This is a genomic window from Microbacterium sp. Z12_35, assembly GCF_058310475.1.
Genome location: NZ_JBZEGJ010000001.1, coordinates 222,274 through 333,082, shown reverse-complemented (window position 1 = coordinate 333,082; position 110,809 = coordinate 222,274). Strand labels below are relative to the sequence as shown.

Below are 110,809 nucleotides of genomic sequence, written 5' to 3'. Positions count from 1 at the left end.
TCGTGGTCGCCGCCATCGTCTTCAGCAGCGGCAACGGCCAGCCCGAGCGCATCTTCGAGTTCGCTCCCGACGTTCACCCACTGGCGGGCGCGTTCGCCGCATCCATCGTCGCGTTCTTCTCCTTCCTCGGCTTCGAGGCCGCAGCGAACATGGCCGAAGAGGTGAAGAACCCCTCGAAGGCGTACCCGCGCGCGCTCTTCGGCGCGATCATCACCGCCGCCGTCGTCTACCTGTGCATCGCCGTGGGCGCGGTCATCGTCCTGCCGCCGGCCGACCTCGCGGAGTCCACCGGGCCGCTCCTGGACGTCGTCAACGCCAGCGGCCTCGGTATCCCGCCGTGGCTGTTCGGGCTGATCGCCCTGGTCGCCATCGCCAACGGCGCCCTGCTCTTCATGGTCATGGCCAGCCGTGTCGGCTACGGGCTCGCCGAGGCGAACCTGCTCCCGCACGCGTTCGCACGTGTGCTGCCCAAGCGCCGCACCCCGTGGGTGTCGATCCTCGTGGTGGCCGGAGCGACCATCGGTCTGAGCGCGATCGGGGATGTCGCGACCCTCGCCGAGACGACGGTGCTCTTGCTGCTGCTGGTCTTCCTCTCCGCCAACGTGAGCGTGCTGGTACTGAAGAAGGACAAGGTCGAGCACTCCCACTTCAGCGTGCCGAAAATCGTGCCGATCCTGGCCATCGTCGCCAGCATCGTGCTGCTGACCCAGCAGACGGGCGTGGTGTGGCTCGCCACCGCCGGATACGTGGCGGTAGGGTCGGTGCTCTTCCTGGTGGCCCGCTACGGGCGCAAGCGGGGCGAGAAGCGCGCCGAGACGAGCGAGCAGTCGTCCGAGTAGGAAAGTCCTCCGTGACCTCGCGCGAGGATCAGTAGACCCGCGCGGGTTCCGAGAGGGGTCCGGTCCCTATCAGGTGGCGGTCGTCTTCTCCGGGCCCGGGAGGGATTCCCCGTTGGCGGTGGCCTCGATCCAATCGGTGGCCTCATCCGACAGGAAGAAGCCATCGGGCCCCTCTTCGCCGATCCACCAGGCATCTGAAGAGAGGACACCCCCGGCTGACACGATCTTCTGGAGGACGTCCGCGGGCACGGCTTCACCGTTGTGCCCCACCAGCCACCGCTTCGCGTCCGGCTCGAGCCGGTCCCATCACTCGATCGTCTCCATGGGATCACGGTGCAACCGATCCCGACGGAGCGTAAGTCCGTGTCCGGATGCGGTACCCCGGCCGCGGCGGACTCAGGGCACTCCTCACTGATGGCCGATCGGTCGGCGACGTCCGGTCGCGTGGACGCGTCCGGTTACGCTCGATGCGTACGACATCAGGCAGCCCCCGTTGCCCGCGTCACACCAGGGTCCCGGACCGATCCCCCGGGCGGCTGCTCGCCCCGCGGCACTCTGCATCAAGACAACGAAAGGCCCCCGTGAAACTCGCCCAGCTCAAACGGTTCGTCGCCGTGGCCGACGAGCTGCACTTTCCGCGCGCGGCGGAGGCCCTCGGCATCCCGCTCGCTGCTCTCTACTCGTCCATCGAGAAACTCGAAGCCGAGATCGGGCATCCCCTCTTCACCCGCGACAACGCCGGCACGCGCCTGACGAAAGCCGGAACCCTCTTGCTCGATGAAGCGAAGGAACGGATCGCGGCGGCGCCCCCGCCGGCCGAGAAGCCGGTCGTTCCTGCGGGCGGAAAGGCCAAGGCCTCGAAAGGCAAAGGTCGCGCCCCCGTCGTGAAGGGTGAGCCCAAGCCGTACAAGAAACGTCAGGGCCGCTGACCCGCGCTCTTCGAGGCACCCTCCGCCACGCCGCCTGCGGCGTCAAGGGGGGACCGCCGCGAACGCCCCATGGGCGAGCATCGAGTCATGACATCCGATGTGAATTCCCCCGAGCCGGCAGAGGTGGACGAAACCGAGGTGGTCGAGCAGATCGCCGAGGAGGTACGAGACGACATCCGACATGGGCACGTGGAGGACGACGTGACCCACGTGCTGGAGGACCGGCTCGACCAGGCCGGCGTCAGCCTCCGCCCGGAGGCGATCGACGACCTCGCGGAAGACATCGAAACCGACGCGTCCATCTGACGGTCGGTTTCGACCACGGGGCGACAAAAGGACGGCTCAGCGCCCCCGCCCGTGGCTCCGATCTGGCTCAGCACTGCGCCAATAGGACCGCCGCCCCGCCGTGGGCCGGCGCGGGATGTACGTCCGCCACGCGGTCACGTACCCGATTCCCGAGTACCACACCAGTGCGCCGACCAGGGCCAGCCCGGTGACGATGCCCGCGGTGATCGCGGCGGCCGCCGATCCTCCGCCGACCGTGACCGCGGCTCCCGCGAACAGTCCGAAAACAAAGCCGTCGACGACGAAAAGGAGCATCGACGAACTGCCGATCAGCACGCTGACGCTCCGAGGTCGCAGGAAGGAGTAGGTCTGCTTCATCCCTTCCTGATCGTCGGCAGTCGCACCGAGGAAGTAGTCCGCCACCTTCGGGTCCAGCTCCACGTACGCGCCGCGGAGACGGTTCATGGCGACGACGTACATCATGTCCTCTTCCGCGACGTTCATCACCCGCACGACGGTCATGAACCCGATCAGGCAGAGGAATCCGAGGATGGCGAGCATCGCGATGGCGAACGCATCGGCGAACGCGGGCGCCTGCGCGAGCAGGCCGATGACCACGAGCCCGGCAGAGACAAGGGTCAGGAAGATCGTGATGCGGGTGAGCACCTCACTCTGAGCCGTGCTGCGCGCCGCCAGAAGTCCCCAGTGCTCCGTCGCGATGATCTGCGCGCGGCGGTTGAGCACGGCATCCGGTTCGGTCGACGTGCGCTCGGGCGGCGGAGCCTGGCTCATGCCCCACATTGTGCACCCGGACCCGACTCGGTGACAGGGCCGCCACGGCGGCGCGGGTCGCCCGTCGCCGAGGCTTCCGAGGGCGGAACCCGCGTGGCATAACCTGGGCGGGCGGGATGCTCCGACGGATGCATCCGCCCACCCGAAGGAGCCCCATGCTCGTGCCCGCAGCCGCCACCTCGACGTCCGAGTGAGCACCGATGACACGGCGACCCGCCGCATCGAGCTGACGTTGACCAAGCCCTGGTTCGCGCTTTACGCCGGCGTGAAGCCGACGGTGGTGATCAGTGGGCGCGGCCAGCCTGTGCAGTGGGGCCTGGGCACGTGGCAGGTCCCGACGGACAAGACCGTCGAGCTCACCGTGTTCCTGTTCAACCGCCTGTGGCGCTTCGGTCAGGCGAGGATCGAACTCGAACCGCACGACGCGCCGTCCCTGCGCTACCGGGCGCCGGTGCTCCCGTTCCTGCGGGGCCGGCTCGTCGCTTCCCCGCCGTCGGATAGACCCGTCTGAGCGCGGCCGGCGGGCCGCCGCATCCCGTGCCCTACAGCTCGGTGACCTGACCGTCCCCGACCCGCCAGTGCCGGTCGGTCCGCACGTTCGCGAGCATCCGCCGGTCGTGCGTGACCAGGAGAAGGGTGCCTTCGAACGCTTCGAGCGCTTGCTCGAGCTGCTCGATGGCCGCGAGATCGAGGTGGTTCGTCGGCTCGTCCAGGACCAGGAGGTTGACGCCGCGCGCCTGCAGGAGTGCCAGCCCGGCACGCGTGCGCTCTCCGGGCGACAGCTCATCGACGGCCCGATTGACATGGTCTGCCTTGAGGCCGAACTTGGCGAGCAACGTGCGAACCTCCCCGGAATTCAGGTCGGGGACGAGGTCTTCGAACGCCACGGCGAGCGCCTGGGGTCCGGCCAGCTGGGAGCGCGCCTGGTCGATCTCGCCGATGCGCACGCTGGCACCCAGGCTCGCGGTTCCTTCGTCCGGGGTCTGTCTGCCGAGCAGTGTGCGAAGGAGCGTCGACTTGCCGGCGCCGTTGGGTCCGGTGATGCCGATGCGTTCACCGGCGTTGACCTGCGTCGATACTGGACCGAGCGTGAAGTTGCCCTGCCGGATGACCGCGCCACTGAGCGTCGAGACCACCGAGCTGGAGCGCGGGGCAGCGCCGATGGTGAACTCGAGCTGCCACTCCTTGCGCGGCTCATCCACTTCGTCGAGCCGGGCGATCCGGCTCTCCATCTGGCGCACCTTCTGAGCCTGCTTCTCGCTCGACTCCATCGACGCCTTACGCCTGTTCTTGTCGTTGTCCGGCGCTTTCTTCATCGCGTTGCGCACGCCCTGGCTCGACCACTCCCGCTGGGTGCGCGCCCGGGCGACGAGATCGGCCTTCTTGTCGGCGAACTCGTCGTATTTCTCCCGCGCGTGACGCCGCACGGTCGCCCGCTCCTCCAGGTAGGCGTCGTAGCCGCCGCCGAAGACCCGGTTGGCGCCCTGCGCCAGGTCCAGTTCCAGCACGCGGGTCACGCACCGGGCGAGGAACTCGCGGTCATGGCTGACGAGGACCACGCCGCCGCGGAGGCCCCGCACGAAGGCTTCCAGCCGCTCGAGCCCGTCGAGGTCGAGGTCGTTGGTGGGCTCATCCAGCAGCGCGATGTCGAATCGGGAGAGCAGGAGCGCGGCCAGCCCCACCCGGGCGGCCTGCCCGCCCGAGAGGGACGTCATCAGGGCCTGCTCCGGTCTGCCGCCCAGGTCGAGACCCAGCTCGGCGAGCACCACCGGCAGGCGCTCATCGAGGTCCGCCGCGCCGCTGGCCAGCCACCGGTCGAGAGCTGCCGAGTACGCGTCGGCGGGGTCCGCGCCCGCAGGTGACAGCGACGGATCGGCGAGGGCCGCGGCGGCAGCATCCATGTCGGTCGTCGCCTCCGCGCATCCCGTACGCCGTGCGATGTAGTCCGCGACGGTCTCGCCCACGATGCGCTCGTGCTCCTGCGGAAGCCAACCCACGAAGGCGTCCGACGGAGCAAGCGTCACCGTGCCGGCCTGCGGTTCGTCGACGCCTGCCAGCAGTCGGAGGAGCGTGGACTTTCCCGCACCGTTCGCCCCGACGACGCCGATGACGTCACCCGGGGCGACCGTCAGGTCGAGCGAGTCGAACAGCGTGCGGTGGCCGTATCCGCCGGCCAGCCCCGAGGCGACGAGTGTTGCGGTCATCCCTCGATCCTGTCATCCGACGGGCGGCGGCAGGACGCGGGAGGGGGCCGCCGGGCGAGCGCGGTGTGCGGTCAAACCGGCGCGGAACGCCCCCCTCCGCTCAGGGGCGGTGCCGGATCCCGAAGACGAAGTAGGCGGCCGGGCCGAACCAGTTGACGAGGATCGCGGGAATCCACGCCGGCTTGGGCCCACGCACATCGTCGGCGTCTCGGAACGCGAGGTCCCAGAAGGCCAGGAACGCGAACGCCACCTGCACGACGCCGAGCAGAGCCAGCCCCGCCTTCGCGCGAGTGGAGAGGTGGGTCTTCGTGGGGGTCATGGTCATGTCGTGTTCCTTCGGGTCGTCTCTCCATCCTTACTCCGATGGCGGCATTCCCGAAACCCCGTTCGACATCGGGTGCGCGTGTGCCGACTCTCACGTCGGTTGCGCGGATCCCACGCGGAATGTACTGTGTCGTTCGGTAGAGTTACTAGTTCGTCTACCACGCGGGAAGGTCCCGCTCTGTCTCAGAAAGGACGCACCATGCGCACCCTCACCCCCCACCTCACCTCGATGACCGATACCGACACGACCGGCAGCCCGTCCGCCAACCCCACCGTCGTCCTGGTGCACGGCGCCTGGGCGGACTCCACGAGCTGGTCCGGCGTCATCGAGCGCCTGACCGCCGCCGGGTTCCCCGTCCGCGCCATCGCGAACCCGCTCCAGGGCGTGGACAGCGACACGGCCTACCTGACGAGCTACCTGAAGTCGGTCGAGGGGCCCATCGTCCTCGTGGGGCACTCCTACGGCGGCGCCGTGATCACCAACGTCGACGCGGCGGCGTTCGACATCAAAGCACTGGTGTACATCGCAGCGTTCATCCCGAGCGCCGGTGAGACGGTCGGTCAGCTCGCCGCCCAGTCCACTCCCCCGCTGCCGTTGGTGACCACGGAGGTACCCGCCGGTTACGAGGTGCTCATCGATGCGTCGGGCTTCCGCGCGGCGTTCGCCGGCGACGTCGACGAGGCCACCGCCGCGGTGATGGCCGTGGCGCAGCGCCCCGCGAACGTCAAGGCCGTCTCCGAGCCCACCGTCCGCGAGGCTTTCGCCGCCGTGCCGACGTGGGCGCTCATCACCCTCCAGGACCAGTCGATCAACCCCGACCTGCAGCGGATGATGGTGGGGCGCACCACCGCAGAGGTCAGCGAAGTCGATGCCTCCCACGCGGTGATGGTCAGCCGCCCGGACGTCGTCACCGATCTGATCGTGCAGGCGTCCCGCTGACCCGCGGGGGTGCCGGGCGCATACGCGTCCGGCACCCCCGCGAATCCGGCACCCCACGCTCGGGGTCAGGGCCGGCGTCGAACCCGAGCCGATCGGGTCAGTCCCAGGCCAGGTAGTCCTCGATCTGCATGCCGATGTCGCCCGGGTGCGTGACGACGAACAGGTAACCGCCACCCTCGATGCGCGCGGCGCTCGCCCGGTCCGCCGCGGATGCCTGCAGCTGGTCGCCGTTCCCCGGCACATTCACGCGGTCCTCCGTGCCCTGGAGAATCAGGACGGGAAGACTCGGGGCGAGCGCCGTCCACTCCTCTGCCGGAGTGGCCGCGAGCGCGGCGCTCTGCACCGGCTCGGCCAAAAGGTCGCGGGCGCGCGAGAAGATGTTCCACGCCCACTGCGGGTCCACCGTGGCTCCGGCCAGCACTCGCATGGCGTCGAGCGCGTCCGAGTCGGCTGCATCCGAGAACGCGGCCTGCAGCGCCTGCGCGACCTCGTCGGCTACCGGCTCGACGCCCTCGACGCCGAGCAGCAGGATGCCCTCCGTACGGTCGGGGTGATCCAGCGCCACCGTGCGCGCGACGGCGCCCCCGAAGGCGTGTCCGCCGATCCATGCGGAGGCGAGGCCCAGGTGGTCCAGCACGTCGATGACGTCCTGCCCCAGGTCGTGCAGCGTGAGGGAGGCGTCGGCATCCGTCGGTCGACGGACGCCGATCCGGATCATCCGGAAGCCCTCCTCGACCAGGACATGCGCGAGGGTGCCGAGGTAGGAGATGTTCAGTCCACGCCCGGGGAGGAGCACCACCGCCGGGCCCTCGCCCTCATCGACGAAGGGGATGGCGCGGCCGTCGGGCTCGAACGTCTGGGAGGGCGTTGGGGCTGTCATGCATCCATTCTCCCGGATGGTGGGCGAGCCGCCGCCACCACTAGCCTGCCCTCATGACCTGGCCGGACTTCTGGAGCACGACCTTTCCCGCCTACCTCGGCGCCCTGGGCTCGATCGCCGCCAGCGCGGTCGCCGTGGCCGCGTTCGTCCGAGATATCCGGACGCGCGGGGGTCTGCGGGAGGTGGCCGGCGCGGCCTCCTCGACGATCGAACTGCCGCGGGCCGGTGCGCCGCTCGCGTCCGACGGGAGACCCACCGTGTCGCCAGGCCCCGCGCGCAGTCCCGCCGATGACGCTCACGACCATGACCCGCGCCTGGAGCTGACGGTCGCGGGCGGGCGAGGCGTCCTCCGCAATCTCGGAGGGGAGACGATCCAGGTCGACCGCCTCTCCGTGCCCTCCGGCGGGAAGACGCTGACCGTCTCCGCCGAATTGCCCGCGAGGGTCGAGCCGGGCGCAGAGTTCGGCTTCACCGTCCGCGACCTGGTGGCCGGTCCGGCCGTCGCCGCGCTCCTGGTGGAGTGGACGGACGCGGGCGGCACGACGCGCGCGAGCCGCTTCTTCGTCTGAAGCCCGCCATGGACCGGACCGAGCGCCTCAGGCGTGCTCGACCGGCAGCCACAGATCGCACGTGGCGGTGCGGAAATCGGGCGCCCGATCGAGCACGGCGACGATGGAGGGCCCCGGTCGCAACCGCCACGGGTTCGACGGGAACCACTCGGTGGCCGTTGCGGCCCACGCCGCCTGCAGCGCCGCGGGATGCTCTCCGGAGGTCCGGAAGACGGCCCACTCCCCCGCATCCACGTCGATGACGTCGAGGTCATCGGGGACGGGGGTCCCCGTCTCGACGGCGACGCCGTGCAGATAGGTCAGCTCGCTGCCGTCCTCGTAGCCCGGGTCGACCTCTGCGCTCACCTGCAGCAGACCGGCGGGTTCGGTCGCGCTCAACAGCTTGAGCCGCTCGTGCTCCGCGGCCGGCAGGGCCGCGATGTGCTCTTGGATGGCCGCGTTGACGCCCTGGTGTTGGAGCGTCACGCGCGCGGCGTGGCCGACGAGCCGGAAAGCGGGGCGTTCGAGGATGTGGGTGTCCATGGGGGTATTCCCTTCGACGGTCAGGCGGAACCTGAGTTGCGGTTGGCTGCAGAGGGGGCCGCCGTCACGGCGGACGTCACCGTGGCTCACGCCGTGCACCGCGCGGAACGCGCGACCGAACGCCTCCGTCGACCCGTATCCGTAGCGCACGGCGATCGTCAGGAGATCCTCCGCGCCGATCACATCGGCCGCGGCGACGGTCATCCGTCGCCGGCGCACGTACTCCGACACCGGCATCCCGGCGAGAGAGGCGAACATCCGCCGCGCGTGATAGACGGTCGTTCCCAGCTCCCGCGCCAACGCGTCGAGGTCGAGCTCATCGTTCAGATGCGCCTCCACCTCGTCGACCAGACGGTTGAGGATCTCGATCACGGTGGCTCCCTTCCCGATCAAGATTCGTCGCCGCCCGGCGGATGCACCCGACAGTTCGGGTCCGATTGCATCGGGCCGGGCGCGGTGCTCAGGCGGCGCTCATCCACACTGCACGCCCCTGAGACACGTCGTCTATGCGGGCGACGAGGTCCTCGGCGCGGTCCACCGGAACCTCGAGCGTGATCTCGACGTCCGCCCTGTGACGCACATCCTCCAGCACCGCGCCGCACGCGTCGAGTTCGCGGCGGAGCATCCCCTCGAACGCATAGGGCACGCGCACGCGCAGGGTCTGTGTGCGGATCAGCGGCACCCGCTCGGCTCCGAGGAGGGCCTGCGCCACCGCATCCGTGTACGCGCGGACCAGCCCGCCCGCGCCGAGTTTCGCCCCACCGAAGTAGCGGACGACCGTCGCGAGCACGCCCTCGAGCTCCTGATGCCGGAGTACGTCGAGCATCGGGCGGCCGGCGGTGCCGCTCGGCTCGCCGTCGTCGTTCGCTGCCGAGTGACCACCGGCCATCAGCGCCCAGCAGACGTGGCGGGCATCCGGATGCTGCGCCCTCAGCGCCGCGACCCGCGCGACGGCCTCCTCACGGCCGGCGACAGGCTCGACGCATCCGAGGAACCTGCTCTTCTTGATGAGCAGTTCGCTGTGGGCGGGAGCGGCGAGGGTGAACGGCATCGGCTGTCCACGATAGGCGCGACGGAACGGCGATCATCCCGTGGACGCGCGGAACGGGTAGCGCGTCAGACGCCTGCGCGGATCGTCAGCTCCGGGATCTGCGCGTCGCGGGGCAGGTCGAGCACCGTGAGCATGCTGGTGACCACCGACTCCGGATCGATGAAGGCGGCGGGATCGTACGAGGCGCCCTCCTGCTCGTGAACCCGCTCTTGCATCGCCGTCGCCGTGCGGCCGGGGAAGACGGACGACACCCGCACACCGTGCGCGGCTTCCTCGGCGCGCAGCGAATCGGCGAGCGCCTTGAGCCCGTGCTTGGATGCCGCGTATGCGGCCCAGTCCGCAGCTGCACGCAGGCCCGCTCCGGAGTTGACGAACAGGATCTGCCCCTTCGCGGCCCGCACCGCCGGGAGGAGCAGTCGGGTCAGCTCCGCGGGTCCGACGAGGTTCACGTTCAGCTGTGACGTCCACAGCGCGACCGGCATCTCGGCGACGGGACCGAGGTCGACCACGCCGGCGACATGGATGACGGAGTCCAGCCGGGCGGGGAGCTCCTGGGAGCCGAGCGCCGCCGCCAGGTCCGACGGCGCCGCGAGGTCGGCGACGACGGTCTTCGCCCCGGGGAACCGTTGCTCGAGTTCAGCGGCGCGTTCCGTGCTGCGCGCGAGGAGGATGAGGTCGTCGCCGCGGGCCTGCAGACGCGTCGCGAGCGCGGCGCCGATACCCGACCCGGCACCGGTGAGGAAATGCACGGTCATGGCACCATCCTGGCATGTCGGTATCGGCCGGAGCGGGGCTCTCAGCCCCGGTCAGCTCGGCGCAGCTGCGCGCCGACGGTCAGGAAGAAGGCGCCGAGGCCCGCGACGAGGGCACTCACCCCGTAGGCCAGTACCGACGTCATCAGCGAGGTGCGCAGCGACGCCGCCGTCGACAGCGCACCGCTCTGCTTCCGCAATTCGCGTTCCTCGTCGCTCCCCGCTTCCACGTCCCGCAGCGCGTTGCTGATGTCGGAGAAGGTGCGCCCGCCCGCGCCCCGCTCCGCGTTGGCCTTGATGACGAGCGCCTCCGCGTAGGCCGTCGCCGGACCCTGCACGCGTCTGCCCGCCAGCACGGGGGCGTTCCCGGGCACGGTGATCTTCTCGTCGCGCAACTGCTTGGTCACGGCGAACCATGCCCCGGCGCCGCCGGCGAGGAGCACTGAGCCGGCGGCCACGGAGAGGCCTCCGACACGGCGGATGCGGGAGATAAGGGTCAGAGAGGTCATCGATCGTCCTTCCGGGCTGGGCAGGGATAGACGAATCCTCGCAGGTTGTGCGCCGGGTTCGCCGCCGACTCCGATGTCCTCACCACCGAGCGCCACAAGGCGATCGCCCTCGGTGTGGATGGCGAGCACGCCCCTTCAGCCGCCGGACCTCCACCCCGCCACGTGCAACCGCTCGAAACCGTCGAGCAGGATGTCGAGCGCAAAGGCGAACTCGGCGTCCTCGTCGCAGGCCTCCCCCGCATGCGGAGCGGTGGTCGCCATCCGGACGATGGCCGGGTAGGAGGAGGCGAACTCCGACATCGCTCGCGCGCGCTCGGCGGGGTCGTCCGGAACGGAAGGCGTGGGCAGCACGTCGCGCGTGATTCCCCACATCCGAGTACTGAGCGCGTGCATCGCATGGTGCACGAGGTCGGGCGGCAGCCCTCCCTCGAACATGATCGCCATCAGGGAGTCCATGTAAGCCAGAACCGTCGGGCTCGCGTGCGTCCGCGTCTCGATCGCCGCCTGCGCCCACGGGTGCGCCGTCATCACGGCCCGGGCCGACAGGATGCGAGCGCGCAGCGCGTCCTTCCACCCCAGCCCGCGCGCAGGTACCTCGATGCTCAGCACAAGGCGATCCAGCATCCCGTCGATCAGCTGTTCCCTATTCGCGACGTGCTTGTACAGGGCCATGGCGGTGACCCCGAGCGCGTCGGCCAGCCGGCGCATGCTCGTGCCCTCGAGACCGAGGTCGTCTGCCACAGCGACGGCGGCATCGAGCACGCGCGCGCGGTCCAGCTGTCCTCGCGCACCGGGAGTTGACACGTATACAGCGTATACCTAAGGTGATGTCACGCCGGTATACGGCGTATACCTCCGACGATCGGCACGCCATGACGAGAAGCCCTCGCACCTACGCCCGCACCGCGGGCGCCCTCTACCTGCTCACTCACGTCACCTCGGTCACCGCGGTCGCCGCCTACGCGGCCGGTGGCTTCGCGCTGGGGGTGGCCCTCGAACTGGTGCTCGCCGCGGGATGCCTCGGTACCGGCATCCTGCTGTGGGTGCTGCTGTGCGACGTCGGCCGAGTTCGGTCCGCCGCCTTCGCCGGCCTGCGCGCTCTGGAAGCCGCCGTCATCGCCGCCGGCACGTTGCCGATGCTCGTGCTGCTGTGGACCGCGCCGCGCGCGCCACTGGACGAGACTCTCCTCGCACTGCACACCGCCGCATTCCTCGTCGGTCAGGGCCTGGTCATCAGCGTGAACACGATCATCCTGGGCTGGCTGCTCCTCGACGCGCGTGTCGTCCCCCGCGCCCTTGCCGTGCTCGGCATGCTCGGCGGCGCCGTGGTGCTCGCCAGCAACGCGGCGCAGCTGTTCGGGGTGATCCCGCAGGGCGGCACGGTCGCCGGCTTGTGCGCGGTGCCGGTGTTCGTCTTCGAGATCTGGTTTGCCATACACCTCATCGCCGTGGGTCTGCGCGGGCGCGTCGTGCCCCCTCCCGCGCCCGCTCGGGCGGCGTCGCCGGCGTGAGGACGGACGACCGGCGCGCCGGCCCTCATGCCCCCGCGCGTTCCTAGGCTGGAGAGGTGATCGATACGCCGCCCGATCCCCGGGCCTGCCCCACGTGCGGCGATCCGCTCCGTTTCGAGATCCTCGACGAGGAGCGGTTCCTCGTGGCGTGGTCCTGTCTTCACTGCGGTCTGGTGCGCGCGACCGAACCGTCGTGATGGCCGAGCGACACCCGCCGTTGATGAGCTGCCCGGGCGTCGCAGGATGAAGGCGCACTCGCGCACGTTGTTGGACAGATGTCGGGACATCGATGATGCCGGCCCACGGGACGAAGACCGGCGTTACCGTGGACGCACTCGCCACCTGACCGAGGAGCGAGACGACCCGAGAATCGTCCCAAGCACAGCTTGGTCCGACATGAACGCGGAGGCGGATCATGGGATTTGTAACCACGGAAGACGGCGCAGAGATCTTCTACAAGGACTGGGGCAGCCCGGATGCGCAGCCCATCATGTTCCATCACGGCTGGCCACTTTCGGCTGACGACTGGGACGGGCAGATGCTGTTCTTCCTCGCGAACGGCTACCGGGTCATCGCGAGCGATCGGCGGGGGCACGGCCGGTCCTCCCAGATCGGCACCGGCCATGACATGGACCACTACGCCAGTGACGCCAATGCAGTGGTCGAGCACCTCGACCTCCGGAACGCCATCCACATCGGGCACTCCACCGGCGGCGGCCAGGTCGCGCGCTATGTCGCCCAGTACGGAGAACCGCAGGGACGCGTCGCGAAAGCCATCCTGGTGTCCGCCGTTCCTCCGCTGATGGTGCAGACCGACGACAACCCGGAGGGCACCCCCATCTCGGTGTTCGACGGATTCCGTAGCGGGCTCGCGGCCAACCGGGCCGAGTTCTACCAGGCCGTCGCCTCCGGACCCTTCTACGGCTTCAACCGCCCCGGCGCCCAGGTCTCCGACCCCGTCATCGCCAACTGGTGGCGCCAGGGCATGATGGGCAGCGCCCAGGCGCACTACCTCGGCATCGCCGCTTTCTCCGAGACCGACCAGACCGAGGACCTGAAAGCGATCTCCGTTCCGACACTGGTCACTCAGGGTGACGACGATCAGGTCGTTCCCTACAAGGACGCGTCCCTCAAGCAGCACGAGCTGCTCAGCAACTCGACCTTGAAGATCTACCAGGGCTACCCGCACGGCATGCTGACCGTCCACGGCGACGTCATCAACCCCGACCTTCTCGCGTTCATCCAGCAGTAGGTGCCGTCTACACTCCTGGGGCGCGAGCCGGGGTATCCCGGGTCGCGCCCCCCTTATGTGACCGCCGGTGCGAACAGCGGGCACGAAGTCTCACGCACCCACCCAGAGGAGCGAGCGCATCACCGACTCGACGATGCCCGCCGACGATGACCTCACCGGTACGGCGGATGAACGCAGACGACAACTGGCTGAGCGTGAAGAAGCGGGGCCGTTGTCGGCACAGTGGCTGAGGCGTCAGCTCGATGCGGCCCTGGCGGCGTGGGCGGGTGACGAGACGTCACTCGAGATCGACCAGGAATCCCACACCGACTTCTAGCCCCGCGTACTCCGCCGTTCGTGCCTCGGGCCGGGCCCGGTTCGCTGCCGGTGCTGCGGCGGCTGGCGAGTGCGTTGAGGTCAGCCGTGCAGCTGATGCCAGGCGCAGATTCGGAACCCGTACGGCGGAACTTCGCTGCCGGACGTGGGCGTGGAAGCGGAAGCGGAACGCGCAAATGGCGGAATGACAGGTTCCCCGAGATCCGCGGAAAGACGCCACCACCTACACGTTGAAGCGGAATTCCACGACGTCGCCGTCCTGCCGCGAGGCGCACCGTCCACCGAACCACCCACGCTGTAAGGCGGCGCCATCCTGGGCTCGCCGCTCAAGCGCTAGCCTGACGTGATTCCCCAGGTACCGGAACTCCTGCACACGGTCCCGATCGCGCCGGGGGCACTGAGCATTGACGGGGGGCGAAGCCGTGGAGCCTAAGGCGGCGACTACGCGTCTTGCATTGGTCCTTGTTGCCGGATGTCTCGCAGGTTGCAGCGAATCGGATGACGGCTCCTCTAACGGTGGGTTCGGATTGCCAACGGTGGACTCGGCTACCCAGCACCAAGCGCTGACGGCGGCCGGGGGGACCCCCAAGCTGATTTCGGGCAGGCTGGTTGTCGAGTCCAACGGGTGCATGATGCTCGACAGCGGCGATTTGTCACCGGGGCGATCTTGTGGATTGTCTGGCCGGACAAAAGCGAACAGGACAGCGATGCCGTGGTCCTCGAAGGGGGTCAAAGGGTCAGTGACGGCGCACACCTCGAGGGGTACGGCGCACAAGTCACGCTCGCGGACCTCCCGGACGGCGACCAAGAGTCGTCCTACTTCGGATCATTCGGGCGCTTTTGTGACTCTGCTACCGGTGGCGTGATCGTGCTGGTCGACCTACGCCGCTGATCTCAAGGGATCGATCCGTCTGGGAGGGAACGCCTTGGCGGTAACCGAAGCGATGCATCTGGCCACTCCAGGGCGATGATCTTCGACTCGCCGTCGGAGGCCGCCTGATGCACTCCGTTACGGAACTCCACCAAAGCTGGCATACGTCAACTGGCGTGAGACTGCCACCACTCGACCAGCGAACGCGCGAACTGGACCTCCGCCTTCTCGTCGCTCACAGTGAGGCCATAGTCGGTGCGGAGGAATCGGACGAGCCGCGCGCTCAACTCGTCCGCATCAACGCCCTCCCCCAGCCAGGTCATCATCGGCAAGATCAGGTCGTCGTACTCCGCATCGTCTGCAGGCCGGTCGGCATCCGCGTAAACGCCGAGGACATCCCACGCGAGGAGCCGAGCGCGCAACTCGGTGACACGCGGAAGCACTTCGCGCCTCTGATGATCACGACCGGCACTGGAGGTCATGGCCTACGTGGATCCGTCAGTTGTTGAAGCGGAACTCCACGACGTCGCCATCCTGCATGACGTAGTCCTTGCCCTCGAGGCGCGCCTTGCCGCGCGAGCGGGCCTCGACCACAGAGCCGGCGTCGATGAGGTCGTCGAACGAGATCACCTCGGCCTTGATGAAGCCCTTTTCGAAGTCGGTGTGGATGACGCCGGCCGCCTGCGGGGCTTTCCAGCCCTTGCCGATCGTCCACGCGCGCGCCTCCTTCGGCCCCGCGGTCAGGTAGGTCTGCAGGTTGAGCGTGTCGAATCCGATACGCGCGAGCTGGACGAGGCCCGACTCCTCCTGCCCGGTCGAGGCCAGCAACTCGGCGGCGTCCTCGGGGTCGAGCTCGATGAGCTCCGACTCGATCTTCGCGTCGAGGAACACCGCCTTCGCCGGGGCGACGAGGGCGGCGAGCTCAGCCTTGCGCGCATCATCCGTCAGGACCGCCTCATCCACGTTGAACACGAAGATGAACGGCTTGGCGGTCAGGAGCCCGAGCTCCTTGATGGGGGCGAGGTCGATGTCGGAGGCGGAGAGCAGCTGGCCCTTCTGGAGCGCGAGCTCGGCGGCACGCGCGGTCTCGAGCACGGAGGGGTCGAGCTTGCGACCCTTGACCTCTTTCTCGTACCGGGTGATCGCCTTCTCCAGCGTCTGGAGGTCGGCGAGCTGCAGCTCGGCGTTGATAGTCTCCATGTCACCGGCCGGGTTCACGGCGCCCTCGACGTGCACGACGTCGTCGTCGGCGAATCCGCGCACCACCTGGGCGATCGCATCCGCCTCGCGGATGTTCGCGAGGAATTGGTTGCCCAGCCCCTCCCCCTCGCTCGCGCCGCGCACGATGCCCGCGATGTCGACGAACGACACGACGGCCGGCACGATGCGCTCCGAGTGGAAGACCTCGGCGAGCTTCTCGAGCCGCGGATCGGGGAGGTTCACCACGCCGATGTTCGGCTCGATCGTCGCGAACGGATAGTTCGCCGCGAGCACCTGATTCTTGGTCAGGGCGTTGAACAGGGTCGACTTGCCGACGTTCGGGAGACCGACGATTGCGATGGTGAGAGCCACGGGAGTCCAGTCTACGTGGGGGGATGCTGCGCCCCCGCGGCGCGGGGACCCCAGCCCCACCCCGCGCGCGCGAAACGACGATCCGGACGAGACACCACGCGACGCGTTATGTCTCGTCCGGGCTGTGGTTTCTCGGCGGGTGGCGGGGGGCGCGGGAGGCGCGGCACAGGCGGATGCTGCCCGGGTGCGGCGGCGCGCGAGAAACGACGATCCGGGCGAGACACGACGCGACGCGTTATGTCTCGGCCGGGTTGTGGTTTCTCGGCGCGGGACGCGACGCGACGGGCGCGGATGGGGCGGGCGCGGCGGCTCGGACGGAAGGAGCGGGCGGGCTGGCGGGCTGGCGGGCTGGCGGGCTGGCTGGCGGGCGAGGGTGGGGCTACGGGCGGATGGTGCGGAACGCGCGCGTCACGTAGGGCAGGTCGACCACGGCGTCGGCGACGGCGCCGATCTCGTCGCACAGGTCGGCGAGCGCCTGCTCGATGCGCGCGCGCTCTGCCGGCTCGGCGGTGAGGAGGTAGCTGCGCGAGCGGGCCATGGCGAAGATGTCGTCGCGCGTCATGGGGCGCGTCCAGTGCCACGAGCGTCCCTCCACCCCCTCGAACGGCGCATCTACGCTCGGACCCCCCTCGGCGAGCATCTCCTCGGCCTGGCTGCTGTGCATGGCCGCGGTGAGACGCCGCACCCACGGCGTGCGTTCATCGCGGATGTTCCACACGAGGCCCAGCACCCCTCCGCTGCGCAGCACGCGGGCCACCTCGACGGAGGCGGCAGGTACATCGACCCAATGCCACGCCTGACCGAGCAGAACTGCATCCAACGCCGCGTCCGGCAGCGGCAGCGCCTCGGCCCGCCCGACGAACGTCGGAACACCCACGACGTGGGTTCTCAGACTCTCCAGCATCCCCGGGTCGGGGTCGATCGCGATGACCTCCGCGCCGCTCTCCACGATTCCGCGCGTGAGCTTGCCCGTCCCGGCGCCGACGTCTGCCACCCGCAGCGCGCGGTCGGGATCGCGGACGGGTTCCAGCATCCACGCCACGGCCGCGGCGGGATAGGACGGCCGCCCCGCCTCATAGGTGTCTGCGGCGGCTCCGAATGACGTCGACATCTCTTCGCGGCTGGCCATTCTTCGACCCTACGCGGACCCCCGGCAGCGGGATGTCCCCCTTGTGCAGCTTTCGGCAACCCAGAAGCTGCACAAGTGAGACAACACAGCCGGAGGAATCGCCATCCCCGCGGCGCGCCTGACGGGCGGATGCGGCGGGGAAAGCAAACCTGAGGAGGTGACCCTGGACTTCACCGCGATCGACTTCGAGACGGCGAATTCCAGCAATGCATCGGCCTGCGCAGTGGGCATGGCGCGGGTGCGCAACGGGCAGGTCGTGGCGACCGCGGGATGGCTCATCCGCCCGCCGGCCGGACACGACACGTTCTACGACTTCAACATCGGCATCCACGGCATCCGGCCCGAAGACGTCGCGTCCGCTCTCGGGTGGAGCGCGCAGCTGAAGCAGCTGACCGCGTTCGCCGGCGCGGATGTGCTCGTCGCGCACAACGCCGGCTTCGACATGGCCGTCCTGCGGCGCGCGTGCGAGGCCACCGGCGACGTATGCCCGCCCTACCGCTACCTGTGCAGCCTGCAGGTGGCCCGTCGCACGTACGAGCTCGACTCCTACCGGCTCCCGCTGGCCGCCGCGGCCGCCGGGTTCGGTGACTTCGCGCACCACGACGCGCTCGCCGACGCGCTCGCGTGCGCGCACATCGTCATCGACGCCGCCCGCCGAGTGCAGGCGCCCGACGTGGACGCCCTCGCGCTCGCGACCGGGGTCCGCGTCTCGGCCATCGCCGCCCCGCGTACGAACGCGCCCGCCCCGCACAGGGACGCGCCCGCGGCGCGCGTGGACGCGATGCTCGCCGTCGCCTGAGGCGATGTCGGGGGTCGGGCGCACACTGACGGCATGGACGCACTAGCCCTTCCCCTCGTGGCGATCGCCTGCGTGCTCGTGGGTGCCCTCGCCGGCTTCGCCGTGGGCACCTCGCGCGCCGCGGCACGCGGAGCGCGCGAGCGCGCCGACCTCACCGCGCGCCTGGCCGGCAGCGAAGCGGGTCGCGCGGGCGTACAGGCTCAGCTCGATCACCAGCAGCTTCTGTACCGCGAGCTCGCGGGTCAGACCCGCGCCGAGCAGGCGGCTCGGGAGGAACGCGAGCGCCGGGAGCAGACCGTGTTGCGCGCCCTGGAACCGGTGCGCGAGACGCTCGGCACGATGCAGCGGAAGGTGGAGGAACTCGAACGCGACCGCGGAGCCCAGTTCGCGACCCTCAGCGAACAGCTGCGGCGGGCGTCGCAGTCCGACGAGTCGCTGCGCGCCACGACAGAATCCCTCGCCTCGGCACTGCGATCGGGCAGCACCCGCGGAGTCTGGGGTGAGACGCAGTTGCGTCGCGTCGTCGAAGCCGCCGGACTTCTCCGCTATGTCGACTTCGAGACGCAGTCGACGCTCGCCACCGGCTCCGGCGGTACCGCACGCCCCGACCTGATCGTTCGCCTGCCCGGCGACAAGGCGCTCGCCGTCGACGCGAAGGTGCCGCTGGACGCGTTCCTCGAAGCCAGCGCCATCCCGCTCACGGCGGACGGCGCGGAGGGCGCCCGGCGCAAGAGCCTCCTCGACAAGCACGTGCGTGCTGTCCGCGCGCACGTGGATGCTCTGGCGAAGAAGGCGTACTGGGCGTCGCTGCCCACCAGCCCCGAGTTCGTGGTGTGCTTCATCCCGAGCGAATCGCTCCTGGCCGCCGCGCTGGAGGAAGACCCGGGGCTCCTGGACTACGCGTTCACCAAGCGCGTCGCGCTGGCATCCCCCGTCAACCTCTGGGCGGTGCTGAAGACCGTCGCGTACACCTGGACCCAGCAGGACGTGTCGCAGGAGGCGCGGCAATTGTTCGCGCTGGGAACGGAGCTGTACGAGCGGATCGGCACGGTCGCCGGTCACGCCGACGACCTGAGGCGGGCGCTGGAGCGCACCGTGGACAGCTACAACCGGTTCGCCGGTTCGCTCGAGTCCCGCGTGCTCGCCAGCGCACGCAAGTTCCCCGGGATCGACGACACGAAGCTGGATGCGGTGTCCCCGCCGAGAGCGGTGGAGACACCGTTGCGGCGGTGGAGCGCGCCGGAACTGGTGTCACCCGAGTCACCGAACGCGATCATCGGCGCCGACGTCGGTGAACTCCGCGCGCGGATCGACGTCGAATCGGCGGAGTGAGCCGGGAACCGCTCAGGCGCCGCCGGGGACGAAGCTGAGCAGCGTGATCACCGCGCCGGACACGAGAACAAAGGCACCGACCATCCACCAGGCGCTGATCTGCTGGCCCTCTTCGCGGCGCACGCGGAACAGCACATCCGGTCGGCGGGCAGGGTCGACGGCATCGGCGATGACGGCCTGGGCGCCGGTCCTCGGCGCACTGGTCTGAACGGACATCTGGCGTACCCCTCGATGATCGGTCTGGGAAGCATCCCCATCGACACCAGAAACAATTTTGCCAGACTTCCCCGCACCGGGGCGTCACGACTCGATCACAGTGCCGATGTCCTTCGAGGCTCCCCGGGAAAGCCCGGCCGCTCGATGCCCTTGCGCGGCAGGCCGTGATGATCTAGCGATCAGGGCCTGAGCCGGGACAGCGAGAAGGGACAATGTCGGTGGTCGGTGGGACGCTTATCGCATGACAGCGGAAGCCGGCTCCGGAGCTTCGGAGGGTCGCGAGCACCTCGCCCGTGTCGTTGACGACCTTTGCGCGAATCAGGAGGCGATCGCCGCGCTGGAAGCCGAGGCGATACTGCATTTCGCGTCCGGTATGCGCATCGCCCTCGACCGGATGGCCCACCGGCCGCGGCGACAGCAGACGCGCGAGATGGAACTGCGCGCGGTCGCCGCTGAGATCGGTCTGGCCCTTCGGCTGAACGATCGCACCGTGCAGCGACGCATGGGCGACGCCCTGGAGCTGACGGAGAAGTTCCCGGCCACCGTCGACGCCCTCTCGGCCGGACGAATCACGCTGCGCCACGCGACCGCCATCTGCGACGCCGGGGCCGTTCTGGCGAACCCGCGCGAGCGGGCTGCGTTCGAGCGGGTCGTGCTCGACCGGGCGGAGCGGGAGACGGCCGCCCGCACAAAAGCGTTCGCCGTTGCTCTCGCTGAACGGATGCAGCCGGAATCCATCACTCAACGGTTCCAGCGCGCCGCGCTGACGCGCATGGTCACGGTCACGGAGATCGACGACGGGATGGCCGAGGTGCGGGCCATCCTGCCCGTCACGGAGGCGTTCGCGGTCCACGACCGGCTGAGCAGACAGGCGCGAGAGATCCGTGCGATCACCACGGAGCCGGACGAAAGCATGTCAGCGGAGTCGGCCGAGGAGAAGCCAAGCGTCTGCGACACGCGCACCCTGGATCAGATCCGCGCCGACATCTTCTGCGACATCCTGCTGACCGGGCAGCCGGCGATCGATCCGACGAAAGACAAGCTCCCCGGCGGGCTGGGCGCGATCCGCGCCGAGGTCCAGGTGACCGTCCCCGCTCTGACCGCGGCCGGCAAAGATGACCGAGGCGCCCGTATCGATGGCAAGGCCCCCATCGACGCCGACACGGCACGGTGCCTGATGGCCGGATCCTCGGGGTGGGATCGGATCCTCACCCACCCCGTGACCGGCATGGTGCTCGCCGTCGATCGATACCGCGCCGGCAGCACGATGGAACGGTTTCTCGCGGCGCGCGACATCCACTGCCGGTTTCCTGGATGCCGGATGCCCGCACGGCTCTGTGACCACGATCACAATCTCGACTGGGCACAGGGCGGAAAGACCGATGTCTGCAACATGGCGTGTCTGTGCAAACGACATCACACGCTGAAGACCGAGACCGAATGGGTGGCTGAGCAGTTGCCGGACGGGTCCATCCGGTGGACCTCACCTCTGCGGCGGCACTACCTCGATGTGCCGGCGCCGCAGGTGATGTTCCTGCCCGACGGCGACCCGCCGCCCTTTTGATCTCAGCGGGTCAGAGCCACTTCGACGTCAGGTGCTCCGACACGACGCGCCGGAGCGTGCCCGACGCGCTGCGCAGCACCACGCTCTCGGTGGAGAGCCAGTCGCCCTCACGGCGCACGCCGGCGACGAGTTGGCCATCGGTGACACCGGTCGCCACGAAGATCGTGTTCTTGCCCTTGACCAGCTCGTCGGCCTCGTAGACGTAGTCGAACCTCAGGCCGGCGTCGGCGCCCTTCTGCCGCTCATCGTCGGTCTGCGGGTACAGACGGCCCTGGATGTGGCCGCCCAGCGCCTTGATCGCGCACGCGGTGACGATGCCTTCCGGGCTGCCGCCGATTCCGACGCACATGTCGGTCCGCGCGTTGTGGCGCGCCGCGTTGATGCCACCGGCGACGTCGCCGTCGCTCATGAGACGCGTGCCGGCTCCGGCGTCGCGGATCTCCTGCATGAGCTGCTCGTGCCGCGGCCGGTTCAGCACCGACACGACGAGCTCGTCGACCGGCTTCCCCAGCGCCTTGGCCAAGCGCCGGATGTTCTCCCCGATAGGGAGCCGGATGTCGACGACGCCGACGCCGGCGGGGCCGGTGACGAGCTTGTCCATGTAGAACACGGTGGACGCATCCAGCATCGTCCCCGCGTCGGAAACCGCGATCACGGACAGCGCGTTCTGCCGTCCGGCCGCCGTGAGCGACGTGCCGTCGATCGGATCCACCGCGACGTCGCACTGCGGGCCGCGGCCGTTGCCGACCTTCTCGCCATTGAACAGCATGGGCGCGTCATCCTTCTCGCCCTCGCCGATGACGATCGTGCCGTCGAAGTTCACGGTCGTGAAGAAGGCCCGCATCGCATCGACGGCCGCACCGTCGGCCGCCTCCTTGTCGCCGCGACCGATGAAGGGCACCGCGCGGATGGCGGCGGCTTCGGTCGCGCGCACAAGCTCGAGTGCGAGGTTGCGGTCGGGGTGGAGGGGGCTCATGTCGGCGGTAAGACTCACCATGCGGCCAGCCTATCCACGCCGCCGAACGAATCGACCGATTCGCCTCCCCGGCCACGCGAAGGAATCGCCATTCTTGCCGCTGGGGAAGATGCCGTCGTCCGCCCCTGCGGCACCCCACCTCCCGGGTGGTCGAGCGCCTTCGGTAGAGTGACCGACAACCCCCACTCCACAATCGAGGAGACTTCATGCCCGTCGCCACCCCCGAGCAGTACGCCGAGATGCTTGACCGCGCCAAGGCGGGCGGATTCGCGTACCCCGCCATCAACGTGTCCAGCTCGCAGACCATCAACGCGGTGCTGCAGGGCCTCACCGAGGCGGGTTCCGACGGAATCCTCCAGGTGACGACCGGCGGAGCGGACTACTTCGCCGGGCACACGGTCAAGGGCCGCGCCACCGGCGCGATCGCGTTCGCGAAGTTCGTCACCGAGGTCGCCAAGAACTACCCGATCACCGTCGCCCTCCACACCGACCACTGCCCGAAGGACGCCCTCCCCGGTTTCGTGCTGCCGCTGATCGAAGCGTCCGAAGCAGAGGTGAAGGCCGGGCGCAACCCGATCTTCCAGTCGCACATGTGGGACGGCTCGGCGGTGCCGCTGGAGGAGAACATCGACATCGCCGCGGAGCTCCTTCCCCGCCTCAACGCCATCCACGCGATCCTCGAGATCGAAGTCGGCGTCGTGGGCGGCGAAGAGGACGGCGTGCAGCACGAGGGCTCGAACGAAGCGCTCTACACCACCGTCGGCGACGTCACCAAGGCCGTCGAGCGCCTGGGGCTGGGCGAGAACGGCCGCTACATCTCGGCGCTCACCTTCGGCAACGTGCACGGTGTCTACAAGCCGGGCAACGTCAAGCTGCGCCCCGAGCTCCTCGGCGAGATCCAGGCCGGCATCGCTCAGCGCTTCGGCACCGGCCCCAAGCCCCTCGACCTCGTCTTCCACGGCGGCAGCGGCTCGTCCGATGAAGAGATCGCGCTCGCGGTGAGCAACGGCGTGGTGAAGATGAACATCGACACCGACACGCAGTACGCGTTCACGCGTTCGATCGCCGGATACATGTTCAGCAATTACGAGGGCGTCCTGAAGGTGGACGGCGAGGTCGGCAACAAGAAGCAGTACGACCCGCGCGCCTGGGGCAAGGTCGCCGAGTCGGCGATGGCCGCCCGCGTGGTCGGGGCCACCCAGCAGCTCGGCTCCCACGGCAAGTCGCAGGGCGCCTGACCCGCACGACTTCAGAGATGCCCCGGCCTCGCGGTCGGGGCATCCGTCGTCTCAGGCCGGCGCGCGGAAGTTCTCCAGCAGGCCCGGGGCGCCCTCCGGCACGGTCAGCACCTCGATCTCATCGCCGGCGCGGATGCTGCCGACCTGGCGAACACGCAGGTAGGGACCGAGGCGACGCTCCGCCGCGAACCGGCGCACCCATCCGCGTTGCTCCGCACCGCCGACCCATCGGGCGAAGGTGGCGCACGGGGTGCGCGGCATCGTCACTTCGACCTCGACGGTGTCGCCGATGCGCCACACCTCGCCGATGCGCGACGCGTTGACGTCGAGGCCTTCCACCCGGAGGTTCTCGCCGAACCAGCCCGGCGGCAGCTCCCGGCCGAGTTCAGCCTCCCAGAAGGCGGCGTCCTCCTGCGCGTAGGCGTACACAGCCTTCTCGAGCCCGCCGTGGTGCTTGCGACTGGCCTGCACGTCACCACGCAGCCCGTACTGACCGACGTGCACCGCGGTAGGCACGGGGCGCTTGTCGATCGCGGTCACCCCGAGAAAGCCGGTGTCGGGGCGGAGCTGGTGCACGACGCAGACGGCGAGGACACGGGGCATCCCGGAATGCTACGTCACGGCCGCGGCCGCGGGTCGCCTACTCCCCCGCGTCGTAACGCATCAGCACGTCTTCTCCGTCGATCGTGCGGATCTCCACCGCACCGATCTCGCTGACCGGCAGGTCGGTACCCGCACTGAGATTCGTCGTCGAGCCGGGAGACGCACGCCACGTCGAGAGTGTCGTGGTCGCTCCCTCGGCGTCGGTGACAGTCAGCGCATACGGCCACCCCTCCTCGGGGGCGTCCAGCACCTCGCCGCTGTAGCGGCAGACCAGATCGATGCGCGTCCCCCACGCCGCGTCGGTCAGGCGCACCGATGCCTCCAGTGGTGCTCCCGCGAGGTCGGTCAGGGCGTACACCACCCCCTGCGGGGCCGTCACGGCGATCGTCACCGGCACGGCCACGCCGCCCAGCACCAGCGCACCCGCGGCCGCGAGCGTCCACACGATGCGACGCCGTCGCCGGTGCTGTGCACGCTGCAGGAGCGCGTCCCGCAGCTCCGGGCGCGGGTCGGCCGGGGTGTCATCCATCGCCCGCGCCCGCTCGGCGGGCACACGCGACAGCAGCCCCGCCGTGGGCGCGAGTTCGGCGACCGCGCGACGGCATTCGTCGCATTCGGCCAGGTGGTCTTCGTACGCGCGGCGGTCGGCAGGCGACAGCGCCCCCAGGACGTATGCCGCGTCCCATTCCGCAACGCGATCATGTTCGGGATTCATCGCGTCACCCCCCTCTCCTGCAGTGCGAGCCGCAGCGCCCGCAGACCGTAGTGCAGCCGTGATTTCACGGTGCCCTCCGGGATGCCGAGTTCCTCGGCCGCCTGGGCGGTGGTGTGTCCGCCGTAATACGCCGCCACGATCACCGCGCGGTGGTCGGCGCTCAGTCCCGCCAGCGCGTCTTCGATCAGCAGCGCATCGAACAGTGCGTCGGAACCGTCCGGCCGCGCGCGCTCGGGCACGTCGGCGACGGGTGCTTCATGACGCCGCCGCGCACTCCGGGCCTCGTCGATGACGAGGTTCCGGGCGACGGTCATCATCCAGGCTCGCGCCGACGCGGGGTCCTCAAGGATCCGCGGGCTCCGCCACGCCCGCAGGAGCGTCTCCTGCACGACGTCGTCCGCGCCGGCACGATCACCGGTGAGGCTGACCACGTAGCGCCATACCGGCGCCGCATGGGCGTCGTACAGCGCACCGAGCTGAACGTCGTCCTTGCCGCGCATGGCACCTCCCCAGATCACACGAGATGGGGCGCCGCGCGGTTCATCGTCCGGCCGAGAACCGATCGATGAATTCGGCGAACGCGGGATCGCCCGACAGCGGCACGGTGAGGCACGCGGCCACGACGAGGATGGTCAGGAGGGCACCGACGAGCGGAATCCAGAACGCGACGCGCCCGCGGCGGAGCTGCCACCAGGTGAGGAGCGCGCTCGCGAGCCAGCCCACCACGTAGACGATGCCGGCGATGGGGCCCCATACGCGGGCCGCATCGAAGTTGGAGAACGACTCGTCCACGCCGAGGAACGCCAGGTACTCGTTGGCGAAGCCGGCGAAATCGAAGAACCGAGGCGTCGTGAAGAGGACGTTGAACAGCCCGTAGACGAGCAGTCCGATGCTCACGATGCGGTCGGCGAGACGCCAGCCGGTCGCCGGCGCCGCGGTCCGCGAAGCGGGAGCGCCAGGCGCCTCCGATGCGACCGGAGCCGCCGACCCCGACTCCGGTGCGGGATGAACGCCTGCCGCGAGCGCGTCCGTCGTGTCAGGCCGCGCGATGCGCGCCCGCTGCTCCTCGGGGGTGGCGTATTCGCCGTATTGCGGACGCGGTCGCGGGTCGCCGTCGCTCACGCGCGACCCCGCCCGCCGAGCGCACGCGCGTCACGGCGGCCGGAGACATCCGAGCGCAGCTCCTTGGGGAGGGAGAACATCAGATCCTCCTCGGCGGTGCGCACTTCTTCGACATCGCGGTAACCGGCGCCGGCGAGTTCTGCCAGCACCTCCTCGACGAGCACTTCGGGAACGGATGCGCCGCTGGTGACGCCGACCGTTTCCACGCCGTCGAGCCACTCCTGCCGCACCTCGTCGACGTAGTCCACGCGGTAGGCGGCCTTCGCGCCGTGCTCGAGCGCAACCTCGACCAGGCGCACGCTGTTGGAGGAGTTCGCCGAGCCGACCACGATGACGAGGTCCGCCCCCTTCGCGACCTTCTTGATCGCGACCTGGCGGTTCTGGGTGGCGTAGCAGATGTCGTCGGATGGCGGATCCTGCAACTGCGGGAACCGCGTCCGCAGGCGCCGGACCGTCTCCATCGTCTCGTCGACCGACAGGGTGGTCTGGGACAGCCACACGACCTTGGACGGATCCCGCACCACGACGGTGTCGGCCTCATCGGGCGAGTTCACGATCGTGACGTGATCGGGCGCCTCGCCCGCGGTGCCCTCGACTTCTTCGTGACCGAGGTGGCCGATGAGGAGGATCTCGCGGTCGTCACGGGCGAAACGCACCGCTTCCCGATGCACCTTCGTCACGAGCGGGCAGGTGGCATCGATCGCCTGCAGACCCCGGTCGGCAGCGGCCGAGACGACGGCCGGTGACACGCCGTGGGCGCTGAAGACGACGTGCGCCCCGGGCGGGACCTCATCGACCTCGTCGACGAACACCGCGCCTTTCGCTTCGAGTTCGCTGACGACGTGGACGTTGTGCACGATCTGCTTGCGCACGTAGACCGGCGAGCCGAACCGCTCCAGCGCCTTCTCCACCGCGATCACTGCGCGGTCCACACCCGCGCAGTATCCACGGGGTGCGGCCAGGAGCACCTTCTTGTGTCCGTCGACCGGGATATCCTGGAGCCGCCCGCGACGACCCGGGATCCGGGGCACGGGCAGCGAAACGACAGGGGTGCTCACCCTTTGATTCTACGAGGACGCCCCTGGACGACGGCCGAGTCCGGCCGATCCTCGATCGATCTCGAGAGAAGTGATGACCACTTTCCAGCCCGAAGCGGTGCCGGGGCAGCCCCCGCCGCCCGATTCCGTGCCCCCGCGCGACTCCACGATGCACGCGCCCACGTCGGTCGCGCGGCTGAATGACACCATCCGCGGCTTCGTCGACCGCTGGGGGTCGGTGTGGGTCGAGGGAGAGATCACCTCCTGGAATGTGCGTGGCGGCAACGTGTTCGGGCGGATGAAAGACCTCGCCACCGATGCGACCATCTCGTTCCGGGTGTGGTCGAGCACGGCCCAGCGCCTGTCGAAGGACTTCTCGACCGGCGACCATGTCATCGCGTGCGTCAAGGCCGACTACTTCCCCCGCTCAGGGGACTTCAGCTTCGCGGTCTCCGCCATGCGGCACGTCGGACTCGGCGATCAGCTGGAAAAGCTCGAGCAGCTGCGCGCGAAGCTGCGGGGCGAGGGGCTGTTCGACGCCTCCCGGAAGAAGCGCATCCCCTTCCTCCCCCGCCTCGTCGGCCTCATCACCGGGGAGAACTCCGATGCCGAGAAAGACGTGCACCGCAACGCCGAGCTGCGCTGGCCGCACGTGCGGATCCGCACGAAGCACGCCGCCGTGCAGGGCGACCGGTGCGTCCCGGAGATGATCGCCGCGCTCAAGGCGCTGGATGCCGATCCCGACGTGGATGTCATCGTGATCGCGCGAGGGGGCGGCGACCCGCAGACCCTCCTCGGTTTCAGCGACGAACGTCTCCTGCGAGCCGTGGCCGCCGCATCCACGCCGATCGTGAGCGCCATCGGGCATGAGAACGATCACCCCCTGCTCGACGACGTCGCAGACCTCCGCGCTTCGACGCCCACCGACGCCGCCAAGCGGGTGGTGCCGGATGTCAGCGAGCAGCGTGCGCTTGTCGCGCAGTTGCGGGCGCGCCTGAGCGGTCGGCTCGCGCAGCGCGTGACCCATGACATCGCCCAGCTGGAGCAACTGCGCTCACGCCCGGTGCTGCGCACCCCCGACGCGATTCTCACCGGCCGCGCTCAGGAGATCTGGATGCTGGGAAACCGCGGCCGCGACATCGTCGAGCGTCTCGTGGCCACGCACGACCGCCGAACGACCGAGCTCCGTGCGTCGCTGCGAGCGCTCTCGCCGCTGGCCACCCTGTCGCGCGGGTACGCCATCGCCCACATCGCCGACGGGGTCATCGTGCGCGACGCCGCGCAGGCGCCCGCCGGCACGGAAGTACTCGTCACGGTCGCTCGCGGCTCGATCGCCACCCGCTCCGAGGGCGAGGTCCCCGAATCCGCCGCGACGGCCGCGGGGAAGGAGCCGAACTAGGATGGTGGATATGACCGCGTCGCAATCGGGCACCACCGAAGTCGCGACTTTGTCGTTCGAGCAGGCCCGCGATGAGCTGGTCCGCGTGGTCGCGGAGCTCGAGCAGGGCGCCCCCACGCTGGAGGAGTCGCTCGCCCTCTGGGAGCGTGGTGAAGCCCTTGCGGCGCGCTGCGAAGAGTGGCTGCTCGGCGCCAAGCGGCGGCTGGACGCCGCGCGGTCGGCACCTGCGGAGTCGTGATGGCCCGCATCGTCGCCGAGCTCGGACGCCCCGAAACCCCCGATGAGACGGCCGCCCGGAAGGCGGCATCGTCCCAGGCTTACCGGTCCAGCAAGACGTTCCGCAACCTGCTGACGGCTCTCGGAGTCATCCTCATCGTGGTGGCCGTCGTGGTGCTCGGTGTCCCCCGCGGTGAACCGGCCGAACGGCCGCCGATCGACGTGGCGGCCGAAGCCGCCGCCCTCAGCGACACTCTGCAGCGCCCCGTCCTCACCCCCGACGTCCCCGACGACTGGCGTGTCAACTCGGCCACGCTCCAGGCCGACACGATCGACGCATGGACGATCGTGTACGCCCCCGACGACAGCGCGGGGTTCGTCCGCGTCGCTCAGGGGTTCGATGCCGATGAGGCGTGGACGGCGGAGGTCGTGGCCGGAAACCGGCCGAACGGCACCATCACCATCGAAGGCATCGTGTGGGAGGAGTACCGCGTGTCCGATCCGGCTCGTGCGGGCAACGTGTCGTACGCATTGGCGACCGACGCGGGAACCGACGTCGTGATGGTCTACGGCTCGGCCTCCCCCGCTGTGGCCGCCACGGTCGCGGGCGCTCTGGCGCCGGAGATCGCCGACCTGCGAGCCGCATCATGACGCCGGCGCACCCCACCCCGCGGGTGGTGTGGGACGAGATGGCAGAGGGCAATCACCGGTTCGTCTCCGGCGCCCCGCGGCACCCGCGTCAGGACGTCGAGCGCCGCCACGAACTGGCCGGAGGCCAGCGGCCCCGTGCGGCCCTGTTCGGATGCTCCGACTCCCGCCTCGCCGCGGAGATCATCTTCGACGAGGGCCTCGGCGATCTCTTCGTCGTGCGCAACGCCGGCCAGGTGATCTCCGACTCCGTCATCGGCAGCCTGGAGTACGCCGTCGCGGTGCTCGAGGTGCCCCTCATCGTGGTGCTCGCCCACGACGCGTGCGGCGCCGTCGGCGCCGCGATCGAGAGCGTGCAGCCCGACGCCCCCAACCTGCCGCCGCTCATCTGGCGGCAGATCGCCCCCATCGTTCCCGCTGTTCGCCGCGTCCTTCGAGCCGACCACGCCACGACGGCGGCGACCATCGACCCCGAGCAGGTGGGGCGCGAACACCTGCGCGACACCGTGACACAGCTGCTGCACGGGTCCGAACTCGTCTCCGAAGCGGTCGCCGAGGGGCGCTTGGCGATCGTGGGCGCGAACTACCGGCTCGCGGAGGGGACCGCCGTCCCCGTCGTGATCGTGGGCGATGCGGGCGACCCGCTGCCCTGACACCCTGACAACCACCCGGCATCTGGAGGACGACGAAGTGACCGACACCGAGTACCGCATCGAGCACGACACCATGGGCGAGGTGCGCGTGCCGAAGAACGCCCTGTACGCCGCACAGACGCAGCGTGCGGTGGAGAACTTCCCCATCTCCGGCGACCCGCTCGATCCCGCACAGATCGTCGCCCTCGCCCGGATCAAGAAGGCCGCGGCCCTCGCCAACAAGGACCTCGGAACCCTCGACGGCGGCATCGCCGACGCCATCGCGCGCGCCGCCGACCGCATCATCGCCGGCGAGTACGCCGACCAGTTCCCCATCGACGTGTACCAGACGGGCAGCGGCACGTCGTCGAACATGAACATGAACGAGGTGCTCGCCACTCTCGCCAGCGGCGACCTCGGCTCCCCCGTACACCCCAACGATCACGTCAACGCGTCGCAGTCGTCCAACGACGTCTTCCCCACCTCGGTCCACATCGCCGCCACCCAGGCGCTCATCGACGACCTGATCCCGGCGCTCGACCACCTCGCCGTCGCGTTCGAGACGAAGGCCGAGGCGTGGAAGGACGTCGTCAAGTCGGGCCGTACCCACCTCATGGACGCCACGCCCGTCACGCTCGGACAGGAGTTCGGCGGCTACGCCCGGCAGATGCGGCTGGGCATCGACCGCGTGCAGTCCGTGATCCCCCGCATCGCCGAGGTGCCGCTGGGTGGCACCGCGGTCGGTACCGGCATCAACACGCCGCCCGGGTTCCCGCAGAAGGTCATCGAGCTGATCGTCGGCGAGACCGACCTGCCCATCACCGAGGCGAAGGACCACTTCGAGGCCCAGGCGAACCGCGACGGCCTCGTCGAGGCATCCGGAGCCCTCCGCACCATCGCGGTGTCGCTGACGAAGATCAACAACGACCTCCGCTGGATGGGCTCGGGGCCGAACACGGGCCTCGGGGAACTCCACATCCCCGACCTGCAGCCGGGCTCGTCGATCATGCCGGGGAAGGTGAACCCGGTCGTCCCCGAGGCGACCCTCATGGTGTGCGCACGGGTCATCGGCAATGACGCCACGATCGCCTGGTCCGGTGCATCGGGGTCGTTCGAGCTGAACGTCGCGATTCCCGTCATGGGGACGGCGCTGCTGGAATCCATCCGACTGCTCGCCAACACGATGCGCGTGCTGGCCGACAAGACGATTGCGGGACTCGAGGCCAACGTCGAACGTGCCGCGGCGTACGCGGGCATGTCACCGTCGATCGTGACCCCCCTGAACAAGCTGATCGGTTACGAGGCGGCTGCGAAGATCGCCAAGCACTCTGTCGCGAAGGGCATCACCGTGCGGGAGGCCGTGATCGATCTGGGTTACGTCGACCGCGGCGAACTGACCGAGGCCCAGCTCGACGAGAAGCTCGACCTGCTCTCGATGACGTATCCGGGGTGATCCGGTACGGTTCAGCGCTTGGATCGGCGCCCGCTCGCGCGATAATCGAAAGGTGAGCCGCCCGCCGAGAATGGGCTCGGCCCGCGCGCGGATCCTGGGGGCTGTCCTCGCCGTTGCGTGCGTCGGGCTCGTCGTGGCGGGCGGAATCACCTCCTGGGTGCAGCGACAGGAGGTGCTGGACACCGCGGATGAGCAGCTGCGGGCCTTCTCCGAATCTCTGACCGCCGAGACGGAGCGCGACCGGGAGTCGGTCGTGGAAGCCGTGCGCAGCGTCGTGCCTGCCCGCACGGACGGAACCGTCGCCGTGGCGGACGGCGTCGTGGTCGCTTCGGCGCCGACCTCCGGCGGCCTCGATCTGGCCGACGATGAGGTCTTCGTCCGCACGGTGAGCGCCTGGGCACCCGGTGACGCGCAGTACTCCACCGTCCGGAGCGACGTGGGTCTCCTGCGATACGTGGTCATCCCGAAGGGCGACGTCCTGGTGGCACACGCAGTGCTCCTCGACGCGCGCATGAAGCTGGTGGTCACGGGCGTCCTCACCTACACCGTCGCCGGGGTCGCGATCCTCGCGGCCATGGGCATCGTCGGATGGTTCGTCATCGGACGCTTCCTCTCTCCGCTGCGCGATCTTCGCGCGACCGCTGATGCGGTCACGATCGACGACTTCGGCACTCGGCTGCCTGCGGAGGGCAACGACGAGATCTCGGACCTGACCCGGACGGTCAACTCGATGCTCGACCGCATCGAGGGCTCCGTCGATGTGCAGCGTCAGCTGCTGGATGACGTGCGTCACGAGCTGAAGACTCCGATCACGATCGTCCGCGGCCACCTGGAGATGATGAACATCCGCGACCCCGCCGACGTGGCCGCGACACGGGAGATCGGCATCTCCGAGCTTGACCGCATGACCCGTCTCGTCGACGACATCGATCTGCTTGCTGCCGTGGAGGACGGGGCGCTGTCGATGAGCGTCGTCGACGTCGACGCGCTGACGGCCCGCGTCGGAGAACTGGTCGCCGTCATCCCCGGGCATCGCTGGAGCGTCGAAGCTCGCGGTTACGGGCGCGTCGACGGCGACTACGACCGCCTCCTGCAGGCCTGGTTGCAGCTCGCCGACAACGCCGCCAAGTACACCCCGGAGGGCACGCCCGTCGAAATCGGGAGCGCCCTGGATGACCGCGGCGCCCGCCTCTGGGTGCGCGACCACGGTCCGGGTATCCCTCCGGCGTCCCGGCACCGCATCTTCCGCCGCTTCGACCGGGCCGAAGGACGCCGCACGGTCGGCGGCTCGGGGTTGGGCCTGGCGATCGTCGACGCGATCGTGAAGGCCCACGACGGCCACTGCTCCGTCGCCGAAACACCCGGAGGCGGCGCCACGCTCACGATCCACATCCCGCCCGGGCGCGGACGGGCCGCCGACCTCCCGGCGCCGGTCCGCGCCGGCGACGTGGTGCAACAGCGGGAGGCCTCCGGATGACGCTCATCCTCATCGCCGAGGACGAGACCCGTATCTCGGCGTTCATCAGCCGCGGGCTCGAGTCCGCCGGGTACCGCACGCAGGTCGTCGAGGACGGCGCCGAGGCGCTCGAGACGGCACTGTCGGGCGGGATCGACCTCCTTCTCCTCGATATCGGCCTGCCGTCGCTGGACGGCTTCGAGGTGCTGCGTCACCTTCGCGGACAGGGTTCCACCCTGCCGGTCATCATGCTCACGGCGCGCTCGAGCACCCGCGACACCGTCGACGGCCTGGATGCCGGTGCCAACGATTACGTCGCCAAGCCGTTCAAGTTCGACGAACTGCTCGCCCGCGTTCGCTCGCGCCTCCGAGAGAACGTGCAGAGCAGCACGATCGCGATCGTGCACGGTGAGGTCGCTCTGGACGTGCTGACGCGGCGAGCCACCGTCGCGGGACGGGAAGTGGACCTCAGCGCGCGCGAGTTCGCCCTCGCTGAGCAGTTCCTTCGCCATCCGGGCCAGGTCCTCAGCCGCGAGCAGCTTCTCAGCCGGGTGTGGGGCCTCGACTTCGACCCCGGCTCCAACGTGGTCGACGTCTACGTGCGGTACCTGCGCGGCAAGCTGGGACACGAACACATCACCACGGTGCGCGGCGCGGGCTACCGCTGGGAGTGATTCCTCCGCACCCGCGGACACGAGAGAGCCCCCGGCGCTGGGGGACGCCGGGGGCTGATGGGGAGGACCGGAGCTGGGGGAACTCCGGGCGCATCGATCTCGTTACCCGAAAGCGATGACTCCTTCTTCGTGGGTGGACCCTTTCGGGTCCGTACCTCTCGAGGGGGGTACCCGCCACAGGGGCGGCGCGAGACTTCACTCGCGATGCTGTAATTTTCCGCCAGATTCGTGAGAGCAGGCGGAGCGGCGCGTGAGAGTGCTCTCATGTCGCGGTTCCGCCCGTCCCGACCCCCTCACGACAGCTCGCCGGCCTCCAGGAGGTCCGTGACCAGTGCCGCGATCGCCGAGCGCTCCGACCGGGTGAGCGTCACGTGCCCGAAGAGACCGTGGCCCTTGAGCGTCTCGATGACGGAGGCGATGCCGTCGTGCCGGCCGACGCGGAGGTTGTCGCGCTGGCCGACATCGTGGGTGAGGATGACGCGCGAATTCTGGCCGATGCGGCTGAGCACCGTCAAGAGCACGTTCCGCTCGAGCGACTGCGCCTCATCCACGATCACGAACGCGTCGTGCAGCGACCGACCCCGGATATGGGTGAGCGGCAGTACCTCGAGAAGTCCCCGTGCGAGGACTTCCTCGAGGACGTTCGCCGACACGACCGACCCGAGCGTGTCGAACACTGCCTGACCCCACGGGTTCATCTTCTCCGCGGCATCGCCCGGGAGGTATCCGAGCTCCTGCCCTCCCACCGCGAACAGCGGGCGGAAGACGATGATCTTCCGCTGTTGCTGACGCTCGAGAACCGCCTCGAGGCCGGCGCACAGCGCGATCGCCGACTTGCCGGTGCCCGCACGCCCGCCGAGGGAGACGATGCCCACGTCGGGGTCGAGAAGCAGGTCGATGGCGATCCGCTGCTCCGCCGAGCGGCCGTGCAGGCCGAAGACCTCCCGGTCACCACGGACGAGACGGTAGGCGCCCTCCCCCGTCACGCGCCCGAGGGCCGACCCGCGCTCGGAGTGGATGATGAGGCCGGTGTTCACCGGCAGTCCGATGACATCGGGGCTGGAGGCGACCTCCGACTCGTACAGATCGCTCATCTCATCACCACCGACGTTGAGGTCGGCGATGCCGGTCCATCCCGAATCCACTGCCTGCTCGGCGAGGTACTCCTCGGCGTGAAGGCCGAGCGAGGCGGCTTTGACGCGCATCGGGAGGTCCTTGGAGACGACCGTCACCTCCGTCCCGTCCTGCGCCAGGTGCATGGCGACGGCGAGGATGCGCGTGTCGTTGTCGCCGAGCCGGATCCCCGTGGGCAGGACCCCCGGGTCGGTGTTGCTCAGCTCGACCCGCAGCGTGCCGCCGGAGCCCACCGGCACCGGGAAGTCGAGGCGGCCGTGCTCGACACGGAGACCGTCGAGGTGACGGAGCGCCTGCCGCGCGAAGTAACCGAGCTCCGGGTCGTGGCGCTTGCCCTCGAGCTCGGTGATCACCACGACCGGGATGACGACGGAATGCTCGGCGAAGCGGAAGAAGGCGCGTGGGTCGCTCAGGAGGACCGAGGTGTCGAGAACGTAGGTGCGGAGATCCTGCTCCGTCGGCAGCTCCTCCACGGTGACGGTGTCTTCGCTGATGGTGCTGCCGTACTGGTTCGGTGCTGCGTGTGCGGTCACAACCCACTCCCGACCCGGGTTCTGCACCCGGCAGTCTCGAGTCGACCGTTGGTTGCGAGTCGCGATCCTAGAGGCCGACCCGACCGGGCGCCTTGCCCGATGCGATCACCGTACGACCGGCCTCGGACGCGCCTCTCCTCCGACACGCCACGGGATTGTGTCGGGGACGTGAATTCGGCGTGTCGGGGCGTTCAGCCCGCCGCGAAGTCGGCCAGCGCGTCACCCAGCATCCGCAGTGTCCCGGCGTCCGTGCCCGCGTGCGGGGACACCCGCACGAGGCCCGACCGGGTGCGCGTGGAGAGCCCGTGGTTCGCGAGTGCGGCGACGAGAGCCGCCGCATGCTCGGGCGCGGGCGCGAGGGCGACGATCCCCGCACGGCGCGCCGAGTCCCGCGGCGTGGCGACCGGAACGCCGTACCGATCCGCCAGACGGATGACGTCCCCGGCGCGCGCGGCAACCGCCTCGGCGACCGCGCTCACCCCGACCGCATGCAGTTCTTCCACGCTGGCGGCGAGCCGGCTGGCCGCCAGCGGGTCGGCGGCGGTCACGGTGAACCGGACGGCACCGGCCGCTGCGGGGGGCACCTCATCCAGCGGCAGCGAGCTGCCCGTTCCCGCGAAGCCTGACAGGCGAGGGATGAGGCGCTCCAGGGCTCGATCGGAGAAAGCGGCGAACCCCGTGCCGCGTCCGGCCCGGAGCCACTTGTAGCCGTTTCCCGCCACGACATCGGCGGCAGCGTAGTCGGCCTCCACCACGCCGAATCCCTGCATGGCGTCGACGATGAGCAGCCGGTCGCCCACGGCGTCGCGGAGCGCCGTCAGGTCGGCGGCGTACCCGGTGCGGAAATCGACGAGGCTGACCGCCAGCGCCGAGACGTCGTCGGTGAGCGCGGCGCGGATAGCGTCCGGGGTGACGAAGCCGGAGGGCGGCTCGAGCCAGCGGACGCCGGCGCCGCCCACCGCCTCCGCGCGAGCGGCGGTGACGGTGAGGCTCGGGAACTCCGCACGGGACACCAGAAGAGTGCCACTCAACCCGTACAGCGCCTGCTGCAGCCCGTAGGTGGTGGAGGGCTGAAGGACGACATGGTCCTGATCGGTGGCGAGCAGGTCGGCCAGGAAGGCGCGGGCGCGCGTCTCCCGTGCGGCTACGAACTGCATCCCCGACGGCCGCCCGGAGGCGAGCTGACCCAGGTCCGCCGCCGCCTCATCCCGCACAACGGGCGACAGCGGGCCGAAACTGGCCCAGTCGAGATATCCCGGCTCGATGTCGAAAGACGTCAGATAGCCGTCGAGAGCTGTCATGACAGGCATTCTGACATCGGCCGGATCCGGCCGGGGATCGCGTCCGGCGCCGTCAGCTGCCGAAGCGGCGGTCGCGGTCGGCGTAGTCGCGGATGGCGCGCAGGAAGTCCACCTCGCGGAGGTCGGGGCCGAGGGCCTCGACGAAGTAGAACTCGCTGTGCGCGCTCTGCCACAGGAGGAAGTCGCTGAGTCGCTGCTCACCGGAGGTCCGGATGACGAGGTCCGGGTCCGCTTGGCCACCGGTGTAGAGATGCTCGCCGATCTGCTCGGGAGTGAGGCTGGCGGCGAGCTCCTCCAGCGAACCGCCCTCCTTGTCGTGCTGCGCGATGATGCTGCGTACCGCGTCGACGATCTCGCTCCGGCCGCCGTAGCCCACGGCGAGGTTCACGTGCAAGCCCGTGTGGGCACGCGTCCGGTCCTCCGCGTCGCCGAGAACGCGGGCGAGTTCTGCCGGCAGGAGGTCGGCACGTCCGACGTGCTGAACCCGCCAGTCCGGCTCGTGGGAGATCCCTTCGGCGAGGTCGGCGATGATCTCGATGAGATCGGTCAGCTCCCGCGAATCACGCTTGCGGAGGTTGTCGGTGGACAGCAGGTAGAGCGAGACGACGCGGATGCCGAGGTCATCGCACCAGCGCAGGAACTCGCGCATCTTCGCAGCACCGGCCCGGTGCCCGTGCGCTGCCGTCTCGTAGCCGAGCTGACGTGCCCATCGCCGATTCCCGTCGATCATCATCGCGACGTGGTGGGGCACGGTCTCGGGCCTCAGGCGCCGGCGGAGGCGTTTGCTGTAGAGCCGATAGAGCAATCCCCTGCCCTGATTGCTGCGGCCGCCGGTCACGGCCTCTACGCTACCGTGCGGCTACGCACGTGCCGCGTCCGGAATGTGCCTGCGCGTAGGCTCGTAGCGTGACCCGCCGCACACCTCGCACCGACATTCCCACGGACGGGGCCGGTGTTCCCGAGCTGCCGCTCATCGACGCCGGCGCGGTCGGCGCGCAGAGCGAAGTCAAGCCCACGTGGCGCGGCTGGATCCATGCCGCAACCCTCCCCGTCGCGATCATCGGCGGCGTCATCCTCATCTCGGTGGCGCAGGGTGCCCCGGCGAAGTGGGCCTCGGTGGTGTTCCTGGTCACCTCGATCCTGCTGTTCGGCAACTCGGCGCTCTACCACCGGCTGGACTGGAAGCCGAGAACGAGAGCGATCCTCAAGCGCATCGACCACGCGAACATCCTGCTGTTGATCGCCGGCACGTATACGCCGATGGCCGTGCTCGCGCTCCCCACCGACAAGGCGATCATCCTGCTCTCGGTGGTGTGGGGCGGAGCGATCGCCGGGATCTTCTTCCGCATCTTCTGGCTGAACGCTCCGCGCTGGCTGTACGTCGCGCTCTACCTCGCCCTGGGATGGGCCGCGCTGATGTACCTGTTCGACCTCTTCGACGCCAACGCCGCGATGATGACGCTGGTCCTCATCGGCGGCCTGCTCTACACCGCCGGGGCGATCGTGTACGCCATGAAGCGCCCCAACCCGTGGCCCGGGCACTTCGGCTTCCACGAGATCTTCCACGTGTGCACGGCACTGGCGTACCTCTGCCACTGGACGGCGATCCTGCTCATCGTGCTGCATCCGGCGTACCACGGCGGCTGACTCTCGGAGCCCTGCCGCCGGCCGGTTTCATCGCCGCGCGGGGTCATCCTCGGGGTCGATGTCCTGGTCGTCCGCGCTGGTCGCCTGCGTCGCGGCGCGCGCCTGTTCTTCCGCGTCGAGTTCGGCGGCGATGTCTTCCCGGTAGCGACCGCGCCGGATCCGCCGCAGCATGTCGAAGACCAGCAGAGCAACCGCGAGAGCCAGGAGGGCGATCACGGCGAAGCCCCACGGCCCGGGGGTCACCAGCTCCGCCGGAGGCGCGGTCGGCTCTGGCGTGCGGGTGACCGCGGCGGCGATGAGCGCGTCGTACATGGGTCCTCGTTCCGCGCCGGAGCGCATAGCCTGGAGTGACAAGCCTAGAACGCCCCGAGGAATGATGACCACGCAGCACATGCTCGACGAGCGATATGGGCGAACCCGCTCCCGCCGGCGTCGGATCACCGGATGGGTGATCGTCGGCGTGATCGCCTCCGCCCTGGTGCTCGCTCTCGGGTGGTCAACCGTGTCACAGACCATGAACGCCGTGGATGTCGTGGGAACCGGGTACGACGTCGCCGACGAGCGCACCGTGACGGTGACCTTCCAGGTCACCGCCCCGCCCGGCGCGGGCCTCGCTTGCGTGCTGGAGGCGCAAGACGAGGAGCATGGCATCGTCGGATGGCGGGTCGTGGAATATCCGCCGGCCGACGGGCACGGCCGCGTGTTCGCGGAAACCATTCCGACGGTCGCGCTGGCCACGACAGGTTTGGTGAACAGCTGCTGGGTCACCTAAGCTGTTCGGATCATGACGCCCTGGCCTGAGCCGGGGCGTTTCCGTATCCCGGGCCGGCCCACGCCGGCTCACCGAGGCGAAGGAGAGCGACGTGTCCAGTGACGCACCCGAGACGTTCCTCACGCAGGACGCCTACGATCGGCTCGCTACCGAACTCGAACACCTTTCTACGACCGGACGCGAAGAGATCGCCAAGCGCATCGAGTCGGCGCGCGAGGAGGGCGACCTCAAGGAGAACGGCGGCTATCACGCAGCCAAGGACGAGCAGGGCAAGCAGGAAGCGCGCATCCGCACACTGCAGCACCTGATGAAGAACGCGAAGGTCGGCGTTGCGCCCCAGAGCACCGGCGTCGTGGAGCCCGGCACTGTCGTCACGGCGATCGTCGCCGGCGGCGAAGAGGTCTTCCTCCTGGGCAACCGGGAGATCGCCGTGGACTCCGAGCTCGACGTTTACAGCGAGGCATCCCCCCTGGGCGCCGCGATCATCGGCATGCGGGAAGGCGATAAAGGCTCCTACACGGCGCCGAACGGGCGTGAGATCCCGGTCGAGGTCGTGAAGGTCGAGACCTACTCCGGGCAGTGACGATTCAGTCGGCGGCGATCGTCGGCACGAATCCCGCGGCCTCGAGCGTCGCCATCACCAGCGCCTGGTGCTCGGCGCCGCGCGTTTCCACACTCAGCTGCAGGATCACCTCACTGATCTGAATACCCTGGCCATGGCGCGTGTGCAGCACCTCGATCACGTTCGCGCCGACGTCGGCGAGCAGCGCCGACACCCGGGCGAGCTGACCGGGACGGTCGGGCAGCGGAATGCGCATCGTCATGTAGCGCCCGGATGCGGCGAGCCCGTGCGCGACCACGCGCTGCAGCAGCAGCGGGTCGATGTTGCCGCCGGACAGGATCGTGACGGTCGGACCGATGGCGGGGACCTTCCCCGCGAGGATGGCCGCGACCCCCACAGCGCCGGCGGGTTCGACGACCTGCTTCGCACGCTCGAGCAGCACCAGGAGGGCGCGGGCGATGTCGTCCTCGGTGACGGTGACGACCTCGTCCACGTACTCGCGGATCATCGCGAAGGGCAGATCCCCCGGTCGGGCCACCGCGATGCCGTCGGCGATCGTCGGACGCGTGGACACCTCCAGCGGTTCCCCGGCCGCGAGGGACGAGGGATAGGCGGCGGAGTTCTCCGCCTGCACGCCGATCACGCGGACGGTACGGCCGACCGCGGCAGCGCGCATCTTCACCGCGGCGGCGACGCCGGCGGCAAGCCCTCCCCCGCCGATTCCCACGACGACCGTCGCGAGGTCGGGCAGCTCGTCGATCAGTTCGAGACCGAGGGTTCCCTGCCCGAGCACGATGTCGGTGTGGTCGAACGGGTGGATGAGCACGGCGCCGGTGCGCTGGGCGTGCTCCGCCGCCAACCGCAACGGAGTCTCGACGGTCGCGCCCTCGAGGATGACCTCCGCGCCGTATCCCCGCGTGGCGAGGAGCTTCGGCACGGGCACACCCAGCGGCATGAAGATCGTGGCCGGAATGCCCAGCTGCTGCGCGGCGAGTGCGACGCCCTGGGCGTGGTTCCCCGCGGAAGCGGCCACCACGCCGCGGGCGCGCTCGTCGGCGGTGAGTCGTGAGAGCCGGTAGGTGGCGCCGCGGATCTTGAACGATCCCGTGCGCTGCAGATTCTCCAGCTTCAGATGAACCGGTACGCCCAGAACCTCGCTGAGGTGCTGGGACTCGTCCTGGGGGGTGCGGAAGATGATTCCGCGGAGCATCTGCGCGGCGTCCTGGAAGCCCGCCAGCGTCGGAACCGCCACAGAGGCGGACGTGGAAGCGGAAACGCTCATGCGACTCTCCTCCCGCGCCGCGGCACGGTTCTCCAGATCAGATCAGCCGTCGGCGGTGGTGCGCTGCTGTCCCCCGCCCGCCGGCTCAAGTACACCGCGACGACGTTCACGAACGCGGCCAGCGGTACGGCGAAGAGGGCACCGGGGATGCCACCGACCATGGCTCCCCCCGCCACCACGAGGACCACCGCGAGGGGGTGCACCTTCACGGCCGACCCCATGAGCAGCGGCTGCAGGACGTGACTCTCGAGCTGCTGGACGCCCAGCACCACCACCAGCATCCAGAAGGCGATCCACGGGCCGTTGTAGACCAGGGCGACGAAGACCGCGACGGCGCCGGTGACCACCGCCCCGACGAACGGCACGAACGCGCCGAGGAAGACGAGCACGCCGATGGGGATGGCGAGAGGAACACCGAGGAAGAAGGCCCCGAGCCCGATCCCGACCGCGTCGATCGTCGCGACGAGGAGCTGGGTCCGCGCGTAGGTGACGACCGTCGCCCATCCCGCGCGACCCGCGCCGTCCACGGCGGGACGTGCGGCGCGGGGGAACAGACGCGTCGTCCACCGCCAGATGCCCCCACCGTCGGCGAGGATGCACAGCAGGATGAAGAGGGTGAGCAGGATGCCCGTGGCCACGTGGCCGACGGTGCTGCCGATCGCCAGGGCACCCGACAACAGCAGCTCGGCCTGCTCCTGGAGGAAGCCGAGCCCTTGCGACAGTGCGTCGTCGATCTGTTGCGCCGTCAGGTGCATCGGCCCGTCGATGAGGTACTGCCGCAGCTGGCCGACGGCGTCGACGGTGCGATCGCGGACTTCGCCCCACTCCCGGGTGATCTGCCACACGGCCAGCCACAGAAGTCCCGAGACGATCGCGAGGGTGCCGAGCACCGAGATCACGATCGCGAGCCACTTGGGCCACCGGTGCCGCAGCATCCACGAGAGCGCGGGCCAGAGCAGGGCCGACACGAGGATGGCGATGAGCAGCGGGATGACGAGGAGCTTCAGCTGGATCACGAGCCAGATCGCCACACCCGTGGCCGCGGCCAGCACCAGCAGTCGCCACGCATACGCTGTGGCAACCTGCAGTCCCCGCGGGACGAGGGGAGCGGCGGGGTCCGCGGTCACGGCGGCGGCGGCAGGGCGTCGCGACGCATCGAAGAACGAGCCGCGCTGTTCGGGACCGGAGCCGCTCATCACGCCAGTCTAAGCGTCGCGCCCGCCGCGCGGTGTCGGCGCCCGGAGCTAGGCTCGGGGGGTGAGAGCCACGCTGAGCGCCGCCGAGGCACGCCGGGTGGCCCTCGCCGCACAAGGGTTCTCGCGACAGCGTGACGAAGAACCGGGAACACGTCGCCTGTCCGCAGCGATCCGTCGCATGGCGACGCTGCAGATCGATTCCGTGAACGTGTTCGCGCGCTCGCACTACATGCCGCTGTTCTCCCGCCTGGGACCGTATGACACGGCGGCGCTGGACCGGCTGCTCTTCGCCCGCCGGGCGCCGTACGTGGAGTACTGGGCACACGTCGCCTCCTTCATCCCCGCTGAGGACTGGTCGCTCTTCGCCTTCCGGATGCAGGCCTTCCGCGAGAAGTACTCCTCCCCCGGCTCATGGCTCACCACGCACGCCGATACGGTGGCCTGGGTGCGCCGGGAACTGGCCGGCCGGGGGCCCCTGCGACCCGCGCAGATCGAGAGCGACCTGTCGCGCGGGGCACGCGGACCGTGGTGGGACTGGGGGCAGGTCAAGCAGACGCTGGAGCACCTCTGGCTGTCCGGCGAGGTGGCGATCGCGGGTCGCCGCGGATTCGAACGGCGCTACGCCCTCGCCGAGGACGTGATTCCCGGTGCGGTGCTGGCGAATCCCGTGCCGCGTGCCGATGCCGTCCGCGAACTCGTGCGGCGCGCGGCGCGCGCGTACGGTGTCGCCACCGCATCCGACCTCGCCGACTACTGGCGCATCCGCGACCGCCCTGCCGTGCTGCAGGCGGTCGGCGACCTCGTCGACATGGGCGAGCTGTCCCCGGTCACCGTCGCCGGGTGGGCGGTGGGCGGACGCCCCGCACGGGCGTGGCTGCATCGCGACGCCGTCGTGCCGCGCGAGACCGACGTCACCGCGCTGCTCACGCCGTTCGACCCGTTGGTGTGGTTCCGCGACCGAGCCGAGCGCCTCTTCGATTTCTCGTACCGCATCGAGATCTACACGCCCGCCGCGCAGCGCCGGTACGGCTACTACTCGCTGCCGGTCGTCGTCGGCGATGACGTGGTGGGCCGGGTGGATCTCAAGGCCGATCGTGCGGCCAGCACCCTCCGGGTGCAGTCGGCGTGGTGGGAGGCATCGCGCCCTCCCGATGCCGCCGAGCGCCTGGCCGCCGAACTACTGCGTGCGGCTCGGTGGCAGGGCCTGGAGCACGTGTCGGTGTCGCGCTGGGGCGATGCCGTCGACGACCTGGCGAGGGCTCTCCCCACGGCCGGCCGGCATGAGCGGGCCGATGCCGAGGCGGTGGCGCTCACGCCCGAGGAGCCGGTGTGAAGCGGCGCACCGCGGTGGCGCTCGCCGCCGCCGCGGTGGCGCTGGTCGCCGCGGCGCTCGTCCTGTGGTCCACGACGCGGCCGACCGGTCCGGAAGACGCTGCCCGGGCGTATCTGGCCGCGCTGGAAGACGGAGACCCCCGGGCGGTCGCCGGCTCCCTCGCCGACGTTCGCGGGACCGACCACGAGCGACTTCTCGCCGCCTTCGCCGCCGCGATCTCGTATCCCGAGGCTCCGCGCGTCGAGGAGCTCGACGGAGACGCCCGCACCGCCGCGGTGCAGGCGACGGCGACCCTCGACGGAGCCGAGCGGCGGATCTCGTTCCGGATGGAGCAGATCGACGGGCGATGGCAGGTCACCGACGGCTTCCTTGCCCACGTAGAGATCAGCACGACGATCGGCGCAGCCGTCCGCGTCGGAGACGTGCTCCTCGCCACGGGCACCACGTCGCTGCTCCCCGCGGTGTACGAGTTCGCGGCCGCGCCCGACGGGCTCGTGACCGGGGGCGCGACGACCGCCGTCTCGAACGACCAGGCGACCGAGGTGCACGTCGACGCCTCGTTGACCGCGGATGCGACGGCCCGGGCGCAGGCTCAGATCGACGCCTATGCGACCGCGTGCGCGAGCGGCGGCACGGAGGTTCCCGAGGCCTGCGGACTCCGCATTCCCTGGGCCGCCGATCTGGCCGCAGCCACACGCTTCGCGTTCCGCGTCGAGCAGCTCCCCGCCGTGGCGATCGCCCCGGATGCACGCTCGTTCGAGGCGACCGGGGGTGTGATCGTCGCGACCGTCAGCGGCACGGATCGCGGTGGCGCGCCGGCCGTGTTCACCTACCGCAACGACGCCTGGTCGCTGCGCGGCGAGGTCCGTGTCGACGGTAGCGAGATCCTCCTCGGCGTGCACTGATCACGCGCGCTCGCTTCCGATCACCTCGAGACCGAGCCACCGGGCCAGGTCGTCGATCTCGGCGAGGACCTCCGCGGTCTCCTCCTCGGAGAACGGCCGGTCTTCGTGCAGCGCCGTGACGCGGAGCACGCCCGACTTGGCATCGGCCTTCGCGTCGAGTTTGCCGATCAACTCGTCCCTGACCAGCACCGGGAGCGCGAAGTATCCCCACCGTCGCTGGGCGGCCGGCTTGTACATCTCCAGGAGGTACTCGAAGCCGAACAGCTCCTGAGCGCGGGTGCGGTCGGACACCAACCGGTCGAACGGCGACACGAGAGCGGCGCGTCCCGCCCACTCGTCCAGGAGGGCCAGAGCCGCCGCATCCACCCGCCAGCGCCCGGGGACGCCGTGCACCTCCGCCTCCTCCCCGACGTCGCCCCCATCGATGGGGTCCCCCCGTTGGGCCAGCGAGCCGGCCCGCGCCAGACCGAGGGAGCGGAGCCGGTTCTCGGCTCGGCCGCGAGCGGCGGTCTCGTCGTCGACATCGGGCAGGTCGTCGGGATAGACGCGCTCGGCGAGATCCCAGAGGCGCTGCCGCCCATCCCGCCCAGAGATCGCGACCTCGCCGCGCAGCGCGAGGAACTCCAGCATCTGTGTCACGTTGCGGGCATTGGTCCATCCGGTCGACGGCCACGCCACGGCACTGGTGTCAGGGATCTCTCCGGTGCGCAGCGGCCCGCCGTCGCGGAGCAGGTCGAGCACATCACGCTGGAAGGTCGCGTTGGCCTCCAGCCATTCACGGTGCTTTCGGTATGTCGGCCACGCGCGCATCTGCGGGCGGTACAGCGGCAGATCCTCCATCGGGCGGTAGAAGCCGCCCCACTGAAAGACGGTGCGGTCGATCTCCACGGCACGGGCGAGGTCAGCGGGCTGGTACGGCCAGCCGATCCGGCTCCACAGGATGTGGTCGGCGCTGGGCGCGATCGCCGGGGTCGGATCGATGCTGATCAGCCGGAGCGCGTCGAGCGTTTCAAGGATGTCGGCCGGGCGCTCCGCATCCAGTCGCTGAGCGCGCACCGCAAGACGCCGCGCGTCCCGCGGGGCGAGGCGGTGCACCGATCAGAACTGAACGCGCGGGGGCTCGGAGATGGCAGCCCCGTCGACGACCTCGAAGAACTCCCGCTCGGAGAAGCCGAGGTTCCGCGCGAAGAGGTTGTTCGGGAACACCTTGATCTTGGTGTTGAGCTCCCGCACGCCGCCGTTGTAGAAGCGGCGAGACGCCTGGATCTTGTCCTCGGTGTCGACGATCGACTGCTGCAGCTGCAGGAAGTTCTGGCTCGCCTGGAGCTGGGGATAGGCCTCCGCGACCGCGAAGATCGACTTCAGCGCCTGCTGCATGTGCCCTTCGGCGAGACCGGCCTCGGCGGGCCCGCCCGCCGACAGCGTCTCGGCACGCGCGCGGGTCACATTCTCGAACACGGCCTTCTCGTGCGCCGCGTACCCCTTGACCGTCTCTATGAGGTTCGGGAGGAGATCAGCGCGGCGTTTGAGCTGCACGGTGATGTCGCTCCACGCTTCGTCGACGCGGACATTCAACTGCACGAGCGAGTTATACGTCGCCCAGAGGTAAATGCCGGCGATCACAATGATCGCGACCACGATCAGGACAGGGATGAGCCATTCCCACATGTCCAAGTCTCCGTTCGATGAGTGCCCCTCATCCTAATGGGGGCGCGCCACCCGTTCCTGGCCGAGTTCCCATCTCCCAGTCGTTACCCACCCAGGACACGGTCCAGGTAGGCGTTGGAGAAGACGCGCGCCGGGTCGAGCCGATCACGGGCGGCGATGAACTCGGGGAATCGCGGGTAGCGGGCGCGGAGCTCGTCGGCGTCCAGCCCGTGCTCCTTGCCCCAGTGCGGCCGGCCCCCGTGTGCCACCATCAGGTCTTCCACCGCGGCGAAGTACTCGCTGGGGTCTTCTCGCCAGTAGCGGTGCACCGCCAGATACGCGCTGTCCCGGCCGTACGCCGTCGACAACCACCGATCATCCGCCGGCGCGACGCGCACCTCGACGGGAAAGGAGATCCGCCAGCGACGCTCGGCGATGAGGTTCTGGATGTCGCGGAACGCCGGCACGAGCCGTTCGAGGGGCACCGCGTACTCCGACTCGCGAAAGCGCACCGTGCGGCGCTGGGTGAAAACCCGTGCCGAGTGGTCGACGTAGGTGCGGTTGCCGAACGTCTGCCCGGCGATCCGAGCGACGGGCGGCACGACGGCGGGAACCATGGCCCCGGCCGCACACGTCATGCGGTAGACGCCGTTGGCGAGGAACGTCTCATCCACCCACCGGCGTGCGGCCGGCATCGGTCGGCGCACCCCGTGCTCGGGCAGGCGCGTGTTGGTCTTGGTGACCGCCACGTCGGTGCCGGGGAACCAGTAGAACTCGAAGTGGTCGGCCTCCACCCGCTCCCCGATGCCCCGCAGGGTCTCCTCGAGGGGCTCCGGCCGTTCCACGGCCTCCAGGAGAAACGCCGGAACGCACTGCAGCGTCACCTCGACGAGCACACCGAGTGCCCCGAGCCCCACGGCGACGGCCGGAAGCAGCGCAGGCTCGGAGGTCTCATCGACCGTCAGCAGCGAGCCGTCCCCGGGAACGAGGGTGACCCCGACCACCTGCGTCGAGATACCGCCGAAACGCAGCCCGGTGCCGTGGGTTCCCGTGGAGATGGCGCCGGCGATGGTCTGCCGGTCGATGTCGCCGAGGTTCGGCATCGCCAGGCCGTAGGGGGCGAGGAGGCCCGGGATCTCCCAGAGGCGCGTTCCCGCGCGCAGCGTCACCCGGGCGCGCTCGCGGTCGACCGCCACGACCCCCCGGAGGTCGGACAGGTCGACGAGAACGTCCGGGGCGACGGCGATCCCGGAGAAGCTGTGGCCGGCGCCCACGGCCTTCAACCGCAGGGACCGTGCGGCGGCGGCCGTGACCGCACGGCGCACGGCCTCCACGCTGGACGGGTATTCCACGCGGGCGGGGCGCGCCGAGTGATTACGCGCCCAGTTGCGCCAGATCCCGCCGGGCCGGGTCACAGGAACGCCCGGCCCTCGCCGCGGTAGGTGGGGAGGTCGCCGCGCACCGCACCGCTCTCCACCAGGTGATACCGGTCGACGCGCTCGGCGAGCTCTCCGCTCTTGGCATGACGGAACCACACCCGGTCTCCGATGGCGAGCTGTCGAGCCGCGGCACCCTGCAACGGCGTCTGCACCTCTCCCGCCGCTTCACGCCCGAGCGGGCGCAAGCCGGCCGGCCACGCCGGCAGCGGCTGGCGTGAGGCCAGCGGGGGCCCGGAGGCGATCCACCCTCCGCCGAGCACCGTGGCGATGTCGGGCAGGGGCTTGCGCACCACGTCGAGCCCGAAGGCGGCTGCGGGGGCGGGAGAGAACGCCTGATACCCGTCGAACAGGTGCCCGGCGAGGAGCCCCGAACCGGCGGTCACCTCGGTGACGGCCGGCTCCGCGACGGTGCGCTCCAGCGATCCGGTGCCGCCGCCGTTGACGAACTCGAGGTCGGCGATCTCGCGGACATCGCTGACCACGATCGCGCGCCGCTCCGCGAGCTCAGCGACGGATCGCCGCTGCATCCACCGGATCACCCGGTCGCCGGCGCCCACGGCGTCGGGCTGCCCGGCCACCTGCGCCTCGTACATCATGAGACCGACGAGGCGGAAGCCGGGCCGGGCCGCGATGCGACGGGCGAGCTGCACGACCTCTGCCGGGTGATGGAGCGGCGACCGGCGGACGCCGATGTGACCGAGCGGACCGCGCCAGGAGGCATCCACGTCGATCGCCACGCGGATCTCCGCGCGGGAACCGGGTGCGGCGACCGCATCGACGATATCGAGGTGGGCGACGTCATCGACCATGAGGGTGATCCGTGCCGCGGCCCGCTCATCCGCGCCGAGCGCCGCGAGGGCGGGGCGGTCGGCGACCGGGTAACCCAGAACGATGTCGTCGTGGTTGCCGGCGAGCCACAGCGCTTCGGCAAGCGTGAAGGCGAGGATGCCGCGATATCCGGGAAGCGCCAGTACGGCGTCGAGCAGGCCGCGGACACGCACCGACTTGCTGGCCACCCGGATCGGCACCCCGCCGGCGCGCACGAGCAGGTCTGCGGCGTTGTAGCGGAGGGCCTCGAGCGAGATGACGGCGACGGGAGCGGGGAGGGACGCGGTGGCGGCATCGATCGCGGCCCAGTGCGCCGATCCCGCGTCAGCCGATGACCGACCGCCCAGAAGGTCGAGAGTCACGAGGCGTTCCGCAGCCCACACATGAAGACAGCCTAGAGCGGAGCCGGATTCATCCCCTACGCTGTGCCACAAGGCTCTCCTCACCCCCGATCCGGGAGGTTTCCATGGCCGTATTCTCGCGAGGTTTCGGCGCCCGTCGGCGCGAATCCGACCCCGCCCTGCCACCGGGCCAGTACCTCACGGGGGATTTCCCCGTCCTCTCGGCAGGCCCGACGCCGCGCATCGACACGGCGGAGTGGGCGTTCACGATCCGCAACGAGCACGGGGTCTCCCGCACGTGGACGTGGGACGAGTTCATGGCCCTTCCGATCGAGGACGTCAGCACCGACATCCACTGCGTGACGCGCTGGTCCAAGTTCGGCACCTCGTGGCGCGGGGTGTCCCTCGATACCCTCCTGGCTGAGGTGGACACCGACCTCGAATATGCGATGGCCCACTCCTACGGCGGGTACACGACGAACGTGCCGCTGGAGGACCTCACGGACGGCAAGGCCTGGATCGCCTTCGAGTTCGGCGGCGAGCCGCTCGATCCGGAGCATGGGGGGCCCGCCCGTCTGTTGGTGCCGCACCTGTACTTCTGGAAGAGCGCGAAGTGGGTGCGGGGCCTCACGATGCAGGACCACGACGACCCCGGGTTCTGGGAACAGAACGGCTACCACCTCCACGGCGATCCCTGGCGCGAGGAGCGCTATTGGTGACGGTGCGCGGGTGGTCGCCGGCGCGGATCGCACAGATCGAGCAGGCGACCCCGACGGCGCGGATCCTCCGCGTGCACGTCCCCGGCTGGCCGGGGAACCTCCCCGGGCAGCATCTCGACCTGCGCCTCACCGCCGAGGACGGCTACCAGGCCGTGCGGTCGTATTCGATCGCGTCCTCCGGGCCGGGCGAAGACGTCGAGATCGCGATCGACGAGGTGCCGGACGGAGAGGTGTCCCCCTATCTCGTGCGGGACGTGCAGCCCGGTGACGAGCTGGAGATCATGGGTCCGCTCGGCGGGTTCTTCGTCTGGCACGACGACGACCCCTCCCCCGTCCAGCTCATCGCGGGCGGGTCGGGCATCGTGCCGTTGCTGGCGATGGCCCGCGCTCGCGCGGCGTCCCCCTCTTCCGCTCCATTCCGGCTGCTGTACTCGGTGCGGACGCCCGAAGACGCGATGTACCGCGGCGAGGTCGCAAGGCTGGATGCGGCGGGCATCCCCGTCACGTGGGTCTACACGCGCTCCGGCCCTCCGGGATGGCCGGGACGGGTCGGGCGGGTCACCCCCGACGTCTTGCGCGCGCACACCGCGTCGTCCGAGACGTCACCCTCGGTGTTCGTCTGCGGCCCGACAGGCTTCGTCGAAGCCGCCGCATCCGCCCTCGTGCAGCTCGGTCACGATCCGGCGCGGGTTCGCACCGAGCGATTCGGAGGCACCTGATGACCCCTTCTCACCCTGCACCCAGTGGTCCGGTTCGCGTCGTCGACGGCAACGCGCTGGCGGGGATGCTGGGGACCTCTCTCGCTGTCGATCCGACGATGCTCGCCCTGACGTGCGGCCACTGCGGGGATCAGTTCGTCCTCGCCGAGACGGTGGTCGAGCGCGAGCCGCGGTCGGCGCTGGTGCGCTGCCGCGGGTGTACGCATACCCTGTTCTCGCTCCTGGCGGACGACGACGGCCTGATCGTCCGCATCGGCACGCTCGACCTCCGCTTCCCCTCCTGACGCACCCTCGTCGACACGCGCGATCGGCGTGTGACCGACCCACTCAGGGTGGTCGGGATATGGTGGGAGCGCGCGGGTGTCAACGATGCCCCCAATGCGCTTCTTCCTCCCAGGTAGGCATCCCCCCATGGCCAGCACGATCTCGCCACGTCCCTTTTTCGCGCTCGCAGCCACCCTCGGGTTGGCCGTAGCAGCCACTTTCGGTATCTCTACAGCCGCGTCTGCGGCGACCGTCATCAGCGGCCCCATCGACCTCGGCACGGCCGAGAGTTACGGCGTCCTCGGAGCCACCGGCGTCACCAACACCGGCCCCACCGTCATCAACGGTGACCTCGGCGTGTCACCGGGCACCTCGCTTACGGGATTCACCGGTGCGCCTACCGGCGGAGAGGTGGATGGCGAGACCTACCAGACCGATACGGAAGCTGCGCAGGCGCAAGCGGACGCCCTCACGGCGTACAACGTCGCCGCTTCCCTCTCCCCGACCCGGTTGGGGATGGGCGAGCTGGCCGGTCAGAGCCTCGCACCGGGGGTGTACACGGGCGGAGCGCTGGCACTGTCCGGCGGCAACCTCACTCTGGCCGGGAGTGCCAGCTCCGTATGGGTCTTCCAGGCCTCCTCCACTCTGACGATCGGTTCGGGCGCCAACATCCTCTTCACCGGCGGCGCGTCCTCCTGCAATGTGTTCTGGCAGGTCGGCTCGTCCGCCACGATCGGCACAGGCGCCGCATTCGAGGGCACTGTCCTCGCCAATACGTCGATCACGGCGAACACCGACGCGACCATCGCCGGTCGGTTGATCGCCCTGAACGGCGCTGTCACGCTGCAGTCGAACGTAATCACCCCGGCGACCGGGTGTACGCCGGGAACCGTGTCCGACACACCCGCCCCGGAGATCACCTCCGGTGAGCCCACGGACGCCACCGCCGGCACGCCCTACTCGTTCACCGTCACAGCGGAAGGCACGCCTTCACCGACGTTCACCGTCACCCAAGGGAGCCTCCCGGCCGGGCTCAGCCTGGACAGCACGACCGGCGTCATCTCCGGCACCCCCACCACCCCGGGATCGAGCACCTTCACCGTGACCGCCGGTAACGCCCAATCACCGGACGCGAGCGCGATCTACGAGATCACCGTGGCGCCCCCGGCTCCCATCGTGGCGCCGGTGCCACCCTCGGGCACCGCCGGCCTCCCCGCGACCGGTGCGGAGAACCCGGGCGAATTGGCCGCGTCGGGAGGCAACGCGCTCTCACCGGTCGCCGGCGTGCTGCTGCTCGTCACCGGCGCGGCGTTCGTGCTGTTCTCCCTCCGTCGACGCCTCTCCACGTAGAAGGCGCCACTGACACGAAATCACGAAACCCCCGTCGGCTCGCGGCCGGCGGGGGTTCCTGACGTCACGGGAACGATCCCCCGCGGTTCGCGCGGCCAGCTGCGGCGGGAGAAGCCAGGGGGACCTTGTTCCCGGGACTTCCGACGCTGGTCCGATGTCGGGGGTGCCGTCCACAATCGAAGCTGGCCGGACTTTGGGGACCGGCTTCCGTAGGGATCGAGCATCAGTCGAGGTGCGCGCGGTGACGCTTCACGGGCGTTCCAGGGACGTGCGCACCTCGTCTGAGATCGGGGAGTGCGAAAGGCCCCCACCGACCGAAGTCGATGAGGGCCAGGATGCTTGATACTCCGCGGCGGGATGGTACCCCCGGTGGGACTCGAACCCACACTGTGGCGATTTTAAGTCGCTTGCCTCTGCCATTGGGCTACGGGGGCGGGACGTGCCCGCTCCCACGTTAGCGCTCAGCCCTGGGCGGCGAGCTTCTCGCTCTTGGCGGGCTTCGCGGTCTTCGCAGCGGGCTTCTTCTCCTCGACAGCGGCAGCGGGCTGCTGCGGGCGCGGACGAGCTGCGAACTCCTCGAAGACGTAGCGCGGGGTCTGCACGGCCTCGAGGTTCACGATGTCGCGGCCGAGCCACAGGTTGTTCCACCAGCCCCACAGGACGCGCCACTTGCGCTCCCACGTCGGCATGGCCAGGCCGTGGTAGCCGCGGTGCGCGACCCACGCCAGGATGCCCTTGATGGCGAGGTTGCCCGACTGGAAGACGCCGTTGTACAGGCCCAGGCCCGCAACCGCGCCGAGGTTCTTGTGGTAGTACTCCTTGGGCTCTTCGCCGCGGAGGACCGCCGTGATGTTCTTCGCGAGGAGCTTGCCCTGACGAACGGCATGCTGGGCGTTGGGAACACAGAATCCCCCCACGCCTCCGCCGGTGAGATCGGGAACGGCCGAGACATCGCCGGCGGCCCAGGCACCTTCGACGGCCTCTTCGGCCGTCCCGACGCGCAGGTCGGGACGCGTGCGGATACGGCCGCGCTCCTCGACGGGGAGGTCGCTGCCACGGACCACCGTGGGGTTCGCCATGACGCCGGCGGTCCACACGATGATGTCGGTGGGAATGATCTCTCCGGTGGACAGCTCGACGTTGCCGTCGACGGCTCCGGTGACCTGCGTGTCGAGGTGCACGTAGGCGCCGCGCTTGGCGAGGTCTTTCAGCACCCACTCGCTGGTCTTCAGCGACACCTCGGGCATGATGCGACCCATCGCCTCGACGAGGTGGAAGTGCGTCTCCTCGAAGGAGACCTGCGGGTAGAACTTCAGCAGGGAGGAGGCGAACGAGCGCAGCTCGGCGATGGCCTCGATGCCTGCGAACCCGCCGCCGACCACGACGACGGTCAGCAGTCGCTCCCGGGCGGGGCCGGGGGGAAGGACGGACGCCTTGTCGAAGTTGGACAACATGAGATCGCGGACGGCCACGGCCTCTTCGATGGTCTTCAAGCCGATCGCGTTGTCGGCGATACCCGGGATCGGGAAAGTGCGCGAGACCGCGCCGGCGGTGACGACGATCTGGTCGTATTCCTGCTGCCACGGTTCGCCCGCGATCGGGGTGAGCGTGGCGACCTTGTGCGCATGGTCGATTCCCGTCACCTTGGCGGCGAGGACGGTTGTCCGCTTGAGGTGACGACGCAGCGGCACGACGGCATGACGCGCCTCGATGGAGCCGGCGGCGACCTCGGGCAGGAACGGCTGATAGGTCATGTAGGGCAGCGGGTCAACGATCGTGACCTCCGCCTCTCCACGGCGAAGCTGCTTCTCCAACTTCCACGCGGTGTAAAAGCCTGCGTATCCGCCACCGACGATGAGGATTTTTGGCACGGTGCTGGTCACGGTGGAAGGAACTCCTAAGTGGGTGGGCGGCTCGGCGTGCGAGACTCGCGTGCCAATCGAATGCGCCGGGCGGCAGCGCTGAAGCCGAGCACAATCATTATAGACGCCACGGTACCCGCCGCGAGCGGAAGGCTCCCATAGCGCAGCGTCTCCTCGCTCGGAAGGAGCGGATGACCGGCCGGTGACGCCTCATCCGCCTCGGCGAGGGGCGGCACGACGACCGGCCCGACGGTGGGCTGCGGCGCCGGCTCGGCGTCGGCCCGGCGGTACAGACGGATCCACTCCCGGAGGTCGCCGACGGGGTTCGCGTCCACGGACGGAACGCTTGCCGTCACCGCCGCCGCGGCGTTCACGAGCCCGTATCCGTACAGCACGTCCGGGTGGGAGCCGGCCCCCACCGCGGGGGTGGCCGTGCTGATGAGGCGGTTCAGAACGTTGTTGGCATCGAGGGTGGGATGCGCTGCCCGCACGAGCGCGGCGATCCCTGCGACGATCGGCGCCGCGCCGCTCGTTCCGTTCCACTGCACGAGAGAACCGTCGGCCGACACGCCGATGAGTCGCTCGCTGGGGGCGGAGACGCCGATGGTGATGCCCTGGGTGGAGGCGTCGACGCTCGCGGTACCGGTGGGATCGACCCCGCCCACGGTCAGTACGCCAGGGATCGTCGCGGGGGCACCGACGCGGGTGGTGCCGCTGCCGCGGTTTCCCGCGGCCACGACGATGACGACATCGTGGTCGAACGCGTACAGAAAAGCGTCATCCCACGACGGATCCCACTCGAGGGTGTTGGTCGTGAGCGACATGTTGATGACATCCGCGCCGTTGTCCACCGCCCAACGGATGGCACCGGCGATCTGGTCCTTCACCGGAACCGAGCGCCCGGCGATGTCGATCGAGATCGACAAGAGCTCGGCCTCGGGTGCCACACCGATCATGCCCCGGCCCTCGCCCGTCCCGCGGGCGCCGGCGAGGGAGGCCACCCAGCTGCCGTGGTTCGCGTTGGTCCCGCCGATCGGCTCGCGTCCGTCGGGGCTGCCGAGCTCCGACATATCCGTTCCGTCCACAACGCCGGCGAACTCGACCGGAGTACGCCCGACACCCGTGTCGATCACGGCGATGCGGACCCCCGCTCCCCGCGTGGTCTTCCACGCCTCACGGACGCCGTACTGGTCGAGCCAATACTCCCCCGCGCGCACTGGATCCGTCGGATCCTCCGGCACCGATGCTGCACCGATGAGGGTTCCCGTCAGGACGAACGCAGCCACGGCTGCGGCGAGCTTCTTCACCCCGCAGCTCCCGGCGAGGCGCAGGTGCAGCGCTGCGGCGACCAGGACGAACGCTCCAGGGCGAGGTCCCCGATGGGGTTGACCCCCGGTCCGGCCGCGAGGGCGTGGCCGGCGAGGGCATGCAGGCATTTCACCCGCGTCGGCATCCCCCCGGCGGAGATGCCGGCGATCTCCTCGGGTTCGCCGTACGCGGCACGGTCGCGCAGGTACGCCTCGTGAGCGCGGTGATAGGCCGCGCGCAGGTCTTCCTCGGCGTCGAGGTCGTCGCTGAGTTCGCGCATCACGTGGTCGGCTTCCAGCGCCGACATCGCGGAGGTCGCACCGGGGTGGGTCAGGTAGTAGAAGGTCGGAAACGGCGACCCGTCCGCGAGGCGCGGCGCGGTGGCGACGACCACCGGGTTGCCGCACACGCAGCGTGCTGCGATGCCGACGACATCGCGGGCGGGGCGTCCGAGTTGCTCGCGCAGCACGGCGAGATCGGCGTCGGATGCGGGCGGCAGAGGGGGGGTGCTCATCCCCGCCAGGCTACCGTTCCCGGCTGCAAGGGTGCTGGTCCCTGCCTCGCGAGGTCACGGGGTCGGTGCCGGCAGAGGTACGCCGATGGTGGGCGCCGCCGTGCGCGCGAGCCCGGCGGTCGCCACGGAGCGGACGAGCTGCGACATCCAGTCGGTGCGGGTCTGGGCGACCTCGTCGCTGACAGCCCCCTCCTCCTGTGGCAGTTCGGCTGCGGGCAGGTCGTTGTCGACGAGGTACACCACCTCGCCCGGGCGCACGTAGTACAGGCGCTCCCGCGCCTGCGTCGTGATGTAAGCCGGGTCGGTCCAGCGTTCGCGCTGCGCCTCGAGGTCGGCGACCTCCTGCTCTCCGACCTCGACCGCTTGCCGGAGAGCCGCGATCTGCTGACGCTGGTCGACATAGGTGCCGACGGTGGGCACCAGCACGAAGGCGGCCAGCACCACGAGCCCGAGCATGATGACCATGAACCCCGACAGGCGGATGCCGCCCAGCCAGGCCCGGACGTCGACACGCTCCGGTGCCGGCGCGGACGTGCGAGAGGGGGGAACCTGTCCTCGAGGCACAGTTCCCCCCTCTCGTCGACGCTTCGCTCTTGGTTACGCGGTGTAGCGCGGGAACGCCGAACGACCGGCGAATTCCGCCGCGTCGCCCAGTTCTTCCTCGATACGCAGAAGCTGATTGTATTTCGCGACCCGCTCGCTGCGGGCGGGCGCGCCGCTCTTGATCTGTCCCGAGTTCACAGCGACGGCCAGGTCGGCGATCGTGGTGTCCTCGGTCTCCCCCGAACGGTGCGACAGCATCGTGGTGTAGCCCGAGCGGTGGGCCAGGTCGATGGCATCGAGCGTCTCGGAGAGCGTGCCGATCTGGTTCACCTTGACCAGCAGGGAGTTGGCCGCTCCTCGTCGGATTCCTTCGGCGAGGCGCTGGGGGTTGGTCACGAACAGATCGTCACCGACCAGCTGCACCCTCTTACCGAGCCTTTCGGTCAGCGCGGTCCAGTTGTCCCAGTCATCCTCCGCGAGCGCGTCCTCGATGGTGACGATCGGGAACGCGTCGACGAGCTCGACGTAGTAGTCGGTCAGCTGCTCGGCGGTCCAGTCCCTGTTGTCCAGGCGGTACACACCGTCGGAGAAGAACTCGGTGGCCGCCACATCCAGACCCAGTGAGATCTCGGTGCCCGGGGTGAAGCCGGCCTTCTCGATGGCGCGGACGAGGAACTCCAGCCCCTCGCGGTTGCTGGGCAGGTCGGGGGCGAAACCGCCCTCGTCGCCGAGGCCCGTCGCGTAACCGGCGGCCTTCAGCTCACCCTTGAGCACGTGGTACACCTCGGTGCCCCAGCGCAGTGCCTCGGAGAAGCTCGAGGCGCCGATGGGCGCGAGGAAGAACTCCTGCATGTCGATGCCGTTGTCGGCGTGCTCGCCGCCGTTGATGACGTTGAACAGCGGCACCGGGAGGAGGTGCGCGTTGGGGCCGCCGAGGTAGCGGAACAACGGCAGGTCGGCGCTGTCGGCGGCCGCCTTGGCCACCGCGAGGCTCACGCCGAGGATCGCGTTCGCACCGGAGCGCGACTTGTTCTCGGTGCCGTCCGTCTCGATGAGGATCTCGTCGACGATGCGCTGCTCACTGGCTTCGACGCCCTCCAGCGCCGGGCCGAGCTCATCGATCACCGCGGCGACGGCCTTCAGGACGCCCTTGCCGCCGTAGCGGCGCTTGTCGCCGTCTCGCAGTTCGTACGCCTCGAACGCACCGGTGGATGCTCCGGACGGGACGGCCGCGCGCTGGACGATGCCGTCATCCAGCAGCACCTCCACCTCGACGGTCGGGTTTCCGCGCGAATCAAGAATCTCGCGCGCGTTGACAGCCTCGATAAGTGCCACGAAGGACTCCCTAAAGGTTCGGGGGTGAGGTTTGCGGAGCGTCGTCGGTCCGCGGTCGAGTCTAGTGATGCAGGCGCTGCGCCACAGCGGGCCTCAGGATGCGGCGTCGGTCAGGAGAGCGATGGCGACGCCGTCCCAGCCCTTGCGGTCCAGGGTCTGCAGCGCTGTGGCGTCGAAGCGCGCATCAGTGCCCAGCATCTCGAGACCGCGGCGGACCCCCTCGATCTGCGATCCCTTGTCGGTGAGGTCTGCGACCTTCCCCGAGCGCACGACGTTGTCGACCATGACGACGGTGCCTGGGCGCCCCAGGCGTGCGGCCCAGTCGAGATAGATCGTGTTGGACTCCTTGTCGGCGTCGATGAAGACGAGATCGAAGGGCGCCTCATCCGCCAGGGTGGGCAGCACGTCGGCGGCTCGCCCCTCCCGCACCTCGACGCGCTCGGCGACCCCCGCACGTTCCAGGTTCGCCCGTGCCACGGCCGCATTGCGCGGCTCGGCCTCGATGCTGATCACCCGGCCGTCGTCCGGCAGCGCGCGCGCGAGCCAGATCGTCGAGTAGGCGCCGAGGGTGCCGATCTCCAGCACCCGTCGCGCGCCGGCCAGCCGGGCCAGCAGGTGCAGCAGCTTTCCGTTGAGCGGGGCGACCTCGATCGCGGGGAGGCCGGCGGCCTCCTGGTCGGCGATGGCCTCCTCCAGGTCGGGGTCGTGCCCCACGAGAGTGTCGGTGAGGTAAGCGTCGACGTGCGTCCAGGTGTCGGAGGTGGGTCCGGTCATGCCTCCAGACTTCCCACGCCGCCGCGCCCGGTCAAGCCCGCGCGCCGCTCGACGAGCGCTTGGAGCAGGGCGGCACCGGTGGCGGCGTCGTCGACGGTCACGACGAACTGCCGCCCGTCCTGGCGGGTGATCTGGATCGCCTCGCCACTGCGGGTGACGATGCCGAAGCGCCCGGGCGTCCAGCGCCAGCCCCACCCGCCGAACTCGCCCATCGCGTTGACGAAGACGACGCGGGCCGCCCGGATGTCGCTCGATGCGACATGCCAGCGTGGCACGCCGACCATGCTCCGGACGACGAGCCCGGTGTCGTCGATGACCACGCGGTGGGCGAGCACCGCAATGACCAGGAGCACGAGCGGCACGCCCGTCGCGAGGACGACCCACCCCGCCGCGCCGCTGCCGGTGGCCAGGAGCCCCCCGCCCGTGCCGAGCACCGCCACGGCGATGCCGACGAGTAGGAGAGCGGGTCCGCGGGACGTCGTGGCGGTGCGCGCCCACACCGCGCTCTCGTCCGCGGCGATCGGCAGTGGCTCGACCGCGACGCCCTCCTCGGGGATGTCCTGCGCACGCGGCTGGGCGAACCATCCGGCGATCGCGGCCAGGACCCCGGCGCTGAGCCCCGCCAGCAGCGGGAGGCCGAGGGGCGGCGCATCCGGCGCAGCGGGGTCGGTCTGCAACGCCGCGAGGGCCGTCGCCAGGACGCTCAGGAAGGCGACCGTGGCCAGCAGGAGTGCACCGACGAACCGCAGCTGACTCCCGGCGACCCCGGTGCGCGCGTGCGCCCGCGTGGCGGCCCGCTCGCCGGCGAGCACCATGCCGCCGAGGAGAAGCACGAGCGCCACCCCCAGCACGAGTGTCAAGGCGGGGAACGACCACGCCGGTCCGTAGCCGTCCGGCTCGCCCGCGGCGTTCCAGTGGATCGCGACAGTCTCGGGCAGCCTCGGGAGCAGGGCCGCCTGCACGGCCGCGGCGACCACGGTGATGACGAGCGGCGCGATGATGGCGACGAGCACGAAGCGGCGGCGGGGGTGGGCTGCAGAGCGGGTCACGAGGTCTTCCTTTCCTTCGGCGCGGCGTGCGGCGCTCGGGGGCACCGAGACCGGGGCGAGTCCGGGCACCAGGGCGGCGAGCGGATCGGCGCCGGTGCCGTCGGCGCGGCGCGGGCCACGAGCGCGGCCAGCGCGGCTCAGGTGAGCGGCTTGACCTCGAGATCGTCCACGGCCGCACCCGCCGATGCCGTCGCAAAGGCCGTGTAGCCGTCGGCGGCGGCGCGTTCGAGGAGCGCCTTGAGGTTCTTCGTCCGCCGCTCGAGGCGCACGCGACGGCCTTGGGCCACGAGCGCCGACTTCAGCGCGACCAGCTCGGCGACCGGCACGTCGCGGTCGTGGACCAGGACGAGGGCCGCGGATGCTGCATCCTCGCCTTCCGCGACGAGGTCGACGATGCGCTCGAAGCCGATCGAGAAGCCGACGGCGGGCACGTCCTGGCCGAGGAACCGGCCGATCATGCCGTCGTAGCGGCCGCCCCCGCCGAGCGAATACGAGACCGAAGGATGAGCGAGCTCGAAGATCGTGCCGGTGTAGTACCCCATGCCGCGGACGAGGAACGGGTCGAAGGTCAGCGGCACATCGCGGCCGCGGGCGGCAGCGACGGCATCGCCGAGGGCAGCGAGGTGCGCCACCACCTCGTCGGATGCACCCTCGGGAAGGGCTCGGCGGATGGAGAGCTCGCCGTAGGGAAGCTCTTCGGCAGGCTGCGGACGTCGCAGGAACTCCGCGAACGCCGCAACGGCGGGCGGGTGCGCACCCCGCTCGGTCAGTTCCGCGACGACCCCGTCGGGGCCGATCTTGTCGAGCTTGTCGATCGTGATCAGCACGCCCGGCCGCTCGTCGGCGGCGAATCCGAAGCCTTCCAGCATCCCGTCCAGTGCGCGGCGGTCATTCACGCGCACGACACCACCCTCGAGCCCCAGCGCATCGACGGCGTCCAGCGTCGCGACGATGAGCTCGGCCTCGGCACGCACGGAGGTGTCCCCGATGATGTCGATGTCGCACTGCACGAACTGGCGATAACGGCCCTTCTGGGGCCGCTCCGCGCGCCACACCGGCGCGATCTGGACGGCGCGGAACACCGTGGGAAGCTCGCCGCGGTGCGTGGCGTAGAACCGCGCCAGCGGAACGGTGAGGTCGTACCGGAGTCCGAGGTCCGTGAGGGCCGCCGGGTCGTCGGCGGCGGCGCGGATCGCATCGGAGTCCAGCCCCCGCTTGAGGATGTTGAAGGCGAGCTTCTCGTTGTCGCCGCCGATGCCGGCGTGCAGGCGACCGTACTCCTCCAGAACGGGCGTCTCGATCTCGTCGAACCCGTGCGCGCGGTAGCGCTGCCGGATGACGGCGAGCACGCGCTCGCGACGGGACTTCTCGGCGGGCAGGAAATCGCGCATGCCGCGCGGCGGGGTGACGGAGGGCACCCGGCTATTCTTCCAGGCCCGGCTCGCTGCCCGCGGCGGATTCGGCCGCGCGCACGTCGTCGGTCAACATCCGCAGCCGTTCGCGCAGCGCACGCTCCGCGTCCCACCCGTTCGCGCGTGCGTCGGCGACGAGCGCGAGGAGCGTGTCACCGAGCTCCGCCTCGTTCCCCGGCCGAGAAACCACATTCCGGGCGAGACGCACCGCGTCGCGGGGTTTCTCGTCCGGATCGTCGTTTCTCGCGGGCACGACGCCGACCTGGGCGGCTTTGCCGATCAGCTTCTGCGCGAGCGCAAGAGACGGCATGTGCGTGGAGACCCCGTCGAGCACGCTCGTGCGTGCCTGCTTTTCCGCGGCCTTGGCCGCGTTCCAGTGCACGAGCACCTCCTCCGGGGTGGTGGCCACCGCATCCCCGAACACATGCGGATGCCGCCGCACCATCTTCTCCGTCAAGCCTCGCGCCACGTCGTCGATGTCGAACGGGTCCTCGGCGTCGCGCGAGGCGATCTCGGCGTGGAACAGCACCTGCCACAGCAGGTCCCCGAGCTCCTCGCGGAGCTCCTCCCTCGTGCCGGACTCCACGGCGTCGATGACCTCGGCGCTCTCCTCCACGAGGTACGGAACCAGGGCTCGATGATCGATCTGCTGCGTCCACACGCAGCGGTCGCGGACGGCGCGCATCGTCTCGGCCGCTTCGCGCAGCGCGTCGCCGTCGTGGCCGGGCGCGCGATTCTCCGGTAGTGCCATGCCCGCCACGATACGAGGATCCCCGCCTTCCGGGCAGCGAGATAGCTTTGAGGGATGCACGAACTCTCCCAGACCGAGGCTCTCGACCTCGTCGGCCGCTTCGAGGCCGGGCAGGAGCTCCCCGAAGAGATGCGGGCCGATGTGCGCCTGCTCGGGTCGCTCCTGGGACGCGTCCTCCGCGAAAGCGGGTCGCCGGGACTGTTCGAGGACGTCGAGCGCCTGCGGACGGCCACGATCCACGCGTACACGGACGAGACATCCGAGGCGTTCGCGCGTGCGGCGGCGATCGCCGACGGGTTCACCGTCGCCCGCGCCGATGAGGTCGCACGGGCGTTCACGTGCTACTTCCACCTCGTGAACCTCGCCGAAGAGCACCAGCGCGTCCGGGTCCTCCGCGAACGCGACGGGAGCGCCGATTCCTCCGATGCGTCCGACTCTGTCGTCGCCGCGTACGCACAGCTGTCGGAGGAAGTGGGCGAGGATGCGGCGCGCCGTCGTCTGCAGGCTCTCCGCTTCCACCCCGTCTTCACCGCGCACCCGACCGAGGCGCGCCGCCGCGCCGTGTCCAGCAGCATCCGCCGCCTCTCGGAGCTGCTCGACGGGTACGACAGCGCGGCGGAGGGAGGCGCGGCGAGCCGACGCGCCGAGCGCCGCATGCTCGAGGAGATCGACGTGCTGTGGCGCACAGCCCCGCTCCGCTCCGAGAAACCGTCGCCGACGGACGAGGTGCGCTCGATCATGGGCGTCTTCGACGAAACGCTGTACACGGCCGTCCCGCACGTGTACCGCCGCATCGACGACGCACTGCACGGGGATGCCGCCGGCGCCCGCGCGCCGATCGTCCGCCCCTTCGTGCGGCTGGGGTCGTGGGTGGGCGGTGACCGCGACGGCAACCCGTTCGTCACGGCCACGGTGACCCGGAAGGCGGCGGCGATCGCGAGCGAGCACGTGCTTCGCGGGCTCGAACGCACCGCGCTGCGCGTCGGCCGCGGGCTGACCCTGGATGCGACATCCACCCCGCCGAGCGCTGCGCTCCTCACCCTGTGGCAACGGCTCCGTGCCGCCGACGAGGATGCCGCGGATGAGATCGCGAAGCGCTCCCCCAACGAGCCGCACCGACGCATCCTGCTGCTGCTGGCCCGCAAGATCGCGGCCACCCGCACACGCGACGCCGACCGCGCCTACCGCGACCCCGAGCACCTCCTCGCCGACCTCCGCGTCGTTCAGGACTCGCTCCTGGCCGCGGGTGCGGCCCGCCAGGCGTACGGGCATCTGCAGCAGCTCGTGTGGCAGGTCGAGACGTTCGGCTTCCACCTCGCCGAGCTGGAGGTGCGCCAGCATTCCGCGGTGCACGCGAGCGTCCTGGCCGACCTGGATGCGGGGCGAACCAGCGACCAGGCCGAAGAGGTGCTCGACGTCTTCCGCGCGATCGCCTACATCCAGGAGCGCTTCGGTCCGCGCGCCGCCGGCCGTTACATCGTCTCGTTCACGCGATCCGCCGACGACCTCGCGGCCGTGCATCGCCTGGCCGCGTACGCGGTCGGCGAAGGCGGGACGCCGCCCGTGCTCGACGTCATCCCGTTGTTCGAGACGTTCGCCGACCTTCGGGCGGCGCCGGGGATCCTCGCCGAGATCGTCGAGAACCCCGCGTTCGCGGCAAGACTTGATGCGACGGACCGGCGCCTGGAGGTCATGCTCGGGTACTCCGACTCATCGAAGGACGTCGGGCCTGTCGCGGCGAACCTCGCGCTGTACGAGGCCCAGGCCGAGATCGCCGACTGGGCGCAACGCACGGGCATCGAGCTGACCCTGTTCCATGGCCGCGGCGGCGCCCTCGGCCGGGGCGGAGGGCCGGCCAATTCGGCGATCCTCGCGCAGCCGCCGCACTCCGTCGACGGGCGCTTCAAGCTCACCGAGCAGGGTGAAGTGATCTTCGCTCGCTACGGTGATCCGGCGATCGCGATGCGGCACATCGACCAGGTCGCCGCGGCCGTGCTGATGGCCTCGGCCCCGTCCAACGAAGCACACAACCGCGCCGCCGCCGACCGTTACGCCGACGTGGCAGCCACGATGGACGCGGCATCCCGCGACCGGTTCTTCGCCCTGGTGAAGGCGCCCGGTTTCGCCCCCTGGTTCGCGCGCGTGACCCCGATGGAAGAGATCGGTCACCTCGCGCTGGGGTCACGCCCCGCGCGCCGTGGGCTGTCGGTGGAGTCGCTCGAAGACCTCCGCGCCATCCCATGGGTGTTCGCGTGGACCCAGGCTCGCATCAACCTCGCCGGATGGTTCGGCCTCGGCACGGCCCTCGAGGCCGTGGGCGACGAAGAGCGCCTCCGCACCGCCTATCGCGAGTGGCCGCTCTTCCGCACGCTCGTGGACAACGTGGCCATGAGCCTCGCGAAGGCCGATGCGCGCATCGCCCGCCGCTACCTCGACCTGGGCGACCGCCCGGACCTCGCCGAGCTCGTGATGACGGAGATGTTCCTCACCCGCTCCTGGGTGATCCGCGTCACCGGCGGCGACGAGCTCCTGGAGACCAAGCCCACCCTGCAGCGGGCGGTGAAGATGCGAAGCCCCTACGTCGACGCGCTCTCGCTGCTGCAGCTGCGCGCCCTGCGGACGCTGCGGGATACCGCTGCCGACGCGCCGCGCGATCCCGAGCAGGAGCGTCTCCTGCTGCTCTCGGTCAGCGGGGTCGCCGCCGGGCTGCAGAACACCGGCTGACGCGCCCCCGAATTCGAGGAGATCTCGGGAATCGAGGACCGGACCGGCCGGATCCATCCTCGATCCGCGGGATCTCCTCGATTTCGGTGTCGGCGCGCAGGTGAGGTGAGGTCAGCTCGGGCCAGCAGGTCAGGACGCGGCGGATGCGGCGGCAGCCGGCTCGGCGGCGCCGGACGGCTCGGCCGCGGCGGGCGCCGGCTCGGGGAAGAGCTGGTCGAGGAGCTGCGCGACCCAGCCGATGAGGTCGCCATCGGAATCGGCCCCCGGCAGCGGCACCACGAGCGCTTCTCCGCCGGCGACGATCTTGGCCTTGGGGTGCAGGCGCTGCAGGCGCACGCGCAGCGAGTCCGGCAGGTTCGCCGGGGCCAGGCGCAGGTTCGGTCCCATGGCCACGACATCCGCCAGCCCCGCTCGCGCGGCACGACGGCGCAGCCTCGCCACGGCGATGAGCCCCTCCACCTCGCGTGGCGGTTCGCCGTAGCGGTCGCGCAGCTCGTCGATGACGGCGTCGATGGCGTCGTCCTTGGCGGTTGCGGATGCGGCGGCCGAGAGCTTCTGGTAGGCCTCCAGGCGGAGCCGCTCGCTGTCGATGTACGTCTCCGGCAGGCGAGCGTCGACGGGCAGCTCCAGGCGCAACTCCGTGGGTCCGTCGGTCTCCTCGCCGCGGAAGGTCGCGACCGCCTCACCGATCATGCGCAAGTACAGGTCGAACCCGACGCCGGCGATGTGCCCCGCCTGCTCGGCGCCGAGGAGGTTTCCCGCTCCGCGCAGCTCGAGGTCTTTCAGCGCCACCTGCATGCCGCTACCCAGGTCGTTGTTGACCGCGATGGTCTCCAGGCGGTCGGCGGCGGTCTCGGACAGCGGCTTCGTGTCGTCGTAGAGGAAGTAGGCGTACGCCCGCTCTCTCGCGCGCCCCACGCGACCTCGCAGCTGGTGCAACTGCGACAGTCCGTACTTGTCGGCGCGGTCGATCACGATCGTGTTGGCGTTGGAGATGTCCAGCCCGGTCTCCACGATCGTGGTGCACACCAGCACGTCGGCGCGACGCTCCCAGAAGTCGTCGACGACCTGCTCGAGGGCGTGCTCGCCCATCTGCCCGTGCGCGACCGCGACGCGCGCTTCCGGCACGAGCTCCGCAAGCTCGGCGGCGACCCGCTGGATCGACGACACGCGGTTGTGCACGTAGAAGACCTGGCCCTCGCGCAGCAGCTCCCGCCGGATGGCGGCGGCGATCTGCTTCTCGTTGCGCGGCCCGACGTACGACAGGATCGGGTGACGGTCCTCGGGTGGGGTCTGCAGCGTCGACATCTCACGGATGCCGGTCACCGCCATCTCCAGAGTGCGCGGGATCGGCGTCGCGCTCATCGCGAGGATGTCCACGTTCTTCTTGAGCTTCTTCAGCGCGTCCTTGTGCTCGACACCGAAACGCTGCTCCTCGTCGATGATCAGAAGCCCGAGGTCTTTGAAGATCACCTTCTCCGTGAGGATGCGGTGCGTTCCGATCAGCATGTCCACGGTGCCGTCGGTGAGGCCGGCGAGGACCTCGCGGGCTTCCTTGTCGCTCTGGAACCGCGACAGCGCGCGCACCTTCACCGGGAACCCGGCGAAGCGCTCGGTGAACGTCTCGGTGTGCTGTTTGACCAGCAGGGTCGTGGGGACGAGCATTGCGACCTGTTTGCCGTCCTGGATGGCCTTGAACGCCGCACGGACGGCCACCTCGGTCTTGCCGAATCCGACGTCGCCCGACAGCAGCCGGTCCATCGGGATCGGCTTCTCCATGTCGGCCTTGATCTCGTCGATGGTCTGCAGCTGATCGGGCGTCTCGGCGAAGGGGAACGCCTCCTCGAGCTCCCGCTGCCAGGGGGTGTCGGGACCGAACGCGTGACCCTTGGACGCCATGCGCGCCGAGTAGAGCTTCACCAGCTCCACCGCGATGTCGCGGACAGCCTTTCGCGCGCGCCCCTTCGCCTGCGCCCAGTCGCTGCCGCCCATCTTGGACAGCGTCGGCGCCTCGCCGCCGACGTACTTGGAGAGCAGGTCCAGCTGATCGGTCGGCACGAAGAGCTTGTCACCGGGGTAGCCGCGCTTGGAGGGCGCGTATTCGAGGACCACGTACTCGCGCGTGGTCTTGACCGGGTTGCGGCCGCCGCTGGACACCTCGCGCTGAGACAGTTCGACGAACCGGCCGATGCCGTGCGTCGCATGCACGACGAAGTCGCCCGGCTTCAGCTGCAGGGGGTCGACGACGTTGCGCCGCCGCGAGGCGAGCTTCTTCACCACGCGCGCGTCGCTGCCGATGGTGCGGCCGTAGAACTCGCTCTCGGTGAGAACCGCCAACCGCACCTCGGGGAGCTGGAAACCGCGCTCCAGCGGAGCGACGACGAGATGCGCGACCCCGGGCTCCGGGGCGTGCAGCACGTTGTCCACGCGCCGAGCGGCGGCGCCTCGTTCGGCGAGCACATCCCGGGCGCGATCCACGAGTCCGGCGCCGGTGGCGGCGACCACGACGCTCCACCCCGCGGAAAGCAACTCGCCGATGTGCGCGGTGGCGCCCTCGACGTTGCCCTGGAACGAGGGCACGGACTCCCCGCGGATGCGGACGGCCGCAGTGTCCACATCCAGACCCTCCGCCGACGCATCGGCGGCGCCGGAATCGAACGCGGAAAGGCTCCACCACACGCCGCCGTGCTCATGGGTGGCCTCACGCAGTTCGGCCAGGGTCAGGAAGTCGCCGGCGTCGAGATCGATCGGGACGCGGGCACCGGCGGTCGCGGCCGACCACGCCGCATCCAGGAATTCGCGGTTGGTCTCCCCCAGCGTCTGCGCGCGGGCAACGGAACGTTCCGGATCGACCAGCGCGACCGCGGACCGCTCCGGGAGGAACCCGATGAGCGGGACGAGGGAGTCGACGAGGATCGGCATGAGCGATTCCATGCCGTCGGTGGGGATCCCCGCCGACATGCGCTCGAGCATGGAGCGAAGACCGGGGAAGTCGTCTCGGAGTTCCGCGGCCCGTGCCCGCACGTCGGGGGTGAGGAGGAGCTCCCGGCTGGGGATGAGGGACACCCCGGGTACCGCGCCCGGCAGCGACCGCTGATCGGCGACCGAGAACGCACGGATCTCGTCGACCTCGTCACCGAAGAAGTCGATACGCAGGGGGTGGTCGGCGTTCGGGGGGAAGACGTCGAGGATGCCGCCCCGCACCGCGAACTCGCCGCGGCGCGACACCATGTCGACGCGGTGGTAGGCGAGTTCGACCAGGCGCACCGCGACGGATTCCAGATCGTACCCACGACCGCCCACCGTGAGATCGATCGCGGCGACATCGCCGAGCCCTTCGGCCAGAGGCTGGAGCGCGCTGCGCACCGAGGCGGTCACGACCAGCGGAGCCGCGCCGTCCCAGGCGGCGATCCGGCGGAGCACGTCGATCCGGCGCCCGATGGTCTCGGGACTGGGGCTCAGGCGCTCATGGGGAAGCGTCTCCCACGCGGGGAAGTGCAGCACCTCCGCACCGGGGAGCACGGCCGCCAGTGCGGGGCCCAGCGACTCGGCGCGGCGGCCGGTGGGCGCGACCACGAGGAGGGCCGCAGGCAGGCCGGCCGACCGGCGCCGCTCCAGCAGACCGGCGAGGACCGGCACGTCCAAGCCGTCGACGAGCGAGTATTCGGCGTCCGCGACCGAGGCGGATGCTGCATCCTGGAACGACTCCGCCTGCTCGAGGGCGCGCACGATCCCGGAAATTGTCACCGCAAAAGTCTACGGGTCTCCACCGACGGCGGCGTCGCCGATGGACCGCGTACCAGGCCGGCCCTAGACTGACCGCGTCCTCGACCGAGAACGAAGGAGTGGCCATGAGCACGACACCGCCCGAACCGCAGGGCCGGCCGACGCCGCCTCCGGCATATGAGCCTCCGGCCGGATCCGCGCCCGCGAGTTCTCCGGCCGCAAGCTACGCGCCACCCGCCGGGGAGACGGGGCCTAAGCCCAAGGGTCCCTCCACGCTCGGCATCATCGCTTTCTGTGCCGCGCTCGCCGGTGCCGTCATCGGCTCGATCATCGCCTTCATCGCGGGGATGCAGACCGGCGCTCTCGGGCAGTACGCCCAAGTCAGCGGCGGCGGCACGGTGGAACTCGATGACGACTCGCTCCCCCTCGCGGGCCAGCAGCTCGCCATCAGCGCAGGCGTGCTCACCTTCGTGGCCTTCGCCGTGTGGGGCATCCTCGCCCTGTGGGGCCTCATCCAGGGCATCATCGCGGCCGTGCAGAACCGCGGACGCGTGTGGGGCATCGTCGCCATCGTGCTGGCCGTCATCGGCGTGGGTGCGGTAGCGACCTTCTACGGGATCGGCGTCGCGGCGGGAGTCGCGCCCTACGTCTCCTAGCCGGCACTGAGCCGCGTCAGCGGGGGGCGTGGAACCGCTGCTGAGCAGTGAGCAGCCCCTCGCTGACGGTGAGCTCGGCCGCGTCCGCCGCGTCGGCGAGAAGGTTCGGCAGCGCTGCGCGTTCGGTGGCGCCGAAGGGGTCGAGTACCCAGTCTGCGGGGTCCTGGCGACCGGGCGGGCGTCCGATCCCCACGCGCACGCGCGGGAAATCGGGGGTGCCGAGGGCTTTGGCGACGTCGCGGACGCCGTTGTGACCGCCGTGACCACCGCCCGTCTTGAGCTTGATCGTGTCGAACGGAATGTCGAGCTCGTCGTGCACCACGATGATCCGGCCGGGATCGACGCCGTAGTACCGGGCGAGGTTCGCGACCGGCCCCCCGGAGACGTTCATGAAGCTGTTCGGCTTTGCGAGCACGAGCTTGGGACCACCGGGTCGGAGCCACGTCTCGGCGACGCGGGCGTTCGCCTTGTGGGACGTGAAGGTCTCGCCGCGCCGGCGGGCGAGTTCATCCACGACCATCTGCCCGACGTTGTGTCGGGTCGTCTCGTAGCGGGACCCCGGGTTACCCAGGCCCACGACAAGCCACGTCTCAGCCATCGTCTTCATTCTCCCGGATGCCGGCACCTACACCGAAGGGGCGCACTGGGCGCCCCTTCGGGAAACTGCAGAAGTCCTCGGTCACTCGGACTCGGCGGACTCCTCGGACTGCTCCTCGGCCACCGCGGCATCGGCCTCGGCGATCTCGTCCTCGGCCGCGAGAGTGTCGGTGGGGACCGAGATCGCGACGATGAGGGTCTCCGGGTCGGCGATGAGGACCGAACCGGCCGGCAGCTTCAGGTCTGCGGCGGTGATGTGCGTGCCGTCCTCGAGGCCTTCGACGTCGACCTCGACCGACTCGGGAAGCTGAGTGGCGTCGGCCTCGATCAAGATGGTGTTGGCGTCGAGGTTGGCAAGGGTCCCGGGGGCGGGGGTACCGACGAGGATCACGGGGATGTCGACGGAGACCTTCTCACCCTTGCGCACGACCAGCAGGTCCATGTGCTCGATGATCTGGTGCACGGGGTCCTTCTGCACGTCCTTCACCAGCGCGTACTCGTGCTTTCCGGCGACCTCGAGGTCGAGCAGCGCGTTGGCGCGACGGATGAGCAGCGCCACCTGGTGGCCCGGGAGGGCCAGGTGCTGCGGATCGGCCCCGTGGCCGTAGAGGACGGCGGGGATCTTGCCCGCGGCGCGGAGGCGTCGGGCGTGGCCCTTGCCGAAGTTCTCACGCAGCTCGGCGTGGACCTGGTTGTCTTCCGACATGATGAATTCTCCTTGCGGGCACACGGGCCCGGTGTGGGGGTCTGGTTTCGACTCGAACGCGAGCGCGTGAGGAAAGCCGTGAGCCTGCTTCACCGCGTCGATCACGGACGCACCGCCTGGGCTGACGCATCCCTCGCCGAAGTTTCACTCAGAAGTCTACCAGCGGCCCCGCTACCATGGAGACGCTGCCGACACACGGAGGATCCATGCCCGCCGAATTCTTCTCCCACCTGATGCTGTGGATCGCCGGCGCCATCGCGGCCCTCGGTGCCGTGGGCACCGTGGCGGCGTTCTGGTCGCTCGGCCGCGCCGCCTATCGCAAGGACTGACGGCCCCCCTTCCGGCCCGGATGACCGCCGGCGCCTCCGAGGATCACCGGCGATAGGCTGAGTGCGACCCCACCGGCGTCCCCCGACGCCAGGCGCTCAGCCGCATCCCGACCACCAGGAGCCCGCGTGTCAGCAAACGACCCTGCCCAGACGCAATTGTCCACCGATCAGGAGCAGGCACCGCACGAAGCGGCACGCGCGCACGAGGGCGCACCCGCACCCGAGGATGTGCGGCGGCCCGTCGCCGAGGCCGGCACGGCCAGCCCCGCGGATGCGAGCGGGCCGGCGAACATCGGCGTGGTGGGTCTGGCGGTCATGGGGTCCAACCTCGCCCGCAACCTCGCCAGCCGCGAGGGGAACACCGTGGCGGTGTTCAACCGTTCCCGGTCGAAGACCGACGAACTCGTCTCCGCCCACCCCGAGGCGGAATTCGTTCCGGCGTTCTCGTATCAGGAGTTCGCCGCGTCGCTGCAGCGCCCGCGCGCGGCCGTGATCATGGTGAAGGCCGGCGATGCGACCGACGCGGTCATCGAGGAGCTCGTGCGGGTGTTCCAACCCGGCGACATCATCGTCGACGGGGGCAACGCCCTGTTCACCGACACGATCCGCCGCGAGAAGGCCGTCCGCGAGACGGGGATCAACTTCGTCGGGATGGGCGTGTCGGGCGGTGAGGAAGGCGCCCTGAACGGGCCGTCTCTGATGCCGGGCGGCTCCGATGAGTCGTGGACGACTCTGGGACCGATCCTCACCTCGATCGCCGCCGTCGCGGAGGGCGAGGCGTGCGTGACCCACGTCGGCCACGACGGTGCCGGCCACTTCGTGAAGATGGTGCACAACGGCATCGAGTACGCCGACATGCAGCTGATCGCCGAGGCGTACGACCTGATCCGCCGGGGTACCGGCAAGACGCCCGGCGAGATCGCCGACGTTTTCGCGGAGTGGAACCGGGGCGAGCTCGAGTCGTACCTCATCGAGATCACCGCCGAGGTGCTCCGCCAGACCGACGCCGTGACGGGCCGGCCACTCGTGGACGTCATCGTCGATCAGGCCGGCGCGAAGGGCACCGGGGCATGGACCGTCCAGACGGCACTGTCGCTGGGCGTCCCGGTCTCGGGCATCGCTGAAGCCACCTTCGCCCGCTCCCTTTCCTCCCACCCCGAGCAGCGCGAGGTCTCCCGGGAGCTGCCCGGGCCGGCCGAGCAGCTGCAGGTCGACGACGCCGATGCGTTCATCGAGAAGATCCGCCTCGCGCTGTACGCCTCGAAGATCGTCGCGTACTCGCAGGGGTTCGATGAGATCCGTGCCGGTGCGGCCCAGTACGACTGGGACATCGACCTGGGGAAGATCGCCTCGATCTGGCGTGGCGGCTGCATCATCCGCGCGCAGTTCCTCAACCGGATCACCGAGGCGTACGCCGCGACCCCCGAGCTGCCCGTGCTGCTGACCGCGCCGTACTTCGTCGACGCCCTCACCCGCGCGCAGTCGGCCTGGCGCGACGTCGTGGCCACCTCGGCCCGCGCGGGGATTCCCGCCCCGGCGTTCTCGTCGTCCCTCGCGTATTACGACGGCCTCCGCGCCGAACGACTGCCGGCCGCCCTCATCCAGGGGCAGCGCGACTTCTTCGGCGCGCACACCTACAAGCGCATCGACAAGCCGGGAACCTTCCACACCCTGTGGTCGGGCGACCGCACCGAGATCGAAGCCGAAGACACCCACTGACGCCGCTTCACAACGTGCCGTCCGCACCCGCGGGCGGCACGTTGTGGTTGCGCCGGAAGAGATTGGCCGGATCCCACGCCCGCTTCACCTCCGACAGCCGCGCTCGGGTGGCCGGCGGATACATCCGCGGTACCCAGCCGGGATCGGTCGAGGGGCTGAAGTTCCCGTAGACCCCGAGTCCACGCGCCTCGATGCGCGCCCACTCGCTCTCGGCCGCCGCCCGGCCATCCGCGTCGAGGAGACCCGGCAGGTCGAAGGCGCCGGCCATGGCGAACCAGGTCGCCGAGCGTTCGGCGAAGGCGGTGGCTCCCGGCGGAACCTCACCGAAGGCGCCGCCGAGGGAACGCAGAAACAGCACGGCTGCGCGCCGCTCCGCCCGGAAGCGGGCGAGCGCGTCGATGAGGTCATCGTCCAGCTCGGCGACGAGGGTATTCCCGCCGACAAAGCCGGGGACCGGCTGGTCGGGGTCATATCCGGGCATGTCCAGAAGCACGTCGGGGTACGCCCGCACCCCGATATCGTCCTCGGCGACGCCGGGCACGGCGAGCAGGGGCGCGAGGACCGCGCGCAGTGCGGACTCGTCGGCGCCTGCCCAGCAGGCGGAGATCGTCGCTCCCGGCGGAGCGCTCGGGTCCATCGGCGGCACGTCCATGTACGTCACGGTGAGCTCCCGCGGCGCGTCGCGCAGGATCCCCCGGAGCGCACGCAGCACCGCGACGGCATCCTCGCCCGCGTGCAGGGTGGCGAACACGACGGCATCCAAGGGGTGGGCGGCGAAGTCGAAGCGTGTCACGATTCCGAAGTTGCCACCTCCCCCGCGGAGGGCCCAGAAGAGGTCGGGATGCTCCGCGCCTGACGCCTCGACGACATCCCCGGATGCGGTCACCACCTGTGCGCCGATCAGCTGGTCGACAGCCAGCCCCCAGGCCCGCACCATCCAGCCGATTCCGCCGCCCAGCGTCAGTCCCCCCACGCCCACCGACGCGGTGTCGCCGGAACTGATTCCCAGTCCCGCCTCGCTCAGCGTGCGAGCGACCTCGCCCCACGTCGCTCCCCCACCGACGGCGACGCGTCCGCGCGGCGCGTCGATGACCACATCGGCCAGCCCCGACAGATCGATCACCACTCCGCCGGGGATGGTTCCCCACGCGCTGTGCCCGCCGCCCCGCACCACCACCGGTGCGCCCTCCTCGGCGGCGTGGGCAACCGCGGCGCAGACGTCGTTCACGTCTGCCACGCGGACGATGAGGTCGGGCTGGCCGATCCCCGAGTGGAACAGCCGCGCCGCATCCCAGTCCTCGTCTTGCGGACGCACGATCGTGCCCGTCAGACGCACCGACAGCTCTGTCGTTTTCATGCGCACACGGTAGCCCCGGTCACGGACACCCCGATAGAGCGGGGTCTAGGGTCGGAGGATGACCTCCCGACGCATCCTCTTCCTCGGCGGTTCCGGTGTCATCAGCACGGCATGCGTGCGCGCAGCCGTGGCCGCGGGCCACGACGTCACCGTCCTCAATCGAGGCACGAGCTCGCGCCCTCTTCCCGCCGAGGTGCGCGGACTGGTCGCAGACGTGCGGGACGCCGACGCGGTGACCGCCGCCCTCGCCGGAGCGGAGTTCGACGTCGTCGCCGACTTCTTGTCGTTCCTTCCGGCGCATGTGGAAACCGCGCTGACGGTGGCGGGCGAGCGCGCCGGCCAGTACATCTTCGTGAGCTCGGCGTCCGCGTACCAGAAGCCGCCCTCCCACCTGCCGGTCACCGAGTCCACGCCGCTGCGCAACCCCTTCTGGCAGTACTCACGCGACAAGATCGCGTGCGAAGACCTGCTGGTGGCGGCGTACCGCGACCGCGGGCTCCCCGTCACCATCGTCCGCCCCTCCCACACATACGACGACACGCTGCTGCCCACCATGGCGGGGTGGACGGACATCGCGCGGATGCGGGCGGGCAAGCCCGTCGTCGTCCATGGCGACGGTACGAGCCTGTGGACACTGACCCACAGCGACGATTTCGCCGTCGCCTTCACCGGTCTCCTGGGCGCCCCCGCCGCGATCGGCGAGGCCTTCACCATCACCGGCAGCCACGCCCCCACGTGGGACCAGATCTACCGCTGGCTCGCCGAGGCCGCCGGCGTGCCCGACCCGCGTCTCGTGCACATCGCCAGCGAAACGATCGCCGCGTGGGATCCCGACCTCGGCCCGGGGCTCGTCGGTGACAAGGCGCACTCGATGGTGTTCGACAACGCCAAGGTGACCGCGCTGGCGCCGGAATTCCGCACCACGGTGACCTTCGACGAGGGCGCACGCCGCATCATCGCGTGGTACGACGCCCATCCCGAGCGGCAGCGGATCGATGAGCGCCGCGACGCCCTGTTCGACCGGATGATCGCGCACGCGGACGCGGCCGGACGCTGAAACCCGGCCGCGTCGCCCACGGTCCGCCCTTCACAGTCCGCGCATAGCGCACGCCATAGAGCCTTCATAGATTCGGGCGGACAATGGCTACATGAACGCGGCCGCACCCTCCCCCGCCCTCACCCGACCGGACGGCACCCCCCTGCGCGTCCTCGTCGTCGACGACGAACAGATGCTCACCGACCTTCTCTCGATGGCTCTGCGGATGGAAGGGTGGGACGTTCGCGCTGCCTCGTCCGGGTTGCAGGCTCTGCAGGTGGCCCGCGAATTCGAGCCCGACGCCATGGTGCTCGACATCATGATGCCCGACCTCGACGGCATGGCCGTGCTGCAGCGGCTCCGCCATTCCGGCAACGACGTCCCCGTGCTGTTCCTGACGGCGAAGGATGCGGTGGCCGACCGCGTCGCGGGGCTCACCGCGGGCGGCGACGACTACGTCACCAAGCCGTTCAGCCTCGAGGAGGTCGTCGCTCGGCTCCGGGGCCTCATGCGCCGCGCGGGGACGGCGACCTCCGGTGACGCGGAGCCGATCCTGCACGTGGGCGACCTCTCCCTCAACGAGGACAGTCATGAGGTGTTCCGCGGAAGCGACGAGATCGACCTGACGGCAACCGAGTTCGAGTTGCTGCGCTACCTCATGCGCAATCAGCGGAGAGTCGTCTCCAAGGCGCAGATCCTGGACCGCGTGTGGAATTACGACTTCGGCGGACGTTCCAGCGTGGTCGAGCTGTACATCTCCTACTTGCGCAAGAAGATCGATGCCGGTCGGGAACCCCTGATCCACACCATCCGGGGCGTCGGCTACATGATCAAAGCGCCGCAGTGACCGCCCCCTCCCGCCCCCCACGCGCCCGCGCCTGGAGTCTCCAAGCCCGCCTGATGACCGCGATCATCGGGATGGTCGCGGTCATCCTGGCCATCGTCGCCCTGTCGACGGGGGCGATTCTCGGCCAGGTGCTCCAAGAGAGTCTCGACACGCGGCTGCGTCAGGCAGCGTCGAATGTCCGTATCGGCGTGCAGAGCACCGCGCCCGAGCTGCTGGCCAGCGGACCCTTCCAGGACGGCACCCTGCTGGTCACCCGGACGCCGGCCGGGGGGACGACCGGCGCGTACGTGGACGGCGGCGCTGTCCGCGTTCTGGAGAACGACGAGATCGCCGAGATCGTCGACTCGGTGGCCACCGCCTCATCGCGCACCGTCGACATCCCAGGTCTCGGGGACTACCGCGTCACGAGCCTGACGTACCCCGGCCCCGAGGCCCTGGCCGTCCTCGGCCTGCCTCTCAGCGAGATCACCACGACGATCTCGCAGATCCTCCTCACGGTGGGCCTCGTGACCACCGGCGGCCTGGTGCTGCTGTCATCCATCATCGCGATCGTCATCCGCATCGGCCTGGGCCCCCTTCGTGCCGTGGCCGACACCGCGACTCGGGTGGCGAAGGTGCGGATGGATTCCGGCGACGTGAAGATCACCGAGCGCGTCCCCGAGGCCCAGACCGACGACTCCACGGAGATCGGCCAGGTGGGCGCCGCGCTGAACACCCTGCTCGACCACGTGGATGCTTCGCTCACGGCCCGCCAGCGTAACGAGGAGCTCATGCGCAGCTTCGTCGCCGACGCGAGCCACGAACTGCGCACCCCGCTCACCTCGATTCGCGGGTACTCGGAGTTGTCGCTGCGGGACGCCTCGCTCGGGGAGAACGCCCGCACCGCCCTCGAGCGCATCCAGGCGCAGTCGTTGAGGATGACCGCCCTCGTGGAGGATCTCCTCCTCCTCGCTCGGCTGGATGAGGGCCAGGAGCTCGTGTACGACACGGTGGACCTCACGCACCTGGCGGTCGAGGCCGTCGGCGACGCGCGGCCCGCCGGCCCCGACCACGAGTGGATCCTCGACGTCGCGGATGAACCGGTCGTCCTGGCCGGAGACCCCGCGCGCCTGCAGCAGGTGATCGCCAACCTCCTCGCAAACGCCCGAGCGCACACCCCCGCCGGAACCGTCGTGACCGTGTCGGTGCGCCGCGAGGGCGATCAGGCGGTGCTCCGCGTCCACGATGACGGGCCCGGCATCGATCCGGCCGTCGCCGACCGGCTTTTCGAGCGCTTCGCTCGCGGCGACGCTTCCCGCGCTCGCAAGACAGGGGGAACCGGCCTGGGCCTCTCCATCGCCCGGGCGATCGTCGAGGCGCACCGCGGCACGATCAGCGTCCGCAGCACCCCCGGCGACACCGTCTTCGAGGTCCGCCTTCCCGCGAGACCCGCCGACCCCGCGTAACCCCCCGTCGACTCGCCAGCAAACGTCCGAAAATGAGCTCAGACCAGACGATTGCTGGCGAGTCGACGGGTCAGTAGCCGGAGAACGCGTCGGTCGTGAGCGACCGCGCGCGCTCCAGAGCCGGGGCGAGATCCGCGATGAGTGCCGGCGGCCCGGAGATGTAGGCGTGCCGCGAGGAGAGGTCGGGCACCATCCGCATCAGCCCATCCGCGTCCAGGCGCACGCCACGGCCCGCCCACCGCCAAGAGGCCGGCAGATCGGCCGGTTCGTTGCGAGTGAAGACGATGACGGGGATGCCCGCGCGGGCGATCTCGTCGCGGAAGGCCAACTCCGAAGCATCCGAGGCCACGTAGATCAGGACGATGTCGCGATCCTGGTCGGCTGCGGCGAGATGGCGCAGGTGCGACACGAATGGCGTCACTCCGATCCCCGCTGCCACGAAGAGCAGCGGGGCGGTGGTGCGCGTCGGCAGCAGGAAGTCGCCCCAGATGCCCGAGACGGCGAGCGTCGTTCCGGGGGGCACCTCGGCCAGAGCACGCTTGAAACTGGAGTGCGAGCCGTCCTTGTAGGCGATCCGCACGGTGGGCAGGTCGGCGGGATCGGAGAGGATGGAGAACTCCCGGCGCGTTCCCCGGGCATCCGGCCGCCGGTGCGGCACGTCGAGTTCGAGGTACTGCCCCGGGCGGAACGCGAACGGACGCTGTGTGCGGAACGTCAGTTCCCGCACCGTCGGGGTGACCTCGCGCCGTCCCTCCACGACGAACCGGACCCCGCTTCGCCGGGCGAAGAGGAACGCCACGAGATTGCCCACGAGCAGGGCGAACTCCTGCCCCAGGGTGAAGACGCCGAGATTGAGCGGCCACCCGGCCAGGACGCCGACCACTGCCGCGACGGCGAACTGCTGCCACCGCCGCGGGGGCAGGGTCAGCGGCTCCGAGAGCAGGAAGGCCCCGAGGAACAGGTACGGCGACGAGAATGCGACCTGTACAGCGATGGCCCCCGCATCCACCTCGAAGCCGGCTGCGGTGTCCTGGGCCACGGCACGCAGGAACGCCACCCCCGCGGCGATCACCCAGAAGCCGGCGACCATGCGCATCTTCTCGGTGCGCCACAGGATCGCGATACCGAGGACGAGAACGGGGGCGGCCAGCGTCGGGGTGCCCACCCACCACGCCGAGGCGCCCAGGGCCGGTATTCCGATCCCGACGAGAGTCAGCACGGCGGCACCGACAGCGGCGGGGTTGAAGACGTGCCGGCCGCGCCACACGAGAAGGTACTTCGACAGGGATGCGGCGGCGCCGGCCAGGGCGATGCCGGCGAGGCCGAGCGGGTCGGTCGTCGGGAACAGCACGAACAGCAGGATTCCGGCGGTGATCAGCGAGGACTCCACCCGTCGCGGCAGCCGGAGCATGCTCTGCATGCCCAGGTCGACCAGCACGCACACGGCCGCCAGCACCCCCGCGGTGACGAGAAGGTCGAGCGGGCGCGGTCCGATGAGCCCCAGCAGCGACAGCACGAGCGACACGACCGCCAGCGAGGCCAGCGACAGCAGCACCAGCCGGTACATCGACACCCGGCCGAGGAGCCCCAGAACGCGGGTCCAGCCCGCCGTCACCGCGCCGATCACAGGAACAGCTCCGCCGTGCATCCCGGCGACCACTCCACGCGCCCGTCGGTGCGCATGCGCACCCACTGCGCGTCCCACGCTGCGGCCAGCTCGGGGCCGCCCTCGAAGAACAGCGCGGTGGCGAGCGCGTCGGCCCGCATCGCGGTCGACGCCACGGCCCACGTGGCGGCGAACGCCTGCACGGGAGTGCCCGTCCGGGCGTCGAGCACGTGGTGCAGACCGTCGCCCCACGCGCGGCGCGCGGTGCCCGAGGCGCACAGGGCGGCGTCCTCCACCTCGATCACCCCGATCGCCCGGCGGGCGTCGAAGGGATGCTCCAGACCGACGCGCTGCGGTGCTCCCCGCACGGCCATATCGCCCGAGGCATCCACCACCGCATCGCTCGCGCCCGATTCGACGATCACCGCGAGGACCAGGTCGACGAGACGCCCCTTGCCCAGCGCTCCGACGTCGATCACCGCGGGGGCATCGAGGGCGAGCTGCCCGCGCGACCAGGTCAGCCGCTCGCGCCAGTCCGCCGGCGCCCGGCGTGGATCACCCGCCACGAGGGAGTAACGGGCGTCGTAGCCGAGCCGGGCGAGCGATTCGCCCACGAGCGGATTGACGGCGCCGCCGGTGGCGGCATCGAGTTCGGCGTACACGTCGAGCATTTCCGCGGCGTCGGGCGGCGCCGGGACGGTGCCTCCGTTCCGGCCGAGTGCGGTGACGACCGAGTCGTCGCGGAAGCGCGACCAGACCCGATCGAACTCCGACACGACCGCCTGGACGCGCGCGACCACCGCGGCCCCCAGTGGGGCGTCGGTCGCGACGTGCCACCGCGTTCCGATCGCATCGAAGAACCAAGCGGCGCGCGTGGTGGTGGATGCGGTCATGCGATCAGGCCGCGGCGTCGGCCTTGATGGCCTCGAGCGCCTCGTTGAATCCGCCACTGGTGAGGGAGGACCCGGCCACGCGGCTGACGGAGAGCTCGTCGATGTTCTTCCCGACGACCTCGTCCGAGATGCCGCCGATGAACCGGCCCTGGTACTGCTCCGACTGGGGCGCCTGCGGGTCACCGGTCACCTCGACGGCGGTGACGACGTCGCCTTCCAGGGTGATCGTGACGTCGAGGGACTCGGTCGTCTCGGGTGTCCGGTAGCTGCCCTCGGCGCTGTACGTCCCGTCGGCGTAGGCGCCCGCGCCGGCCTCGCCCGAGCCGGCCTCGCTCTGCGTCGTCTCGTCGACGGTCTGCGGTTCCGCTTCGGCAGGGCCGGAGCATCCAGCGAGGGTCACGACCCCCGCGACGCCGACGAAGGCTGCGGCGGCACGGATGGAACGGGGTAGGGGGATGGTACGGATCACAGCGTCCTCCAAAGGCGATTGCTCGTGCAGGGCCTCGTGACCGGATGGCCACACCGGTGACACGACGCGCCCCGGCTCGCGGTTCACCCGTTGCCCACTCTTCGCAGAATTCCGTTCCCGACGGGCCTCGCGAGGAACGATCTCAGGCTTCGCCGCCGAACATGCTCGTGACCGAGCCGTCCTCGAAGACCTCGCGGATGGCGCGGGCCAGGAGCGGCGCGATGGGCAGCACCATCAGACCCTCGAACCGCTCGTCCGCGGGGATCGGGACGGTGTCGGTGACCACGACCAGGTCGATCGCCTCGTCCTGCAGCCGCACCGTGGCAGGCGGGCTGAAGATCGCGTGGGTCGCGGCGACGATGACCTTGCGCGCGCCGGCGGCCTTGAGGGCCTGCGCGGCCTTCACGATCGTGCCGCCGGTGTCGATCATGTCGTCCACCAGCAGGCAGGTGCGGCCGGCCACCGCACCGACGATCTCGTGCACGGTGACCTGGTTGGCGACCTTCGGGTCGCGGCGCTTGTGGATGATCGCCAGCGGGGCGCCGAGGCTGTCGGACCAGGTGTCTGCGACGCGGACGCGCCCCATGTCGGGCGAGACGACGGTGAGCGTCTCACGGTCTTCCGGGCTGAGGTGCTCGCGGAAGTAATCCAGGAGCACGGGCTTGGCGAAGAGGTGGTCGACCGGACCGTCGAAGAATCCCTGGATCTGCGCCGCGTGCAGGTCGACGCTCATGATGCGGTCCGCGCCCGCGGTGGTCAGCAGGTCGGTGACGAGGCGGGCGCTGATCGGCTCGCGTCCGCGGCCCTTCTTGTCCTGTCGCGAGTAGGGGAAGTACGGCGCCACCACGGTGATGCGCTTGGCAGAGGCGCGCTTGAGCGCGTCGAGCATGATCAGCAGCTCCATCAGCCACTCGTTGACCGGCGGGCCGAACGACTGGATGACGAAGACGTCGCATCCTCGGATCGAGACCTCGAAGCGCGTGTAGATCTCCCCCGACGCGAACGTGCGGTGCTCGGTGGGGGCGAGTTCGGTGCCGAGGTGCGCGGCCACCTGAGCGGCGAGCTCGGGGTGGGAACGACCGGCTGCGACGACGAGGCGCTTCTTCGTCTTGGCGACCAAACCGGGGGCGATGCCGTTGTCCCGATCGAGGTCAACCGTCTTCTTCTTGCGGCCCATCGCCAGCTTCCTGTGCAGACCGGGCCTGCGCGGCGACTCGCGCCGCGCCCGTGCCCGGTCGGTTGTTTTCGACCCATCCCTCGACGTTGCGCTGGGGCGCGACGCTCAGCGCCAGAGCACCGGGGGGCACGTCCTTGCGGACCACCGCGCCGGCCCCGGTTTTGGCGCCTTCTCCGATCCTAACCGGCGCCACGAACACGTTGTGCGAGCCGGAGTGCACCTCGTCGCCGATCTCGGTGCGGTGCTTGGTCAGATCGTCGTAGTTGGCCGTGATGGTCCCGGCGCCGAGGTTGACGTTGCGACCGACGGTCGTGTCGCCGATGTAGGACAGATGCGGCACCTTGCTGCCCTCGCCGATCGTGGAATTCTTCGTCTCCACGAACGTGCCGATCTTGCCCCCCTCGGCCAGTGTGGTGTTGGGGCGGAGAAAGGCGAACGGGCCCACGGTCGCCCGCGCGCCGATCACAGCGAGGGTCGCATCGGTGCGGCGGACGACGGCATCCTCCCCCACTTCGCAATCCACGAGGCTCGTGTCGGGCCCGATCGTCGCGCCGGCGGCGACGGCGGTCGCACCCAGGATGTGCGTGTTCGGCAGGATCGTCACATCCGGCGCGAGGGTGGCGGTGTCCTCGATCCACGTCGTCGCGGGATCCTGCACGGTGACGCCCTCCAGCTGCCAGCGCCGGACGATGCGGGCATTCAGCGTGCGCGCGGCTTCCGCCAGCTGAACCCGGTCGTTGACGCCGAGCGCCGCGGTCGCGTCCGGCGCCTCGGTGGCGGTGACGACGTGGCGGGAGTCGCGGAGGAGACGGATGACGTCGGTGAGGTAGCGCTCTCCCTGCGCGTTGGCCGAGCCCACCAGTTCCAGGTGGCTCCGCAGCGGCGCGGCCTGGAAGACGTACACCCCGACGTTGATCTCGGTGACGGCGGCTTCGTCCGCGGTGGCGTCCTTCTGCTCGACGATCCGCTCCACGCCGCCGGAGGCGTCGCGGATGACGCGGCCGTAGCCGCTCGGATCGGCCACCCGCGCGCTGAGCACGGTCGCGGCGGCCCCGGACGAGCGGTGCGCTGTGACGAGGTCGGCGAGGGTGGCCGCTTCCAGGAGCGGCACGTCACCGCTGAGCACGAGGATGTCGCCGGCGAAGTCGCCGAGGTCATCCAGCGCCACCTGCACGGCGCGGCCCGTGCCGGGGATCTCATCCTGGTCGACGATGTGCACGTCGGTGGTGAGGGCGGTGAGCGTCCGGACCACGCGGTCGCGCTCGTGGCGCACGACGACCTCGATGCGCACAGGGTCGAGCAAGGCGGCGGCGTCCAGCACGTGCGCCACGAGGGGGCGCCCGCCCAGGGGATGCAGCACCTTCGGCAGGCGCGAACGCATCCGTGTGCCCTGCCCGGCAGCGAGAACCACAATGGCCAGTTCGTTCGTCATGCTCCGCCGCCAGGATTCGAACCTGGTCCTAACAGCTCCAAAGGCTGTCGTGCTGCCGTTACACCACGGCGGACCGCGCCACCGGCGCCGTTTCAGTCTGCCAGATGGGGCTGGACGACAGCCCCGGGGCACGGGCAGCGCGCGAAGCGGATAATGGGACCGTGAGCCACGAGAGCGACGAGGTCGACCGCATCGTCGTCGCGTGGATCCGGCAGCGCCCCGACCTGGACTTCTCGCCCCTCGAGGTGCTCTCGCGCGTCGACCGCCTGTCGCGCCACCTCGACCGGGCGCGGAAAGAGGCGTTCCGCCGGAGCGACCTGGAGCCGTGGGAGTGGGACGTGCTCTCGGCACTGCGGCGGGCGGGCGAGCCCTTCCAGCTGAGCCCGAAGCAGCTGCTGCAGCAGACCCTCGTCTCCAGCGGCACGATGACCAACCGCATCGACCGACTGGTCGGCCGTCGCCTCGTGCGGCGCGAGGCCGACCCGGGTGACGGCCGGAGCATCCTGGTCACCCTCACTCCCGACGGGCGGACCCGCGTGGATGCGGCGATCACCCGCCTCGTCGACGCCGAAGCCCTCCTCCTCGACGCGCTGTCCCGCAGCGACCGCGAGCGTCTCGCCAACCTTCTGCGCAAGCTCAGCCTGGGCTTCGACGCCTGATCCCGCCCGGCTCGGCTCGGCGAGCATCCGGCGCCCGAGGCGAGGAGATCTGCCCGACCGAGGACGAGAACAGGCCTCTCCCCCCTCGGCTCGGCAGATCGCCTCGCTTCGGCGGTTGTCGGTCACCCGAGAGACTCGCCGAGTTCGTACCACCGCAGCTCGAGGTCGTCGCGCTCGGCCTCGAGCGCGCTGATCCGCTGCATCTCCGCTCCGAGACCCACATAATCGGCCTGGTCGTGGTCGACGAGGGCGGCCCGGGCGGTGTCGATCTCCTTCTCGAGCTTCGAGATACGTCGCTCGAGGGCTGCGGTCTCCTTCTGCGCGGCGCGCAGGTCGGATCCCGACAGTCCTGCCGAAGCGGGGGTGCTTCCCGCACCCGCGCGGGCCGTCTCCGGCTGCATCCGCCGCAGTCGGAGGTATTCGTCGACACCGCCGGGAAGGTGGCGGAGACGCCCGTCGAAGATGCCGTACTGCTGGTCGGTGACGCGCTCGAGGAAGTACCGGTCGTGCGAGACCACGAGGAGGGTGCCCGGCCACGAGTCGAGGAGGTCTTCCATGGCCGCCAGCATGTCGGTGTCGAGGTCGTTGGTCGGCTCGTCGAGGATGAGCACGTTCGGCTGGTCGAGGAGGATCAGCAGCAACTGGAGGCGCCGCCGCTGCCCGCCCGAGAGGTCTTTGACCGGGGTGGACAGCTGCGCACTGGAGAACCCGAGCCGCTCCAGCAGCTGCCCCGGCGTGAGTTCTTGCGCCTTGGAGCCGGCGCCGAACGTGTAGCTCGTGCGGAGTTCGGCCACCACCACCCGGACGGGGTCGTCGAGGTGCTCGACGAGCTCGTCGAGGCGCTGGGTGAGGGTGGCGACGCGCACGGTCTTCCCGCGCTTGACGCGGCCCGCCGTCGGCGTCACCGAGCCGTCGATGAGTCCGAGCAGGGTCGACTTGCCCGCCCCGTTCACGCCGAGGATTCCGGTGCGCTCCCCCGGCGCGATGCGCCACTCGATACCGTGCAGCACCTCCCGCGTCCCGGTCTCCGAGCCTGGCGACGGGTAGGCCACCGACACATCCAGCAGGTCGACGACATCCTTGCCCAGGCGGGAGACGGCGAGGGACTGCAGGGCGACCGGATCGCGGAGCTCGGGAACGTCGGCGATGAGCGCGTTGGCGGCGTCGATGCGGAACTTCGGCTTCGCGGTCCGGGCAGGAGCTCCACGGCGGAGCCAGGCGAGCTCCTTGCGGGCGAGGTTCTGCCGTCGTGCTTCTATGGAGGCGGCCTGACGGTCGCGTTCGACGCGCTGGAGGATGTAGGCGGCGTATCCGCCTTCGAACGGCTCGACGATGCGGTCGTGGACCTCCCACGTGACCGTGCACACCTCATCCAGGAACCACCGGTCGTGGGTGACGACGAGCAGCCCGCCGGCGTTCGGCGCCCACCGGCGCTTCAGATGCTCGGCGAGCCACGTGATCCCCTCGACGTCGAGGTGGTTGGTCGGCTCGTCCAGGAACAGCACGTCCCAGTCACCGACGAGCAAGCGGGCGAGGGCGACGCGACGGCGCTGGCCGCCGGACAGGGTTCCGAGCACGGCGTCCCACGCGAGGTCGCCCAGGAGGCCTGCGATGACGTCGCGGACGCGCGGATCACCGGCCCACTCGTGCTCGGGACGGTCGCCGACCACCGCAGCGCCGATCGTGTCGTCGTCTGCCAGCGTGTCGCCCTGATCGAGGACCCCGATCTGCACACCACCGCGGACGGTCACGCGGCCCGAGTCGGGTTCCATCCGCCCGGCGAGCATCGCGAGCAGGCTCGACTTGCCGTCGCCATTGCGTCCAACGATGCCGATGCGGTCGCCCTCGTTCACGCCGAGAGACACCGAGTCGAAGACGACGGTTGTCGGGTATTCCAGGTGCAGGGCCTCGGCCCCAAGGAGATGTGCCATCCGTCCCAGGCTACGGCGAATCCTCGGGGCGAATTCTCGCCGTGGGCTCAGGGGGTGGCGGGCCGGGTGAGCCCGAGCGTGTCCCGGAGCGTCGTGCCCGGGTACTCGCGTCGGAACAGTCCCCGCGCCTGCAGTTCCGGGATGAGGTCGTCGCAGATCCGGTCCAGCCCTTCCGGCAGATATGACGGGGTGAGCGTGAACCCGTCGCACGCGCCGCTGCGGAACCACTCCTCCATCCGATCGGCGACGGTCTGCGCCGTGCCGACGACGACCTGGTGCCCGGAAGAGGTGGCTCGCGTGCGCAGCAGCTCACGCAGCGTCGGCTTGTCGTTCACGACGATCCGGTACAGGCCGGCGTACCGGCTCGCGAGTGGGCTGGGGTGAGTCGCGGCTACCGACGGGTCGATGAGGCGATCGGGGGGAACCGGCTGATCGAGGTCGAGGTCGGCAAGCTCCGCACCGAGCAGCAGGCCGCTGAGAGTGGCGAGGGCGATGTCGGGCTGGACGAGGTCACCGAGCTCGGCGAGGATCCGTTCGGCGTCCTCCTGGGTATCGCCGATGACCGGCATCAGACCGGGGAGGATCGGGATGCGCTCACGCCCCGCATCCGTGGAGAACTCCTCGAGCTTCGACCGGGACCGCTGCGCCGGTGCCTTCTCCACCTGCGCGGTGAACACGACCTCGGCATTGCGCGCCGCGAACCGCATCCCCTCCTCGGACTGCCCCGCCTGCGCGATCACGGGTCGCCCCTGCGGCGAGCGCGGCACGCTCAGCGCATCGCGGATCTGGTAGTAAGGCCCTCGGTAGTGGGGTTGGTGGATCTTTGCGGGGTCGGCCCACACGCCGTTCTCCCGATCGATGACGACGGCGTCGTCCTCCCAGGCGTCCCAGACCGCGATGCACGCCTGCAGGTAATCCTCTGCGCGCCGGTACCGCTCCTGCTTCTCCGGCAGCGGAACCGTGAAGTTCTGCGCGCCGTCGTACGACGTCACCACGTTCCACCCCACCCTGCCGTGGGAGAGGTGATCCAGCTGGGACAGCATCCGGGCGACGTTGTACGGTTCGCTGAAGGTGGTCGAAATGGTGGCGACAAGGCCGATGTTCTCGGTCACTGCGCTGAGCGCGGCCATTGTCGTCAGTGGCTCGTAACCGCCCATCTCGGGGTTGAGGCCGGCGTCGCCGTAGTACAGCGCATCGGCGAAGAAGACGGCGTCCATCTTCGCCGCCTCTGCCCGTTGCACGGAGTTCTTGGCGCCGTCCAGACCGTAGAGCAGCTCCACCTGGCTGTCCGGGCGACGCCAGCTCGACCTGTTCCGGCCGACGGGGCTGAAGAACAGGAACAGGTGCATCTGGTCGTCGTCGGCGCGCGGCGGCATCGCGTTCCCTTCCTCGGTACGGTCGCGGCGGCGGAACCGGTCCGCGCGGACGCTCGCCTCACCGTAGGAGCACGGTCGCGTGCAGCGGCGCGCCCACCGGGCCAATCAGGTAATAACCCCCGCCCCGCCGCCCGCCGCGCCCGCCCCGCGGACGCCCGGCCCGCTGGCAGGGCGTAGCCTGTCGGCCATGAGGCGGGCTCGCGTGGATTCCACGGCGGTCGAGTCGATCGGATATGACCCGGCCCTCGCCGTCCTGGAGATCGAGTTCACCGGCGGCGATGTCTACCGGTACTTCGCGGTGCCTCGCTCGGCGCACCGGGAGCTCATCGCTGCCGAGAGCATCGGTCGTCATTTCCTCGAGCACATCCGTGACGTCTACCCGGCCGAGCGGGTGCGGTGAACGCCACCACGATCACGGATGAGGGGATGCTCCGACAGACGGAGCATCCCCTCACCGGTTCCACGATCTCGCCGGTCAGACGAGTCCGTTCTCCTCGAGCCACTGCGACGCGATCTCGTCGGGCGAAAGCTCATCCTCGGTGGACTGAACGTTCAACGCGACAAGGCCCTCGGGGGTCAGGGCGGCGCTGACGGCGTTGAGCACGTCCGCCACCTCGTCTGCGACATCCGAGCCGACGACCGGGACGACGTTGGAGGCGAGGAAGAGGCCCTCGGGGTCATCCAGAACGACGAGGTCTTCGGTCTGGATGCGCGGGTCGGCGGTGAACACGTTGGCCACGTTCACCGTGCCGGCCACGAGATCTTCGACCGTGGTGTCTCCCGTCGCCGAGAACTCTACGGCGACGTCGTAGGTCGATTGGAGCCCCTGCGGGCCGTACGGGCGCTCGGCGAGCTCGGCCGGACCCCCGAGGGTCAGCGGGACGTCGACGTTCGCCAGGTCGGCGATCGTGGAGAGGTCGTACTGCTCGGCGAAGTCCGCCGTGACGGTGTACGAGTCCTGATCACTTGCGGTGGACTGCTCGAGCACCTCGAGGCCCTCGGGCAGCGCGTCGGGGAGCGCCGCGTAGACCTCGTCGGGCGTGCGCGCCTCGGTCTCGGCGTCGAAGTACTGCAGGAGGTTCCCCGAGTACTCGGGGAAGACGTTGACCGAACCGTCCTCGAGGAGGGGGATGTACGCGTCGCGCTGTCCGATCTGGAACTGACGCTCGACCTCGAAACCGGCGTTCTCCAACGCCTGCGCGTAGATCTCGGCGATGATCTCGTTCGAGTAGTAGGCCGCAGAGCCGACCACGATGGTGGTGTCGTCGGCGTTCTCGCCACCGGCGGAATTGTCGTCTTCCAGCGGGTTGCTCGAGGCGCAGCCGGCCAGCGCGAGCGCTGCGGCCGCCACACCGGCGACACCGGCCAGGCCCCTGCGGGTACGTCCTGTGAACATGTGATTCCTCTTTCTTGATGGGGTTCGATGGGGTCAGGGGGGCAGATGCGGACCGCTGCGGGTGACGAGGGCGGCGGGTTCGATCCGCCCGCGGAGCTTCTTCGTGGCGCCACCGGAAACGGATGCCGCCGCCCGGACTCCGCGCGGCACCACGGCGTTCTGCAACCAGGCGAACAGGGCATCCAGGAGCAGGGCGAGTGCCGCAACCAGGAGGGCGCCTCCGATGATCACCTCGAGGCGCCGCAGCTGCAGCCCGGAAATAATGTACTCGCCCAGCCCGCCGAGGCCGATATAGGCGGCGATGGTCACGGTCGCAACCACCTGAAGCGTGGCCGCCCGCAGGCCACCGACGAGGAGCGGCAGTCCGAGGGGCACCTCGATCTTCCACAGGATCTGCCACGGTGTCATGCCCATCGACCGTCCGGCATCCAGGACACGTGGCTCGATGGCCTCGAAGCCGGTGTAGGCACCCGCCAGGAGAGAGGGGATCGCGAGGACGACGAAGGTGATCACCGCCGCCTCCGGCTTGTGCAGAACCCCGAGGAGCAGGGTGAGGAGGATCAGCAGTCCGAACGACGGAATCGCACGCGCTGCCCCCGAGACGGCGACGGCGACCTCGCGCCCTCGCCCGGTGTGCCCGATGTACCAGCCGATCGGAACGGCGATCACCGCGGCGACCAGCACGGACATCGCCGTGTAGGCAAGCTGTTCTCCGGTGGCGACGGGGATCGAGGCCATGGCCCCGGTGTCACCGGAGAAGAGCCAGGCGAGCGCTTCGAGGAAGAGGTTCATGCGTCGGCCCCGACCGCGATCGCCGAGCTACGCCGCACGCGCGGGGTGGACAGGGGACGCGTCCACGGCATGAGGAGGCGCCCGGCCACCAGGAGGAGCAGATCGACCACGAGCGCGAGCACGACGACGGCCGCCACCCCGGCGAGCACTTCGGGGATGATGCGGCGCTGCAGGCCGTTGGTGAAGAGATACCCGAGGTTCGTGATGCCGACGAGGATCCCCACGGTCGCGAGGGAGATCGTGCTGGCCGCGGAGACGCGCACCCCCGCGAGGATCACGGGGCCCGCCAGGGGGAAGTCCACCGCCCAGAAGCGGCGGAACGCCCCGTACCCGATCGCGGTGGATGCCTGCCGCACGCCCTGGTCGACGGAGTCCAATCCGTCGGCGACGGAGCGGACGATGATCGCCACGGCGTAGATGGTCAGCGCCACGATGAGATTCATCTCGCTGGTGATGCTGTACCAGCCGGTCGCGCTGGGCAGCAGGATCAGCAACGCGATCGACGGGACGGTGTACAGCAGCCCGGTGGTGGTGATGACGCCGCTGCGCACCAGGCGATAACGCCACGCCACCCAGCCGAGCGGCACGGACAGTACGAAGCCGAGAAGGATCGCGAGGACGCTCTGCCGCAGATGGACGAGCGCGAGCTCACCGATCAGATCGAGGTTGTTGGCGACCCAGATCACGGGCCCGCGCCCTCCCGGAGTGCCCCCTGCGTGCGCCCCTCAGCATCCACGACGACCGTGCCGCGCGGCGTCTGCTTGAGGTGCAGGGCGCGTTTACCCGTCTCCGCGCCGATGAAGCTCGAGACGAAGCCCTCGGCGGGGTCTTCCATGATTTCGCTGGGACTTCCCACCTGCGCGATGCGGGCACGTTCCTCCAGGATCACCACCTGGTCGCCGAGAAGGAACGCTTCGTCGATATCGTGCGTGACGAACACGATCGTCTTGCCGATCTCGCGCTGCAGCCGCAGCAGTTCTTGCTGAAGTTCCGCGCGCACGATGGGGTCCACCGCACCGAACGGCTCGTCCATGAGCAGGATGTTCGGTTCGGCTGCCAGCCCTCGTGCCACGCCCACCCGCTGCTGCTGACCGCCGGACAGCTGGCTGGGATATCGATCGGCCATCGCCCGGTCAAGACCCACCGTGTCCATCAGCTCGAGCGCGCGGGCGCGGGCCGCTTTGCTCTTCTGCCCCTGCAGCACCGGAACCGTGGCGATGTTCTGCGCCACGGTGAAATGCGGGAGAAGCCCGGAGTTCTGCATCACGTAGCCGATGCTGCGTCGCAGTTCCACGGGCGGCCGCCCGGTGACGTCCTCGTCATCGATGGACACCACGCCGGAGGTCGGGTCGACCATGCGGTTGATCATCCGCAGCAGCGTCGTCTTCCCCGACCCGGACGACCCCACGAGCACGGTGGTCCGGCGTGAGGGCAGCACGAGACTGAAGTCCTCCACGGCACATGTGCCATCGGGGAAGACCTTCGAGACGGAGGAGAACTCGATCATGGACCCGGGTGACGACCGTCAGTCGACGACCTGGACTTCCTTCCAGAAGGCGACGTAGCCGGAGAAGTCCTTGCCGACGCGCTCGATCGCGGTCGGGTTCGGCGTCGGGTACGCCCACGCCCGGTCGGGAAGGCTCGTGTCTCCGACGGAGACCGTGTAGTACTGGCACGCACCCTTCCAGGGGCACGTGTAAGGGGTGGGGCTGTCGACGAGGACACCCTCCCGCACGCTCTGCGGCGGGAAGTACCAGTTCCCCTCGATCGAGATCAGATCCTGCCGGTCGGCTTCGGCGAGAACCGTGCCGTCGAGTACTGCTTTCATGGACTTCCTCCCGATGGGATGGGTTCGCCGGAACGGCGAGGGCGTCGCTGGGTGTCACGCTACCCGAGCCCTCGGACATGGGGCGCGAGAGTGCTCCTTGTTGTCATCGCATCCGGCACCGGATTCATTCCCGCGACTCAGATCAGCCGCGCCCCCGGGACGGGCCCGTGCACGTGCATCGCCCGCAGACCCGCGGCGCTCAGACTCATCCGCAGGTCGATGGCGGTCGCCTCGTCCGGGGCGAGAAATGCGAGTGTCGGCCCCGACCCCGACACGATGCCGGCGAGCGCGCCGGATCGTTCTCCTGCCTCCAGCACGCTGGCGAGATCGGGGCGGAGGTGCAGGGCAGGGGCCTGAAGATCGTTGCGGAGCGTGGCGGCCAGCATCCCCGCGTCCCCCTGCCGCAGGGCATGCAGGACGGCAGGATCCACGGCCGGGCGCCGCCGGACGGGACCGATGTCGACGAGATGGCGGGTGCGGTGCTCGTCCAGTTCGCGATAGACCACCGGGGTGGACATGCCCTCGGCGCTCGGGACGAGAACCCAGTCGAACCGTCCTCGGGCCAGCGCCGAGCTGACCTCGTCGCCGCGCCCGGTGCCGACGGCGGTGCCGCCCAGCAACGCGAACGGCACGTCGGCGCCCAGACGAGCCGCCAGGCGCAACAGTTCGGCGGTGGACAACCCGGTCCCCCACAGCGCGTCGCACGCGACGAGGGCTGCCGCCGCATCCGCCGATCCGCCGCCCATTCCTCCCGCCACCGGCACCGACTTGTGGATCTCCAGATGAACGCCGGCCTCGGTGCCGGTCGCGCGGGCGAGCAGCCGGGCGGCTCGGACGGCGAGATTCCGATCGTCGGTCGGCACGTCGTCGAGGTCGGTGTCCCCGCTCACCTCCACGGTGATCTCGTCGGAAGGGCTCGCCCACACGTCCTCGAAGATCGACACGGCCTGGTAGGCCGTCGCGACGTCGTGGTATCCGTCGTCCTGGACGTCGCCCACCTCGAGGAAGACGTTGATCTTCCCGGGCGCGCGCACGTGCACGCCGCCGGTCGACGCCGCCAAACTCACCGGGCCGAATCCGCCCAGCGATCGAGGTCGATCGTCTCGACGAGGGCGTCGATGCGCTCCAGCTCCTCCGTGTCGAAGGCCGGTCCGCCCGCTGCGGCGAGGTTGTCGTCCAGTTGATCGATGCGCGACGCCCCGATCAGCGCCGAGGTGACCGTCGGCTCGCGCAGCACCCACTGGATCGCCATCTGGGCGAGGGTCTGCCCGCGTTCCTTCGCGATGAGATTCAACCCGCGAAGGCCGGTGATGGCGGCGTGCGGGAGCGGGTTCTCGGGCAAAGAGGAGCGTCGCTGCGCACGCTGGGCGCGTCCATCCCCCAGGTACTTGTCCGTCAGCACGCCCTGGGCGAGGGGTGTGAAAGCGATCGCGCCGAGGCCCTCCTGAGCCAGCACACCGGTGAGGCCGTCCTCCACCCAGCGATTCACCATCGAGTACGACGGCTGATGGATGACCAGGGGCGTTCCCAGCGACCGGGCGACGGCCACCGCGGCGGCGGTCTGCTTCTCGTCGTACTGCGAAATGCCCACGTAGCGGGTCTTGCCCTCGCGCACCAGGGTGTCCAGTGCCCCGATCGTCTCCTCGATCGGGGTGACCGGGTCGGGCCGGTGGGAGTAGAAGATGTCGACGTAGTCGATGCTCATGCGCCGCAGAGACTGCTCAGCGCTGGCGAGGATGTATTTGCGCGACCCGAGGTCGCCGTAGGGACCCGGCCACATGTCCCACCCCGCCTTGGACGAGACGATCAGTTCGTCGCGGTAGGGCGCGAAGTCCTCCCGCATCATCCGCCCGAAGTTCGTCTCGGCCGAACCGTACGGCGGGCCGTAGTTGTTCGCCAGGTCGAAGTGCGTGACGCCCCGGTCGAATGCGTGGCGAAGGAGCTCCCGCTGCCGGTCGAACGGGATGTTGTCTCCGAAGTTCCACCAGAGCCCGAGAGACACCGGGGGGAGATACAATCCGCTAGTACCCACCTGCCGGTAGCCCATCGCCGAGTAGCGATCTTCGGCAGCGGAGTACGGGCGATGGATGTCGGAGACGTCCGGGCGGAAACGCGGTCGGTCGGTCACTCTCCGACCCTAGCGCGGACACGCCCGGCTGCGAACGACCCCGGAGCGAAATCCCGCCGTAACGGGACTGTTCTACCGTGGGCGCTCTCCCGAGCGAGGTCCCCCGGCAATGTATGGAAGGAGAGCGCAGTGCGTCGTTTCGTTCCCCTCCCCACCGAGATCGATCCGTGGCGTGCCCTGCTGGCGCGCGAGGACATCCGACTCGTGGATGGCGTTCTTCACCTCGTGACCGATGACGTCTCACCCGCGGAGGCCCTGGCCGACGACCTGCGGGACGTCGCCGAGGCCCTCGAGGCCGCGGGGATCGATGTGCTGCTCGTGCGCGACAGTAACCGCCGGCCGAAGCTCGTCGCCGACGCGGAAGCGGCCGAGACGGCCCTGCAGGCGCTGCAGTCGGCGCGCGCGGGCGAACCGTTCTACCTCAAGGCGCGCGGAGACGGCCCGGTCCCGATGCACGGCGCGGTGGTGGAGGCGGGAATCGTGGCCTCGTACGCGGTTTATCGTCCCCGCACGAGTTCGAACGGCGCCTACCGCTACGGCTCCTCGCTCGCTCCGCACCTGGAATTCTGGCGATTCGGGGAGACGCTCGTGGAAGCGCCCCGACCCACCTTGCTGACGCGCCGTGTCACGCCGCGCGAAGACTTCTCGGTCGTTCAGACCGAGCGTTACGGGCGCTCGTGGCGGACGGTGGCGGGCATGTTCGATCCGCAGCCCGACGAGGTGCTGGCCGACGTCGACATGGTCTTCTCCTGGGTGGACGGTTCCTCCACCGAGTTCCAGCGCCAGCGCGCGGCGCAGATGGACGGCTATGTCGTGGGAGACGGAGATGACTCCCCCGCCCGATTCCGCCAGATCGATGAGCTGCGCTATGCCCTGCGCAGCGTGCACATGTACGCGCCGTGGGTGCGCCGTATCTTCATCGCCACCGACTCGCCGCGACCGGCGTGGCTGAACGAGCACCCGAGCGTGACCCTCGTACGCAGCGAGGAGTTCTTCGCCGACCCGGCGGTGCTCCCGACCCACAATTCGCACGCCGTCGAGGCGCAGCTGCACCGGATCGACGGGCTCGCCGAGCACTTCCTCTACAGCAACGACGACATGTTCTTCGGCCGGCCGGTCGCGCCCGAGCTGTTCTTCAGCGGCGGCGGGGTGAGCCGTTTCGTCGAGAGCGGCGTGCGGATCGGAACCGGGGTGCCGCACGCGGGACGCTCGGGTCACGACAATGGCCTCCGCACCAACCGAGCGCTCCTGCAGGAGCGCTTCGGCCGCGTGATCACCCACGACCTGGAGCACTGCGCGGTGCCCATGCGGCGCTCGGTCGCGGCCGAACTGGAGCGGGAGTTCGCCGATGACTATGCGCGTACGGCCGCCAACCGGTTCCGTGCCGCCACCGACATCTCGGTGACCAACAGCCTTTACCACTACTACGCGCTGCTCACCGGCCGCGCGGTGGTCACCCGTGAGCCGCGCGTGCAGTACGTGCAGACCACGCAGCTGGATTCCCTCCGCATCATGGAGCGCCTCGTCACCCGCCGCGACACCGATATGTTCTGCCTCAACGATGGCAGCGTGCCGGAGATCCCCGAGGAGATGCGCATCCGAGCGCTGCGCTCCTGCCTCGAGCGCGCCTTCCCGGTGCGTGCTCCCTGGGAGCGCGCGGACGTCAGCGCAGGATCGGCAACGGGGCGGTCGGCGGCGCGGTCCGGTCGGTGACCTCCCGGGCGGCCGGCACCTCCACGCCGGCTTCCCGCAGTCGCACCGCCGACATCTCGGCGTCGACGTACTGCAGTGGTACCGCCGCATCCAGGGGCACCACCGAATGCACGATGGTCTCGTCGTAGACGTGGATGAGGTTGAACCCCTGTGCGCCGTCACGTGGACGGGTTCCCCCGACGGGGACGGTGAGATCCTGCGTGTAGCAGGTGGCGGAGGCGACCGAGACGGGGATGCCCGCGAAGGTGGCGAACGTCGAGTAGTGCAGGTGCCCGCCGATGATGGCCCGCACATCCGTGCCGCGTAGGACCTGCGCCAGCCGCGGCTGATCGCGGAGCTCGACGGAGGCGGCAAGGTCGAGCACGCTCGGCACGGGCGGGTGATGCAGCGCGAGGATCGTCCCGAGCGGTGCGGGAGTGGCCAGGACATTCGCGAGCCACCGCAGCTGCGCGTCGGTGAGCTCCCCGTGATGGAAGCCGGGGACGCTCGTGTCGAGCGTGATGATGCGGAGGCCGTCGAGCTCGTCCATCCGGTCGACGGGCGCGGATGCTGCGGCGCCGGGCTCGGCGGGAAGGAGATGCGCGCGGAAGGCGGTCCGGTCGTCGTGGTTTCCCATGACCCAGATGGCCTTCGCATCCAGCCGTTCGGCGAGGGGCTCGACGAGGGCGCGCGCACGCGCGTAGGCCCCCGGCTCGCCGTGGTCCGCGACGTCGCCGGTGAAGATCAACGCATCGGGCCGGACACCGGAGGCTTCGATCGCGTCGAGCGCGCGGGCGAGATTCGCCTCGGCATCGACCGAGCCGTACAGGTGCGGCGACCCGAAGGCGCGGAGGTGCGTGTCACTGAGGTGGAGCAGAATGCGTTCGGCTTTCGGGTACTCGGCGTACCGCATGACTCCCCTTCGCGCCGTCGGGTCCGGCGATCTGGCTTCCAGTGTGCCCTTCGCATAGAAATGTTACCGGCATGTTTCGTGAACGGGGCGTGTCCGGGTTATGAAACGCCGGAATCGGGCGTCGGCAGAGCGCGCGCGATGCGGAGGAAATCGTCGATGCCGAGCTCCTCCCCGCGGGCGGTGGGCGCGACCCCCGCGCTCTCCAGAACCGCGGATGCCGCAGCGGATGTTCCGCCGAGGACCCCGGCCAGGGCCTGCCGCAGCATTTTGCGACGCTGCTGGAACGCCGCATCCACGACCGCGAAGGTGCGTCGGCGCTCCGTTTCGCTGCCGCGAGGCGTGGCGTAGCGAGCGAAGGCGACCAGCACCGAGTCGACGTTGGGAACGGGCCAGAACACCTGGCGGGAGACCGTTCCGGCCAGACGCCACCGCCCGTACCACGCGGCTTTCGCACTCGGAGCGCCGTACACCTTGGACCCGGGCGGGGCGGCCAGACGCTCCCCCACCTCGGCCTGCACCATCACGACGCCGCGCTTCAGAGCCGGGAATGTCTCGAGGAAGTGCAGCAGCACCGGCACCGAGACGTTGTACGGCAGGTTCGCCACGAGGACCCCGGGATCTCCCGGCAGCGCGGTGACCCGCAGCGCGTCGGCGTCGAGGACGGTGAGCGCCCCCTCGGGGACGCCGCGCTCCCGCGCCGTGGCGGGAAGCCGCTCGGCGAGGCGATGGTCGATCTCGACGGCCACGACGCTCGCGCCGGTCTCCAGCACCGCGAGGGTGAGCGACCCGAGCCCGGGACCGATCTCCACCACACGGTCATCGGCCGTGACGCCGGCGACCTGCACGATCTTGCGCACGGTGTTGGCGTCCACCACGAAGTTCTGCCCCAGCTTCTTGGTGGGTACGACATCCAGCTCCGCGGCCAGGCGGCGGATCTCGGTCGCACCGAGGAGGGAAACAGGCATCGATTCACTGTAGCCGTGCCCGTCGCAGGTGCCCGGCAGTCCCTTGACAGCATGTGGGGCTCGCGGCAGGGTGGGCGGACACGGGCGGCACGGCCGGCCCTGCGGCACGAAGGAGGAATCCGATGAGTTCATCCCCGCAGTCCGGCGCCGACGTCTCCGTCCCGATCACCCGCGTCATCCTCGTCGCCGCCACCGCGGCGCTGGGCGGCTTCCTGTTCGGCTTCGACACCGCCGTGATCAACGGCGCCGTCAGCGCGATCGGCGAGCAGTTCAACGCCGGACCGTTCCTGCTCGGGTTCTCCGTCGCGTCAGCGCTCCTCGGGTGCGCGGTGGGCGCGTGGTACGCCGGGCGCCTCGCGGATCGGTTCGGGCGCGTCCGCATCATGGTGGTCGCCGCCATCCTCTTCGTCATCAGCGCGGTGGGCTGCGGCTTCGCCTTCGGGATCTGGGATCTGTCGTTCTGGCGCATCGTGGGCGGCCTCGGGGTAGGGATCGCCTCGGTGATCGCCCCGGCCTACATCGCCGAGGTCTCCCCTCCGGCGCATCGCGGGCGCCTCGGATCCCTCCAGCAGATGGCCATCGTCTCCGGCATCTTCGTCGCGCTCCTCGGCGACGCGGCGATCGTGGCTGCGGCGGGCAGCGCCGCAGCCCCGTGGCTGCTGGGCCTGGAGGCATGGCGGTGGATGTTCCTGTCGGCACTCGTTCCGGCCGTCATCTACGGCGTGCTCGCCCTCACGATCCCCGAGTCGCCCCGGTATCTCATCGCTCGCGGCGAGGTGAGCAAGGCCAAGGAGGTGCTCACGCGCTTCGTGGGCGGCAACGTCGAGAAGACCACGACCGACATCATCGAGACGGTGCAGGGCAAGCCCGACCGGCCCCGCTTCGCCATCCTGCACGGCCCGGCGTTCGGACTCCTGCCCATCGTGTGGGTGGGGATCGGCCTGTCGGTGCTGCAGCAGTTCACCGGCATCAACGTGATCTTCTACTACTCCTCGACGCTCTGGCAGGCGGTGGGATTCACCGAGCAGGATTCGCTCACGATCACCGTGATCACGTCCGTGACCAATATCGTCACCACGATCATCGCGATCCTGCTCATCGACAAGGTGGGCCGCCGGCCCCTCCTCCTCATCGGGGCGATCGGGCAGTTCCTCTCCCTCGCGGCGCTCACCATCGTCTTCGCCACCGCGCCCATCGTCGACGGCCAGCCGGTTCTCGAAGGCACGGCCGGAACCATCGCGCTCATCGCCGCCAACCTCTACGTGGTCTTCTTCGGCGCGTCCTGGGGACCGGTGGTGTGGGTGCTCCTGGGCGAGATGTTCAGCAACCGCATCCGCGCCGTCGCCCTGTCGGTGGCAGCGGCCGCACAGTGGGTGGCCAACTTCATCATCTCCACGACCTTCCCGGCGCTGGCCGCGGTGGGCCTGGGGCTGGCGTACGGGGTGTACAGCTTCTTCGCGTTCGTGGCGATCTTCTTCGTGATCAGGTTCGTCCGTGAGACGAAAGGGCGCACGCTGGAATCGATGACCGACGGCGGCCGCGATCAGAACGCGCCGTAGACCTCGACGGTGTTCGCCGCGATCTGCGCGCACAGCTCGTCCAGGTCGGCGCCGAGTTCGGCGGCCAGGAACCGCACGGTGACGGGCACGAGGAACGGCGCATTGGGGCGACCGCGGAACGGCGCGGGCGTGAGGAACGGAGCATCCGTCTCCACGAGGATGCGCTCGCGCGGCGTCACCGCGAGCGCATCGCGGAGGTTCTGCGCGTTCTTGAACGTCACGTTGCCCGCGAAGGAGAGGTAGTAGCCGCGGTCGGCGGCGATGCGGGCCATCGCCTCGTCGCCGGAGAAGCAGTGGAACACCGTCCGCTCGGGCGCGCCGACCCGGTCGAGCGTTTCCAGGACCGCGTCGTGGGCGTCGCGGTCATGGATCTGCATCGCGATGCCGTACTTCTTCGCGAGGTCGATGTGCGCCTCGAACGACCGGAACTGCGCCGGTCGGCCGTCTTCCCCGGTGCGGAAGAAGTCGAGGCCGGTCTCGCCGATCGCCCGCACCCGCGGCTGCGCGGCGAGTTCGTCGATCACCGCGATCGCCGCATCCAGCTCTCCCGCCGCCTCGTATGCCGGTGCCTCGTTCGGGTGGACGGCGACGGCCGCCAGCACGCCCGACGTGGATGCGGCGGCCTCCGCCGACCAGCGGGAGGAGTCGATGTCCCCTCCAGCCTGGACGATGCCGAGCACGCCCGCGGCGGCCGCCCGTTCGACGTGCTCCGCGAGGGTCAGCCCCGCCTCGCCGTCCTCGATCTCGAGGTGCGCGTGGTTGTCGTACACCGGCACGGCGAGCGGCTCGGGCAGCTCGGGGTAGGTGACATCCCGGCTCCCCTTCTCGCGGCGTCGCACGTACGTGCTCGGGTCGCCCGTCATGCGGGCTGTTCGACGCGGGGGAAGAGCGGGGCGAGGCCGTTGACCGACGTCCCGGGGCGGAGGAGCCCCCACGTGCCGGCCTCGCGCAACGGCTGGTGCGGGAGGCGGCCGAGCGTCTCGGCCGCACCGAGCGCCACCCACAGCTTCTCCGTCGCGATCGGCATCACCGGCGACAGCAGCACGGCCAGCGCGCGGAGTCCCTCGGCGGCGGTGTACAGCACCGTGCCGAGCCGCTCGCGCTGAGCGTCGTCCTTCGCCAGAGCCCACGGCTCGTTCTCGGTGATGTAGCCGTTGAGGTCGTCGACGATCGTCCACACCGCGGAGATGGCCTCATCGATGCGGAACCGCTCGATCGCCGCGTCGGCGCGTGCCGCAGCATCCGCCACGGTGCGCTGGATGCGCAGGTCGCCTTCGGCGTACTCCCCCGCCGGCGGCACGATGCCCTGGTAGTAGCGCTCGATCATCGCGACCGTGCGGGATGCGAGGTTGCCGAACCCGTTCGCCAGCTCGGACTGGTATCGGGCGGACAGGTCTTCCCACGAGAACGATCCGTCCTGGCCGAACGCGATCGCGGACAGGAAATAGAACCGGTACGCGTCGGAGCCGAAGACATCCGTGATCTCGGTCGGGGCGATACCGGTGAGCTTCGACTTCGACATCTTCTCGCCACCGACGAGGAGCCACCCGTGCGCGAAAACGCCGCGCGGCACCTCGACACCCGCGGCCATCAGCATCGCCGGCCAGATGACGGCGTGGAAACGGAGGATGTCCTTCCCCACCACGTGGTACGCGGGCCACCGCTCGGCGAACTGCTCCGGGTCGGACCCGTACCCGACGGCCGTGGCGTAATTGAGCAGCGCGTCCACCCACACGTAGATGACGTGCGACTCATCCCAGGGCACCTGGATGCCCCAGTCGAAGGTCGAGCGCGAGATGGAGAGGTCTTTCAACCCGTTCTTCACGAAGGAGACGACCTCGTTGCGCGCCGACTCCGGCCGAACGAAGTCGGGCACGTCGCGGTAGAGCTCGAGCAGGCGGTCCTGGAACTCGCTCAGCTTGAAGAAGTAGTTCTTCTCCTGGAGCAGCTCCAGAGGCTTGGAGTGGATCGCGCACACCTTGAGGCCCTCGAAGGCCCCGGTGCCGTCGACGATCTCCGCCTCCGTCTTGAACTCCTCGCATCCGACGCAGTACAGCGCTTCGAACTCGCCGGCGTAGATGTAGCCGCGGTCGTAGATCGCCTGCACGAACTGGCGTACCCGCTCCTCATGGCGCGGCTGGGTGGTGCGGATGAAGTCGTCGTTGGCGACGTCGAGCGTCTCCAGCAGCGGGAACCACGCCTCGCTGACGAGCTTGTCCACCCACTCCTGCGGCGTGGCACCGTTGGCGGCGGCCGCCCGCATCATCTTCTGGCCGTGCTCGTCGGTGCCGGTGAGCATCCAGGTGTCGTCGCCGGACTGGCGGTGCCAGCGCGCGAGCGCGTCCACGGCCACGGTCGTATATCCGTGGCCGATGTGGGGCACGTCGCTCGGGTAGTAGATCGGCGTCGTGATGTAGAAGGATCGGCCGGTGCTCACCCGAGAATTCTACGGGCGCGGGCCGGTCCGGCCGCGCGTATGACGGCCGACCGGACCCGATCCCTGAGAACCGCGAGACTGCATGACCGCCACGAGACTGCGGCCGAGGTACGCAGTCTGGTGGCGCAGGTGGAGTCTCGCTGAGCGGCGGGGCTCAGCCGCGGGCGTCCAGTGCGGCCTGGTACAGCTCGCGCGATGAGTGCCCGGTGACGGCGGCGACCTCGGATGCCGCATCCTTCAGTCGCGCGCCGGTGCCCCGGAGTTCGAGCACCTGCGCCACGGCGTCGGGAAAGGGCGTCTCCCGCGGTGCCGCACCGCCCACGACGATGACGATCTCGCCGCGGACTCCTCCGGCTGCCCACTCGACCAGCTCGCCGAGCGTGCCCCGCACGACCTCCTCGTGCAGCTTCGTCAGCTCGCGGCACACCGCGGCGGGGCGGCCGGACCCGAACGTGGAGGCGAGGTCTGCGAGCGTGGCGGCCAGCCGCGTCGGCGCCTCGAAGAACACCAACGTGCGGGGCTCGGAGGACAGCGCTGCGAACGCGGTGCGCCGCTCCCCCGGCTTCCGCGGCGGGAAACCCTCGAACGCGAACCGGTCGGTCGGCAGGCCCGAGACGGCGAGCGCGGTCAGCACGGCGCTCGGCCCCGGCAGCACCGTCACGACCACGCCGGCTCGGGCGGCGGCGGAGACCAGGCCGTACCCCGGGTCGCTGACCGTCGGCATCCCGGCGTCGCTGAGCACCAGCACGTCGCGGTCGCGGGCCAGGGCGATCACCTCTCCGGCTCGCTCCTTCTCGTTGTGGTCGTGCAGCGCGATCAGGCGGGGGCGGTTCTCCACGCCCAGCCCGGCCAGCAGCCGCTGCGTCGTCCGGGTGTCTTCGGCCGCGATGATCTCGACCGACGACAGCGCCTCGACCAGGCGCCGCGAGGCGTCGCCGAGGTTGCCGATCGGCGTCGCACCCAGGATGATCACGCGCCCAGCTTAGGCTGGGCCCGTGATGTCGACCGCCGAGCATGCGCCTCCCGCATCGGCGTCGACGTGGTTCGACCGGTGGCGCGCACGTGTGGTCGCCGATCCACAGCGGCAACGACTGTACTCATGGCTCGCACCCCTGCTCGTGACGCTCCTGGCGGGGGTACTCCGGTTCGCAGGCCTCGGGCACCCCCACAGCATCGTGTTCGACGAGACGTACTACGTCAAAGACGCCTGGAGCCAGTGGAACCTGGGCTACCCATCGACCTGGCCCGAGGGCGCCGACGCTCGTTTCCTCGCGGGCGAGACCGACATCTTCACCGCGGTCGGCAGCTACGTCGTGCATCCCCCGCTCGGCCGCATCCTGATCGGCGCCGGGATGGCGTTGTTCGGCGCCGACTCGTCGTTCGGGTGGCGCTTCGCGGTGGCGCTGCTCGGCACCGCGAGCGTTCTCGTGCTGTACTTCCTCGCGCACGCGCTGACCCGCTCACGCGCGTTCGCGACCGTCGCCGCGTCCCTCCTCGCCATCGACGGACTCGCGATCGTGATGAGCCGCATCGCGCTGCTCGACGGCATCCTCACCTTCTTCGTCCTGCTGGCGTTCTGGTTCGTGGTCCTCGACCGGCGCGGCTCGCTGTCACGGCTCGCCGCGCTCGTGGCGGCGCGTGAGGACGATCGGCCGTCGTCCGTGCAGTGGGGGCCGGTCTTATGGGCTCGGCCGTGGCTCCTAGCTGCGGGGGCCGCCGCCGGTGCCGCGACGGCGGTGAAGTGGTCGGGCGTCTACGTCCTGGCCGTGATCGGCCTGTACGTGGTGATCACCGACGCGCTGGCCCGACGACGGGCCGGGATCGGGATGTGGCCCGCCGACGCCGCCCTCCGGCAGGGTCCGGTGTCGTTCCTGCTCCTCGTGCCGATCGCCGCGGTGGTGTACATCGCCTCCTGGTCGGGGTGGCTCCTCACCGACGGCGGCTACTCGCGCCACGCCGTCGACGCGACCCCCGCGACGGGGTTGTGGGCGTGGGTGCCGCTGGCCCTGCAGAACCTGTGGGCCTACCACCAGTCGATCTACGGTTTCCACGTCGGGCTCAGCTCCCCGCACGGGTATGCGAGCCCCGCCTGGCAGTGGCCGTTCCTCATCCGCCCCACGTCGATGCACTGGCGCCAGGATGCTGCCGGCGAGAACGGATGCGGGCTCCCCTCGGGATGCACCGAGGCGATCTCCAGCCTCCCCAACCCCCTGGTGTGGTGGGCGGGAGCGGCTGCGGTCATCTATCTCGCCGTCCGGTTCGTTCTGACCCGTGAGTGGCGCCTCGCGCTCGTTCTGACGGGCATCGCGGCGACCTACGTGCCGTGGCTGCTGTACCCCGAGCGGACGATCTTCCAGTTCTACACAGTGGTCACGCTCCCGTTCCTGATCCTCGCGCTCACCTTCGCGCTGCGCGACATCGCCGCTCCGCCGGGGGCGCCCCCCGCCCGACGAGTGAGCGGACAGCGGATCGTCGCGGTGTTCCTCGTCATCGTGACGCTCGTCGCAGCGTTCTGGTATCCGGTGTGGACGGGGCTGCCCGTGGCGTACGACTTCTGGCGGCTCCACAACTGGCTGCCCACCTGGGTCTAGTCGCGGCGAGGTCAGGCCCGCCGAGCGGCGTGAATCAGGCCAGCTGCGCGGGGTGGCTCAGGCCAGCTGTGCGGGGTCGGTCAGGCCAGCTGTGCGGGGTCGGTCACCGGGAGGCGGCACGTGAAGGCGCGACAGTCGTAGGCGGTCGGGCGTCCCTCGATCGGCGCCTTCCCTTCGAACAGCGACAGGCCGGCCGAGGCCAGCTCGGCGGCCTGCGACGCGTCGACGATCGCCACGACATCGGCGTGCATGCGGCGTGCCCGGGCAGCGAGAGGGCTGTCGGCGTTCCCGATCACGACCACCTGGTGCGGGGCACTGGCCAGCCCGACCGCCACCTGGAGCAGGGCGCCGTGCGCGATCGGCGCGGCGAGCGCGGCGGGGCTCGCCGCCTGGACAAGAGTGGCGGCCGCAGAGCGGTAGCGCTCTCCGGCGCCCAGTTGCCACAGCAGCAGCGCGGCGGCGGCCATCGCCGCGGGGCCGGAGGGAGCCGCACCGTCGCTGGCGACACCCGCGGCCCGTACCCCCTGGGTGGCGAGCACCGGGTCACCGCCGCCGGGCGCCTCGATGGTCCCGTCCGCTGCCAGGCACGCATCCACGAGGTCGCGGGCGCGGGAGGCGTACACCGACTGTCCCGTGGAGAGCGCGAGCAGCAGCAGACCGCGGGCCAGCCCGCCGTAATCCTCCAGTGTCGCCGGGGCGGAGGACACGATCTCGTCGAGCGACGCCCGGCGGAGCATCCCGTCCGCGTCGAGGTTCGTCTCGAGTACGGCGTCCGTCGCCCAGCGCGCCGCCTCGATGAGACGGTCGTCGCCGAGCACCACGCCGGCGCGCGCGAGGGCGGCGATGGCGTGGCCGTTCCACCCGGTGACGATCTTGCCGTCGAGCGCCGGCGGGGCAAGCTCTGCCCTCCCGGCGGCGTCGCGGGCGTAGTAGCCGCCCTCGCTGCGTTCACCGTCGATGATCGATTCGGAGTCCTGGGCCGCCGCGATTCCACCGTTCGGCTGCTGCAGCACGTCGACGAGGTACCGTGCGGCGTCGGCGGCGACCTCGTCGTTCCCGGCGTCCAGCGCCGCCTCGATCAGCCCGGCGTTGTCGGTGAGCATCCGCTCGTAGTGCGGAACGGTCCAGTCCCGCCGGGTGGCGTAGCGGAAGAAGCCGCCCTCGACGGGGTCGTGCAACTCGGAGGCGGCCATGGCGGCGAGTGCGCGCGCGGCCACGGCCGCCGCATCCGGAACCGGCTCCACCAGCGCCTCCGACGCGAGGAAGCGCAGCACGGGCACGTTGGGGAACTTGGGCGTCTCCAGCGCACTGCCGGCCGCGAATCCGCCGTACTCGCGGTCTTCCCCCGCGACGACCGCGCGCGCCGCCTCCGCGAGCTGGTCGAGAGTGGGAAGCGCATCCGCGGCGGGCGGGACCGAGGCCGCCAGCGCTTCGCGGAGGGCCTCACCGGTGCGGAGGACCTCGTCGCGCCGTTCGGTCCACGCCTCCCGCACCGCGGCGAGCACGTCCCGGAAGGCGGGCATGGGCCCGCGTGCCTCGTTCGGCCAGTACGTGCCGGCGAAGAACACCGCGCCGCCCGGGGTGGTGAACACCGTGAGGGGCCAGCCGAGGTTCCGGGTGAAGGCGGAGGCCGCGTCGAGGTACGCGGCATCCACTTCGGGATGCTCCTCGCGGTCGACCTTGATCGCCACGAAGCCGTCGTTGATGATCGCCGCGGTCGCGTCGTCGGCGAACGACTCGCGCGCCATGACGTGGCACCAGTGGCACGTGGAGTAGCCGATCGACACGAGCACCGGCACGTCGCGCCGCTCCGCCTCGGCGAACGCCTCCGGCCCCCACGGGTACCACGCGACCGGGTTGGACGCGTGGAGACGCAGGTAGGGGCTGGTGGCGTTCGCCAGGCGGTTCACGTCAGTTCAGATCGTCCGGATGCGTGCTGACGCGGCCCGAGCCGTCACCGGGGTCGATCGCATCGATCGCGGTCATCTCGGCGTCGGTCAGCTCGAAGTCGAACAGGTCGATGTTCTCTTCCAGCCGCTCGCGGCGGACGGACTTGGGGAACACGATGAAGCCGTGCTGGATGTGCCAGCGCAGCACGGCCTGGGCCGGGCTCTTGCCGTGGGATGCCGCGGCCTCGGCAACGGCGCGGATGTTGAACAGGTCGTACTTGCCCTGACCGAGCGGACCCCACGACTCGATGTGCATGTCATGTGCCTCGCCCCACGCCACGATCTCGCGCTGAGCGTGAGCGGGGTGGAGTTCGATCTGGTTGACGACCGGAGTCACACCGGTGGCGTCGACGATGCGCTCGAGGTGGGGCACCTGGAAGTTCGACACTCCGATCGAGCGGGTGTGCCCGGCATCCCGGATCTCGATCATCTTCTCCCACGCGTGCAGGTAGTTGTCCTTCGCGGGGGTGGGCCAGTGGATGAGGTAGAGGTCCACCTGCTCGAGACCGAGCTTCTCCAGGCTCTCCGCGATGGCCTTGTGCGGCTCGTCGCCGTCGTGCCGGTCGTTCCAGAGCTTCGTCGTGATGAACAGCTCGTCGCGCGGGATGCCGCTGGCCGCGATCGCCGCGCCGACGCCCTTCTCGTTGCGGTAGATCGCGGCGGTGTCGATGTGGCGGTAGCCGACCTCGAGGGCTTCGCTCACCGCGCGCTCGGTGTCCTCGGGCGGAACGAGGAAGACGCCGTAGCCGAGCTGGGGGATGCTGTTGCCGTCGTTCAGGGCAACCGTGGGAATTGTCATGCCGCCAGCCTAGGAGCGGCCCCGGCCGTCGCGTCCGGGGGTTGACGGACGCGGCCCGGCGCGCGACGCCCCCCGCGCCTCCCGCCGCCTCCCGCCGTCCTCCCGCCGTCCTCCCGCCGTCCTCCCGCCGTCCTCCCGCCGTCGAGAAACGACGATCCGGACGAGAAACTCCGCGCCGCGCCCTGTGTCGTCCGGATCGTCGTTTCTCGCGCAGGGTGGGTGCCTCGGCGGCAAGATGGAGCGATGAGCGACGAGGAACTGTGGGACCTCACAACCCGGGACGGAACGCCGATGGGTCGCACCCACCGACGCGGCGATGCCCGATGGCCGGATGGTGCGTTCCACGTCGTCGTGGGCACGTGCGTGGTCCGCTCCGACGGTCGCGTGCTCATGACGCGCCGGGCCTCGGCCAAGGACTATCCGCTCACCTGGGAGTTCCCGGCGGGGAGCGTGCTCGCCGGTGAGCCGAGTACCGACGCGGCGGCGCGAGAGCTGCGGGAGGAGACGGGCGTTGCGGTGTCCGCAGCATCCCTGGTCCTGGTCGGCCGATTCCCGGAGCCGACCGCGCTCTTCGATCTCTACGCCGCACGGATCGCCGAGACCCCGACGCTGCGGCCCGATCCTCTCGAGGTGGCCGAAGCCGAGTGGGTGCCGCTGGAGTTGGCCGAGCACCGCTACCGGTCCGGCGCGATGGCGGCGCCGTGGACGCCGCGCCTGGATGCGATGTGGGAAGACCTGGTCGCCCTCATCTCCCGCCCGTCCTGACCCTCCCCCGGCCGCTCCCCGCACCGCTCTGCCCGGCGAGAAACGACGATCCGGACGAGAAACCCCGCGCCGCGTTGTGTCTCATCCGAATTGTCGTTTCTCGGGGAGGGGAGCGGGATGCCGGATACGATCGAAGGCTGTGTCCTCGCCCGAACCCGTGATCGCGTACCCGCCGGAGCTGCCCGTCAGCGCCGCCCGGGAGGAGATCGCGCGCGCCATCGCCGAGAACCAGGTCGTGATCGTCGCCGGAGCGACCGGGTCGGGCAAGACCACGCAGCTGCCCAAGATCTGCCTCGAGCTCGGCCGCACCCGTATCGCGCACACCCAGCCTCGCCGGATCGCCGCGCGCACCATCGCCGAGCGCATCGCCGAAGAGCTCCAGGTGCCGCTGGGCACCACCGTGGGCTACAAGGTCCGCTTCACCGACAACGTCTCCGACGACACCCGGGTCGCCCTCGTCACCGACGGCATCCTGCTCAACGAGATCCACCGCGACCGGCTGCTGCGCCGCTACGACACGATCATCATCGACGAGGCGCACGAACGGTCGCTCAACATCGACTTCCTCCTCGGTTACCTTCGCCGCATCCTCCCCGAGCGCCCCGACCTCAAGGTGATCGTGACGTCGGCGACCATCGACCCGCAGAGCTTCGCGAAGCATTTCGCGGATGCCGCGGATCAGCCCGCGCCGATCGTGGAGGTCTCGGGCCGCACCTACCCCGTCGACATCCGATACCGCCCGCTGGTGCCGGAGGGCGAAGCGGAGGACGATCCCGACGAGGTCGGCGGGATCGTCGCGGCGCTGCGCGAGCTCGACCGCGAGCCCGCCGGTGATGTGCTGGTGTTCCTCCCCGGCGAGGCGGAGATCCGCGATGCCGCCGAGGCGGTGCGCGGCGCGTACGCGAAGGATGCTGCGCCCACCGAGGTCCTCCCCCTTTACGGTCGTCTCTCCTCGGCCGAACAGCATCGCGTGTTCGAACCCTCCCGCGTCGCGGGCGTGCGGCGCCGGGTCATCCTCGCCACCAACGTGGCCGAGACGAGCCTGACCGTCCCCGGAATCCGGTACGTCGTCGACACGGGCACCGCCCGCATCTCGCGGTACAGCGCACGTTCGAAGATCCAGCGCCTGCCGATCGAGGCCGTGCCGCAGGCGTCGGCGCAGCAGCGCTCGGGGCGTGCCGGCCGCACGTCGCCGGGCGTCGCGATCCGCCTCTACTCCGAGGAGGACTTCACCCGGCGGCCGGAATACACCGAACCGGAGATCCTCCGCACGTCCCTGGCGTCCGTGCTGCTGCAGATGCTGTCGCTGGGCTTCGGTGACATGGCGGACTTCCCGTTCCTCACCAAGCCCGACTCGCGCGGCGTGAAGGCCGCAACGGATCTGCTGACCGAGCTGGGGGCGATCAGACCCCCCGCCCGCCCGACCGCCGGCCGCGGCGGCGAGACCCCGCGGCTCACCGGCATCGGGCGGGAGATCGCGCGGCTGCCCATCGACCCCCGCTTCGCCCGGATGCTGCTCGAGGCCCGCGACAACGGCACGCTGCGGGAGGTGCTCGCGATCGTCGCGGGACTGTCCATCCAGGATGTGCGCGAGCGCCCCGAAGAGCGGCGCGAAGAGGCCGACCGCCTGCACGCTCGATTCACCGACCCGACGAGCGACTTCCTGTCGCTGCTGAACCTGTGGGATCACCTGCAGGAGAAGCAGGCCGAGCTCGGCTCCAGCGCCTTCCGGCGCCTCTGCCGCGCCGAGTTCCTCAACTACGTCCGCGTCCGCGAATGGGTCGACGTGCACCGGCAGCTGCGCTCGCTCCTGAACATCCGGCGCGAAACCACCGAGCGGACGGCGGATCCGGATGCGGTGCACCGCGCCATCCTCGCGGGCCTGCTCTCGCAGATCGGCATCCTCGACCCCCGCACCGCGAACCCGCCCAAGGACCGCCGCGGCCCCCGGGACGCGAAGGGCGACGGGCGCGCGGCCAAGGGCGAGTACATCGGCGCCCGCGGCGCACGGTTCGCGATTTTCCCGGGCTCCGGGCTGCGCAAGCGCCGGCCCTCGGCGGTGATGGCCGCCGAACTGGTCGAGACGTCCCGCCTGTTCGCGCGCACGGTCGCCGCGATCGACCCGGCGTGGGCCGAAGCGCTCGCGGGCGACCTCGCGAAGCGGTCGCTGAGCGAACCGCACTGGTCGAAGTCGGCGGGCGCCGCATCCGCGTACGAGAAGGTCACGCTCTTCGGCGTGGAGATCGTCCCCCGCCGGCGCGTGCAGCTGGCCCGGTTCGACCGGCCGCTCGCGCGCGAGATGTTCCTCCGCCACGCGCTCGTCGAGGAGGAGTGGGATGCGTCGACGCTCGATAAGCGCCTCACCGCCTTCCTCCGACGCAACACCGAGCAGCGCCGCAGGCTGGAGAAGATCGAGGAGCGCGAGCGGCGCCGCGACATCCTCGTCGGCGACGAGGCGGTGTTCGCGTTCTACGACTCCCGCATCCCCGCCGACGTGTTCGACGTGCGCTCGTTCGAGCAGTGGTGGCGGGATGCCTCGGAGCAGACCCCGCGCCTCCTGGACCTGTCCGAAGCCGACCTCACCGGGGAGGCCGCGCGCCCGGATGACCGCGGATTCCCGTCTCGGTGGCAGCAGGGCGACCAGACCCTGTCCCTGTCCTACCGTTTCGAACCGGGCGCTCCCGACGACGGGCTCACCGTCCTCGTGCCGCTGGCCCTTCTCGCCCAGCTGCGACCCGACGGCTTCGACTGGCAGGTCCCAGGGCTCCGGGACGCCCTGGTCACCGCGCTCCTGCGCGCCCTTCCGAAGGCGATCCGCCGCAACGTCGTCCCCGCGGCGGACTGGGCCGAGCGCTTCGCCGCGGACCTGGCCGGACGCGGCCCGGAGAACACGGACGGGCTCCCCGCCACCACCCTCACCGCGGCGCTGGCCGCGCTGGTCCAGCGCGTCGCGAGCCAGCCCGTGACCGCAGCCGATTTCGATATGGAGCGGGTGCCCGGCCACCTCCTGCCCACCTTCCGCGCGGTGGATGCCCGCGGGCGCACGGTCGGCAGCGACCGCGACCTGTCCGCGCTCCAGCAGCGCCTCGCCGATCGTGCGCGCACGAGCGTGGCCGCCACGATCGATCGCCGCGCCGCGCAGGTCGCCGCCGCAGCGACGCCGGGGGGAATGGCCGCGCCCGGGGCGTTCACGGCGCGCTCGGGGGTCACGACATGGACGTTCGGTGATCTCCCCGAGGTCGTGGACACGCGGGTGGCCGGGGGTGTCGTGCGGGGTTACCCCGCCCTCATCGATGACGGCGGATCAGTGTCGCTGCGCCTGGAGACCACCCCCCAGGATGCGGCGCGCCACACCCGCGCGGGCGTGCGCCGCCTCCTGCTCCTGGCCGTCGCTTCCCCCGCGACCTATGTCCTCGAGCACCTCACGTCGACGGAGAAGCTCGCCCTCGCCGCATCCCCGTACCCCAGCGCCAAGGCTCTGATCGAGGACGCGCGTGTGGCCGTGGCCGATGCGGTGCTCGATCGTTCCGCGCCCGGCGGATCCGTCCGCACGCACGCCGAATTCGAACGCGTGCGCGATGCGCTGTCGGCCGTCGTCGTGGACGAGACCTTCGCGGCCGTCTCGCTGGCTGCACGGGTCCTCACCACCGGCCGCGAGGTGGACCGCGCCCTCCGAGGCCAGACGTCGATGGCCCTTCTCGGGGCGCTCGGTGACGTGCGCGCGCAGCTGAGTGGTCTCGTCTTCCCGGGGTTCGTCTCCGCGACCGGGCTCGCTCGTCTGGCGCACGTTCCGCGGTATCTCGCCGGCGCGCTGCAGCGGGTCCAGGCGCTGGCGGACAACCCGGGCCGCGACCGGCAGCGTCAGAACGAATACGAGCGGGCCGCCGCCCTCTACAGCGACGCGGGTGGCACCATCCCGCCGCCCGCTGACGCGCCCGCCCGGATCGTGCACGCACGGTGGCTGCTGGAAGAGCTGCGGGTGAGCCTCTTCGCGCAGCAGCTCGGCACGGCCGAACCGGTCTCGCTGCAGCGGATCGCGAAGGTTCTGCGCAGCTGAGCCCGGGGCCGCGCCCACCACTAGGCTCGGCGACGGAAAGGATCCTGCCATGCCACGCGCTGTCGTCCACACCGAGTTCGGCGGTCCTGAGGTGCTGCAGGTCCGCGAGGTGCCTTTCTCCGCTCCCGCTCGCGGTGAGCTGCGCGTTCGGATAGAGGCGGCCGGCGTGAATCCGGTGGATGCGAAGCTGCGCTCGGGCGCGCGGGCGAGCGACCCCATCCGCGAGCCCCGTCGCGTGGGCGCGGACGCCGGCGGGGTCGTGGTCGAGGTCGGGAACGACGTGGAGGGATTCCGCCCCGGCCTTCCCGTCGTGCTGACCGGCGTCATCGGAACCTACGCCGAGGAGATCGTCGTCCCCGCCGCCTCCGCGGTGCCCCGGCCGCCGGCGGTCAGTGCCGCGCAGGCCGCGGCGCTGGGGATTCCCGTCGGCACGGCGTATCAGTCGCTGCGGTCGCTCGCGATCGGCCCCGGTGACACGCTTCTCGTCCACGGCGGCTCGGGCTCGGTCGGGCGCGCGGCGGTCCAGTACGCGCTCCTGTGGGGAGCCCGCGTCATCGCGACCGCTTCGGATCGCCGCGCGGACGGGGTGCGCGCTCTCGGCGCGACCGTGGTGCGCTACGGCGACGGGCTCGTGGGACGGGTACGGGATGCTGCGCCGGAAGGTGTCACCGCCGCCCTGGACTGCGTCGGCACCGACGAGGCGCTGGACGTCTCGATCGACCTGGTCGCCGACCGCCGGCGGATCGTCACACTCGTCCGGGGCGCAGAGGCCGATGCCCTCGGCATCCGGGCGTTCCGAGGTGGGAGCCCGCGCCCCCTCTCGGCCCAGGAACTCGCGTGGCGGCACGAGGCGATCCCGGTGACGCTCGCGCTTCTCTCGGCCAGCGCGTTCTCCGTCGAGCTCGGTCCGCAGTTGCCGCTCACCGAGGCGGGAGAGGCCCAGCGCCTCGTCCAGTCCGGCACCGACGGCAAGGTCACCCTGCTCCCCTGACCAGGTCCCCGTCCCCGCGAAAATCCCGTCGGCCGACGAAACCCCGGCGCACTGCGGGGTTCTCGTCGGCCGACGGGATTGTGGAGGTCGGTCAGGCCGCGGAGGCGTTCAGCTGTTGCCGGAGCGGCGCTTGTTGTAGACGTCGAAGGCCACGGCCAGCAGCAGGACGAGGCCCTTGACGGCCTGCTGCCACTCGATGCCGATGCCCATGATCGACATGCCGTTGTTGAGCACGCCGATGATGAGGCCACCGATGATCGCCCCGCCGATGGTGCCGACACCGCCCTGGACCGCAGCGCCACCGATGAACGCGGCCGAGATGGCTTCGAGCTCGAATCCGTCACCGGCCTTCGGGCCGGCAAGGTTCAGGCGGGCGGTGAAGATCAGGCCGGCGAGGGCTGCCAGGAACCCCATGT

At 70.1% G+C, this 110,809-nt stretch carries 110 protein-coding genes and 2 tRNA genes (2 of these 112 running past the window's edge); 45 read left to right on the top strand and 67 right to left on the bottom strand.

Annotation, left to right across the window (positions count from 1 at the left end; genetic code table 11):
• Positions 1 to 839 carry the 3' portion of an APC family permease gene (locus AC4FS1_RS01720; protein WP_491152106.1) on the top strand. 520 nt of this gene lie to the left of the window's left edge, so only the last 839 of its 1,359 coding nucleotides appear in the window; its start codon lies off the left edge, out of view; its stop codon occupies positions 837 to 839.
• 69 nt (positions 840 to 908) lie between these two features.
• Here the strand turns inward: AC4FS1_RS01720 and AC4FS1_RS01715 are convergent, their stop codons facing one another.
• Complete coding sequence (locus AC4FS1_RS01715) at positions 909 to 1,088, bottom strand: hypothetical protein (RefSeq protein ID WP_491152105.1); 180 nt, start codon at positions 1,086 to 1,088, stop codon at positions 909 to 911.
• Between the two features lie 332 nt (positions 1,089 to 1,420).
• Between AC4FS1_RS01715 and AC4FS1_RS01710 the strand changes: the two genes are divergently transcribed.
• Positions 1,421 to 1,768, top strand: a complete 348-nt coding sequence (locus tag AC4FS1_RS01710) for a LysR family transcriptional regulator (RefSeq protein WP_491152104.1) — start codon at positions 1,421 to 1,423, stop codon at positions 1,766 to 1,768.
• An 87-nt stretch (positions 1,769 to 1,855) separates the two neighbouring features.
• Positions 1,856 to 2,074, top strand: a complete 219-nt coding sequence (locus tag AC4FS1_RS01705; RefSeq protein WP_491152103.1) for a hypothetical protein — start codon at positions 1,856 to 1,858, stop codon at positions 2,072 to 2,074.
• 36 nt (positions 2,075 to 2,110) lie between these two features.
• Here the strand turns inward: AC4FS1_RS01705 and AC4FS1_RS01700 are convergent, their stop codons facing one another.
• Positions 2,111 to 2,845: a hypothetical protein gene (locus AC4FS1_RS01700; RefSeq protein WP_491152102.1), complete on the bottom strand. Its 735-nt coding sequence runs from the start codon at positions 2,843 to 2,845 to the stop codon at positions 2,111 to 2,113.
• A 190-nt stretch (positions 2,846 to 3,035) separates the two neighbouring features.
• On the opposite strand from AC4FS1_RS01700, the gene AC4FS1_RS01695 reads away from it, so the two are divergent.
• Positions 3,036 to 3,356, top strand: coding sequence for a hypothetical protein (locus AC4FS1_RS01695; protein WP_491152100.1), 321 nt, complete (start codon positions 3,036 to 3,038; stop codon positions 3,354 to 3,356).
• A 31-nt stretch (positions 3,357 to 3,387) separates the two neighbouring features.
• On the opposite strand, the gene AC4FS1_RS01690 is transcribed toward AC4FS1_RS01695, so the two are convergent.
• Entirely contained in the window at positions 3,388 to 5,049 is a 1,662-nt protein-coding gene (locus AC4FS1_RS01690) for an ABC-F family ATP-binding cassette domain-containing protein (RefSeq protein WP_491152098.1), read from the bottom strand.
• A gap of 100 nt (positions 5,050 to 5,149) precedes the next feature.
• A complete protein-coding gene (locus tag AC4FS1_RS01685; protein WP_491152096.1) occupies positions 5,150 to 5,374 on the bottom strand; it encodes a PLD nuclease N-terminal domain-containing protein in 225 nt (74 codons plus the stop codon).
• 198 nt (positions 5,375 to 5,572) lie between these two features.
• On the opposite strand from AC4FS1_RS01685, the gene AC4FS1_RS01680 reads away from it, so the two are divergent.
• Positions 5,573 to 6,313 (top strand): alpha/beta hydrolase, encoded by a 741-nt coding sequence (locus tag AC4FS1_RS01680; protein ID WP_491152094.1) that lies wholly within the window; start codon positions 5,573 to 5,575, stop codon positions 6,311 to 6,313.
• Between the two features lie 97 nt (positions 6,314 to 6,410).
• On the opposite strand, the gene AC4FS1_RS01675 is transcribed toward AC4FS1_RS01680, so the two are convergent.
• A complete protein-coding gene (locus AC4FS1_RS01675; protein ID WP_491152093.1) occupies positions 6,411 to 7,193 on the bottom strand; it encodes an alpha/beta fold hydrolase in 783 nt (260 codons plus the stop codon).
• A gap of 53 nt (positions 7,194 to 7,246) precedes the next feature.
• Here AC4FS1_RS01675 and AC4FS1_RS01670 point away from each other — a divergent pair, with 53 nt between their 5' ends.
• Entirely contained in the window at positions 7,247 to 7,762 is a 516-nt protein-coding gene (locus tag AC4FS1_RS01670; RefSeq protein ID WP_491152092.1) for a hypothetical protein, read from the top strand.
• Between the two features lie 27 nt (positions 7,763 to 7,789).
• Here AC4FS1_RS01670 and AC4FS1_RS01665 read toward each other — a convergent pair whose 3' ends face one another.
• The 5 genes from AC4FS1_RS01665 to AC4FS1_RS01645 form a co-directional block, all read right to left on the bottom strand.
• On the bottom strand, positions 7,790 to 8,656 hold the full coding sequence (locus AC4FS1_RS01665) for an AraC family transcriptional regulator (RefSeq protein WP_491152090.1): 867 nt from the start codon (positions 8,654 to 8,656) through the stop codon (positions 7,790 to 7,792).
• Between the two features lie 88 nt (positions 8,657 to 8,744).
• Positions 8,745 to 9,335: an IMPACT family protein gene (locus tag AC4FS1_RS01660; protein ID WP_491152087.1), complete on the bottom strand. Its 591-nt coding sequence runs from the start codon at positions 9,333 to 9,335 to the stop codon at positions 8,745 to 8,747.
• Positions 9,336 to 9,400: 65 nt separating this feature from the next.
• Positions 9,401 to 10,090: an SDR family oxidoreductase gene (locus tag AC4FS1_RS01655; protein WP_491152086.1), complete on the bottom strand. Its 690-nt coding sequence runs from the start codon at positions 10,088 to 10,090 to the stop codon at positions 9,401 to 9,403.
• A 41-nt stretch (positions 10,091 to 10,131) separates the two neighbouring features.
• A complete protein-coding gene (locus tag AC4FS1_RS01650; RefSeq protein WP_491152084.1) occupies positions 10,132 to 10,596 on the bottom strand; it encodes an aromatic ring-opening dioxygenase LigA in 465 nt (154 codons plus the stop codon).
• Between the two features lie 135 nt (positions 10,597 to 10,731).
• Positions 10,732 to 11,400 carry a TetR/AcrR family transcriptional regulator C-terminal domain-containing protein gene (locus tag AC4FS1_RS01645; protein WP_491152082.1) on the bottom strand — a complete coding sequence of 223 codons (669 nt, stop codon included), beginning with the start codon at positions 11,398 to 11,400 and terminating at the stop codon, positions 10,732 to 10,734.
• A 68-nt stretch (positions 11,401 to 11,468) separates the two neighbouring features.
• Here AC4FS1_RS01645 and AC4FS1_RS01640 point away from each other — a divergent pair, with 68 nt between their 5' ends.
• From AC4FS1_RS01640 to AC4FS1_RS01625, 4 genes are all read left to right on the top strand, one after another.
• Complete coding sequence (locus AC4FS1_RS01640; protein WP_491152081.1) at positions 11,469 to 12,107, top strand: DUF4386 domain-containing protein; 639 nt, start codon at positions 11,469 to 11,471, stop codon at positions 12,105 to 12,107.
• A gap of 56 nt (positions 12,108 to 12,163) precedes the next feature.
• On the top strand, positions 12,164 to 12,304 hold the full coding sequence (locus AC4FS1_RS01635) for a hypothetical protein (RefSeq protein ID WP_491152079.1): 141 nt from the start codon (positions 12,164 to 12,166) through the stop codon (positions 12,302 to 12,304).
• Between the two features lie 218 nt (positions 12,305 to 12,522).
• Entirely contained in the window at positions 12,523 to 13,359 is an 837-nt protein-coding gene (locus AC4FS1_RS01630) for an alpha/beta fold hydrolase (protein ID WP_491152077.1), read from the top strand.
• A gap of 133 nt (positions 13,360 to 13,492) precedes the next feature.
• The gene (locus AC4FS1_RS01625; protein ID WP_491152075.1) at positions 13,493 to 13,675 is read left to right on the top strand and encodes a hypothetical protein; all 183 of its coding nucleotides are present in this window, start codon (positions 13,493 to 13,495) and stop codon (positions 13,673 to 13,675) included.
• A 1,037-nt stretch (positions 13,676 to 14,712) separates the two neighbouring features.
• On the opposite strand, the gene AC4FS1_RS01620 is transcribed toward AC4FS1_RS01625, so the two are convergent.
• The 3 genes from AC4FS1_RS01620 to AC4FS1_RS01610 all read right to left on the bottom strand — a co-directional run bounded on the left by AC4FS1_RS01620 (position 14,713) and on the right by AC4FS1_RS01610 (position 17,246).
• Entirely contained in the window at positions 14,713 to 15,027 is a 315-nt protein-coding gene (locus AC4FS1_RS01620) for a hypothetical protein (RefSeq protein ID WP_491152073.1), read from the bottom strand.
• 16 nt (positions 15,028 to 15,043) lie between these two features.
• Entirely contained in the window at positions 15,044 to 16,117 is a 1,074-nt protein-coding gene (ychF, locus tag AC4FS1_RS01615) for a redox-regulated ATPase YchF (RefSeq protein WP_491152072.1), read from the bottom strand.
• Between the two features lie 379 nt (positions 16,118 to 16,496).
• Positions 16,497 to 17,246 carry a class I SAM-dependent methyltransferase gene (locus tag AC4FS1_RS01610; protein ID WP_491152071.1) on the bottom strand — a complete coding sequence of 250 codons (750 nt, stop codon included), beginning with the start codon at positions 17,244 to 17,246 and terminating at the stop codon, positions 16,497 to 16,499.
• Between the two features lie 157 nt (positions 17,247 to 17,403).
• Here AC4FS1_RS01610 and AC4FS1_RS01605 point away from each other — a divergent pair, with 157 nt between their 5' ends.
• Positions 17,404 to 18,045 carry an exonuclease domain-containing protein gene (locus tag AC4FS1_RS01605; RefSeq protein WP_491152069.1) on the top strand — a complete coding sequence of 214 codons (642 nt, stop codon included), beginning with the start codon at positions 17,404 to 17,406 and terminating at the stop codon, positions 18,043 to 18,045.
• A gap of 33 nt (positions 18,046 to 18,078) precedes the next feature.
• Positions 18,079 to 19,377 carry a DNA recombination protein RmuC gene (locus AC4FS1_RS01600; protein WP_491152067.1) on the top strand — a complete coding sequence of 433 codons (1,299 nt, stop codon included), beginning with the start codon at positions 18,079 to 18,081 and terminating at the stop codon, positions 19,375 to 19,377.
• Between the two features lie 12 nt (positions 19,378 to 19,389).
• Here the strand turns inward: AC4FS1_RS01600 and AC4FS1_RS01595 are convergent, their stop codons facing one another.
• Positions 19,390 to 19,593 carry a UDP-N-acetylmuramyl pentapeptide phosphotransferase gene (locus tag AC4FS1_RS01595; protein ID WP_491152066.1) on the bottom strand — a complete coding sequence of 68 codons (204 nt, stop codon included), beginning with the start codon at positions 19,591 to 19,593 and terminating at the stop codon, positions 19,390 to 19,392.
• A 241-nt stretch (positions 19,594 to 19,834) separates the two neighbouring features.
• Between AC4FS1_RS01595 and AC4FS1_RS01590 the strand changes: the two genes are divergently transcribed.
• Complete coding sequence (locus AC4FS1_RS01590; protein WP_491152065.1) at positions 19,835 to 21,157, top strand: HNH endonuclease signature motif containing protein; 1,323 nt, start codon at positions 19,835 to 19,837, stop codon at positions 21,155 to 21,157.
• A 10-nt stretch (positions 21,158 to 21,167) separates the two neighbouring features.
• Here the strand turns inward: AC4FS1_RS01590 and glpX are convergent, their stop codons facing one another.
• Positions 21,168 to 22,154: a class II fructose-bisphosphatase gene (glpX, locus tag AC4FS1_RS01585; RefSeq protein WP_491152063.1), complete on the bottom strand. Its 987-nt coding sequence runs from the start codon at positions 22,152 to 22,154 to the stop codon at positions 21,168 to 21,170.
• A 185-nt stretch (positions 22,155 to 22,339) separates the two neighbouring features.
• On the opposite strand from glpX, the gene fbaA reads away from it, so the two are divergent.
• Positions 22,340 to 23,371 carry a class II fructose-bisphosphate aldolase gene (fbaA, locus tag AC4FS1_RS01580; protein ID WP_491152061.1) on the top strand — a complete coding sequence of 344 codons (1,032 nt, stop codon included), beginning with the start codon at positions 22,340 to 22,342 and terminating at the stop codon, positions 23,369 to 23,371.
• A gap of 51 nt (positions 23,372 to 23,422) precedes the next feature.
• Here fbaA and AC4FS1_RS01575 read toward each other — a convergent pair whose 3' ends face one another.
• From AC4FS1_RS01575 to AC4FS1_RS01555, 5 genes are read right to left on the bottom strand one after another with little or no spacing between them, the layout of a single operon-like run.
• Complete coding sequence (locus AC4FS1_RS01575; RefSeq protein WP_491152059.1) at positions 23,423 to 23,974, bottom strand: MOSC domain-containing protein; 552 nt, start codon at positions 23,972 to 23,974, stop codon at positions 23,423 to 23,425.
• Positions 23,975 to 24,011: 37 nt separating this feature from the next.
• Positions 24,012 to 24,689 carry an anti-sigma factor family protein gene (locus AC4FS1_RS01570; RefSeq protein WP_491152058.1) on the bottom strand — a complete coding sequence of 226 codons (678 nt, stop codon included), beginning with the start codon at positions 24,687 to 24,689 and terminating at the stop codon, positions 24,012 to 24,014.
• On the bottom strand, positions 24,686 to 25,189 hold the full coding sequence (locus AC4FS1_RS01565; RefSeq protein ID WP_491152057.1) for a sigma-70 family RNA polymerase sigma factor: 504 nt from the start codon (positions 25,187 to 25,189) through the stop codon (positions 24,686 to 24,688). Before AC4FS1_RS01565 ends, AC4FS1_RS01570 begins: the two co-directional genes overlap by 4 nt.
• A gap of 40 nt (positions 25,190 to 25,229) precedes the next feature.
• Positions 25,230 to 25,811 (bottom strand): DUF6264 family protein, encoded by a 582-nt coding sequence (locus tag AC4FS1_RS01560; RefSeq protein ID WP_491152055.1) that lies wholly within the window; start codon positions 25,809 to 25,811, stop codon positions 25,230 to 25,232.
• Positions 25,808 to 26,869, bottom strand: coding sequence for a 4-hydroxy-3-methylbut-2-enyl diphosphate reductase (locus tag AC4FS1_RS01555; RefSeq protein ID WP_491152053.1), 1,062 nt, complete (start codon positions 26,867 to 26,869; stop codon positions 25,808 to 25,810). Before AC4FS1_RS01555 ends, AC4FS1_RS01560 begins: the two co-directional genes overlap by 4 nt.
• A gap of 73 nt (positions 26,870 to 26,942) precedes the next feature.
• On the opposite strand from AC4FS1_RS01555, the gene xseA reads away from it, so the two are divergent.
• Genes xseA through AC4FS1_RS01520 form a run of 7 tightly spaced genes read left to right on the top strand, consistent with a single transcriptional unit; the run spans position 26,943 to position 33,326 of the window.
• On the top strand, positions 26,943 to 28,247 hold the full coding sequence (gene xseA / locus AC4FS1_RS01550; protein ID WP_491152051.1) for an exodeoxyribonuclease VII large subunit: 1,305 nt from the start codon (positions 26,943 to 26,945) through the stop codon (positions 28,245 to 28,247).
• Between the two features lie 10 nt (positions 28,248 to 28,257).
• Entirely contained in the window at positions 28,258 to 28,485 is a 228-nt protein-coding gene (locus AC4FS1_RS01545) for an exodeoxyribonuclease VII small subunit (RefSeq protein WP_491152050.1), read from the top strand.
• The gene (locus AC4FS1_RS01540) at positions 28,485 to 29,114 is read left to right on the top strand and encodes a DUF4245 family protein (RefSeq protein ID WP_491152048.1); all 630 of its coding nucleotides are present in this window, start codon (positions 28,485 to 28,487) and stop codon (positions 29,112 to 29,114) included. The genes AC4FS1_RS01545 and AC4FS1_RS01540 overlap by 1 nt, the downstream gene beginning before the upstream one ends.
• Positions 29,111 to 29,764, top strand: coding sequence for a carbonic anhydrase (locus AC4FS1_RS01535; protein WP_491152046.1), 654 nt, complete (start codon positions 29,111 to 29,113; stop codon positions 29,762 to 29,764). The genes AC4FS1_RS01540 and AC4FS1_RS01535 overlap by 4 nt, the downstream gene beginning before the upstream one ends.
• Before the next feature lie 37 nt (positions 29,765 to 29,801).
• Positions 29,802 to 31,196, top strand: a complete 1,395-nt coding sequence (locus tag AC4FS1_RS01530; RefSeq protein ID WP_491152045.1) for a class II fumarate hydratase — start codon at positions 29,802 to 29,804, stop codon at positions 31,194 to 31,196.
• A gap of 52 nt (positions 31,197 to 31,248) precedes the next feature.
• Positions 31,249 to 32,673 carry a sensor histidine kinase gene (locus tag AC4FS1_RS01525; protein ID WP_491152043.1) on the top strand — a complete coding sequence of 475 codons (1,425 nt, stop codon included), beginning with the start codon at positions 31,249 to 31,251 and terminating at the stop codon, positions 32,671 to 32,673.
• The gene (locus AC4FS1_RS01520) at positions 32,670 to 33,326 is read left to right on the top strand and encodes a response regulator transcription factor (protein ID WP_491152041.1); all 657 of its coding nucleotides are present in this window, start codon (positions 32,670 to 32,672) and stop codon (positions 33,324 to 33,326) included. Before AC4FS1_RS01525 ends, AC4FS1_RS01520 begins: the two co-directional genes overlap by 4 nt.
• Positions 33,327 to 33,619: 293 nt before the next feature.
• Here AC4FS1_RS01520 and phoH2 read toward each other — a convergent pair whose 3' ends face one another.
• The 3 genes from phoH2 to AC4FS1_RS01505 all read right to left on the bottom strand — a co-directional run bounded on the left by phoH2 (position 33,620) and on the right by AC4FS1_RS01505 (position 37,132).
• The gene (phoH2, locus tag AC4FS1_RS01515; protein WP_491155622.1) at positions 33,620 to 34,954 is read right to left on the bottom strand and encodes an RNA 5'-3' helicase PhoH2; all 1,335 of its coding nucleotides are present in this window, start codon (positions 34,952 to 34,954) and stop codon (positions 33,620 to 33,622) included.
• 230 nt (positions 34,955 to 35,184) lie between these two features.
• Positions 35,185 to 36,294: an aminotransferase class V-fold PLP-dependent enzyme gene (locus AC4FS1_RS01510; RefSeq protein WP_491152039.1), complete on the bottom strand. Its 1,110-nt coding sequence runs from the start codon at positions 36,292 to 36,294 to the stop codon at positions 35,185 to 35,187.
• A 52-nt stretch (positions 36,295 to 36,346) separates the two neighbouring features.
• Positions 36,347 to 37,132 carry an isoprenyl transferase gene (locus AC4FS1_RS01505; RefSeq protein WP_491152037.1) on the bottom strand — a complete coding sequence of 262 codons (786 nt, stop codon included), beginning with the start codon at positions 37,130 to 37,132 and terminating at the stop codon, positions 36,347 to 36,349.
• Positions 37,133 to 37,200: 68 nt separating this feature from the next.
• Here AC4FS1_RS01505 and trhA point away from each other — a divergent pair, with 68 nt between their 5' ends.
• Positions 37,201 to 37,941 carry a PAQR family membrane homeostasis protein TrhA gene (gene trhA, locus AC4FS1_RS01500; RefSeq protein WP_491152036.1) on the top strand — a complete coding sequence of 247 codons (741 nt, stop codon included), beginning with the start codon at positions 37,201 to 37,203 and terminating at the stop codon, positions 37,939 to 37,941.
• A gap of 27 nt (positions 37,942 to 37,968) precedes the next feature.
• On the opposite strand, the gene AC4FS1_RS01495 is transcribed toward trhA, so the two are convergent.
• Positions 37,969 to 38,253, bottom strand: a complete 285-nt coding sequence (locus tag AC4FS1_RS01495) for a hypothetical protein (protein WP_491152035.1) — start codon at positions 38,251 to 38,253, stop codon at positions 37,969 to 37,971.
• 64 nt (positions 38,254 to 38,317) lie between these two features.
• On the opposite strand from AC4FS1_RS01495, the gene AC4FS1_RS01490 reads away from it, so the two are divergent.
• A complete protein-coding gene (locus tag AC4FS1_RS01490) occupies positions 38,318 to 38,713 on the top strand; it encodes a DUF4307 domain-containing protein (protein ID WP_491152033.1) in 396 nt (131 codons plus the stop codon).
• A gap of 91 nt (positions 38,714 to 38,804) precedes the next feature.
• A complete protein-coding gene (greA, locus tag AC4FS1_RS01485) occupies positions 38,805 to 39,296 on the top strand; it encodes a transcription elongation factor GreA (RefSeq protein ID WP_491152032.1) in 492 nt (163 codons plus the stop codon).
• Between the two features lie 4 nt (positions 39,297 to 39,300).
• Here the strand turns inward: greA and ilvA are convergent, their stop codons facing one another.
• A complete protein-coding gene (gene ilvA, locus AC4FS1_RS01480; RefSeq protein ID WP_491152030.1) occupies positions 39,301 to 40,557 on the bottom strand; it encodes a threonine ammonia-lyase in 1,257 nt (418 codons plus the stop codon).
• Positions 40,554 to 41,753 carry an AI-2E family transporter gene (locus AC4FS1_RS01475; protein ID WP_491152028.1) on the bottom strand — a complete coding sequence of 400 codons (1,200 nt, stop codon included), beginning with the start codon at positions 41,751 to 41,753 and terminating at the stop codon, positions 40,554 to 40,556. The genes ilvA and AC4FS1_RS01475 overlap by 4 nt, the downstream gene beginning before the upstream one ends.
• Before the next feature lie 61 nt (positions 41,754 to 41,814).
• Here AC4FS1_RS01475 and AC4FS1_RS01470 point away from each other — a divergent pair, with 61 nt between their 5' ends.
• Entirely contained in the window at positions 41,815 to 43,086 is a 1,272-nt protein-coding gene (locus tag AC4FS1_RS01470) for a winged helix-turn-helix domain-containing protein (protein ID WP_491152026.1), read from the top strand.
• Positions 43,083 to 43,991 (top strand): hypothetical protein, encoded by a 909-nt coding sequence (locus tag AC4FS1_RS01465; protein ID WP_491152025.1) that lies wholly within the window; start codon positions 43,083 to 43,085, stop codon positions 43,989 to 43,991. The genes AC4FS1_RS01470 and AC4FS1_RS01465 overlap by 4 nt, the downstream gene beginning before the upstream one ends.
• On the opposite strand, the gene AC4FS1_RS01460 is transcribed toward AC4FS1_RS01465, so the two are convergent.
• The 4 genes from AC4FS1_RS01460 to AC4FS1_RS01445 all read right to left on the bottom strand — a co-directional run bounded on the left by AC4FS1_RS01460 (position 43,992) and on the right by AC4FS1_RS01445 (position 48,267).
• On the bottom strand, positions 43,992 to 45,086 hold the full coding sequence (locus AC4FS1_RS01460) for a DNA glycosylase AlkZ-like family protein (protein ID WP_491152023.1): 1,095 nt from the start codon (positions 45,084 to 45,086) through the stop codon (positions 43,992 to 43,994). It lies immediately after the preceding gene.
• A gap of 3 nt (positions 45,087 to 45,089) precedes the next feature.
• Positions 45,090 to 45,659, bottom strand: coding sequence for a LemA family protein (locus AC4FS1_RS01455; RefSeq protein WP_491152021.1), 570 nt, complete (start codon positions 45,657 to 45,659; stop codon positions 45,090 to 45,092).
• A gap of 83 nt (positions 45,660 to 45,742) precedes the next feature.
• A complete protein-coding gene (locus AC4FS1_RS01450) occupies positions 45,743 to 47,053 on the bottom strand; it encodes a D-arabinono-1,4-lactone oxidase (RefSeq protein WP_491152019.1) in 1,311 nt (436 codons plus the stop codon).
• On the bottom strand, positions 47,050 to 48,267 hold the full coding sequence (locus AC4FS1_RS01445; protein WP_491152017.1) for an alanine racemase: 1,218 nt from the start codon (positions 48,265 to 48,267) through the stop codon (positions 47,050 to 47,052). The genes AC4FS1_RS01450 and AC4FS1_RS01445 overlap by 4 nt, the downstream gene beginning before the upstream one ends.
• Positions 48,268 to 48,371: 104 nt before the next feature.
• Here AC4FS1_RS01445 and AC4FS1_RS01440 point away from each other — a divergent pair, with 104 nt between their 5' ends.
• From AC4FS1_RS01440 to AC4FS1_RS01425, 4 genes are all read left to right on the top strand, one after another.
• Positions 48,372 to 48,965: a sulfite oxidase-like oxidoreductase gene (locus AC4FS1_RS01440; RefSeq protein ID WP_491152016.1), complete on the top strand. Its 594-nt coding sequence runs from the start codon at positions 48,372 to 48,374 to the stop codon at positions 48,963 to 48,965.
• A complete protein-coding gene (locus tag AC4FS1_RS01435; RefSeq protein WP_491152015.1) occupies positions 48,962 to 49,684 on the top strand; it encodes an FAD-binding oxidoreductase in 723 nt (240 codons plus the stop codon). The genes AC4FS1_RS01440 and AC4FS1_RS01435 overlap by 4 nt, the downstream gene beginning before the upstream one ends.
• Positions 49,684 to 49,968 carry a DUF6510 family protein gene (locus tag AC4FS1_RS01430; RefSeq protein WP_491152013.1) on the top strand — a complete coding sequence of 95 codons (285 nt, stop codon included), beginning with the start codon at positions 49,684 to 49,686 and terminating at the stop codon, positions 49,966 to 49,968. Before AC4FS1_RS01435 ends, AC4FS1_RS01430 begins: the two co-directional genes overlap by 1 nt.
• Before the next feature lie 127 nt (positions 49,969 to 50,095).
• On the top strand, positions 50,096 to 51,298 hold the full coding sequence (locus AC4FS1_RS01425) for an ice-binding family protein (RefSeq protein ID WP_491152012.1): 1,203 nt from the start codon (positions 50,096 to 50,098) through the stop codon (positions 51,296 to 51,298).
• Between the two features lie 358 nt (positions 51,299 to 51,656).
• On the opposite strand, the gene AC4FS1_RS01420 is transcribed toward AC4FS1_RS01425, so the two are convergent.
• The 10 genes from AC4FS1_RS01420 to AC4FS1_RS01375 form a co-directional block, all read right to left on the bottom strand.
• Positions 51,657 to 51,732 (bottom strand) — tRNA-Leu (locus AC4FS1_RS01420).
• 27 nt (positions 51,733 to 51,759) lie between these two features.
• Entirely contained in the window at positions 51,760 to 53,169 is a 1,410-nt protein-coding gene (locus AC4FS1_RS01415; protein ID WP_491155621.1) for an NAD(P)/FAD-dependent oxidoreductase, read from the bottom strand.
• Positions 53,170 to 53,195: 26 nt separating this feature from the next.
• Positions 53,196 to 54,467, bottom strand: coding sequence for a S8 family serine peptidase (locus AC4FS1_RS01410; RefSeq protein ID WP_491152010.1), 1,272 nt, complete (start codon positions 54,465 to 54,467; stop codon positions 53,196 to 53,198).
• On the bottom strand, positions 54,464 to 54,982 hold the full coding sequence (locus tag AC4FS1_RS01405; RefSeq protein ID WP_491152008.1) for a DUF501 domain-containing protein: 519 nt from the start codon (positions 54,980 to 54,982) through the stop codon (positions 54,464 to 54,466). Before AC4FS1_RS01405 ends, AC4FS1_RS01410 begins: the two co-directional genes overlap by 4 nt.
• 54 nt (positions 54,983 to 55,036) lie before the next feature.
• A complete protein-coding gene (locus tag AC4FS1_RS01400) occupies positions 55,037 to 55,546 on the bottom strand; it encodes an FtsB family cell division protein (protein ID WP_491152006.1) in 510 nt (169 codons plus the stop codon).
• A gap of 33 nt (positions 55,547 to 55,579) precedes the next feature.
• Positions 55,580 to 56,860 (bottom strand): phosphopyruvate hydratase, encoded by a 1,281-nt coding sequence (eno, locus tag AC4FS1_RS01395; protein ID WP_491152004.1) that lies wholly within the window; start codon positions 56,858 to 56,860, stop codon positions 55,580 to 55,582.
• A gap of 93 nt (positions 56,861 to 56,953) precedes the next feature.
• Complete coding sequence (locus tag AC4FS1_RS01390) at positions 56,954 to 57,634, bottom strand: O-methyltransferase (RefSeq protein WP_491152002.1); 681 nt, start codon at positions 57,632 to 57,634, stop codon at positions 56,954 to 56,956.
• Positions 57,631 to 58,683 carry a DUF1648 domain-containing protein gene (locus tag AC4FS1_RS01385; RefSeq protein ID WP_491152000.1) on the bottom strand — a complete coding sequence of 351 codons (1,053 nt, stop codon included), beginning with the start codon at positions 58,681 to 58,683 and terminating at the stop codon, positions 57,631 to 57,633. Before AC4FS1_RS01385 ends, AC4FS1_RS01390 begins: the two co-directional genes overlap by 4 nt.
• A 137-nt stretch (positions 58,684 to 58,820) precedes the next feature.
• Complete coding sequence (gene hisS / locus AC4FS1_RS01380; protein WP_491155619.1) at positions 58,821 to 60,074, bottom strand: histidine--tRNA ligase; 1,254 nt, start codon at positions 60,072 to 60,074, stop codon at positions 58,821 to 58,823.
• 31 nt (positions 60,075 to 60,105) lie between these two features.
• On the bottom strand, positions 60,106 to 60,846 hold the full coding sequence (locus AC4FS1_RS01375) for a nucleoside triphosphate pyrophosphohydrolase (RefSeq protein ID WP_491151999.1): 741 nt from the start codon (positions 60,844 to 60,846) through the stop codon (positions 60,106 to 60,108).
• A 54-nt stretch (positions 60,847 to 60,900) separates the two neighbouring features.
• Between AC4FS1_RS01375 and AC4FS1_RS01370 the strand changes: the two genes are divergently transcribed.
• On the top strand, positions 60,901 to 63,570 hold the full coding sequence (locus tag AC4FS1_RS01370) for a phosphoenolpyruvate carboxylase (protein ID WP_491151997.1): 2,670 nt from the start codon (positions 60,901 to 60,903) through the stop codon (positions 63,568 to 63,570).
• 129 nt (positions 63,571 to 63,699) lie between these two features.
• Here AC4FS1_RS01370 and mfd read toward each other — a convergent pair whose 3' ends face one another.
• Positions 63,700 to 67,317 (bottom strand): transcription-repair coupling factor, encoded by a 3,618-nt coding sequence (gene mfd, locus AC4FS1_RS01365; protein WP_491151995.1) that lies wholly within the window; start codon positions 67,315 to 67,317, stop codon positions 63,700 to 63,702.
• A gap of 104 nt (positions 67,318 to 67,421) precedes the next feature.
• Here mfd and AC4FS1_RS01360 point away from each other — a divergent pair, with 104 nt between their 5' ends.
• Positions 67,422 to 67,952, top strand: a complete 531-nt coding sequence (locus AC4FS1_RS01360; RefSeq protein ID WP_491151994.1) for a hypothetical protein — start codon at positions 67,422 to 67,424, stop codon at positions 67,950 to 67,952.
• Between the two features lie 16 nt (positions 67,953 to 67,968).
• On the opposite strand, the gene pth is transcribed toward AC4FS1_RS01360, so the two are convergent.
• Together pth and AC4FS1_RS01350 are read right to left on the bottom strand one after the other, a co-directional pair.
• Complete coding sequence (pth, locus tag AC4FS1_RS01355; protein WP_491151992.1) at positions 67,969 to 68,550, bottom strand: aminoacyl-tRNA hydrolase; 582 nt, start codon at positions 68,548 to 68,550, stop codon at positions 67,969 to 67,971.
• An 81-nt stretch (positions 68,551 to 68,631) separates the two neighbouring features.
• The gene (locus AC4FS1_RS01350; protein WP_491151990.1) at positions 68,632 to 69,255 is read right to left on the bottom strand and encodes a 50S ribosomal protein L25/general stress protein Ctc; all 624 of its coding nucleotides are present in this window, start codon (positions 69,253 to 69,255) and stop codon (positions 68,632 to 68,634) included.
• 206 nt (positions 69,256 to 69,461) lie between these two features.
• On the opposite strand from AC4FS1_RS01350, the gene AC4FS1_RS01345 reads away from it, so the two are divergent.
• Both AC4FS1_RS01345 and gnd read left to right on the top strand, forming a co-directional pair.
• A complete protein-coding gene (locus AC4FS1_RS01345) occupies positions 69,462 to 69,584 on the top strand; it encodes a hypothetical protein (protein WP_491151989.1) in 123 nt (40 codons plus the stop codon).
• A 228-nt stretch (positions 69,585 to 69,812) separates the two neighbouring features.
• A complete protein-coding gene (gene gnd / locus AC4FS1_RS01340; protein ID WP_491155617.1) occupies positions 69,813 to 71,303 on the top strand; it encodes an NADP-dependent phosphogluconate dehydrogenase in 1,491 nt (496 codons plus the stop codon).
• 7 nt (positions 71,304 to 71,310) lie between these two features.
• Here the strand turns inward: gnd and AC4FS1_RS01335 are convergent, their stop codons facing one another.
• Positions 71,311 to 72,660, bottom strand: coding sequence for an FAD-binding oxidoreductase (locus tag AC4FS1_RS01335; protein ID WP_491151987.1), 1,350 nt, complete (start codon positions 72,658 to 72,660; stop codon positions 71,311 to 71,313).
• Between the two features lie 58 nt (positions 72,661 to 72,718).
• Here AC4FS1_RS01335 and AC4FS1_RS01330 point away from each other — a divergent pair, with 58 nt between their 5' ends.
• The 3 genes from AC4FS1_RS01330 (at position 72,719) to AC4FS1_RS01320 (ending at position 75,988) form a co-directional block, all read left to right on the top strand.
• Positions 72,719 to 73,717 carry an NAD-dependent epimerase/dehydratase family protein gene (locus AC4FS1_RS01330; RefSeq protein ID WP_491151986.1) on the top strand — a complete coding sequence of 333 codons (999 nt, stop codon included), beginning with the start codon at positions 72,719 to 72,721 and terminating at the stop codon, positions 73,715 to 73,717.
• Between the two features lie 91 nt (positions 73,718 to 73,808).
• Complete coding sequence (locus AC4FS1_RS01325) at positions 73,809 to 74,543, top strand: response regulator transcription factor (protein ID WP_491151985.1); 735 nt, start codon at positions 73,809 to 73,811, stop codon at positions 74,541 to 74,543.
• A gap of 53 nt (positions 74,544 to 74,596) precedes the next feature.
• A complete protein-coding gene (locus AC4FS1_RS01320) occupies positions 74,597 to 75,988 on the top strand; it encodes a sensor histidine kinase (RefSeq protein ID WP_491151983.1) in 1,392 nt (463 codons plus the stop codon).
• 70 nt (positions 75,989 to 76,058) lie between these two features.
• Here the strand turns inward: AC4FS1_RS01320 and AC4FS1_RS01315 are convergent, their stop codons facing one another.
• The 6 genes from AC4FS1_RS01315 to AC4FS1_RS01290 form a co-directional block, all read right to left on the bottom strand.
• Positions 76,059 to 77,636 (bottom strand): FAD-dependent oxidoreductase, encoded by a 1,578-nt coding sequence (locus AC4FS1_RS01315; RefSeq protein ID WP_491151981.1) that lies wholly within the window; start codon positions 77,634 to 77,636, stop codon positions 76,059 to 76,061.
• A complete protein-coding gene (locus tag AC4FS1_RS01310; RefSeq protein ID WP_491151979.1) occupies positions 77,612 to 78,487 on the bottom strand; it encodes an FAD:protein FMN transferase in 876 nt (291 codons plus the stop codon). The genes AC4FS1_RS01315 and AC4FS1_RS01310 overlap by 25 nt, the downstream gene beginning before the upstream one ends.
• Before the next feature lie 4 nt (positions 78,488 to 78,491).
• Positions 78,492 to 78,956 carry an FMN-binding protein gene (locus tag AC4FS1_RS01305; protein ID WP_491151977.1) on the bottom strand — a complete coding sequence of 155 codons (465 nt, stop codon included), beginning with the start codon at positions 78,954 to 78,956 and terminating at the stop codon, positions 78,492 to 78,494.
• A gap of 142 nt (positions 78,957 to 79,098) precedes the next feature.
• Entirely contained in the window at positions 79,099 to 80,133 is a 1,035-nt protein-coding gene (locus tag AC4FS1_RS01300) for a ribose-phosphate diphosphokinase (protein ID WP_491151976.1), read from the bottom strand.
• Positions 80,108 to 81,565, bottom strand: coding sequence for a bifunctional UDP-N-acetylglucosamine diphosphorylase/glucosamine-1-phosphate N-acetyltransferase GlmU (gene glmU, locus AC4FS1_RS01295; protein ID WP_491151974.1), 1,458 nt, complete (start codon positions 81,563 to 81,565; stop codon positions 80,108 to 80,110). Before glmU ends, AC4FS1_RS01300 begins: the two co-directional genes overlap by 26 nt.
• Before the next feature lies 1 nt (position 81,566).
• A tRNA-Gln gene (locus AC4FS1_RS01290) sits at positions 81,567 to 81,638 on the bottom strand.
• Between the two features lie 88 nt (positions 81,639 to 81,726).
• On the opposite strand from AC4FS1_RS01290, the gene AC4FS1_RS01285 reads away from it, so the two are divergent.
• Positions 81,727 to 82,224 carry a MarR family winged helix-turn-helix transcriptional regulator gene (locus AC4FS1_RS01285; protein WP_491151972.1) on the top strand — a complete coding sequence of 166 codons (498 nt, stop codon included), beginning with the start codon at positions 81,727 to 81,729 and terminating at the stop codon, positions 82,222 to 82,224.
• A gap of 122 nt (positions 82,225 to 82,346) precedes the next feature.
• On the opposite strand, the gene AC4FS1_RS01280 is transcribed toward AC4FS1_RS01285, so the two are convergent.
• Complete coding sequence (locus tag AC4FS1_RS01280; RefSeq protein WP_491151970.1) at positions 82,347 to 84,155, bottom strand: ABC-F family ATP-binding cassette domain-containing protein; 1,809 nt, start codon at positions 84,153 to 84,155, stop codon at positions 82,347 to 82,349.
• Between the two features lie 47 nt (positions 84,156 to 84,202).
• Positions 84,203 to 85,531 (bottom strand): NtaA/DmoA family FMN-dependent monooxygenase, encoded by a 1,329-nt coding sequence (locus AC4FS1_RS01275; RefSeq protein WP_491151968.1) that lies wholly within the window; start codon positions 85,529 to 85,531, stop codon positions 84,203 to 84,205.
• 187 nt (positions 85,532 to 85,718) lie between these two features.
• On the opposite strand from AC4FS1_RS01275, the gene AC4FS1_RS01270 reads away from it, so the two are divergent.
• The gene (locus AC4FS1_RS01270; RefSeq protein ID WP_491151966.1) at positions 85,719 to 85,931 is read left to right on the top strand and encodes a KTSC domain-containing protein; all 213 of its coding nucleotides are present in this window, start codon (positions 85,719 to 85,721) and stop codon (positions 85,929 to 85,931) included.
• A gap of 75 nt (positions 85,932 to 86,006) precedes the next feature.
• On the opposite strand, the gene AC4FS1_RS01265 is transcribed toward AC4FS1_RS01270, so the two are convergent.
• The 7 genes from AC4FS1_RS01265 to AC4FS1_RS01235 all read right to left on the bottom strand — a co-directional run bounded on the left by AC4FS1_RS01265 (position 86,007) and on the right by AC4FS1_RS01235 (position 91,675).
• On the bottom strand, positions 86,007 to 86,927 hold the full coding sequence (locus AC4FS1_RS01265) for an ABC transporter substrate-binding protein (protein ID WP_491151964.1): 921 nt from the start codon (positions 86,925 to 86,927) through the stop codon (positions 86,007 to 86,009).
• A gap of 33 nt (positions 86,928 to 86,960) precedes the next feature.
• A complete protein-coding gene (locus tag AC4FS1_RS01260) occupies positions 86,961 to 87,719 on the bottom strand; it encodes an ABC transporter permease (protein ID WP_491151962.1) in 759 nt (252 codons plus the stop codon).
• Positions 87,716 to 88,405, bottom strand: a complete 690-nt coding sequence (locus AC4FS1_RS01255; protein WP_491151960.1) for an ABC transporter permease — start codon at positions 88,403 to 88,405, stop codon at positions 87,716 to 87,718. The genes AC4FS1_RS01260 and AC4FS1_RS01255 overlap by 4 nt, the downstream gene beginning before the upstream one ends.
• Positions 88,402 to 89,226 carry an ABC transporter ATP-binding protein gene (locus AC4FS1_RS01250; protein ID WP_491151958.1) on the bottom strand — a complete coding sequence of 275 codons (825 nt, stop codon included), beginning with the start codon at positions 89,224 to 89,226 and terminating at the stop codon, positions 88,402 to 88,404. Before AC4FS1_RS01250 ends, AC4FS1_RS01255 begins: the two co-directional genes overlap by 4 nt.
• Before the next feature lie 18 nt (positions 89,227 to 89,244).
• Positions 89,245 to 89,547 carry a DUF427 domain-containing protein gene (locus tag AC4FS1_RS01245; protein ID WP_491151956.1) on the bottom strand — a complete coding sequence of 101 codons (303 nt, stop codon included), beginning with the start codon at positions 89,545 to 89,547 and terminating at the stop codon, positions 89,245 to 89,247.
• A gap of 137 nt (positions 89,548 to 89,684) precedes the next feature.
• Positions 89,685 to 90,614 (bottom strand): 4-(cytidine 5'-diphospho)-2-C-methyl-D-erythritol kinase, encoded by a 930-nt coding sequence (locus tag AC4FS1_RS01240; protein ID WP_491151954.1) that lies wholly within the window; start codon positions 90,612 to 90,614, stop codon positions 89,685 to 89,687.
• Positions 90,611 to 91,675 (bottom strand): aldo/keto reductase, encoded by a 1,065-nt coding sequence (locus AC4FS1_RS01235; RefSeq protein WP_491151953.1) that lies wholly within the window; start codon positions 91,673 to 91,675, stop codon positions 90,611 to 90,613. Before AC4FS1_RS01235 ends, AC4FS1_RS01240 begins: the two co-directional genes overlap by 4 nt.
• Before the next feature lie 129 nt (positions 91,676 to 91,804).
• Here AC4FS1_RS01235 and AC4FS1_RS01230 point away from each other — a divergent pair, with 129 nt between their 5' ends.
• Complete coding sequence (locus AC4FS1_RS01230; RefSeq protein WP_491151952.1) at positions 91,805 to 93,388, top strand: stealth conserved region 3 domain-containing protein; 1,584 nt, start codon at positions 91,805 to 91,807, stop codon at positions 93,386 to 93,388.
• On the opposite strand, the gene AC4FS1_RS01225 is transcribed toward AC4FS1_RS01230, so the two are convergent.
• Positions 93,339 to 94,280, bottom strand: coding sequence for a phosphodiesterase (locus AC4FS1_RS01225; protein WP_491151950.1), 942 nt, complete (start codon positions 94,278 to 94,280; stop codon positions 93,339 to 93,341). The genes AC4FS1_RS01230 and AC4FS1_RS01225 overlap by 50 nt on opposite strands.
• A gap of 98 nt (positions 94,281 to 94,378) precedes the next feature.
• Positions 94,379 to 95,245 carry a 16S rRNA (adenine(1518)-N(6)/adenine(1519)-N(6))-dimethyltransferase RsmA gene (rsmA, locus tag AC4FS1_RS01220; protein WP_491151948.1) on the bottom strand — a complete coding sequence of 289 codons (867 nt, stop codon included), beginning with the start codon at positions 95,243 to 95,245 and terminating at the stop codon, positions 94,379 to 94,381.
• A 122-nt stretch (positions 95,246 to 95,367) separates the two neighbouring features.
• On the opposite strand from rsmA, the gene AC4FS1_RS01215 reads away from it, so the two are divergent.
• A complete protein-coding gene (locus AC4FS1_RS01215) occupies positions 95,368 to 96,804 on the top strand; it encodes a sugar porter family MFS transporter (protein WP_491151946.1) in 1,437 nt (478 codons plus the stop codon).
• Here AC4FS1_RS01215 and AC4FS1_RS01210 read toward each other — a convergent pair.
• The 3 genes from AC4FS1_RS01210 to rsmI all read right to left on the bottom strand — a co-directional run bounded on the left by AC4FS1_RS01210 (position 96,789) and on the right by rsmI (position 100,214).
• The gene (locus AC4FS1_RS01210; protein WP_491151944.1) at positions 96,789 to 97,667 is read right to left on the bottom strand and encodes a TatD family hydrolase; all 879 of its coding nucleotides are present in this window, start codon (positions 97,665 to 97,667) and stop codon (positions 96,789 to 96,791) included. The genes AC4FS1_RS01215 and AC4FS1_RS01210 overlap by 16 nt on opposite strands.
• Positions 97,664 to 99,241 carry a methionine--tRNA ligase gene (metG, locus tag AC4FS1_RS01205; protein ID WP_491151943.1) on the bottom strand — a complete coding sequence of 526 codons (1,578 nt, stop codon included), beginning with the start codon at positions 99,239 to 99,241 and terminating at the stop codon, positions 97,664 to 97,666. The genes AC4FS1_RS01210 and metG overlap by 4 nt, the downstream gene beginning before the upstream one ends.
• A 154-nt stretch (positions 99,242 to 99,395) precedes the next feature.
• Complete coding sequence (gene rsmI, locus AC4FS1_RS01200; protein WP_491151941.1) at positions 99,396 to 100,214, bottom strand: 16S rRNA (cytidine(1402)-2'-O)-methyltransferase; 819 nt, start codon at positions 100,212 to 100,214, stop codon at positions 99,396 to 99,398.
• 25 nt (positions 100,215 to 100,239) lie between these two features.
• On the opposite strand from rsmI, the gene AC4FS1_RS01195 reads away from it, so the two are divergent.
• Positions 100,240 to 101,832 carry a dolichyl-phosphate-mannose--protein mannosyltransferase gene (locus tag AC4FS1_RS01195; RefSeq protein ID WP_491155615.1) on the top strand — a complete coding sequence of 531 codons (1,593 nt, stop codon included), beginning with the start codon at positions 100,240 to 100,242 and terminating at the stop codon, positions 101,830 to 101,832.
• Positions 101,833 to 101,912: 80 nt separating this feature from the next.
• Here the strand turns inward: AC4FS1_RS01195 and AC4FS1_RS01190 are convergent, their stop codons facing one another.
• Both AC4FS1_RS01190 and AC4FS1_RS01185 read right to left on the bottom strand, forming a co-directional pair.
• Positions 101,913 to 103,742 carry a thioredoxin domain-containing protein gene (locus AC4FS1_RS01190; protein WP_491151939.1) on the bottom strand — a complete coding sequence of 610 codons (1,830 nt, stop codon included), beginning with the start codon at positions 103,740 to 103,742 and terminating at the stop codon, positions 101,913 to 101,915.
• A gap of 1 nt (position 103,743) precedes the next feature.
• The gene (locus AC4FS1_RS01185) at positions 103,744 to 104,580 is read right to left on the bottom strand and encodes an aldo/keto reductase (protein WP_491151937.1); all 837 of its coding nucleotides are present in this window, start codon (positions 104,578 to 104,580) and stop codon (positions 103,744 to 103,746) included.
• 243 nt (positions 104,581 to 104,823) lie between these two features.
• Here AC4FS1_RS01185 and AC4FS1_RS01180 point away from each other — a divergent pair, with 243 nt between their 5' ends.
• The 3 genes from AC4FS1_RS01180 (at position 104,824) to AC4FS1_RS01170 (ending at position 110,393) form a co-directional block, all read left to right on the top strand.
• The gene (locus tag AC4FS1_RS01180; protein ID WP_491151936.1) at positions 104,824 to 105,345 is read left to right on the top strand and encodes an NUDIX hydrolase; all 522 of its coding nucleotides are present in this window, start codon (positions 104,824 to 104,826) and stop codon (positions 105,343 to 105,345) included.
• A gap of 139 nt (positions 105,346 to 105,484) precedes the next feature.
• Positions 105,485 to 109,402: an ATP-dependent RNA helicase HrpA gene (gene hrpA / locus AC4FS1_RS01175; RefSeq protein ID WP_491151935.1), complete on the top strand. Its 3,918-nt coding sequence runs from the start codon at positions 105,485 to 105,487 to the stop codon at positions 109,400 to 109,402.
• Between the two features lie 49 nt (positions 109,403 to 109,451).
• A complete protein-coding gene (locus tag AC4FS1_RS01170; protein ID WP_491151934.1) occupies positions 109,452 to 110,393 on the top strand; it encodes a quinone oxidoreductase family protein in 942 nt (313 codons plus the stop codon).
• A gap of 108 nt (positions 110,394 to 110,501) precedes the next feature.
• On the opposite strand, the gene mmsB is transcribed toward AC4FS1_RS01170, so the two are convergent.
• Positions 110,502 to 110,809, bottom strand: the final stretch of a protein-coding gene (mmsB, locus tag AC4FS1_RS01165) for a multiple monosaccharide ABC transporter permease (protein ID WP_491151933.1). 916 nt of this gene lie beyond the right edge of the window; the window shows 308 of its 1,224 coding nt (coding positions 917-1,224); the start codon falls outside the window, past its right edge; its stop codon occupies positions 110,502 to 110,504.

Excerpts from the sequence above, each read along its gene's own strand:
- AC4FS1_RS01490 (WP_491152033.1), top strand. The coding sequence starts at position 38,318 with ATGACCACGCAGCACATGCTCGACGAGCGATATGGGCGAACCCGCTCC.
- AC4FS1_RS01590 (WP_491152065.1), top strand. The coding sequence starts at position 19,835 with ATGACAGCGGAAGCCGGCTCCGGAGCTTCGGAGGGTCGCGAGCACCTC.
- AC4FS1_RS01245 (WP_491151956.1), bottom strand. The coding sequence starts at position 89,547 with ATGAAAGCAGTACTCGACGGCACGGTTCTCGCCGAAGCCGACCGGCAG.
- AC4FS1_RS01685 (WP_491152096.1), bottom strand. The coding sequence starts at position 5,374 with ATGACCATGACCCCCACGAAGACCCACCTCTCCACTCGCGCGAAGGCG.
- AC4FS1_RS01315 (WP_491151981.1), bottom strand. The coding sequence starts at position 77,636 with ATGCACGGCGGAGCTGTTCCTGTGATCGGCGCGGTGACGGCGGGCTGG.
- AC4FS1_RS01640 (WP_491152081.1), top strand. The coding sequence starts at position 11,469 with ATGACGAGAAGCCCTCGCACCTACGCCCGCACCGCGGGCGCCCTCTAC.
- AC4FS1_RS01630 (WP_491152077.1), top strand. The coding sequence starts at position 12,523 with ATGGGATTTGTAACCACGGAAGACGGCGCAGAGATCTTCTACAAGGAC.
- AC4FS1_RS01650 (WP_491152084.1), bottom strand. The coding sequence starts at position 10,596 with ATGACCTCTCTGACCCTTATCTCCCGCATCCGCCGTGTCGGAGGCCTC.
- AC4FS1_RS01225 (WP_491151950.1), bottom strand. The coding sequence starts at position 94,280 with ATGCGGTACGCCGAGTACCCGAAAGCCGAACGCATTCTGCTCCACCTC.
- AC4FS1_RS01540 (WP_491152048.1), top strand. The coding sequence starts at position 28,485 with ATGGCCCGCATCGTCGCCGAGCTCGGACGCCCCGAAACCCCCGATGAG.
- AC4FS1_RS01210 (WP_491151944.1), bottom strand. The coding sequence starts at position 97,667 with ATGACGGGCGACCCGAGCACGTACGTGCGACGCCGCGAGAAGGGGAGC.
- AC4FS1_RS01520 (WP_491152041.1), top strand. The coding sequence starts at position 32,670 with ATGACGCTCATCCTCATCGCCGAGGACGAGACCCGTATCTCGGCGTTC.
- rsmA (WP_491151948.1), bottom strand. The coding sequence starts at position 95,245 with ATGCCTGTTTCCCTCCTCGGTGCGACCGAGATCCGCCGCCTGGCCGCG.
- AC4FS1_RS01170 (WP_491151934.1), top strand. The coding sequence starts at position 109,452 with ATGCCACGCGCTGTCGTCCACACCGAGTTCGGCGGTCCTGAGGTGCTG.
- AC4FS1_RS01575 (WP_491152059.1), bottom strand. The coding sequence starts at position 23,974 with ATGCCCCGTGTCCTCGCCGTCTGCGTCGTGCACCAGCTCCGCCCCGAC.
- AC4FS1_RS01370 (WP_491151997.1), top strand. The coding sequence starts at position 60,901 with ATGCACGAACTCTCCCAGACCGAGGCTCTCGACCTCGTCGGCCGCTTC.
- AC4FS1_RS01675 (WP_491152093.1), bottom strand. The coding sequence starts at position 7,193 with ATGACAGCCCCAACGCCCTCCCAGACGTTCGAGCCCGACGGCCGCGCC.
- AC4FS1_RS01335 (WP_491151987.1), bottom strand. The coding sequence starts at position 72,660 with ATGAAAACGACAGAGCTGTCGGTGCGTCTGACGGGCACGATCGTGCGT.
- AC4FS1_RS01655 (WP_491152086.1), bottom strand. The coding sequence starts at position 10,090 with ATGACCGTGCATTTCCTCACCGGTGCCGGGTCGGGTATCGGCGCCGCG.
- AC4FS1_RS01595 (WP_491152066.1), bottom strand. The coding sequence starts at position 19,593 with ATGTCCGTTCAGACCAGTGCGCCGAGGACCGGCGCCCAGGCCGTCATC.
- AC4FS1_RS01625 (WP_491152075.1), top strand. The coding sequence starts at position 13,493 with ATGCCCGCCGACGATGACCTCACCGGTACGGCGGATGAACGCAGACGA.
- AC4FS1_RS01275 (WP_491151968.1), bottom strand. The coding sequence starts at position 85,531 with ATGCCGCCGCGCGCCGACGACGACCAGATGCACCTGTTCCTGTTCTTC.
- AC4FS1_RS01680 (WP_491152094.1), top strand. The coding sequence starts at position 5,573 with ATGCGCACCCTCACCCCCCACCTCACCTCGATGACCGATACCGACACG.
- AC4FS1_RS01280 (WP_491151970.1), bottom strand. The coding sequence starts at position 84,155 with ATGGCACATCTCCTTGGGGCCGAGGCCCTGCACCTGGAATACCCGACA.
- glmU (WP_491151974.1), bottom strand. The coding sequence starts at position 81,565 with ATGACGAACGAACTGGCCATTGTGGTTCTCGCTGCCGGGCAGGGCACA.
- AC4FS1_RS01705 (WP_491152103.1), top strand. The coding sequence starts at position 1,856 with ATGACATCCGATGTGAATTCCCCCGAGCCGGCAGAGGTGGACGAAACC.
- AC4FS1_RS01690 (WP_491152098.1), bottom strand. The coding sequence starts at position 5,049 with ATGACCGCAACACTCGTCGCCTCGGGGCTGGCCGGCGGATACGGCCAC.
- hisS (WP_491155619.1), bottom strand. The coding sequence starts at position 60,074 with ATGCGCGATTTCCTGCCCGCCGAGAAGTCCCGTCGCGAGCGCGTGCTC.
- glpX (WP_491152063.1), bottom strand. The coding sequence starts at position 22,154 with ATGGTGAGTCTTACCGCCGACATGAGCCCCCTCCACCCCGACCGCAAC.
- AC4FS1_RS01610 (WP_491152071.1), bottom strand. The coding sequence starts at position 17,246 with ATGGCCAGCCGCGAAGAGATGTCGACGTCATTCGGAGCCGCCGCAGAC.
- AC4FS1_RS01565 (WP_491152057.1), bottom strand. The coding sequence starts at position 25,189 with ATGCGCGGCAAGGACGACGTTCAGCTCGGTGCGCTGTACGACGCCCAT.
- xseA (WP_491152051.1), top strand. The coding sequence starts at position 26,943 with ATGACCACTTTCCAGCCCGAAGCGGTGCCGGGGCAGCCCCCGCCGCCC.
- AC4FS1_RS01215 (WP_491151946.1), top strand. The coding sequence starts at position 95,368 with ATGAGTTCATCCCCGCAGTCCGGCGCCGACGTCTCCGTCCCGATCACC.
- AC4FS1_RS01265 (WP_491151964.1), bottom strand. The coding sequence starts at position 86,927 with ATGTTCACAGGACGTACCCGCAGGGGCCTGGCCGGTGTCGCCGGTGTG.
- AC4FS1_RS01250 (WP_491151958.1), bottom strand. The coding sequence starts at position 89,226 with ATGATCGAGTTCTCCTCCGTCTCGAAGGTCTTCCCCGATGGCACATGT.
- AC4FS1_RS01270 (WP_491151966.1), top strand. The coding sequence starts at position 85,719 with ATGAGGCGGGCTCGCGTGGATTCCACGGCGGTCGAGTCGATCGGATAT.
- AC4FS1_RS01430 (WP_491152013.1), top strand. The coding sequence starts at position 49,684 with ATGACCCCTTCTCACCCTGCACCCAGTGGTCCGGTTCGCGTCGTCGAC.
- AC4FS1_RS01495 (WP_491152035.1), bottom strand. The coding sequence starts at position 38,253 with ATGTACGACGCGCTCATCGCCGCCGCGGTCACCCGCACGCCAGAGCCG.
- AC4FS1_RS01510 (WP_491152039.1), bottom strand. The coding sequence starts at position 36,294 with ATGACAGCTCTCGACGGCTATCTGACGTCTTTCGACATCGAGCCGGGA.
- AC4FS1_RS01180 (WP_491151936.1), top strand. The coding sequence starts at position 104,824 with ATGAGCGACGAGGAACTGTGGGACCTCACAACCCGGGACGGAACGCCG.
- AC4FS1_RS01700 (WP_491152102.1), bottom strand. The coding sequence starts at position 2,845 with ATGAGCCAGGCTCCGCCGCCCGAGCGCACGTCGACCGAACCGGATGCC.
- AC4FS1_RS01310 (WP_491151979.1), bottom strand. The coding sequence starts at position 78,487 with ATGACCGCATCCACCACCACGCGCGCCGCTTGGTTCTTCGATGCGATC.
- AC4FS1_RS01260 (WP_491151962.1), bottom strand. The coding sequence starts at position 87,719 with ATGAACCTCTTCCTCGAAGCGCTCGCCTGGCTCTTCTCCGGTGACACC.
- fbaA (WP_491152061.1), top strand. The coding sequence starts at position 22,340 with ATGCCCGTCGCCACCCCCGAGCAGTACGCCGAGATGCTTGACCGCGCC.
- AC4FS1_RS01360 (WP_491151994.1), top strand. The coding sequence starts at position 67,422 with ATGAGCACGACACCGCCCGAACCGCAGGGCCGGCCGACGCCGCCTCCG.
- ilvA (WP_491152030.1), bottom strand. The coding sequence starts at position 40,557 with ATGAGCGTTTCCGCTTCCACGTCCGCCTCTGTGGCGGTTCCGACGCTG.
- AC4FS1_RS01660 (WP_491152087.1), bottom strand. The coding sequence starts at position 9,335 with ATGCCGTTCACCCTCGCCGCTCCCGCCCACAGCGAACTGCTCATCAAG.
- AC4FS1_RS01185 (WP_491151937.1), bottom strand. The coding sequence starts at position 104,580 with ATGACAATTCCCACGGTTGCCCTGAACGACGGCAACAGCATCCCCCAG.
- AC4FS1_RS01440 (WP_491152016.1), top strand. The coding sequence starts at position 48,372 with ATGGCCGTATTCTCGCGAGGTTTCGGCGCCCGTCGGCGCGAATCCGAC.
- AC4FS1_RS01405 (WP_491152008.1), bottom strand. The coding sequence starts at position 54,982 with ATGAGCACCCCCCCTCTGCCGCCCGCATCCGACGCCGATCTCGCCGTG.
- AC4FS1_RS01455 (WP_491152021.1), bottom strand. The coding sequence starts at position 45,659 with ATGTGGGAATGGCTCATCCCTGTCCTGATCGTGGTCGCGATCATTGTG.
- AC4FS1_RS01545 (WP_491152050.1), top strand. The coding sequence starts at position 28,258 with ATGACCGCGTCGCAATCGGGCACCACCGAAGTCGCGACTTTGTCGTTC.
- AC4FS1_RS01600 (WP_491152067.1), top strand. The coding sequence starts at position 18,079 with ATGGACGCACTAGCCCTTCCCCTCGTGGCGATCGCCTGCGTGCTCGTG.
- AC4FS1_RS01375 (WP_491151999.1), bottom strand. The coding sequence starts at position 60,846 with ATGGCACTACCGGAGAATCGCGCGCCCGGCCACGACGGCGACGCGCTG.
- AC4FS1_RS01350 (WP_491151990.1), bottom strand. The coding sequence starts at position 69,255 with ATGTCGGAAGACAACCAGGTCCACGCCGAGCTGCGTGAGAACTTCGGC.
- pth (WP_491151992.1), bottom strand. The coding sequence starts at position 68,550 with ATGGCTGAGACGTGGCTTGTCGTGGGCCTGGGTAACCCGGGGTCCCGC.
- AC4FS1_RS01425 (WP_491152012.1), top strand. The coding sequence starts at position 50,096 with ATGGCCAGCACGATCTCGCCACGTCCCTTTTTCGCGCTCGCAGCCACC.
- AC4FS1_RS01330 (WP_491151986.1), top strand. The coding sequence starts at position 72,719 with ATGACCTCCCGACGCATCCTCTTCCTCGGCGGTTCCGGTGTCATCAGC.
- AC4FS1_RS01195 (WP_491155615.1), top strand. The coding sequence starts at position 100,240 with ATGTCGACCGCCGAGCATGCGCCTCCCGCATCGGCGTCGACGTGGTTC.
- AC4FS1_RS01535 (WP_491152046.1), top strand. The coding sequence starts at position 29,111 with ATGACGCCGGCGCACCCCACCCCGCGGGTGGTGTGGGACGAGATGGCA.
- AC4FS1_RS01475 (WP_491152028.1), bottom strand. The coding sequence starts at position 41,753 with ATGAGCGGCTCCGGTCCCGAACAGCGCGGCTCGTTCTTCGATGCGTCG.
- AC4FS1_RS01345 (WP_491151989.1), top strand. The coding sequence starts at position 69,462 with ATGCCCGCCGAATTCTTCTCCCACCTGATGCTGTGGATCGCCGGCGCC.
- AC4FS1_RS01620 (WP_491152073.1), bottom strand. The coding sequence starts at position 15,027 with ATGACCTCCAGTGCCGGTCGTGATCATCAGAGGCGCGAAGTGCTTCCG.
- AC4FS1_RS01300 (WP_491151976.1), bottom strand. The coding sequence starts at position 80,133 with ATGGGCCGCAAGAAGAAGACGGTTGACCTCGATCGGGACAACGGCATC.
- AC4FS1_RS01390 (WP_491152002.1), bottom strand. The coding sequence starts at position 57,634 with ATGACCGGACCCACCTCCGACACCTGGACGCACGTCGACGCTTACCTC.
- AC4FS1_RS01325 (WP_491151985.1), top strand. The coding sequence starts at position 73,809 with ATGAACGCGGCCGCACCCTCCCCCGCCCTCACCCGACCGGACGGCACC.
- AC4FS1_RS01570 (WP_491152058.1), bottom strand. The coding sequence starts at position 24,689 with ATGAATCCCGAACATGATCGCGTTGCGGAATGGGACGCGGCATACGTC.
- AC4FS1_RS01670 (WP_491152092.1), top strand. The coding sequence starts at position 7,247 with ATGACCTGGCCGGACTTCTGGAGCACGACCTTTCCCGCCTACCTCGGC.
- AC4FS1_RS01320 (WP_491151983.1), top strand. The coding sequence starts at position 74,597 with ATGACCGCGATCATCGGGATGGTCGCGGTCATCCTGGCCATCGTCGCC.